Origin of the sequence: Peribacillus sp. ACCC06369 (genome assembly GCF_030348945.1) — a bacterium.
Lineage (GTDB): Bacteria > Bacillota > Bacilli > Bacillales > DSM-1321 > Peribacillus.
In genome coordinates this window covers 3460292-3575634 of record NZ_JAUCEN010000002.1, presented here as the reverse complement: position 1 = coordinate 3575634, position 115343 = coordinate 3460292, and the positions used below count along the sequence as shown (strand labels likewise).

At 40.1% G+C, this 115343-nt stretch carries 126 protein-coding genes, 1 pseudogene and 2 riboswitches (2 of these 129 running past the window's edge); of the genes and pseudogenes, 98 read left to right on the top strand and 29 right to left on the bottom strand.

Annotation, left to right across the window (positions count from 1 at the left end; genetic code table 11):
- The 3 genes in view from QUF78_RS18245 to QUF78_RS18235 are tightly spaced (at most 21 nt apart) and all read left to right on the top strand, a layout consistent with a single transcriptional unit that may run on beyond the window.
- Window positions 1-745, top strand: the 3' portion of a protein-coding gene (locus tag QUF78_RS18245; RefSeq protein WP_289325776.1) for a metal ABC transporter ATP-binding protein. It extends 20 nt beyond the left edge of the window; only the last 745 of its 765 coding nucleotides appear in the window; its start codon lies off the left edge, out of view; it ends in the stop codon at window positions 743-745.
- A gap of 21 nt (window positions 746-766) precedes the next feature.
- The gene (locus QUF78_RS18240; protein ID WP_289325775.1) at window positions 767-1600 is read left to right on the top strand and encodes a metal ABC transporter permease; all 834 of its coding nucleotides are present in this window, start codon (window positions 767-769) and stop codon (window positions 1598-1600) included.
- 15 nt (window positions 1601-1615) lie between these two features.
- A complete protein-coding gene (locus QUF78_RS18235) occupies window positions 1616-2041 on the top strand; it encodes a Fur family transcriptional regulator (RefSeq protein WP_289325774.1) in 426 nt (141 codons plus the stop codon).
- A gap of 39 nt (window positions 2042-2080) precedes the next feature.
- Here the strand turns inward: QUF78_RS18235 and QUF78_RS18230 are convergent, their stop codons facing one another.
- On the bottom strand, window positions 2081-2665 hold the full coding sequence (locus QUF78_RS18230) for a 5' nucleotidase, NT5C type (protein WP_289315651.1): 585 nt from the start codon (window positions 2663-2665) through the stop codon (window positions 2081-2083).
- An 87-nt stretch (window positions 2666-2752) separates the two neighbouring features.
- Between QUF78_RS18230 and QUF78_RS18225 the strand changes: the two genes are divergently transcribed.
- Window positions 2753-3304, top strand: a complete 552-nt coding sequence (locus QUF78_RS18225) for a DUF308 domain-containing protein (protein ID WP_289325773.1) — start codon at window positions 2753-2755, stop codon at window positions 3302-3304.
- 98 nt (window positions 3305-3402) lie between these two features.
- On the opposite strand, the gene ispG is transcribed toward QUF78_RS18225, so the two are convergent.
- The 4 genes from ispG to QUF78_RS18210 all read right to left on the bottom strand — a co-directional run bounded on the left by ispG (window position 3403) and on the right by QUF78_RS18210 (window position 6256).
- Window positions 3403-4515, bottom strand: a complete 1113-nt coding sequence (gene ispG / locus QUF78_RS18220) for a flavodoxin-dependent (E)-4-hydroxy-3-methylbut-2-enyl-diphosphate synthase (RefSeq protein ID WP_289318333.1) — start codon at window positions 4513-4515, stop codon at window positions 3403-3405.
- A gap of 214 nt (window positions 4516-4729) precedes the next feature.
- The gene (locus QUF78_RS18215) at window positions 4730-5062 is read right to left on the bottom strand and encodes a type IV pilus assembly protein FimV (RefSeq protein ID WP_289325772.1); all 333 of its coding nucleotides are present in this window, start codon (window positions 5060-5062) and stop codon (window positions 4730-4732) included.
- A gap of 111 nt (window positions 5063-5173) precedes the next feature.
- Window positions 5174-5305 (bottom strand): DNA-binding anti-repressor SinI, encoded by a 132-nt coding sequence (gene sinI / locus QUF78_RS28045; protein ID WP_483313852.1) that lies wholly within the window; start codon window positions 5303-5305, stop codon window positions 5174-5176.
- Between the two features lie 183 nt (window positions 5306-5488).
- Window positions 5489-6256 (bottom strand): DUF1189 domain-containing protein, encoded by a 768-nt coding sequence (locus QUF78_RS18210; protein ID WP_289325771.1) that lies wholly within the window; start codon window positions 6254-6256, stop codon window positions 5489-5491.
- Between the two features lie 163 nt (window positions 6257-6419).
- Here QUF78_RS18210 and QUF78_RS18205 point away from each other — a divergent pair, with 163 nt between their 5' ends.
- From QUF78_RS18205 to phoU, 9 genes are all read left to right on the top strand, one after another.
- The gene (locus tag QUF78_RS18205; protein ID WP_289325770.1) at window positions 6420-6905 is read left to right on the top strand and encodes a DUF456 domain-containing protein; all 486 of its coding nucleotides are present in this window, start codon (window positions 6420-6422) and stop codon (window positions 6903-6905) included.
- 145 nt (window positions 6906-7050) lie between these two features.
- Window positions 7051-7659, top strand: a complete 609-nt coding sequence (gene sodA / locus QUF78_RS18200) for a superoxide dismutase SodA (RefSeq protein ID WP_034308436.1) — start codon at window positions 7051-7053, stop codon at window positions 7657-7659.
- A gap of 406 nt (window positions 7660-8065) precedes the next feature.
- Window positions 8066-9286, top strand: coding sequence for an MFS transporter (locus QUF78_RS18195; RefSeq protein ID WP_289325769.1), 1221 nt, complete (start codon window positions 8066-8068; stop codon window positions 9284-9286).
- A 188-nt stretch (window positions 9287-9474) separates the two neighbouring features.
- Complete coding sequence (locus tag QUF78_RS18190) at window positions 9475-11643, top strand: peptidoglycan D,D-transpeptidase FtsI family protein (protein WP_289325768.1); 2169 nt, start codon at window positions 9475-9477, stop codon at window positions 11641-11643.
- 330 nt (window positions 11644-11973) lie between these two features.
- Window positions 11974-12939 (top strand): PstS family phosphate ABC transporter substrate-binding protein, encoded by a 966-nt coding sequence (locus QUF78_RS18185; RefSeq protein WP_098369797.1) that lies wholly within the window; start codon window positions 11974-11976, stop codon window positions 12937-12939.
- Window positions 12940-13027: 88 nt separating this feature from the next.
- On the top strand, window positions 13028-13966 hold the full coding sequence (pstC, locus tag QUF78_RS18180; RefSeq protein ID WP_377408237.1) for a phosphate ABC transporter permease subunit PstC: 939 nt from the start codon (window positions 13028-13030) through the stop codon (window positions 13964-13966).
- A gap of 3 nt (window positions 13967-13969) precedes the next feature.
- Complete coding sequence (pstA, locus tag QUF78_RS18175) at window positions 13970-14848, top strand: phosphate ABC transporter permease PstA (protein WP_289325767.1); 879 nt, start codon at window positions 13970-13972, stop codon at window positions 14846-14848.
- 22 nt (window positions 14849-14870) lie between these two features.
- Window positions 14871-15692, top strand: a complete 822-nt coding sequence (pstB, locus tag QUF78_RS18170; protein WP_430103258.1) for a phosphate ABC transporter ATP-binding protein PstB — start codon at window positions 14871-14873, stop codon at window positions 15690-15692.
- Between the two features lie 18 nt (window positions 15693-15710).
- Window positions 15711-16364, top strand: coding sequence for a phosphate signaling complex protein PhoU (gene phoU, locus QUF78_RS18165; RefSeq protein ID WP_289325765.1), 654 nt, complete (start codon window positions 15711-15713; stop codon window positions 16362-16364).
- A gap of 76 nt (window positions 16365-16440) precedes the next feature.
- On the opposite strand, the gene QUF78_RS18160 is transcribed toward phoU, so the two are convergent.
- Window positions 16441-16893: a hypothetical protein gene (locus tag QUF78_RS18160; protein ID WP_289325764.1), complete on the bottom strand. Its 453-nt coding sequence runs from the start codon at window positions 16891-16893 to the stop codon at window positions 16441-16443.
- A gap of 2 nt (window positions 16894-16895) precedes the next feature.
- A complete protein-coding gene (locus QUF78_RS18155; protein ID WP_289325763.1) occupies window positions 16896-17276 on the bottom strand; it encodes a hypothetical protein in 381 nt (126 codons plus the stop codon).
- Window positions 17277-17701: 425 nt separating this feature from the next.
- Between QUF78_RS18155 and QUF78_RS18150 the strand changes: the two genes are divergently transcribed.
- The 5 genes from QUF78_RS18150 (at window position 17702) to QUF78_RS18130 (ending at window position 21299) form a co-directional block, all read left to right on the top strand.
- Window positions 17702-18307: a hypothetical protein gene (locus QUF78_RS18150; RefSeq protein ID WP_289325762.1), complete on the top strand. Its 606-nt coding sequence runs from the start codon at window positions 17702-17704 to the stop codon at window positions 18305-18307.
- Window positions 18308-18425: 118 nt separating this feature from the next.
- Complete coding sequence (gene rpmG, locus QUF78_RS18145; protein ID WP_028391797.1) at window positions 18426-18575, top strand: 50S ribosomal protein L33; 150 nt, start codon at window positions 18426-18428, stop codon at window positions 18573-18575.
- Between the two features lie 171 nt (window positions 18576-18746).
- Window positions 18747-19319, top strand: a complete 573-nt coding sequence (locus QUF78_RS18140) for a 5-formyltetrahydrofolate cyclo-ligase (RefSeq protein WP_289325761.1) — start codon at window positions 18747-18749, stop codon at window positions 19317-19319.
- A 76-nt stretch (window positions 19320-19395) separates the two neighbouring features.
- Complete coding sequence (locus QUF78_RS18135) at window positions 19396-19584, top strand: hypothetical protein (protein ID WP_289325760.1); 189 nt, start codon at window positions 19396-19398, stop codon at window positions 19582-19584.
- Window positions 19585-19748: 164 nt separating this feature from the next.
- Window positions 19749-21299 carry a rhomboid family intramembrane serine protease gene (locus QUF78_RS18130; protein WP_289325759.1) on the top strand — a complete coding sequence of 517 codons (1551 nt, stop codon included), beginning with the start codon at window positions 19749-19751 and terminating at the stop codon, window positions 21297-21299.
- Here QUF78_RS18130 and QUF78_RS18125 read toward each other — a convergent pair.
- Complete coding sequence (locus QUF78_RS18125; RefSeq protein ID WP_289325758.1) at window positions 21294-22151, bottom strand: hypothetical protein; 858 nt, start codon at window positions 22149-22151, stop codon at window positions 21294-21296. The two genes, QUF78_RS18130 and QUF78_RS18125, sit on opposite strands and share 6 nt — an antisense overlap.
- A 238-nt stretch (window positions 22152-22389) precedes the next feature.
- Here QUF78_RS18125 and QUF78_RS18120 point away from each other — a divergent pair, with 238 nt between their 5' ends.
- From QUF78_RS18120 to QUF78_RS18100, 5 genes are all read left to right on the top strand, one after another.
- The gene (locus QUF78_RS18120) at window positions 22390-22599 is read left to right on the top strand and encodes a YqgQ family protein (RefSeq protein WP_076365307.1); all 210 of its coding nucleotides are present in this window, start codon (window positions 22390-22392) and stop codon (window positions 22597-22599) included.
- A gap of 14 nt (window positions 22600-22613) precedes the next feature.
- Window positions 22614-23585: an ROK family glucokinase gene (locus tag QUF78_RS18115; protein ID WP_289327351.1), complete on the top strand. Its 972-nt coding sequence runs from the start codon at window positions 22614-22616 to the stop codon at window positions 23583-23585.
- Window positions 23586-23753: 168 nt separating this feature from the next.
- A complete protein-coding gene (locus tag QUF78_RS18110; RefSeq protein WP_289325757.1) occupies window positions 23754-25607 on the top strand; it encodes an LTA synthase family protein in 1854 nt (617 codons plus the stop codon).
- A 157-nt stretch (window positions 25608-25764) separates the two neighbouring features.
- A complete protein-coding gene (locus QUF78_RS18105; RefSeq protein ID WP_289325756.1) occupies window positions 25765-26931 on the top strand; it encodes a M14 family metallopeptidase in 1167 nt (388 codons plus the stop codon).
- Between the two features lie 173 nt (window positions 26932-27104).
- Window positions 27105-28277, top strand: coding sequence for a YqgU-like beta propeller domain-containing protein (locus QUF78_RS18100; protein WP_289325755.1), 1173 nt, complete (start codon window positions 27105-27107; stop codon window positions 28275-28277).
- A 41-nt stretch (window positions 28278-28318) separates the two neighbouring features.
- Here QUF78_RS18100 and QUF78_RS18095 read toward each other — a convergent pair whose 3' ends face one another.
- Entirely contained in the window at window positions 28319-28492 is a 174-nt protein-coding gene (locus QUF78_RS18095; RefSeq protein WP_289315672.1) for a DUF2759 domain-containing protein, read from the bottom strand.
- A gap of 233 nt (window positions 28493-28725) precedes the next feature.
- Between QUF78_RS18095 and QUF78_RS18090 the strand changes: the two genes are divergently transcribed.
- Window positions 28726-29352 (top strand): MBL fold metallo-hydrolase, encoded by a 627-nt coding sequence (locus QUF78_RS18090; protein WP_289325754.1) that lies wholly within the window; start codon window positions 28726-28728, stop codon window positions 29350-29352.
- A gap of 424 nt (window positions 29353-29776) precedes the next feature.
- On the top strand, window positions 29777-30874 hold the full coding sequence (locus QUF78_RS18085; RefSeq protein ID WP_289325753.1) for a class I SAM-dependent methyltransferase: 1098 nt from the start codon (window positions 29777-29779) through the stop codon (window positions 30872-30874).
- A gap of 55 nt (window positions 30875-30929) precedes the next feature.
- On the opposite strand, the gene QUF78_RS18080 is transcribed toward QUF78_RS18085, so the two are convergent.
- A complete protein-coding gene (locus tag QUF78_RS18080; RefSeq protein ID WP_289315675.1) occupies window positions 30930-31172 on the bottom strand; it encodes a DUF2626 domain-containing protein in 243 nt (80 codons plus the stop codon).
- An 85-nt stretch (window positions 31173-31257) separates the two neighbouring features.
- A complete protein-coding gene (locus QUF78_RS18075; RefSeq protein ID WP_289325752.1) occupies window positions 31258-31959 on the bottom strand; it encodes a helix-turn-helix transcriptional regulator in 702 nt (233 codons plus the stop codon).
- A gap of 214 nt (window positions 31960-32173) precedes the next feature.
- Between QUF78_RS18075 and QUF78_RS18070 the strand changes: the two genes are divergently transcribed.
- The 3 genes from QUF78_RS18070 to QUF78_RS18060 all read left to right on the top strand — a co-directional run bounded on the left by QUF78_RS18070 (window position 32174) and on the right by QUF78_RS18060 (window position 34643).
- Window positions 32174-32554, top strand: a complete 381-nt coding sequence (locus tag QUF78_RS18070) for a Spx/MgsR family RNA polymerase-binding regulatory protein (RefSeq protein ID WP_289325751.1) — start codon at window positions 32174-32176, stop codon at window positions 32552-32554.
- Between the two features lie 97 nt (window positions 32555-32651).
- Window positions 32652-33104, top strand: a complete 453-nt coding sequence (locus tag QUF78_RS18065) for an ATPase, T2SS/T4P/T4SS family (protein WP_289325750.1) — start codon at window positions 32652-32654, stop codon at window positions 33102-33104.
- Window positions 33105-33164: 60 nt separating this feature from the next.
- A complete protein-coding gene (locus tag QUF78_RS18060) occupies window positions 33165-34643 on the top strand; it encodes a recombinase family protein (protein WP_289325749.1) in 1479 nt (492 codons plus the stop codon).
- A gap of 108 nt (window positions 34644-34751) precedes the next feature.
- Here the strand turns inward: QUF78_RS18060 and QUF78_RS18055 are convergent, their stop codons facing one another.
- On the bottom strand, window positions 34752-35246 hold the full coding sequence (locus QUF78_RS18055) for a hypothetical protein (RefSeq protein ID WP_289325748.1): 495 nt from the start codon (window positions 35244-35246) through the stop codon (window positions 34752-34754).
- A 124-nt stretch (window positions 35247-35370) separates the two neighbouring features.
- Complete coding sequence (locus QUF78_RS18050) at window positions 35371-35976, bottom strand: hypothetical protein (protein ID WP_289325747.1); 606 nt, start codon at window positions 35974-35976, stop codon at window positions 35371-35373.
- 324 nt (window positions 35977-36300) lie between these two features.
- Here QUF78_RS18050 and QUF78_RS18045 point away from each other — a divergent pair, with 324 nt between their 5' ends.
- Both QUF78_RS18045 and QUF78_RS18040 read left to right on the top strand, forming a co-directional pair.
- Complete coding sequence (locus QUF78_RS18045; RefSeq protein ID WP_289325746.1) at window positions 36301-37149, top strand: HNH endonuclease; 849 nt, start codon at window positions 36301-36303, stop codon at window positions 37147-37149.
- A complete protein-coding gene (locus QUF78_RS18040; RefSeq protein ID WP_289325745.1) occupies window positions 37142-37942 on the top strand; it encodes a hypothetical protein in 801 nt (266 codons plus the stop codon). The genes QUF78_RS18045 and QUF78_RS18040 overlap by 8 nt, the downstream gene beginning before the upstream one ends.
- Window positions 37943-38180: 238 nt before the next feature.
- Here the strand turns inward: QUF78_RS18040 and QUF78_RS18035 are convergent, their stop codons facing one another.
- Complete coding sequence (locus tag QUF78_RS18035; protein WP_289325744.1) at window positions 38181-38660, bottom strand: hypothetical protein; 480 nt, start codon at window positions 38658-38660, stop codon at window positions 38181-38183.
- Window positions 38661-38943: 283 nt separating this feature from the next.
- On the opposite strand from QUF78_RS18035, the gene QUF78_RS18030 reads away from it, so the two are divergent.
- Window positions 38944-39738, top strand: coding sequence for a hypothetical protein (locus tag QUF78_RS18030; RefSeq protein WP_289325743.1), 795 nt, complete (start codon window positions 38944-38946; stop codon window positions 39736-39738).
- Between the two features lie 183 nt (window positions 39739-39921).
- Here the strand turns inward: QUF78_RS18030 and QUF78_RS18025 are convergent, their stop codons facing one another.
- The 7 genes from QUF78_RS18025 to QUF78_RS17995 form a co-directional block, all read right to left on the bottom strand.
- Window positions 39922-40380, bottom strand: a complete 459-nt coding sequence (locus tag QUF78_RS18025; protein WP_289325742.1) for a hypothetical protein — start codon at window positions 40378-40380, stop codon at window positions 39922-39924.
- Window positions 40381-40694: 314 nt separating this feature from the next.
- On the bottom strand, window positions 40695-40916 hold the full coding sequence (locus QUF78_RS18020; RefSeq protein ID WP_289325741.1) for a hypothetical protein: 222 nt from the start codon (window positions 40914-40916) through the stop codon (window positions 40695-40697).
- A gap of 60 nt (window positions 40917-40976) precedes the next feature.
- Complete coding sequence (locus QUF78_RS18015) at window positions 40977-41141, bottom strand: hypothetical protein (protein ID WP_289325740.1); 165 nt, start codon at window positions 41139-41141, stop codon at window positions 40977-40979.
- Window positions 41142-41187: 46 nt separating this feature from the next.
- Window positions 41188-41394, bottom strand: a complete 207-nt coding sequence (locus QUF78_RS18010) for a hypothetical protein (protein ID WP_289325739.1) — start codon at window positions 41392-41394, stop codon at window positions 41188-41190.
- Window positions 41395-41412: 18 nt separating this feature from the next.
- On the bottom strand, window positions 41413-41658 hold the full coding sequence (locus QUF78_RS18005; protein WP_289325738.1) for a MerR family transcriptional regulator: 246 nt from the start codon (window positions 41656-41658) through the stop codon (window positions 41413-41415).
- Window positions 41659-41825: 167 nt separating this feature from the next.
- The gene (locus QUF78_RS18000; RefSeq protein ID WP_289325737.1) at window positions 41826-42020 is read right to left on the bottom strand and encodes a hypothetical protein; all 195 of its coding nucleotides are present in this window, start codon (window positions 42018-42020) and stop codon (window positions 41826-41828) included.
- A 165-nt stretch (window positions 42021-42185) separates the two neighbouring features.
- Window positions 42186-42401 carry a hypothetical protein gene (locus tag QUF78_RS17995; protein WP_289325736.1) on the bottom strand — a complete coding sequence of 72 codons (216 nt, stop codon included), beginning with the start codon at window positions 42399-42401 and terminating at the stop codon, window positions 42186-42188.
- A 432-nt stretch (window positions 42402-42833) separates the two neighbouring features.
- Here QUF78_RS17995 and QUF78_RS17990 point away from each other — a divergent pair, with 432 nt between their 5' ends.
- The 8 genes from QUF78_RS17990 to QUF78_RS17955 all read left to right on the top strand — a co-directional run bounded on the left by QUF78_RS17990 (window position 42834) and on the right by QUF78_RS17955 (window position 47966).
- Window positions 42834-42968: a hypothetical protein gene (locus QUF78_RS17990; protein ID WP_289325735.1), complete on the top strand. Its 135-nt coding sequence runs from the start codon at window positions 42834-42836 to the stop codon at window positions 42966-42968.
- Window positions 42958-43161, top strand: coding sequence for a hypothetical protein (locus QUF78_RS17985; RefSeq protein WP_289325734.1), 204 nt, complete (start codon window positions 42958-42960; stop codon window positions 43159-43161). Before QUF78_RS17990 ends, QUF78_RS17985 begins: the two co-directional genes overlap by 11 nt.
- Before the next feature lie 405 nt (window positions 43162-43566).
- A complete protein-coding gene (locus tag QUF78_RS17980; protein ID WP_289325733.1) occupies window positions 43567-44901 on the top strand; it encodes a hypothetical protein in 1335 nt (444 codons plus the stop codon).
- 186 nt (window positions 44902-45087) lie between these two features.
- Entirely contained in the window at window positions 45088-45321 is a 234-nt protein-coding gene (locus QUF78_RS17975; protein WP_289325732.1) for a hypothetical protein, read from the top strand.
- Window positions 45322-45432: 111 nt separating this feature from the next.
- Window positions 45433-45828, top strand: coding sequence for an HNH endonuclease (locus tag QUF78_RS17970; RefSeq protein ID WP_289325731.1), 396 nt, complete (start codon window positions 45433-45435; stop codon window positions 45826-45828).
- 116 nt (window positions 45829-45944) lie between these two features.
- Entirely contained in the window at window positions 45945-46469 is a 525-nt protein-coding gene (locus tag QUF78_RS17965) for a hypothetical protein (RefSeq protein ID WP_289325730.1), read from the top strand.
- 107 nt (window positions 46470-46576) lie between these two features.
- Window positions 46577-46996 (top strand): hypothetical protein, encoded by a 420-nt coding sequence (locus QUF78_RS17960; RefSeq protein WP_289325729.1) that lies wholly within the window; start codon window positions 46577-46579, stop codon window positions 46994-46996.
- A gap of 265 nt (window positions 46997-47261) precedes the next feature.
- On the top strand, window positions 47262-47966 hold the full coding sequence (locus tag QUF78_RS17955; protein ID WP_289325728.1) for a hypothetical protein: 705 nt from the start codon (window positions 47262-47264) through the stop codon (window positions 47964-47966).
- Window positions 47967-48088: 122 nt separating this feature from the next.
- On the opposite strand, the gene QUF78_RS17950 is transcribed toward QUF78_RS17955, so the two are convergent.
- Window positions 48089-48220, bottom strand: coding sequence for a hypothetical protein (locus QUF78_RS17950; protein ID WP_289325727.1), 132 nt, complete (start codon window positions 48218-48220; stop codon window positions 48089-48091).
- A gap of 96 nt (window positions 48221-48316) precedes the next feature.
- Here QUF78_RS17950 and QUF78_RS17945 point away from each other — a divergent pair, with 96 nt between their 5' ends.
- From QUF78_RS17945 to QUF78_RS17900, 10 genes and pseudogenes are all read left to right on the top strand, one after another.
- Window positions 48317-48619: a hypothetical protein gene (locus QUF78_RS17945; RefSeq protein WP_289325726.1), complete on the top strand. Its 303-nt coding sequence runs from the start codon at window positions 48317-48319 to the stop codon at window positions 48617-48619.
- A 626-nt stretch (window positions 48620-49245) separates the two neighbouring features.
- Window positions 49246-50274 carry a tail fiber domain-containing protein gene (locus QUF78_RS17940; RefSeq protein ID WP_289325725.1) on the top strand — a complete coding sequence of 343 codons (1029 nt, stop codon included), beginning with the start codon at window positions 49246-49248 and terminating at the stop codon, window positions 50272-50274.
- A gap of 930 nt (window positions 50275-51204) precedes the next feature.
- Window positions 51205-51846, top strand: a pseudogene (locus tag QUF78_RS17935) (ATPase, T2SS/T4P/T4SS family); the annotation flags it as partial.
- A complete protein-coding gene (comGB, locus tag QUF78_RS17930; RefSeq protein ID WP_289325724.1) occupies window positions 51830-52864 on the top strand; it encodes a competence type IV pilus assembly protein ComGB in 1035 nt (344 codons plus the stop codon). The pseudogene QUF78_RS17935 and the gene comGB, both read left to right, overlap by 17 nt.
- Before the next feature lie 89 nt (window positions 52865-52953).
- Entirely contained in the window at window positions 52954-53262 is a 309-nt protein-coding gene (gene comGC, locus QUF78_RS17925; protein ID WP_289327350.1) for a competence type IV pilus major pilin ComGC, read from the top strand.
- A 7-nt stretch (window positions 53263-53269) separates the two neighbouring features.
- Window positions 53270-53713, top strand: a complete 444-nt coding sequence (comGD, locus tag QUF78_RS17920) for a competence type IV pilus minor pilin ComGD (RefSeq protein WP_289325723.1) — start codon at window positions 53270-53272, stop codon at window positions 53711-53713.
- Window positions 53700-54038 (top strand): hypothetical protein, encoded by a 339-nt coding sequence (locus QUF78_RS17915; RefSeq protein ID WP_289325722.1) that lies wholly within the window; start codon window positions 53700-53702, stop codon window positions 54036-54038. Before comGD ends, QUF78_RS17915 begins: the two co-directional genes overlap by 14 nt.
- On the top strand, window positions 53986-54465 hold the full coding sequence (comGF, locus tag QUF78_RS17910; RefSeq protein ID WP_289325721.1) for a competence type IV pilus minor pilin ComGF: 480 nt from the start codon (window positions 53986-53988) through the stop codon (window positions 54463-54465). Before QUF78_RS17915 ends, comGF begins: the two co-directional genes overlap by 53 nt.
- A complete protein-coding gene (gene comGG / locus QUF78_RS17905; RefSeq protein WP_289325720.1) occupies window positions 54458-54844 on the top strand; it encodes a competence type IV pilus minor pilin ComGG in 387 nt (128 codons plus the stop codon). The genes comGF and comGG overlap by 8 nt, the downstream gene beginning before the upstream one ends.
- Before the next feature lie 127 nt (window positions 54845-54971).
- Window positions 54972-55157: a YqzE family protein gene (locus QUF78_RS17900; RefSeq protein ID WP_289315683.1), complete on the top strand. Its 186-nt coding sequence runs from the start codon at window positions 54972-54974 to the stop codon at window positions 55155-55157.
- Window positions 55158-55202: 45 nt separating this feature from the next.
- On the opposite strand, the gene QUF78_RS17895 is transcribed toward QUF78_RS17900, so the two are convergent.
- Together QUF78_RS17895 and QUF78_RS17890 are read right to left on the bottom strand one after the other, a co-directional pair.
- Entirely contained in the window at window positions 55203-56000 is a 798-nt protein-coding gene (locus tag QUF78_RS17895; protein ID WP_289325719.1) for a YqhG family protein, read from the bottom strand.
- The gene (locus QUF78_RS17890) at window positions 55978-57666 is read right to left on the bottom strand and encodes a DEAD/DEAH box helicase (RefSeq protein WP_289325718.1); all 1689 of its coding nucleotides are present in this window, start codon (window positions 57664-57666) and stop codon (window positions 55978-55980) included. The genes QUF78_RS17895 and QUF78_RS17890 overlap by 23 nt, the downstream gene beginning before the upstream one ends.
- A gap of 374 nt (window positions 57667-58040) precedes the next feature.
- Window positions 58041-58128, top strand: a riboswitch (glycine riboswitch).
- Window positions 58129-58131: 3 nt separating this feature from the next.
- Window positions 58132-58215: riboswitch (glycine riboswitch) on the top strand.
- Between the two features lie 134 nt (window positions 58216-58349).
- Between QUF78_RS17890 and gcvT the strand changes: the two genes are divergently transcribed.
- From gcvT to gcvPB, 3 genes are read left to right on the top strand one after another with little or no spacing between them, the layout of a single operon-like run.
- A complete protein-coding gene (gene gcvT / locus QUF78_RS17885; protein ID WP_289325717.1) occupies window positions 58350-59456 on the top strand; it encodes a glycine cleavage system aminomethyltransferase GcvT in 1107 nt (368 codons plus the stop codon).
- Window positions 59457-59473: 17 nt separating this feature from the next.
- Complete coding sequence (gene gcvPA / locus QUF78_RS17880; RefSeq protein WP_289325716.1) at window positions 59474-60820, top strand: aminomethyl-transferring glycine dehydrogenase subunit GcvPA; 1347 nt, start codon at window positions 59474-59476, stop codon at window positions 60818-60820.
- Window positions 60813-62270, top strand: a complete 1458-nt coding sequence (gene gcvPB, locus QUF78_RS17875) for an aminomethyl-transferring glycine dehydrogenase subunit GcvPB (RefSeq protein WP_289325715.1) — start codon at window positions 60813-60815, stop codon at window positions 62268-62270. Before gcvPA ends, gcvPB begins: the two co-directional genes overlap by 8 nt.
- Before the next feature lie 173 nt (window positions 62271-62443).
- On the opposite strand, the gene QUF78_RS17870 is transcribed toward gcvPB, so the two are convergent.
- Window positions 62444-62827 (bottom strand): rhodanese-like domain-containing protein, encoded by a 384-nt coding sequence (locus tag QUF78_RS17870; protein ID WP_289315689.1) that lies wholly within the window; start codon window positions 62825-62827, stop codon window positions 62444-62446.
- A gap of 214 nt (window positions 62828-63041) precedes the next feature.
- Between QUF78_RS17870 and QUF78_RS17865 the strand changes: the two genes are divergently transcribed.
- Both QUF78_RS17865 and QUF78_RS17860 read left to right on the top strand, forming a co-directional pair.
- Entirely contained in the window at window positions 63042-63878 is an 837-nt protein-coding gene (locus QUF78_RS17865) for a lipoate--protein ligase family protein (protein ID WP_289325714.1), read from the top strand.
- Between the two features lie 390 nt (window positions 63879-64268).
- Window positions 64269-66839, top strand: coding sequence for a vitamin B12-dependent ribonucleotide reductase (locus tag QUF78_RS17860; RefSeq protein WP_289325713.1), 2571 nt, complete (start codon window positions 64269-64271; stop codon window positions 66837-66839).
- 173 nt (window positions 66840-67012) lie between these two features.
- Here the strand turns inward: QUF78_RS17860 and QUF78_RS17855 are convergent, their stop codons facing one another.
- Window positions 67013-67198 carry a hypothetical protein gene (locus tag QUF78_RS17855; RefSeq protein ID WP_289315692.1) on the bottom strand — a complete coding sequence of 62 codons (186 nt, stop codon included), beginning with the start codon at window positions 67196-67198 and terminating at the stop codon, window positions 67013-67015.
- A 143-nt stretch (window positions 67199-67341) separates the two neighbouring features.
- Between QUF78_RS17855 and splB the strand changes: the two genes are divergently transcribed.
- Window positions 67342-68367, top strand: coding sequence for a spore photoproduct lyase (splB, locus tag QUF78_RS17850; RefSeq protein WP_289315693.1), 1026 nt, complete (start codon window positions 67342-67344; stop codon window positions 68365-68367).
- An 84-nt stretch (window positions 68368-68451) separates the two neighbouring features.
- On the top strand, window positions 68452-69333 hold the full coding sequence (locus QUF78_RS17845) for a patatin-like phospholipase family protein (RefSeq protein ID WP_289325712.1): 882 nt from the start codon (window positions 68452-68454) through the stop codon (window positions 69331-69333).
- A gap of 22 nt (window positions 69334-69355) precedes the next feature.
- On the opposite strand, the gene QUF78_RS17840 is transcribed toward QUF78_RS17845, so the two are convergent.
- On the bottom strand, window positions 69356-69730 hold the full coding sequence (locus QUF78_RS17840) for an SA1362 family protein (protein WP_061464010.1): 375 nt from the start codon (window positions 69728-69730) through the stop codon (window positions 69356-69358).
- A gap of 137 nt (window positions 69731-69867) precedes the next feature.
- Complete coding sequence (locus QUF78_RS17835) at window positions 69868-70821, bottom strand: DUF1385 domain-containing protein (protein WP_289325711.1); 954 nt, start codon at window positions 70819-70821, stop codon at window positions 69868-69870.
- A 334-nt stretch (window positions 70822-71155) separates the two neighbouring features.
- Between QUF78_RS17835 and QUF78_RS17830 the strand changes: the two genes are divergently transcribed.
- From QUF78_RS17830 to QUF78_RS17700, 27 genes are all read left to right on the top strand, one after another.
- Complete coding sequence (locus QUF78_RS17830; protein ID WP_289325710.1) at window positions 71156-71665, top strand: YqhR family membrane protein; 510 nt, start codon at window positions 71156-71158, stop codon at window positions 71663-71665.
- Window positions 71666-71759: 94 nt separating this feature from the next.
- The gene (aroQ, locus tag QUF78_RS17825) at window positions 71760-72206 is read left to right on the top strand and encodes a type II 3-dehydroquinate dehydratase (RefSeq protein WP_289315697.1); all 447 of its coding nucleotides are present in this window, start codon (window positions 71760-71762) and stop codon (window positions 72204-72206) included.
- Window positions 72207-73268: a M24 family metallopeptidase gene (locus QUF78_RS17820; RefSeq protein ID WP_289315698.1), complete on the top strand. Its 1062-nt coding sequence runs from the start codon at window positions 72207-72209 to the stop codon at window positions 73266-73268.
- Window positions 73269-73294: 26 nt separating this feature from the next.
- The gene (efp, locus tag QUF78_RS17815; RefSeq protein WP_034308328.1) at window positions 73295-73852 is read left to right on the top strand and encodes an elongation factor P; all 558 of its coding nucleotides are present in this window, start codon (window positions 73295-73297) and stop codon (window positions 73850-73852) included.
- Between the two features lie 735 nt (window positions 73853-74587).
- Window positions 74588-75520, top strand: a complete 933-nt coding sequence (gene spoIIIAA, locus QUF78_RS17810) for a stage III sporulation protein AA (protein WP_289325709.1) — start codon at window positions 74588-74590, stop codon at window positions 75518-75520.
- Window positions 75513-76028, top strand: coding sequence for a stage III sporulation protein SpoIIIAB (spoIIIAB, locus tag QUF78_RS17805; protein ID WP_289315700.1), 516 nt, complete (start codon window positions 75513-75515; stop codon window positions 76026-76028). The genes spoIIIAA and spoIIIAB overlap by 8 nt, the downstream gene beginning before the upstream one ends.
- Before the next feature lie 21 nt (window positions 76029-76049).
- The gene (gene spoIIIAC, locus QUF78_RS17800) at window positions 76050-76253 is read left to right on the top strand and encodes a stage III sporulation protein AC (protein ID WP_034308319.1); all 204 of its coding nucleotides are present in this window, start codon (window positions 76050-76052) and stop codon (window positions 76251-76253) included.
- A gap of 14 nt (window positions 76254-76267) precedes the next feature.
- The gene (spoIIIAD, locus tag QUF78_RS17795) at window positions 76268-76657 is read left to right on the top strand and encodes a stage III sporulation protein AD (RefSeq protein ID WP_289318337.1); all 390 of its coding nucleotides are present in this window, start codon (window positions 76268-76270) and stop codon (window positions 76655-76657) included.
- Between the two features lie 33 nt (window positions 76658-76690).
- Window positions 76691-77899 carry a stage III sporulation protein AE gene (gene spoIIIAE, locus QUF78_RS17790; RefSeq protein WP_289325708.1) on the top strand — a complete coding sequence of 403 codons (1209 nt, stop codon included), beginning with the start codon at window positions 76691-76693 and terminating at the stop codon, window positions 77897-77899.
- Between the two features lie 16 nt (window positions 77900-77915).
- Window positions 77916-78524 (top strand): stage III sporulation protein AF, encoded by a 609-nt coding sequence (gene spoIIIAF, locus QUF78_RS17785; protein ID WP_289325707.1) that lies wholly within the window; start codon window positions 77916-77918, stop codon window positions 78522-78524.
- Window positions 78525-78531: 7 nt separating this feature from the next.
- Window positions 78532-79200 (top strand): stage III sporulation protein AG, encoded by a 669-nt coding sequence (spoIIIAG, locus tag QUF78_RS17780; protein ID WP_289325706.1) that lies wholly within the window; start codon window positions 78532-78534, stop codon window positions 79198-79200.
- A gap of 14 nt (window positions 79201-79214) precedes the next feature.
- The gene (locus QUF78_RS17775; RefSeq protein ID WP_289325705.1) at window positions 79215-79808 is read left to right on the top strand and encodes a SpoIIIAH-like family protein; all 594 of its coding nucleotides are present in this window, start codon (window positions 79215-79217) and stop codon (window positions 79806-79808) included.
- 624 nt (window positions 79809-80432) lie between these two features.
- On the top strand, window positions 80433-80924 hold the full coding sequence (accB, locus tag QUF78_RS17770) for an acetyl-CoA carboxylase biotin carboxyl carrier protein (protein ID WP_289325704.1): 492 nt from the start codon (window positions 80433-80435) through the stop codon (window positions 80922-80924).
- A gap of 14 nt (window positions 80925-80938) precedes the next feature.
- Window positions 80939-82291, top strand: coding sequence for an acetyl-CoA carboxylase biotin carboxylase subunit (gene accC, locus QUF78_RS17765; RefSeq protein WP_289325703.1), 1353 nt, complete (start codon window positions 80939-80941; stop codon window positions 82289-82291).
- A gap of 37 nt (window positions 82292-82328) precedes the next feature.
- Window positions 82329-82733: an Asp23/Gls24 family envelope stress response protein gene (locus QUF78_RS17760; protein ID WP_222620245.1), complete on the top strand. Its 405-nt coding sequence runs from the start codon at window positions 82329-82331 to the stop codon at window positions 82731-82733.
- Window positions 82734-83184: 451 nt separating this feature from the next.
- Entirely contained in the window at window positions 83185-83577 is a 393-nt protein-coding gene (gene nusB, locus QUF78_RS17755) for a transcription antitermination factor NusB (RefSeq protein WP_289325702.1), read from the top strand.
- A gap of 71 nt (window positions 83578-83648) precedes the next feature.
- Window positions 83649-84524 (top strand): bifunctional methylenetetrahydrofolate dehydrogenase/methenyltetrahydrofolate cyclohydrolase FolD, encoded by an 876-nt coding sequence (gene folD, locus QUF78_RS17750; protein ID WP_289325701.1) that lies wholly within the window; start codon window positions 83649-83651, stop codon window positions 84522-84524.
- 148 nt (window positions 84525-84672) lie between these two features.
- The gene (gene xseA, locus QUF78_RS17745) at window positions 84673-86025 is read left to right on the top strand and encodes an exodeoxyribonuclease VII large subunit (protein WP_289325700.1); all 1353 of its coding nucleotides are present in this window, start codon (window positions 84673-84675) and stop codon (window positions 86023-86025) included.
- Window positions 86022-86255: an exodeoxyribonuclease VII small subunit gene (locus QUF78_RS17740; protein ID WP_064463276.1), complete on the top strand. Its 234-nt coding sequence runs from the start codon at window positions 86022-86024 to the stop codon at window positions 86253-86255. Before xseA ends, QUF78_RS17740 begins: the two co-directional genes overlap by 4 nt.
- A 1-nt stretch (window position 86256) precedes the next feature.
- The gene (locus QUF78_RS17735) at window positions 86257-87150 is read left to right on the top strand and encodes a polyprenyl synthetase family protein (protein ID WP_289325699.1); all 894 of its coding nucleotides are present in this window, start codon (window positions 86257-86259) and stop codon (window positions 87148-87150) included.
- Window positions 87151-87400: 250 nt separating this feature from the next.
- Window positions 87401-89293, top strand: coding sequence for a 1-deoxy-D-xylulose-5-phosphate synthase (dxs, locus tag QUF78_RS17730; protein ID WP_289327349.1), 1893 nt, complete (start codon window positions 87401-87403; stop codon window positions 89291-89293).
- A gap of 4 nt (window positions 89294-89297) precedes the next feature.
- A complete protein-coding gene (locus QUF78_RS17725; RefSeq protein WP_289325698.1) occupies window positions 89298-90125 on the top strand; it encodes a TlyA family RNA methyltransferase in 828 nt (275 codons plus the stop codon).
- Window positions 90126-90441: 316 nt separating this feature from the next.
- Window positions 90442-90891 (top strand): transcriptional regulator AhrC/ArgR, encoded by a 450-nt coding sequence (gene ahrC / locus QUF78_RS17720; protein ID WP_061144401.1) that lies wholly within the window; start codon window positions 90442-90444, stop codon window positions 90889-90891.
- 22 nt (window positions 90892-90913) lie between these two features.
- On the top strand, window positions 90914-92629 hold the full coding sequence (gene recN, locus QUF78_RS17715) for a DNA repair protein RecN (protein ID WP_289315714.1): 1716 nt from the start codon (window positions 90914-90916) through the stop codon (window positions 92627-92629).
- Window positions 92630-92791: 162 nt separating this feature from the next.
- Window positions 92792-94084, top strand: a complete 1293-nt coding sequence (spoIVB, locus tag QUF78_RS17710; protein WP_289325697.1) for a SpoIVB peptidase — start codon at window positions 92792-92794, stop codon at window positions 94082-94084.
- A 322-nt stretch (window positions 94085-94406) separates the two neighbouring features.
- The gene (gene spo0A, locus QUF78_RS17705; RefSeq protein WP_289325696.1) at window positions 94407-95198 is read left to right on the top strand and encodes a sporulation transcription factor Spo0A; all 792 of its coding nucleotides are present in this window, start codon (window positions 94407-94409) and stop codon (window positions 95196-95198) included.
- 717 nt (window positions 95199-95915) lie between these two features.
- Window positions 95916-96650: a glycerophosphodiester phosphodiesterase gene (locus QUF78_RS17700; protein WP_289325695.1), complete on the top strand. Its 735-nt coding sequence runs from the start codon at window positions 95916-95918 to the stop codon at window positions 96648-96650.
- 42 nt (window positions 96651-96692) lie between these two features.
- Here the strand turns inward: QUF78_RS17700 and QUF78_RS17695 are convergent, their stop codons facing one another.
- Window positions 96693-96929 carry a DUF2627 domain-containing protein gene (locus tag QUF78_RS17695; protein WP_101222519.1) on the bottom strand — a complete coding sequence of 79 codons (237 nt, stop codon included), beginning with the start codon at window positions 96927-96929 and terminating at the stop codon, window positions 96693-96695.
- 206 nt (window positions 96930-97135) lie between these two features.
- Between QUF78_RS17695 and QUF78_RS17690 the strand changes: the two genes are divergently transcribed.
- The 15 genes from QUF78_RS17690 to QUF78_RS17620 all read left to right on the top strand — a co-directional run.
- Window positions 97136-99193 (top strand): sigma-54 interaction domain-containing protein, encoded by a 2058-nt coding sequence (locus QUF78_RS17690; protein WP_289325694.1) that lies wholly within the window; start codon window positions 97136-97138, stop codon window positions 99191-99193.
- 368 nt (window positions 99194-99561) lie between these two features.
- Window positions 99562-100659 (top strand): branched-chain amino acid dehydrogenase, encoded by a 1098-nt coding sequence (bcd, locus tag QUF78_RS17685; RefSeq protein ID WP_289315719.1) that lies wholly within the window; start codon window positions 99562-99564, stop codon window positions 100657-100659.
- Between the two features lie 132 nt (window positions 100660-100791).
- Entirely contained in the window at window positions 100792-102213 is a 1422-nt protein-coding gene (lpdA, locus tag QUF78_RS17680) for a dihydrolipoyl dehydrogenase (RefSeq protein ID WP_289325693.1), read from the top strand.
- 24 nt (window positions 102214-102237) lie between these two features.
- Window positions 102238-103233, top strand: a complete 996-nt coding sequence (locus QUF78_RS17675) for a thiamine pyrophosphate-dependent dehydrogenase E1 component subunit alpha (protein WP_289315721.1) — start codon at window positions 102238-102240, stop codon at window positions 103231-103233.
- 12 nt (window positions 103234-103245) lie between these two features.
- The gene (locus tag QUF78_RS17670) at window positions 103246-104229 is read left to right on the top strand and encodes an alpha-ketoacid dehydrogenase subunit beta (protein ID WP_289325692.1); all 984 of its coding nucleotides are present in this window, start codon (window positions 103246-103248) and stop codon (window positions 104227-104229) included.
- Between the two features lie 26 nt (window positions 104230-104255).
- Window positions 104256-105545: a dihydrolipoamide acetyltransferase family protein gene (locus tag QUF78_RS17665; protein WP_289325691.1), complete on the top strand. Its 1290-nt coding sequence runs from the start codon at window positions 104256-104258 to the stop codon at window positions 105543-105545.
- A 262-nt stretch (window positions 105546-105807) separates the two neighbouring features.
- On the top strand, window positions 105808-105936 hold the full coding sequence (locus QUF78_RS17660; RefSeq protein WP_289325690.1) for a hypothetical protein: 129 nt from the start codon (window positions 105808-105810) through the stop codon (window positions 105934-105936).
- Window positions 105914-107776 carry a methylmalonyl-CoA mutase family protein gene (locus QUF78_RS17655; protein WP_289325689.1) on the top strand — a complete coding sequence of 621 codons (1863 nt, stop codon included), beginning with the start codon at window positions 105914-105916 and terminating at the stop codon, window positions 107774-107776. The genes QUF78_RS17660 and QUF78_RS17655 overlap by 23 nt, the downstream gene beginning before the upstream one ends.
- A gap of 1 nt (window position 107777) precedes the next feature.
- Window positions 107778-109970 (top strand): methylmalonyl-CoA mutase, encoded by a 2193-nt coding sequence (gene scpA / locus QUF78_RS17650; RefSeq protein ID WP_289325688.1) that lies wholly within the window; start codon window positions 107778-107780, stop codon window positions 109968-109970.
- Window positions 109970-111097 (top strand): methylmalonyl Co-A mutase-associated GTPase MeaB, encoded by a 1128-nt coding sequence (gene meaB, locus QUF78_RS17645; protein WP_289325687.1) that lies wholly within the window; start codon window positions 109970-109972, stop codon window positions 111095-111097. Before scpA ends, meaB begins: the two co-directional genes overlap by 1 nt.
- Window positions 111098-111281: 184 nt before the next feature.
- On the top strand, window positions 111282-111719 hold the full coding sequence (locus tag QUF78_RS17640; RefSeq protein ID WP_289327348.1) for a BrxA/BrxB family bacilliredoxin: 438 nt from the start codon (window positions 111282-111284) through the stop codon (window positions 111717-111719).
- Between the two features lie 627 nt (window positions 111720-112346).
- A complete protein-coding gene (locus QUF78_RS17635; RefSeq protein WP_483313891.1) occupies window positions 112347-113150 on the top strand; it encodes a transporter substrate-binding domain-containing protein in 804 nt (267 codons plus the stop codon).
- A 130-nt stretch (window positions 113151-113280) separates the two neighbouring features.
- Window positions 113281-113940 carry an amino acid ABC transporter permease gene (locus tag QUF78_RS17630; protein ID WP_289325685.1) on the top strand — a complete coding sequence of 220 codons (660 nt, stop codon included), beginning with the start codon at window positions 113281-113283 and terminating at the stop codon, window positions 113938-113940.
- Window positions 113933-114655, top strand: coding sequence for an amino acid ABC transporter ATP-binding protein (locus tag QUF78_RS17625; protein ID WP_289325684.1), 723 nt, complete (start codon window positions 113933-113935; stop codon window positions 114653-114655). The genes QUF78_RS17630 and QUF78_RS17625 overlap by 8 nt, the downstream gene beginning before the upstream one ends.
- A 191-nt stretch (window positions 114656-114846) precedes the next feature.
- Window positions 114847-115343: the 5' portion of an aromatic acid exporter family protein gene (locus QUF78_RS17620; RefSeq protein WP_289325683.1), read on the top strand. The gene runs 493 nt beyond the window's last position; 497 of the gene's 990 nt are visible here — the first part of the coding sequence; the start codon lies at window positions 114847-114849; the stop codon falls past the right edge of the window.

Below are 115343 nucleotides of genomic sequence, written 5' to 3'. Positions count from 1 at the left end.
CATAGTTAAATTAGAAGATATATCTTACAAATATACAAAAGATCTAGTGCTGGAACATGTTTCGCTTGAAATTCCTAGAGGTGCCTTCTTAGCTATCGTCGGGCCGAATGGATCCGGTAAGTCAACACTTTTGAAATTGCTGCTTGGTCTGTTCAAGCTTCAAAAGGGAAAAATTGAATTATTCGGGGAAGATATACGACGATTTAAAGATTGGCAAAAGGTCGGGTTCGTTTCCCAAAAGGCGAACTCCTTCAACTCTGGATTCCCTGCCACTGTATTTGAAGTGGTTCAAAGCGGTTTGACCAAAAAAATAGGATTATTCAAGTTTGCTGGTAAAGAGGATAAGCAAAAGGTGAAGAAGGCCTTGGAATCAGTGGACATGCTTGAATATCAGAACCGCAATATCGGAGAATTGTCCGGAGGGCAGCAACAGAGGGTATTCATTGCCCGTTCACTGGTCAGCGAGCCGGAATTGATGATATTGGATGAGCCCACGGTTGGCGTTGATTCAAAGAACGTCCACCAATTTTATGAAATGCTTGAGATGTTGAATAAAAAATTAGGAATATCCCTGATTTTAGTAACCCATGATGTTGGTACTGTGACCGATAAAGTCACACATGTCGCCTGTTTAAATAAAAAGCTTCATTTTCACGGGGATGCCTGTGAATATAATGAGTTGAATGAAGGCGAGCTCTCGTCCATTTATGGACATGGGGTCCAATTTTTAAATCATGATCATTAATATGTTTTGGAGGATAGCCCAATGATATCGGGGATATTGCAATTTGAATTTTTGCAGAACGCATTCTTGACCGGAATCATCATCGGAGCGATTGCGCCATTAGTGGGCGTTTTTGTCGTGGTAAGGCGGATGTCGATGATTTCCGATGCGCTCAGTCATGTAGCGCTTGCTGGTATAGCGTTTAGTTTACTGCTTCAGAAGAGCTTTCTATCTCTAGCAGGATTGAATCCACTTTATATAGGGATGGCTTTTTCTGTAGGTGGTTCATTATTCATTGAAAAATTAAGAGGGGTTTACAAGCATTACCAAGAGCTTGCAATCCCGATCATTATGTCCGGCGGCATGGGTCTTAGTGTCATTTTCATTTCCATTGCAGATGGTTTCAATACGGATTTATATGGTTATTTATTCGGCAGTGTAAGTGCCGTCAGCCGGGCGGACCTGTATGTCATATTGGCAGTGGGGATAGTCGTTGCCTTGATGCTAACCCTCTTGTATAAAGAATTATTTCTGTTATCTTTTGATGAAGAGCACGCGAAAGCGTCCGGAATACCTTATAAAGCCATTCATTTTATTTTCATTGTCATGGTAGCATTGGTCATTGCCGCTTCCATGAAAATAATTGGCATATTACTGGTTTCTTCGCTCATGACGCTCCCGGTAGCAGCTAGTCTCCGCTTTGCGAAGGGCTTTAAGGAGATGATTGTTTTTTCGGTATTATTCGGTGAAATATCTGTCATAGGCGGATTGTTTTTATCATACAACCTTGATCTCGCTCCTGGTGGGACCATTGTAATAATAGCTGTGCTAATTCTCATCTTGTCAATTTTGTTTGATAAGTGGAAAAATCGATAGATGGGGTGATTTTTTTTGAACGTAACTACTGCCATGCAATTATTAAAAGATAAAGGTTTTAAACATACAGGAAAGAGGGAGGAAATGCTTCAGCTTTTCTCTTCCAGCGATAAATATTTAACGGCAAAAGATGTTTTGGAGAATATGAAAAAAGACTATCCAGGGTTAAGTTTCGATACGATTTACAGGAATCTTTCCTTATTTGTCGAACTAGGCATCTTTGAAGCGACCGAGTTGGAAGGGGAAAAGCATTTTCGCTTTACTTGCGGTCATTCCTCCCACCATCACCACTTCATCTGTTTGAATTGTGGAAAAACGAAAGAAATCGAATTATGCCCGATGCAGGAACTTCAGGAAAGCTTGAAGGACTATGATGTTTCGGGGCATAAATTTGAAATTTACGGACGCTGTCCCGCATGTAGCGTATCTTTGGAAGCATAAAAAAACCATCGACCCTCGGTCAATGGTTTTTTTCTTGTATCATTTTATGGCTGCAGGTTTACCTGACATCCAATTATTCACCCAGACTGATGCTTCTTGCCAATTGTTGACCCGAATCACCCTTTCAGGCACAGGATCTTGGTTGTAAGGAGTATTAAATAAAATCACGGGTATTTTACACTCCTCCGAAATGGCCACTGCATTATCGTGCTTGTCCTCTAAAAACAGGTCGATATCAAATTTCTTGGCTGCAGCCACTTTATCGTGTGAACCTACAAGCTCTATATGATCATAAAGGACTTGATTCGTCGTGAACCAGTTCTTCGTTACATCCAATAAACGGGAGCTCCTGGCACTGATAAAATATAAGTTGGCTTTTTCTGTCCATTTTTCCAATACATCTTTCGCTCCTTCAGCCAATAAAGATTCGGAATAGATGAGTGGCTCGGTTTCAATGAACCATTTAGTGAATTCTTCTTTTGGAACATTCACGAAAGGGAATAAGTCATACTCCGTAATGTCTTCATAAGCTAAATTCAGCTGAAAAGCTTTATTTAAAAAGGGGACCATGGAATCTGGTCTCGTAACAGTCCCATCTATATCAATGCCAAAACGTTTTTTCATGATGAATCTCTCCTCATTTTCAATACTTGTAATAGTGTAACATATACCATCATAGCTTTGGTAAAAACCCATATTTATTTCCAAGACATGAAACCATTTTCACGATGGATTCCAGCAATTTTTACATACACTATAAATGCTCCACAAACGAAAGTGAGGGATGCAAGAATGGAAAAAGATCAATACTCCAGTATTGACGATGAGATGCAATTGGCTAAAGAGGGCAGTGATACATCCGTTGTGGATGATCAACATCATGAGCGGTACTATAATGAAGATACACCTTCAGATGACAGACGATATGAAAGTCGCGGGACCGATGCCAATTTGGATAACCGCTATCAGGAAGAAACGTCTGCCGAAATTTCAACACCACCTCAGCGAATCAGGACATATAGGGATGACGAGTCTGCAGGTGCTGCTGATTCCGGGGATGTGGCATCAAGAGGGAAAGTTATTGGTGTCATAGCTTTGATCATCTCCGTTTTATCGTTATTCATGATGCCTTTCATCTTAGGGGTTGTGGGTATCATTGTAGGGATAGTGGCAAGAAGCCGAGGATCGAACATGGGTACTTGGGCCATAGTCATAGGTGCAATCTCCATCATCGTTGGCATATTCATCCTGCCATTCTTTTAAGCGTTATGAAACCCTTTGATGTCATTTCTCCAAAATGCATCAAAGGGTTTTTCAAATGAAAAAAAAATCCCGATAATGAAAATTCGGGATTTTTTGCTTTATTTATTTAGTAAAGCTGCAGCAGCAGCTTCGGCTCTTTGTTTTTCATAGTACTCTTCAGCAATTTTGTCAATTTCCTTTTTCAGTTCCTCGACCATCGTCTCTTCAGGTACTTTACGAACAATCTGACCTTTTCTAAACAGCAAACCTTCACCACGAGCCCCGGCTATGCCGATATCAGCCTCACGGGCTTCCCCAGGACCGTTTACCGCACAACCAAGCACTGATACCTTGATTGGTGCTTTAATCGTCTGGATGTACTCTTCAACCTCATTCGCGATGGAGATTAAATCAATTTCGATTCGACCGCAAGTAGGGCAGGAAATTAAAGTGGCCATGTTAGAAGCAAGGCCAAATACTTTTAGGAGCTCCCTTGCCACCTTCACCTCTTCGACAGGATCGGCACTTAAGGAAACACGCATCGTGCTTCCAATACCTTGACTTAGGATTGCACCTAGTCCGGCAGCACTTTTTACTGTTCCGGAGAACAGTGTACCTGATTCCGTGATCCCAAGATGTAAAGGGTAATCGAATGCTTTTGAAGCTTTTTCATATGCTTCGATGGCTAAATTCACATCGGAAGCTTTCATGGAAACGATAATGTCATGAAAATCGAGATCTTCCAGGATCTTGATATGGTGTAAAGCACTTTCTACCATTCCATCAGCAGTTGGGTACCCATATTTATCCAGGATTTTCTTTTCAAGAGAACCGGCATTGACCCCGATGCGGATTGGAATTCCTTTGGCCTTCGCAGCTTTCACGACTGCCTCAACCTTTTCACGGCGTCCGATGTTACCGGGATTTATCCTGATTTTATCCGCTCCGCCTTCAATGGCCTTCAGAGCAAGTTTATAATCGAAATGAATATCGACTACAAGAGGGATGTTAATCCGTTTTTTTATTTCAGGGATTGCATCGGCTGCCCTTTCATCCGGACATGCGACCCGTACGATTTGGCATCCCGCTTCTTCAAGACGAAGGATCTCTGCAACCGTTGCTTCAACATCATGTGTTTTTGTAGTTGTCATGCTTTGTACTATAACTTCATTATTGCCGCCAATCGTTAAGTTTCCGACTTTAATTGGCCGCGTCTTGGTGCGATGTATGATTTCACTCAAGTGGAATTCTCTCCTTTAGGAAAAAATCAGTTTTGATTTTTAATTTGCTACTCTCAAATATTGTATCAATGTACATACCGGTTGACAAGGAAATAGGACGCAATATCTTTTTTCAACATGAAGGATTCCCTATTCCTGGATATATTCGTTGCATGGAAACCCCTCTTAATGGTTCTTGGGAAGGGGGAGTTCTCCATTAAGACGGTTATTTATAAACGGGTATCTTATATGTTTTGCCAATTTGCATATTTTCGGGCGGCAATCCTTCATTCAAACTTTGAAAGTCAGAGATGATCGTTTCGATTGGCTGATTGGATCCGCCTTTTTCCGTTTCAACGATGGAGAGTAAGGTATCCCCGGGTTTCATGGTGATTTCTTTATAAGCAGCAGATGGTGCGGATGCAGGCTGGCTGGCCGGGACGGCCGGTTCGCTTGTAGTGGCCGGTGGATGGGAAGCCGGCAGGGTCCCCGTAGTCAGATCGAAATAAATAATAAATAAAGTGAAACAGAATGAGATAAAAAGCAGTAGCCGTTTCAATTTTCCATCCTCCCAAGCTTGTCTTTAATTCATATATACTTGGAAGGGTCCGAAAATATGCCTAAAAATGGGCGGTTTTTCAAATGGAATATGGGGTACCATTCAAATTCTCTATTTCAGTTGAGTAAAATTCTTATTTGAATGGGAGCTAAGAAAGGAGCTGATCTCCTTTGTAGTCAGACCAATCTCTCTTGCCTGCATTATAAGTAACAACCACTGTACATCAATATTACTCTCCTTCACGTCTATCACCTCTTAATTACTATTTCAAGTATAAGTATAGGAATAACTTGGTGAGTATTTTGTCGAATTAAGTAGATATGAAAAAATGATGACTGTAGTCATATGCGGGGAAAGGATTACCCGATTATTAGCAAAAGAAAAAGATCCGCACCAGGATGGGTCCGGATCTTTTTCTTTTTAAAATCAATCTTCGATCTTATTAGTTGATGTTTCTTTAATGGATAAATATAACATCATCAATGTCACAAACCAGCTAATGATTGAAGCGAATGGAACCGTTGCTTGAAAAGCATCCATGATGGTGAAGAATATGGTGGCAAGCGTAATGCTGTAAGCACTAATTCTCCATAAATGCCTATAGGAAAGCGAACGGCCAAGGGCATTTTTGAAAAGAAGACCGAAAGCGGCAAGGATTGTCACTTTAATGAAAATTCCGCTGGCAGTAAACAGGTATAATATAAGTAGTAGCAATGGAAGGATGATCGGTAGCACAGATTCGACTGAATCAAGCCAAGTGGATATGTCCTGATTATCTCCTTCCAAAAGTGAATATGGAGAGGATTGCACGTTGCCTCCAGATACGAAAACCAGATCAGACTTTAAAAGTGCGACAGCCTCATCAGCTTTTGCAGCCACTTCTTCCGGGGTTAAGGCTCCCGTACCATCTACAAAAATTTGATAACCGTTTTTATTCAAGCTAAATGGTTCACCTTCTTCAGTCGTCAACGTGCCATTTTTGATTTCAAATGCCGGCAAGTCTTCGGATACTGTTTCATGCATGGCATCTATCCCGTCAACTATCATTGTACCGAAATAATAAGCTGAAGGGAGAAAGGCGATTAGACTTATAAAGAATACGAATAAAATCGTTTTCCCGATACCTTGGTTTTGAAAGGAAGCGATATCTTTAGGAGAATATAAGCTTACCCATAGTTGTTTGAATATGTTCAATGTTTTCAGCACCTAACTATATAAGATTCCTAACCAATTTTAACTATATGGGAAAAATAAAACAACCTGTATTCAGCTTCATTGGTTTCAACCATCAATAAAGAGGCAATTATGGAGAGATAAAGCCAATTTATAAATGAAATGAGAAAGGGCGTTTTTGGTTATGGATACACTATTTTGGATAATAATCATCCTCATGTTCATAATGGGCTTCGTCGGTTTGATTTTTCCGATCATCCCAAGTGTTTTATTCATATTCGGCGGAATATTGTTATATGGACTATTTTATTCGTTTGAACCATTTGGCTGGTTTTTCTGGACGGTACAAATTCTATTCGTCATCCTTTTATTCGCAGCCGATTATATCGCAAACATGGTTGGGGTCAAAAAATATGGCGGCACGAAAGCGGGGGTTTGGGGCAGTACGATTGGGCTTCTGGTCGGACCATTCGTGATTCCGTTCGTCGGAATTTTAATAGGTCCATTCATCGGGGCATTCCTGGCAGAAATCCTAGTCCATAAAAAAGACCCGGTCACTGCTTCTAAAATCGGCCTTGGTTCCGTCATAGGTTTTATAAGTAGTGTAATCACAAAAGGCATCATTCAATTACTGATGATCGGATATTTTATATTCGTGGTATTCTCATAGGAAATAAAATCGAAAAATGAAAAATTGAGGCATAAGGTTTGAAACGGTTACAAAAATTTGATACTCTATTGCTAGCGAGCTTCAGGTATCTTTCGAGAACTGAAGCCCTCAAAAAAAAACAGCTTACATAGGGAGGAATTTTATTATGGCTTTTGAACTTCCACAATTACCGTATGCATACGATGCATTGGAACCACACATCGACAAAGAAACAATGAACATTCACCACACTAAACATCACAACACATATGTGACAAACCTGAACAATGCTCTAGAAGGCAACCAAGAACTTCTAAGCAAAAGCGTTGAAGAAATTGTCGCTAACCTTGACGCAGTGCCTGAAGCTGTTCGTACAGCTGTACGCAACAATGGTGGCGGACATGCTAACCACACTTTATTCTGGGAAATCCTTTCACCTAACGGCGGCGGACAACCAACTGGTGAATTAGCGGATGCTATCACTTCAAAATTCGGAAGCTTTGACAGCTTTAAAGAAGAGTTCGCTAAAGCAGCTACAACTCGTTTTGGATCTGGCTGGGCTTGGCTTGCTGTCAACAATGGCGAGTTGGAAGTAACAAGCACACCGAACCAGGACAATCCTTTATCAGAAGGTAAAACTCCTCTTCTTGGATTGGACGTTTGGGAACATGCTTACTACCTAAACTATCAAAACCGTCGTCCTGAATACATCAATTCTTTCTGGAATGTTGTAAACTGGGATGAAGTTGCAAAACGTTACAGCGCTGCAAAATAATTTGTAATTAATTAAAAAGACAGGAACCCCCTTTCCAGGGAATCCTGTCTTTTTTTTGTTTCTTATAATGAGGGGACTACAACAGTATAAGTGCAACTACTTCTCTGTCTTCGCCATCCTTGTCTCGCCAATCGAAGAGTTTTCTTTATACTGTTCTTGATCCCTGATTTCAAGAGAGAGGAAAACAGTATAAGTGCAACTACTTCTCTGTCTTCGCCATCCTGTCTCGCCAATCGAAGAGTTTTCTTTATACTGTTCTTAATTCCTAATTTCAAGAGAGAGGAAAACAGTATAAGTGCAACTACTTCTCTGTCTTCGCCAATCGAAGAGTTTTCTTTACCTTTTTTTACATAAATTCTTTTGTTTTTTCAAACACTAGAGTGGAATTTAAAGGAGAGTTAAAACAATGGGTATTTTAGAGAGATGGTTGGGTGAAGCGGGAGGGAAGAAGGATCTGCATCTCCTTTTGTTTATTGGCGGTCTGTACAGCCTAAGTATTGCTTTATCCAATACATTCGTTAATGTGTACTTGTGGAAACAATCCGGTCAAATTATTGATATTGCCGTATATAATCTAACCGTGGTGCTTTTTCAACCACTAACTTTTATCTTTGCTGGCAGGCTGGCGAAAAAAGTGGATCGAATCATTGTTTTGCGTCTAGGCGTTATCTTTTTGGCCCTATTTTATTTATCTGTCCTTTTGGTCGGCACACATGCAACGGATTTCCTATGGCTGCTTGGTGCACTGTTAGGTATTGGTTATGGGTTTTATTGGCTTGCCTATAATGTATTGACTTTTGAGATCACTGAACCGGAAACAAGAGATTTCTTCAATGGTTTTTTAGGGATTTTATCATCCCTCGGGGGAATGGTTGGTCCGATTCTTTCAGGGTTCATCATTTCGAGGCTTGAAAAATTCACGGGATATTCCATTGTATTCGGATTGTCTTTGCTATTGTTTTCCGTTGCGGTGTTTCTTAGCTTTTCGTTAAAAAGGCGTCCGGCTCATGGGAAATACTTTTTCCTTCGGATATTGCAAGAACGTAAAAATAATCGAAATTGGCTCTTGATTACCCGTGCTCACTTTTTTCAAGGGATACGAGAGGGCACATTCATGTTCATCATTTCGATTACAGTTTTCATTCAGACGGAGAGTGAACTGGCCTTAGGTAGCTATGGTCTGTTAAATTCAGCCATTTCATTCGTTGCGTATTTTTTTGCTTCGCGATATATAAAACAGCCGATGCGGAAAAAAGCGATTCTTATTGGGGGAATCCTGTTGTATGCAGGGGTCTTATTGATTGCATTTGATATCACATTCGGAAAGCTTCTCATTTATGGGGCGATTGTTGCTACCGCTTATCCTATTCTTTTGGTTCCTTATATTTCATTGACTTATGACATTATAGGCCGCGCTTGGAAAGCAGCGGAAATGAGGATTGAATATATCGTTGTCAGGGAACTGTTCGTTCATATTGGAAGGATTGTATCCATATCGGGATTCATTCTTTCCGTCATGTTTTTCGACCTAAAGCAAGTACTGCCGGTTTATCTTTTAATCGTCGGGGCAGGGCATACCGTGATATATTGGTTTGTACGGAAAATCGATATCATTGACCAAGATTAGAGGCCTTAGTGGCCTCTTTTCAATATCCATGACTTACGGTTTTAGGAAATATGAGCCGTAAGTCACTTTTTATGTAAAGTTCGTTAGATGTTTAATATTTCTAGAACACTAAGGTAGAAAAAAATATAAATGTTCTATAGAATAGTATAGGACTATTATGACTATGTAAAAAGGATGTGTGGCTTAGTGTGAATAAAAAGAAAAAGAAAAAGACGCATGTGCCTTTCAGATTGAATATTCTTTTCTTTTTAGTGTTTGTTTTGTTTTCCGCTTTAATTTTACGCTTGGGTGTTGTACAGATTGTTTATGGTGATGATTACCGGCGTGAGATTGAAAGAACAGAGGAAGTGACCGTGAATAATTCGGTGCCCCGTGGGAAAATGTATGACCGGAATTTAAAATTGATGGTCGATAACCAACCACTGGATGCAATTACATATACACGAAAGCAAGGTACGAAACAAACAGAAATGGTGGAAACGGCTGAAAAACTCGCGAAGCTGATCGAAAAAGACACAAAAAAAGTGACTGAGCGCGATAAAAAGGATTTTTGGATTTTAAATAATCCAAAGTTGGCCGAGAAGAATGTTACGGATAAAGAGAGGAAAAAGGTGGAAGAGGGAGAGCTGGAAGAAAGTGATTTGTATAAGCTTCAGCTTGATCGGATTACTTCAGATGAAATAGAGCTTTCGAAAGATGAGCTGGAAGTCCTTGCCATCTATAGGGAATTTGCTAGCGGATATGCCCTTACCCCGCAAATTGTGAAAAACAAGAAAGTAACGAAAGAAGAATTCGCTAAGGTGAGTGAAAACCTTGATTCGCTCCCAGGGGTCGATATATCAACAGATTGGGATCGTTTTTATACGTATAATAAAACGCTTAAATCTGTATTAGGTAAAGTTTCTTCATCTGAAGAGGGTTTGCCTAGTGAAAGCCTGAACTACTACCTTGCACGTGATTACAGCCGGAATGACCGTGTAGGTAAGAGTTATATTGAGGCGCAATATGAGGATATCCTCCAAGGGCAGAAAGCGAAAGTAAGGAATGTGACCGATAAATCAGGAAATGTTGTCGATTCCGAAGTGATTACTGAAGGTTCGCGAGGAAAAGATCTTATATTGACAGTTGATATGGATTTACAGCTTGCAACAGAGGAAATCATTGAAAAGGAATTGATTGCCAAGAAAAAAATGGGTAACACCAAATTCTTGGACAGGGCCTTTGTCGTCATGATGGATCCCGATACAGGGGAAATTTTAACGATGGCGGGTAAGAAATATGAGAAGGATTCAAAAACAGGGAAATCTTCCATAGAGGACTTTGCATTAGGGAATATTACGACTTCCTATACAATGGGCTCCTCAGTAAAAGGCGCAACTGTTTTGACCGGTTATCAGCAAGGAGCCATTCAGCCAGGTACATACTTTTATGATACGAAGCTGAAGATTAAGGGTACAAAGGAAAAAGGCTCATATAGTAACTTTGGGAACATTAATGATTTGACTGCGTTAAAAGTATCCTCGAACGTTTATATGTTCAGAACGGCAATTAATATTGCAGGTGCGCATTATGTGCCGAATGAACCTTTGAATATAAGTTCAAGTGCCTTTTCAACCATGCGTAATTCATTTGCCCAGTTTGGCTTGGGTGTCCGAACGGGGATCGACCTCCCGAATGAAATGAGTGGATTCAAAGGTTCGGAAACGTCACCAGGTAAACTGCTTGACCTCGCAATCGGACAGTACGATACGTACACACCGATTCAGCTTGTGCAGTATGTTTCAGCCATTGCGAATGGCGGTAACCGCATGAAGCCGCATATGGTTAAGGAAATCCGCGATCCGGTAGATAATAATGAGGAATTGGGTCCTATTGCGGAAGACGTTTCACCAACTGTCCTTAATCGTCTTGAGATGAAGGAAGAATGGATAGAACGTGTGCAGAGCGGTTTCGAGAAAGTTTCCATGGAACAAGGCGGAACAGCATATAAGTATTTTGGTAAGAAACCATATACGGTAGCGGCTAAAACCGGAACGGCGCAAGCGTTCTATGATGGTCCGAACCGAGCGGATTATAGCGAACCTCAAGATACGATGAATATCACGTTGGTCGGCTATGCCCCTGCTAAAAATCCGGAAGTTGCTTTTGCTGTTGTTGTACCGTGGGCGTACCAGGGCCATTCGGGTCATGATATGAGTAAAAAAATTGGCGAAGAGATTATGGATACTTATTTCGATCTGAAGAAAGAACGGGCAAAGAAGGAAAATACTGAAACCTCGACTGATTTGAAAGTGGAGAATGGTAAAGACGTCCAAAAGGACCAGGCTGAAGTTAGAAAAAGCCAGGAAAATGAATAAAAGGTTAAAACACGTTTTTGGGTAAACCGAAAACGTGTTTTTTTGTCATAAAATAAAATTGCTCAGTGATGCTATCAGAATGCCTCGAGCTTTGCACTTTCCCCTTATGAAAGAGATTTATAATCACTTCAGTTGGAGTAATTTCCCGCACATGTAAATACCCCTTGGGCACAAAATAAGAGAGTGATTAAAAGACTTTGACTACCTTTACAATATAAACACAATTATTTACTGAACATTTACAATTGCTTTAAACGGGATTTACAGTCTAAACGTATGATGTGAGAGTAGGACAAAATATTCATATAAAATTCTTAGGGGGATATACAAATGAGACGTTTCAAATTTATGGCAATGACTGCAGTAATGGGTGGAGTAATCGCAGTGGCAGCTGGATGTGGATCTAATGATACTACAAATAGCGGTAAAGGAAATGAAACGGCTTCAGATCAACTCAAGGGCGAAGTGATTATGGATGGTTCATCGACTGTATTTCCAATCATGGAAGCAGTTGCTGAAGAATATATGGCGGAACAACCTGATGTTAAAGTATCTGTAGGATCATCGGGAACAGGTGGCGGATTTAAAAAATTCATCGCTGGTGAAACGGATCTAAGTAATGCGTCCCGACCAGTCAAAGACGAAGAAAGTGCGTTACTTGATGAAAAGGGAGTTAAGTATACAGAAATGAAGCTTGCGTTTGATGGTATTTCTATCGTTGTCAATAAAGATAATGAGTTCATTGATAAAATGACAGTTGACGAACTAAAAAAGCTTTGGGTTGACAATGGATCAGTGAAGAAATGGTCTGATATACGTCCGGAATGGCCGAAGGAAGAAATTAAATTTTACTCTCCGGGAACTGATTCTGGCACATACGATTATTTCAACGAAGTTATTTTAGAGGAAAAACCAATGGTCGAAAATGCGACTCTTTCTGAAGATGATAACGTTCTTGTACAAGGGGTCGAAGGTGACAAAAATGCGATTGGTTTCTTCGGATTTGCTTACTATGCAGAAAATAAGGATAAATTAAAAGTTGTATCCATCGATAATGGTAAGGGTGCTGTTGAGCCTACCCATGAAACGATTAAAAGCGGGGAGTATGCACCACTGTCTCGTCCTCTGTACACATATGTATCCAATAAAAGTGTAGCTGAAAAGGAACAAGTGGCTGATTATACTCAATTCGTCATTGAAAATGCTGGAGAGCTTTCTGAAGAAGTAGGCTACGTTAGCTTACCGGAAGAAGAGTACAAGAAGGATCTTGAAAAATTGAACGAACTAAAAAAATAATCTGTTTAACAGGCTGCCCAATCTCTTAGTATAAATAGGGGGATTGGGTAGCCCCTTAATATTGCGTGTCTGAAATGGAGGATACATGTTGGAACCGAAACAAACAGATACCTATTCTGTACAGCGATTGATATTAGAAAAGAAAAGCAAAAAAAGATGGAATATAGAGAAAATCATTCCTAAGCTGTTATTCCTTACAGCTGTGATTTCTGTATTTATAACCATTGGAATAATCCTTACGTTGATTTTTGAAACTTTTATATTTTTTGACAAAGTGTCCATCGTGGAGTTTTTAACAGGACAAAAATGGTTACCCTTTGCATCCACGCCTTCCTATGGGGTTATGCCACTTGTTGTTGGAACGTTGAAGGTAACGGTAATAGCGGCGTTAGTTGCAGTTCCGGTAGGTCTTGCAACAGCCATTTTCTTGAGTGAATATGCATCGGAGAAAACACGGAGAATCATTAAGCCGATTTTAGAAGTTTTAGCTGGAATCCCTACTATCGTTTACGGCTTCTTTGCCTTAACCTTTGTAACGCCAGTATTGCGGGATATTTTTCCTTCCCTTGACATGTTCAATGCCTTAAGTCCTGGGATTGTGGTAGGAATCATGATCATGCCAATGATTGCCTCTTTATCGGAAGATGCACTTGTCTCAGTACCGAAATCGATTCGTGAAGGTGCGTATGCTCTAGGTGCTACGAAACTGGAAACGACGATTAAAGTGGTATTGCCAGCGGCCATGTCCGGAATCGTTGCTTCAATTGTCCTGGCTTTATCCAGAGCGATTGGAGAGACCATGATCGTAAGTGTCGCAGGTGGATCGACTCCAAGTATGAGTATGGACGTCACAAGTTCTATTCAAACGATGACTGCCTATATCGTACAGGTGAGTACTGGAGACGCAGGGTATGGGACAACGATTTACTACAGCATATATGCGGTTGGAATGACACTGTTCGTCTTTACGCTTATTATGAATTTATTGGCGCAGTTCATCTCCCGCAAGTTCAGGGAGGAATATTAAAACATGAAACTGATAAACAAAGATCATGTTGTAAAGAAAATGCCCACTCGGCTGGCGGTTAACTCGATATGTAAAGGATTATTCTTCTTAGCAACCTTATTTGGCCTTCTGGTATTGGCCATCTTATTTTATCGGATATTGACTCAAGGAATTGGTCATTTGAATTTGGATTTCTTCCAGAATTTCGCTTCAAGAAGACCGGAAGAGGCTGGTGTAAAGGCAGCTCTTATCGGTTCTATATGGTTAATGGCCGTCGTTACTCCAATTTCCCTTTTTCTCGGTGTGGGAACGGCGATCTATTTAGAGGAATATGCAAGAAAGAATTGGATCACCACTTTTATAAAGTTGAATATTTCCAATCTGGCAGGTGTTCCGTCAATTGTATTTGGATTACTCGGTTTGACGGTTTTCGTTAGGGCTCTAGCCTTGGATCGCTCCGTGTTGGCAGCAGGTTTGACGATGAGTCTACTCGTCTTGCCAGTCATCATTGTTGCAGCTCAGGAAGCCATACGTTCTGTACCGCGTGATATAAGGGAAGCTTCTTATGGAATGGGTGCAACAAAATGGCAGACGATTTTGAAAGTGGTTCTTCCAGCTGCGATACCTGGTATTTTGACAGGTGGAATACTCGCTTTATCCCGGGCGATTGGAGAAACGGCACCATTAGTGGTAGTTGGTATCCCGTTGTTCATCGCATTTTTACCGCAATCGGTCATGGATACATTTACGGTGCTACCGATGCAAATCTATAACTGGACATCCCGGCCACAGGAGGAATTTCAGCAGGTTGCGGCTGCGGGTATTATCGTTTTACTTGCTCTGTTAATTTTAATGAATTCGATAGCTGTCATAATCCGTAACAAATTCCAGAAAAGATACTGATTGGAGGAAGGAAAGAATGAATATGACATTAGAGGGACCCAAAAAGGCTCCAACAGTTGGAATAGAAAATGCAGATTCTGTTTTCTTAAAGGAAACGGTGTATGAAACGTCAGATCTCAATTTATGGTACGGCGAAAACCATGCTTTAAAAAATATTAACCTAGATATGTATCAAAATGAAGTGACAGCCATTATCGGGCCATCAGGATGTGGGAAATCTACCTACATCAAAACATTGAACCGAATGATCGAACTAGTCCCGAATGTTAAAACGACAGGCCAGATTAAATATAGGAACCGCAATATTCTAGATCAGTCTTACAAGGTAGAAGATTTAAGGACACAGGTTGGTATGGTTTTCCAAAAGCCTAATCCCTTCCCTAAATCAATTTATGAAAATGTCATATACGGACCAAAAATCCACGGTATCAAAAATAAAAAAATTCTGGACCAAATCGTGGAAAAGAGTTTAAAAGGGGCAGCCATTTGGGATGAAGTGAAAGACCGTCTGCATGAAAATGCGTATGGCCTTTCTGGTGGACAACAACAGCGCCTTTGTATCGCTCGCTGTCTGGCGATTGAACCAGATGTCATTTTAATGGATGAACCGACTTCTGCTCTTGATCCTATTTCCACTTTGAAAATAGAAGAATTGGTCCAAGAACTGAAAAAGGATTTCAGCATCATCATCGTTACCCATAACATGCAGCAGGCGGCTCGTATCTCTGATAAAACGGCCTTCTTCTTAAATGGGGAAGTCATCGAGTATTCCGACACCAACACCATCTTTTCGAACCCGAATGATAAGAGAACAGAAGATTATATTACCGGACGTTTTGGCTAATGAAAAGGAGATGCGATAATGGTTGTTCGTGAAAATTTTGAGCTTCAATTAAAAGAATTGCAAGAGAAAATAGTGAAGTTGGCTAATTTAGCTTCAGGTGCGATATCAAAATCATATGCCGCACTGGAAAACAAGAATGTTGAAGAGGCTCTTGAAGTTATTGATGATGATACAATAGCTGATTTACTGGAAGAGGAAATTAATGACTTTGCGATTTTACTGATTGCTAAGCAGCAGCCGGTTGCGATTGATTTAAGGCGTATCATTGCTGCCATAAAAATCGCCTCGGATATTGAAAGGATGGCGGACTTTGGTGTGAATATCGCTAAATCAGCCATCCGAATCGGTGACCAGCCATTTATTCTGCCTTTAACACCATTAAAGCAGATGCACGATATTACTTTAAAGATGATTCAACTTTCAATAGAAGCATTTGAGAATGAAGATGTTGTTCTTTCAAGAGAAATCATTGAAATGGATGATGAGGTTGATCGCTTTTATGGAGAGATGATTCGAAGTCTCCTTCGCCTTTCAGATGAGAAAAACCTACAGCAGGTCACACAGCTTTCCTTAATTGCCAGATATTTAGAAAGAACGGCAGATCATACAACGAATATCGCAGAGAATATTTACTTCCTGGTAAGAGGGAGATATATCAGCAGGAATGAATGAATGAATTCATTCTTATTTGAAAAAAAGAGAGGCTTTTTTTTCGGACAAAGTCCAATTAAAAAGTCTCTCTTATTCATTAATGGGTCAAAGTGTTGGCCAATTGTCTATATGTCATATTATTCGTAACGACAAACTCGCCGATTTGAACTTTTTTTGAGAAATCATGTTCATTTATATAAGCTTCAAATCCAGCAGCATCATCGATGATTTTTTCCTTGGAGAGCCTATCGGCAATTTCAGTTGTGGTCATATTCGTTTTCACTTTAATCGTATAGGAGACGATGGATTGATCTTTTTTTGATGCTTCATTCTCCAATAAATCTTTATCTGCATCCTTTGGTTGGACGGTCTTTTTTGTTTCCTCCATAGGAAGGGAAACGACGAATCCCTGCTTCACGAGCAATTCCTTAGCTTCCTCTGCAGTCGGAGTGGTACCTTCGATTAATCCGGTGCCATAATTAAAACCGGCAAAGATTGTTGTTGTAAAGATGATACCGGCGGAAAGACCTTGCAGTCTTGCTTTGTTCATCTTCATTCACCCTGCAATCTTTGTTGCTCGATCACTGAAATGGTTTGTTCCTTCGTTAACGAGGATTGGCTAGCGATCTGGTCCAAAGAAAGACCTTGACTATATAAGGATAGAACCTGACTTTTTAGAATTTCATGAATAGGTTCAACTTCATTGGAAGTGACAAGTGATTTAGTCTTAACGGGAGGAACAGGGTCATCCTGGATAACGAATTCCTCTTCAAGAATCTTCACCTTCTTCTTTAATTGGTAGATATCCTGCATATACGTAATGGTTATCTGTTCTAAATCTTCTTCTAATTTGGCAACCTTATCTTTACTGAAAAAGGAAATGATAAGAAGGACAATCGCTAATGAAAAAAGAAGGATGATAAGTGTTTCCATGATTTCACCTCAGAAGCTAAATTTCGACATATACTTATATTTTACACATATTTTATAATAAATTGGAGATTTTCATATTTTTATATCTTCGGAAGTGGCAGTTACCTTCAATTATTGTCTGTTTTATTTCAAATTATTGTCGAAATGCCTCATGACTATCGTTGAAGAAAAAAATTCAGGCACTAAAAAGGGGAAAAAAACCCTTTAGATATAACATACATAAAATTCGACAAAATGTGTTTATTGTCCATCAGCCAATTCAGTGCTAACATAAAGATAGAATAAATCGAAAAAACGAAATATTTTGAATAGTTAAAATTAATAAACCTATAAGGAAATGGTGTGCAGATTCTAAAGTGGATAGTTTCACTGTCAGCGCCTAACGATAAGTTATATAAGGATAAAGAAGGGGAAGGGATGATTATATGAATTCGATCGCGTATATGCCGCAGGATAACCAGGATATGTATCGTAAGGGGTTAAAGGCTGGGTTATGGATGGATGAGAGTTTTGATTGGTATCCTGAGGAAGATATGATGAGTCATCCTAATGGGGAGATCCGGACACTTTCTCAAACTTATACCCAAGGGCAGGTGACCTTTTCGAAGTTCACGATTAGGAATACCTCATTTGAAACTAAGCGCCCAAAAGTGTTTTTTCACTATGAAAACGCTTTCGAAAGACAGGCGGTGGCTTTTTATAGCCCGAATGAACGGGCGATTTTACATGTAGCCCCTCAATCGATAGCCTTATTGGGTGGATTGGTGAAAGGGAAAAGCATCTCTCAATATTGCATCCAAGGTAAGGGAAGCCTTTATCAAGAGGGATGCTTCAAATCATTGAAAGAAGGGCTCCTGGCTTATTCACCGCTCGCCAAAGGGGAGGTAACCAGCGTTTTCACACTAGAGACTGAAATCTTACCGAAGGAATGTGTGGAAGCTGTGGCTTGGGTCATTCATGCTGAAACGAAAGAAGAAGCGAAAATCATGAATAATCAGCTCCTCCTGACGATGCAAAACGTAACCAATTAAAAATTAAAAAAAGTTAATGTTGGATTTCCCAAAAAACATACTAGCAATTCACATTGAATAATGCTATTATAGAAAAGTCCTATGTGAAAAAGTCAATATGTTTGGAGGGAAATACACAATGCGCGTGAATATTACATTAGCTTGCACTGAATGTGGAGACCGTAACTATATTTCTAAAAAAAATAAACGTAACAATCCAGACCGTCTTGAGCTTAAAAAATACTGCTCAAGAGAAAAACGCAGCACGACTCACCGTGAAACAAAGTAAGCAACAGGATTTTTCCTGTTGTTTTTTTTTTGCATTTTTTTAATGTCTTCTCCCTATCTTTCCTTTAGTGAATATTTTCAGAATGCACTCGGCAATTTCCCATTTCGTATTTTCGTAAATGAACAAATATTATGAGATAATAATAGAATTAGACTAAAGGAGTCGGAAATGATGAGAGAAAACAAAAATAAGCTCCGCCAAGAAGTTAGGTCCCGTTTAATGGAGCTGACCAAAGAGGAACATAAAGAACTTTCGAACAGCATCGCTGAAAACTTATTTTCACTGGAGGAATGGAAAAAAGCTAAAACCATTGGGATCACCATCTCCATTCCGCCTGAAGTTCCAACAGTACGGATCATCGAACAAGCATGGAGTGAAGGAAAAGAAGTGGCAGTACCGAAATGTGATCCTGAAAAAAAGACAATGGAATTCAAAAAGATTTCGTCCTTCAATCAGCTGGAGTCTGTTTATTATGGATTGCTTGAACCAGTGGAAGAAACTGCCAAGGCCCGCAAAGAGGAATTGGATGTAATGATCGTCCCCGGTCTTGCTTTTACCAAAGAAGGGTATCGCCTGGGCTTTGGGGGCGGCTATTATGACCGTTTCCTCTCTCATTACCGAGGAGCTACATTGGCCCTTACATACGAGCTTCAATTAATGGATGATCTCCCGATAGAGGTTCATGATATAGCTGTCAGCAAACTCATCACCCCATCCAGGGTTTTACGCACGTACGCCCACTAGAAGAAGTTTATTAATTATCACTTTTTTGCTCATAAAAATCCTGTCCTGTATCACACTAATGATAGGAGGGATCGTTATGCTTCGATTAATTATTCAAATCTTCTTGGTTGGTTTAGTGGTTTATGCAGGTTATCAAAATCGGTACCGCTTGATAAATGTTGTGCTGTCTAGCGGTATACTAAGAAGATTTCTAGTGACCAAATCCTTGAATATGCCAATGTTCAGGGATAAAATGATGCAAAGCATGTTCAGTCAGACCAAATGATGATGCCGGCATCTTAAAAGGAACCTGATCAGGGGTTCCTTTTTTATTTATAACCCAGAGGGAGAGAGGGGTTAAAACAGTCTCCTTTTTTACTTTTTTCATGATTTCGTCTATAGTTTTAATTATAGAAACAGGAATTTTAGAAGCTTAAGATTCATTGGAAAGTGGGGAAGGCATTGGGATTTAAAGAGGATTATTTGTTTTGGGAAACCATTAGGGAGTTGTCGGCCCATTATGATTATCGAATGATCACTGTCACGGAAAACCATCAGGAGATTTGGCTTGAGAGCGATAAGAATAAGGAGTTTCCAGTCATCAGACTCATTCGACATGATTTGGATTGGGCTAATTGGCTCAAGCGCGATATCGACCGAACATTGCAGAATGGGGAAAGGATCAGAAGGAAATTATACAAAAAGCCCATAGACATATTAAGTATCTATGTTAGTAAATTTGCCCCGGTCGATGATCATGACTTTAGTTTACAGGTGGCTTCCTTTAAAAAAACGAATGTTAACACGTTTATTCTAACTTGTGAATCATTTAATGATTCGTTACAAAACCTTGAGCATGTATTGAAAAAACCACTTTCAATTCAAGTTCTTGAAGAAGATGAAATAGATGAGGAAAAGATTCTCGCAGTAAAGAAAGACGCAATCTCGGAGTCGGTCAAAAAGGCTAAGGCTGAGCAGAAGGTATTTCAAAATGCCAATAAGCCATTCTTTACATATATATTCATGGCGATACAAATAGCTGTGTTCATCTTGATGGAGTTCAATGGAGGCAGCACCAATTCCAAGACCTTGATTGAGTTTGGCGCTAAATTTTCTCCTTATATCATACAAGGGGAATGGTGGCGGTTCTTTACACCAATGATTGTCCATATTGGGTTTATTCATTTACTGATGAATACATTTTCATTGTATTTGATCGGTGCTGAAGTGGAAAGGATATACGGTAATGCCAGGTTCCTTTTCATCTATATATTCGCTGGTTTCGCTGGAACTCTAGGCAGCTTCATCATGACCCCGAATCTTTCGGCAGGGGCGAGCGGGGCCATTTTTGGCTGTTTTGGGGCACTTCTGTACTTTGGCATCGTCTATCCGAAATTATTCATGCGCTCGATGGGTTCATCGGTGATCGTGTTGATCATCATTAACTTAATATATGGTTTCACCGTTTCGGGAATTGACAATGCAGGGCATATCGGAGGTTTGATCGGAGGGTTCTTGGCTGCTGGAGTGGTCCATCTGCCAATATCCAAGAATATCTTTCGGCAGCTGGCTTTTCTGATAGGGACGGCAATACTGACCTATGGCTTGCTTCAATTTGGTTTCAACCATCAGGACAGTGCAGCTATGGATGATAATACCATGGCCATGCTTGCCCAAAAGTATATTGATGATGAAGAAAAAGATAAAGCGGAAGAGATGTTATTCAAATATGTGGATGCAAACCCTGATGCACCACTATCGCTTTTTATGCTAGGGAATTTATCTTTTGAGAAAAAGGATATATATAAAGCGAGGGATTATTATGAAAAGGCGGTTGAAAGCAATCCGGATTTGCATGAAGCCCATTACAATCTTGCCTTAGTCTACATGAATCTCGAATCATTCGATCAAGCTAAGGAGCAAGCTGAAAAGGCTATTGAGCTTGCCCCGGATAATAAGTCATATACTAAACTGCTGCCAGAAATTGAAAAGCGGCTATAACTTTTGACGTAGCACGATTGGGGTACCGTCTTTCAGTCTAAACAAGACAAGTATTTCACTTTGATTCTTAGCCATGAGCAATTGGGGGATGGTGCTGCCTTGTGGACTCACAGTGGATCCATCCTCCTTTTTTATTCCTAACACATAATTTTTATAAAGCCCTTCCCACAGCTTTCCCACAATTTCTTCCCGTTTGAATTGGGGGAAGGCAGAAAGCCATTGGTTTTTTTTTGAGGGCAGGTCTGTCAATGAGATGATTTTGTACTGATCCAGATTAACTTGAAATGCTTGACCGGCTTTCTCCAAACCATTTCGAACCGTTTGATCGGTAAAGCCGTCCAGCGTTTTTTTCCACTGAATCTGTTCCTCTGAAAGGGGACGGTGGAAGTATTGAAAAGTTGGTGTAGTTACTGTATAAAGTTTTTCTTTACTCAGCTGCTGGGCACTGGTGAAAATTGTGTCGCTCGGATGAACCTCGGCATAATGAAAAGTTACCGCTTCATAACGCCCACTCTCGGTTTCTTTAGATTTCGCTTTTTGAGAGAGTTCTTGTTTATTTTGCCGCCAATTTTTTAACGCTCCTGCCAATTTTCCATTTTTGTATAAGAGCGATACATCCTGACGTAAGTAAGCAGGCTGGTCCAACGCAGAACTCACCTTCCAAGTGATTGTATAGGTGGAATTCCCGGTACCCTTCGGTGTCAGGTGGGTGGAAGCATGTTCAAAATGGAGCGAGGAATCGATGGGAAAAAAAATGATGGTTTCCTCTGTCTGTTCATTATTTGAAAAATAAAGGATGACAAAAATGGTGGTTAAGACTAAAAAGACGGTATACTTCAATTGTAGTTTCATTTTTCCCCTCCGTTTTTACGCATGATGAATGGTTTAAAAAATATTAAGCAGTTTCAAATTTTCAAATCAAATCGAAAGAGTCCATATTAGTCGTTCACATTCTTGATATTTCATCATATGAATAGAGTTGGACATGTATGTGGAGGATGGGGAAAATTATCAAAAGTGGAAATCGACGCTTGTTACAATGAGGCTGATTCGATATACTTTCCTATAGAAAAGAGTAAAGAGGCTTATTATGAAAACATATTATGATCTTCAACAATACCTGAAAAGATTCGGCACATTTATTTACATTGGTGATCGATTAGCCGAGCTTGAACTGATGGAAGCTGAAATCAGGGAAATCCACCGTATGCAGATGATGGATACGAAAGATTATCAAATGGCGATCCTTTTAATTAGGCAGCAATTGTCTCTTGAAAGGGAAAAACAGAAAAAAAATTGATAAAAAAGGTGAGAATGATGGAAAAGTGGCTGATGGGTGTAGATTTAGGCGGTACAACTACCAAACTGGCTCTGATCAATTCATACGGAGAGATTATTCATAAATGGGAAATCAGCACGGATATCTCCGAAAAGGGCAAATTCATTACGATTAACATAGCCAAAGCGATTGATGCGAAGCTCGTGGAACTTAATGAACCGAAGAGTAAGATAGTAGGGATAGGAATGGGTGCCCCCGGCCCTGTGAAATTTGTTAACGGTTCCATATATGAAGCTGTCAATCTAGGTTGGAAAGACTATCCATTAAAAGATTTATTGGAGGTGGAGACATCTCTCCCTGCGGTGATCGATAATGATGCCAATATGGCAGCTTTGGGAGAAATGTGGAAAGGTGCCGGTAATGGTGCCAAAGACCTCGTTTGTATAACTCTGGGAACGGGTGTAGGCGGAGGGATCATCCATAATGGGCAAATCGTCCATGGTACTAGTGGAGCTGCTGGTGAAGTGGGGCATATAACGGTCGTAACGGACGGCGGGGCACCATGCAATTGCGGCAAGACAGGTTGTTTGGAAACGGTTGCTTCAGCTACGGGAATCGTTCGTATGGCTTTAGAGGCCTTGAATACTGCCGATGAAAAGTCAATGCTTCAGCAGAAAGTCGACGAGGGAAATGTGGTTACTTCCAAATTGTTATTCCAATGCGCTGCAGCAGGCGATCCTTTGTCCAAAGCAGTGGTGGATAAGGTAGGCAATTACTTGGGGCTAGCACTATCACATGTTGGGAATGTCATGAATCCGGATAAAATCGTCATTGGTGGGGGCGTTTCACAAGCGGGAGACATTTTGCTCGATCCTGTCCGATCTGCCTTTGGAAAGTATGCCTTTAAACGGGTTAGTAAATCAACGAAAATCAGCCTGGCAACACTAGGCAATGATGCAGGGGTAATTGGTGCAGCCTGGCTCATTAAAAGCCAATTGAATGGTTGATCCGTTCTTGTGCCCTTTGGCAAGCTGGGGTGTGTAAATTATCGAATTTTCAAAAAGTTCCCCATTTGAAGGGGTGGATGCATTTTGCATAGCGGGGAGAACTATGACCCAAGATTGAAGCGCTCTGGATCATAGCTCCATCGCTTCTTCGATGAGGAGGGACCAGGATTGAAAAGGGTCTTCAAAAAACAGGGACATTCATTGTTTTGGGTCGTATTAATATCACTTTGGCTTAAAACATACATTGCTTATAAAACAAGTTTTGAGATAGATATTGAAAATTGGATCCAGGAGTTCATACTTTTCATCAATCCGGTCAGTTTCCTTTTACTTACTCTTGGCGTGTATATATTTTTAAAAGAAAATAAACGGACGGCATACTTACTGATCATGAGTTTTTTCATCACCTTCGTCCTCTTTGCCAACCTTGTGTTTTTTCGCTTTTTTAATGACTTTTTAACCATTCCCGTACTTTTTCAAACGAGCAATATGAACGACCTTGGAAGCAGTGTACATGAATTGATCAATCCAAGTGACCTTTTGTATTTTGCCGATATTCTGTTCCTGATGCTTATGGTGAAATACAAACCGAAATCATTCCATGACCGTTCATACAATCCTCAGGACCGTAAATTCTTTGTGTTAATGGCTTTAGGAGTGACCTTCTTTAATTTAGCATTAGCGGAAGCTGAGCGTCCTGAACTCCTGACGCGAACGTTTGACCGTGAAATCCTCGTCAAGAATATTGGTACGTACCATTATCACCTCTATGATGCAATATTACAGACGAAATCATCGGCCCAACGTGCCCTTGCGGATGGCAGTGAATTGTCGGAAATTGAAAATTATGTCCGTGCCAATCAAAAAGCGGTTAATGATGATCTATATGGTCTGGCAAAAGGCAAAAATGTGATTCTTGTTTCATTGGAATCGACTCAAAGCTTTGTCATCAATAAAACTGTGAACGGTGAAGAAATCACTCCTTTTCTGAACGAATTCATCAAAGATAGCTATTATTTCAATAACTTTTATCACCAAACTGGCCAGGGGAAAACATCCGATTCAGAATTCATTATTGAGAATTCCCTCTATCCTTTAGGCAGAGGTGCAGTATTTTTCACTCATGCCCAAAATGAATACAGAGCAACCCCTGAAATCTTAACGGAAAAAGGTTACTATACGGCTTCCTTGCATGCCAATAATAAAAGTTTTTGGAATCGTGACATAATGTACGACTCTCTTGGGTATCAGCAGTTTTATGATAGTGATGAATATAAAGTCTCTGAAAAGAATTCCGTCAATTGGGGTTTGAATGATAAATCGTTCTTCCGGCAATCAATTGCCCACTTGAAGGGGATGCCGGAGCCTTTTTATGCCAAGTTCATAACGTTAACCAATCATTTCCCATTCACTTTGAATGAAGAAGACCGGACATTGGAACCTTACGATTCGAGTTCCAAAACATTGAATCAGTATTTTCCGACCGTACGCTATACTGACGAAGCATTGGAACGATTTATCGTTGATTTGAAACGTGAGGGATTATATGAGGATTCCATTATTGTATTATATGGCGATCATTATGGCATTTCGGAAAATCACAACTCTGCCATGAGCCAGTTCCTTGGGAAGGAAATCACGCCTTTCGAATCCATCCAGCTTCAGCGTGTCCCGCTCATCATACATGTTCCCGGGCAGAAGGGTAAAACGGTTTCCACCGTTTCCGGTCAGATTGATGTAAGGCCGACTCTCCTTCATTTATTGGGGATTGAAAATGATGATTATATCGAATTCGGCAAAGATCTATTTTCTGAAGAGAAAATAGAATTCACCGTACTTCGCGATAGCAGTTTCATCACGAAGGATTATCTCTATACGATGGATACCTGTTATGATAAAAAGACCGGAGCGGCGACGGAAAAGGATCCATGTGAGAAGTACTTGGAAAAGGCGAAGCAGGAGCTTGATTACTCCGACAAAATCATATACGGGGATTTGCTCCGATTTTATGAGCGACGTTGAAAAAAGAAACCTGGAGCAATCCAGGTTTTTTTGTTTGTAAGGAGATTCAGGTCCATAAAAGGAGAACCTAGAATCAATTATGAAACACGGAGACTTCCTGAACATCTTTCTGCCTTTCGTTTCATAAAGATTAAACAATGAAAGGGGCGGAGGCTGAATGAAAGTCGTGAGCAGAAACGGGGATAATTTGGCATATTACAGCCAAATGTTCCAAATTCCCCGAGTTTTGATTGAGGATGCAAATCCCGGTATTACTGACGGGGTTTTGCCAAATGGCATGGAAGTACAGATACCGGGGTACATTGTTCAGGAAGAGTCCCGGTTAGATATCGATTTTGCCGAAATCGCTTTACTATGTCACCTGCCCATCGATGGGATATTATTATTGAATCAAGTTGAACAAAAAACGATTTCCGTACCCGTCCGAATCATGAATCCCATGCTTGTCACCGAAAAACCCTATGATTATCAATCACTTCTTAACGATCTTGATATTCTATCTTTTCATTACCCCTTCATTAAAGTTGAATCGATTGGGAGGAGTGTATTGGGAAAAGACCTCCTTGAGGTAAGAATCGGTCAAGGTGAAAAAATCATACATTATAACGGTTCATTCCATGCAAATGAATGGATCACTTCGGCGGTCTTGATGAAGTGGCTGAATGATTTTCTGCTGGCAGTAACGAATGATCGTACATTATGCGGTATGGATTGTATGCCCTTCTATAGGGATACGACAATTTCGATGGTTCCAATGGTTAATCCGGATGGAGTAGAGCTAGTCCTAAAGGGGGAGGAGGCGGCAGAGGGGAAAGTCGATGTTTTGAAAATGAATAATGGAAATCCTGCCTTTTATGCTTGGAAAGCCAATATCCGCGGTGTCGACCTGAATAATCAATATCCGGCCAATTGGGAGATTGAAAAGCAAAGAAAGATTCCAAAAGCCCCTGCCCCGAGGGATTTTCCAGGAGAGACCGCATTATCGGAACCAGAAGCATTGGCCATGAAGGAGCTGGCAAAAAGACGGAATTTTGAAAGAGTGCTAGCACTTCACACACAAGGAAAAGAATTTTATTGGGGATATGAAGGACATGAACCTGAACAGGCTGCGAATGTTGCGAGGGAGTTTGAGAAACGGAGCGGGTATCGGGCGGTACAATATGTTGACAGCCATGCTGGGTATAAAGATTGGTTCATTCAGGAATTCAAACGTTGCGGATTCACAATTGAGCTGGGAAAGGGCATCAATCCACTTCCCCTATCCCATTTGCCTGGTATATATGAAGATTCCGTTAAGATTTTGATGGCTGGCTTGTATATGTGATGCCATTAATCCGGGGAATATACTTCCAAAAAAATATAAGGTAATTATTCGCCACATTTTCTCTTTTTTACTTTATAATGAAAGTCGTAAGGGTTCGATTGGTTAATCCTTACTCTCTTTCTAATGTCTCGCTCACATATGCCAGGCGTTTTTAGTTATGAAGTGGGAGGTGTGTGGAGATTAAAGTATCCAAAGCAGCACTTTGTATGCGGCTTTCCATTTGTAAGATGTTGTGTTTCATCCCATTATTTATCTCCACTATCCTTCTTATCTCGGCTTGTGAGCCTTCCAAGGACCTTAGTAAACCCGTAAATGATACGGAAAAAGAACACTCTCAATCTACCAAGGAAACTTCAGTAAGCAAATTAAAGGTCCCGACTGCAGAAACGGAAAAAATCGAAGCCATTTTTGGATGGCTGGATTCTAAAACCATTTTATATTCTGTGAAGCGGGATGGTCATGAATTATCCCAGTTGATGTCATGGAATTTGGAAACGAATGACACTTCCGTTTTCTATCAGCCGGCTTTTGCGTTTTCTGAAGTTTCCATCAGTCCGTCTGGTACGCATATTTTGTTATCGTCCTTCACCTCTTCGGGTAAAGCATCAATCACAATACTCGATAAAACGGGAAATCCACTGTATTCCGTGGCGATCCCAGCCTATGAATTAGCTTATGAGTGGAATTCATATCAAGATGGCATGTTGTTTTTATCGAGTTTTTATGAAGATTGGACATACAGTAGTTATGTGTTGAATCCAGGTGATCAAACACTGGAAACACTGGACTTTCCACAGCCCTTTGCTCAATGGGCAAGTGAAAAAGAATTGATGTTTCTCGATTGGGATAAGCAAGAACCTGCTTTGACGGCTCCCTTAGAAAGAAAAGCGCTGAATGATGCTGGAGCGGAAAGCCTTATGCTCGATGTCATTCACTTTAAAAAAATGAAACAAGCGCTGATGACGATTCAAGTGGAGACAGAAAAACAAGATCGGGGTACATATGCATTTTATGATCGAACAAACAAACCGATCCACTCTTTTTCCGTGCCACTATTGAAAAGCTTTTCAGATTGGGTGATTCCATCCTATGATTTCATTGAAAAAAACAAGGAATTCATAACGTTTATTCCTAATGAATCAAAAGATGCGGACCAATATGAGGGAAGGTTTACCTTAACTAAATTAAATTGGGAAAAAGGCACACAAGAAGAATTGATGAAGGACATGGAAAATGAACCATTAAGCTGTTCGCTTGATGGCAACCTCTGCTTATATGGATATCAATTTGAGAAAATCATTGATATGAAAACCCATCAAATACAAAGATTGTTCAAACAAACATAATGACCTAAAACAAAAGCTCGCCGGATGGCGAGCTTTTTTCTTTAATGGGCAACAGGAAAACCACTGTTGATGACAGTCATGACAGTGAACCAGCCAAACACGACTGCACTGCCGGCTGCAAAAAGGAATCCTAAGAAGTTTCTCTTTTTTAATGAGGTAAACACAGCTGCAACTCCTAAGATGGCCACAAGTCCGAAAACAACCATTAATATCATATCAAAACCCCCTTTTTTGTAATGAATACCTAATCTCTAATAATATACCCAGAGAATAAAGCAACTACCAAAAATATGTAGAAAAGATTGCATTTGTTAATATCTTAATATTTTTTCAATTATTTGTCGAGGTTTAAAAGGTGACACTTGTATGACTTGAGTAAACTGAATTAACATTAGCAGCTTTAATTGGTGTAAGATGAAGATAGAAAATCATATAGGAGTTGATGAAAATGAAATGGACACAAATACCTCTAGGCCCGCTGCAAACGAATTGTTATGTAGTTTCCGATGGACAGGATTGCGTCATTTTCGATCCGGGTGAAGAGCCTCAAAAAATCATACAGTACATACAGACAAAAAAATTGAAGCCATTGGCTATTTTATTGACACATGCACATTTTGACCATATCGGTGCTCTTGATGCTATTCGCGATTATTATGAGATACCTGCATATATTCACGATAAAGAGGCCAAGTGGCTACTTGATCCCGCATTGAATGGTTCCCAAAAGTGGTTCCCTGAAAATCCAATGCGCATGAAGCCAGCCGATCACATCCTCGCAAATGAGCAAGAACTTACTATAGGAGGATTCACTTTCGAAGTATTCGAAACCCCCGGACACTCACCAGGGAGCGTGTCGTATTATGTGAAGGAGGAACGTCTTCTATTTTCAGGGGATGTCTTGTTCCAGGGAAGCGTTGGCAGAACCGATTTAATAGGCGGAAGCGAAGCAGTGCTGTTAAAAAGCATTGAAACGAAGCTGCTGACACTTTCTGATGATGCTATCGTTTTTCCAGGTCATGGGCCAGTCACGACCATTTTAGATGAAAAGAATACCAATCCCTTTTTAAGATAATGACTATTGCAGGTGCCATATGGCACCTGTTTTATTTTACGTTCTTTGTAATGTAAAAATATTGAAATCGGTCATCTCCGGAACTATACTGAATATAAAAATGTTTTGTCTCTCACCGTGGAATGGAGGGGATGAAAAGGGAGGCCCAAGAAATTTACGGGTCTTCCTGGGAGTGGATGACTTTCCTGATTCCTGCTCTGAAATAAAATGCTTATTTTAATGTTGGTTTTAGGGAGAACATTCCTTTTTTTCGATTAAAGTTATCAAGGTGCATCTTTTATGAACTGTGTCCTTTTTGTGAACTTTAAAATATAGTTTTTTGCATGTTGTCGATAAAAAAACTTATTCATGACATAGAACTTATTTTTATTAAAGATAAGGGAAGGTTTAATTTTCCGATGACCATGGAGACGGAGGCATTGTGTTGAAAAATCACTTGAAGGAATTGATTGCAAGCAGCCCCCAAAGGAGAATTTCCTATCATGACTATATGGATGCTGTTTTATATACACCAAATATAGGCTACTATGTGCGCGAAAAAGAAAAGATTGGCTCAAGAGGGGATTTTTATACTTCTGGTAATGTAGGGGATGCATTTGGGAGGTCACTTGCCAGATGGTTCGTCCATTTAATAAAAATGTGCGGAGTTTCACCAAGAATCATCGAAGTCGGTGCTGGGGATGGTAAGCTGGCTTATGACATCCTCGTTTTCATAAAAGAAATGGAACCGCTTTTATGGGACTCCCTGACTTATATCATGGTCGATGGCAGTCCGTATCACAGAAAGATCCAGCAAGAACGTGTAGGGATGTTCAAACAGGCAGTTTCTGTTGCCAGTTTAGAAAAATGGACGAAAGTAAATGGAGTCGTCTTTTCAAATGAACTATTCGACGCGTTGCCTGTACATGTCATTGAAAAGTATAAGGGAGCGCTTGTAGAGGTATTCGTTGCTGAAAAGGAAGGCGATTTGGTAGAAGTGAGGGAACCTTTGGTCAACCCTGGCATTCTATCTTACCTTACAGAACGAAACATCACATTAAATGAAAAACAACGATACGAAGTTCCGCTTAAAATGGTCCAGGAATATGAGAATATCATTTCCCATATCGATTCGGGCATGCTCCTTACAATTGATTATGGTTATACCGAACGGGAATGGAAGGAGCCAACCCACCTTCAAGGGAGCTTGAGGGGCTATTATCAGCATGAAATGATCAAAGATCCACTTATGTATCCTGGTGATATGGATTTGACGACACATATCCATTTTGACACTTTAATCGAAATCGGAAAAAGAAAGGGTTTTTCCAATCAGGGGCTTTTTCTTCAAAATGAATTCCTGATTAAAACCGGGATACTTGAGGAATTGAAGGACCACCAAGGAACTGATCCATTCTCCAAAACGGCAAAGCGTAATCGTGCAATTCGGGGGCTAATCGTTCCAGGGGGATTTAGTGAACATTTCAGAGTGTTGCTTCAATCGAAGAATTTAGCTGAAGATGCAAAGATCCTCCCTGAATGAGGACAAGTAAAAACCCATGAATCAAAATTCATGGGTTATGTAATATTGCTTGTTCCTAATGCGCAGTACCTGGAGTCATCATAAATACGCTCCAGTAGGAAAATCCTACAAAGAAAACGGTGAGATAGGCGCCGAAAACATAAATATACATGCGCTCAGATAATTTCAAATAACTTAAAAGTACGAAAAAGCCGGTTTGTGCAAAGAAAAGTAATGACGTTTGATGCATATGGCCAAGATAAAAGAATATTGCCATAATTCCTGTCCAAAATCCACATACTCTGAACATGCGTTCCATCCGAATCCCTCCTTATGTCTAGTCGTGTACATTCTAAATAATTATAAATGAGATTGTAAGGTAATGTAAAGGATGCCTTTTGTTTCTATGTGAGAACCGAAGCCTGATAAGAGCATGTTGCGCAATTAGACATCATATTTTCTAATTCCACAATATGGACATTTTCAAACAAGGCTTCGAACATACCTTTTAAAAATGAATTGTGCATGGAACAGATCGTACCTGGCTCTAATTCAGTAACTTCCTTAAACGGGCAATTGTAGATACTGAAGTAGATTTTATTTTCTTCTTCGCTAGCTTGTATTTCAGGCGACAAGCCTGCAATGTTAGCCGCATTTTTAAGAATGTTGACTTTTACCGCAAAAGCGATTTGATCGATCGGTGTTGAGTTCATGGATAGTTGCTGATTGATCAATTCCTCTCCGAATACTTTTCCCGTTTCATAAAGAGCCTGTTTACCTGGTTCCCCTAATGTCATAATCGTCTGGATTGCAATCCTTGAAAGGAGCTGATAGTTCCTATATGGGAAATTAAGCTGAATGACTTTATCAGACAATCGATAAAGTCTGCTAGGGCGACCGCCTTTCCCAGTTTTACGGGCATCAGAGGTCAACATATCGATATCTTCCAGTTTTGATAAATGTAGACGGGCCACATTGGGATGGATTTTAAAAGAATCGGCGATTTGCTGAACCGATACATCTCCATGGCTTTTCACTATATGTTGATAAATATAATATCTGGTGGGATCTGCTAACACGTTTGTTATTCTTAACGTTTGTTCCATTTTACCCTCCTCATGTTCCATAGTTTAACTATGTTCATTATAATGCAGGAAGAAAAAAATGGAATAATAGAAATGGCAAACTCCCCTTAGTTTAAAAAAAGTTCACAATTCAAACGGTTTTATAAGGTAAAATAATATACAATAATTGTACAAATGTTATACAATCATTATATGGGTGATTATATATACAAAATGTGAACGGGGAGTGATAAGTATGCAACAGTTAACATTCTTTTCGTACCCAAGTTGTACATCTTGCCGAAAAACAAAAAAATGGTTAAAGGCCAATCATGTTTCCTTCGATGAGCGCCATTTATTCAGGGAAACTCCAACAGTAGCAGAGTTAAAAAGAATTCTTGAATTGACAACGGAAGGACTTGATGAAGTCTTGGCAACCAGAAGTGAAGCTTACAAAGGCTTACATGTTAATATTGACGAAATGATGCTTTCTGATGTAATCCAATTATTAACAAATGAACCGAAGTTATTAAGAAGGCCCATCCTTATCAACGGGGAAAAACTGGTGATTGGTCATAATGAGGACGCATTAAGAAATTTGGTATCACAAAGGATTAATTTGAAAATGAGCATGTAAGTCGATTCTCGAAGTTTCCTTTCGGGGATTTTTTTTATTCATAAGCAGGAATTTGTCGTGGATTGTCGAATTCATACAACAAGAAACATAGGAGGTGATGAATGAATTGATATCGATTGAAAAGACCGCAGAAAAAATACTTACCCGTGCCATAAAGTTATCAGCATCGGATATCCACATTTTTTTTCGCAGGGAGGGGCCTCTCATCCAATTCAGGATAGATAATAAACTCGTTCCCCAGGAAACATTATCATTCTTTGAAGCTGAAAGGCTGATAGCCCATTTGAAGTTCCTTGCCGCAATGGACATAGGGGAGAAAAGGAGACCCCAGAGTGGTGCCATCACCATCAATTTGGCTAACCAAGTGGTTGGACTCCGCCTTTCCACCTTACCCACTTCCTATCTCGAAAGTTTGGTCATCCGCTTAATACCCCAACAGAATATCCTTCCTCTAGAACAGTTATCCTTATTTCCAAACACCGTTCAAAAATTGATTGCACTTTTGAAGCATTCCCATGGCATGCTCATATTTACCGGTCCGACGTGTTGAGAACTTAGGGACTACGAGGTATAATTGACACATGAAACTTTAGGGAGTGTCGTTATACCAATGATTACTAACGAAAACATCAAGCACGTGGCGGTTTATTTGCGGTTATCTCGTGATGAAGAAAATCGTGGCATTGAAGAAATGCTCGCCAGTCACAAACATACATTAACGGAGCTTTGTAAACTGAATAAATGGTCATTCGAAACTTTTGAAGAAATAGCTTCAAGTAAGACGATTGAAAAAAGAGATAAAATGGTGGAATTGTTGGAACGGATTCCACAAAATCATTTTGATGCAGTTGTGGTAATGGACATTGACCGCTTATCAAGAAATGAATTTGATTCCTCAGATATTAAAAGAATATTATTCACCTCAGGAACTTCAATCGTCACACCCTCAAAATTTTACAATTTATCCAAGGACGAAGATAACTTGCTTTTGGGAATACAGTCGTTGGTAGCTGCTCAAGAATACAAGCAAATTTTAAAACGTATGCAACAGGGGAAGTTGTATGCTAGTAAACAAGGTCAGTGGATGAATGGAATTCCTCCTTTGGGCTATGACAAAAACCCGAAAACGAAAAAGCTTGAGCCGAACGATAAAGCGCAAGATATAAAGTTTATTTTTAATTCAATTGTTGAAGGTAAAACAGTATCTGATGTTTATCATCAATTAAATAAGATGGGTGTAAAAACACGGACAAATGGCAAATTCTTTTTCAACTCCATAGTACGAATTGTAAATAATGAAGCTTATAAAGGAACAATCATTAGTAATCGAACAATAGGCAGGCACGAAGCAATCCGTCCAAAAGAAGAATGGATAGTTGTTGAAAACGCTCATCCTGCTGTTATTGATGAAGAAGTTTGGGAGAAAGCCAATAAGATTGTTAATACATATTCTTTTTCCGCTCCGAAAAGTAAAAATAAGATTTACCCAACCACTAAGCTGATTTTTTGTGGTAATTGCGGAAAACTTCAAGGATGTAATGTGGCACCAACTGGGAAAACGTATATAAAAATTTGTGTTGTTTGTAAAAACAGGACATTTCAATATAATCCCGTGTTGAAAATCATAAAAGGTGAAATAGCGAAATATCGTCAGGACGTGCTAGCTTCGATTGTAGGCGTGAAAGAAAGTAATATAAACAATGATACGGATTACAAAAGAAAACAACTAGAAGCGCAAGTACGGAAAGCTACACAGGCATTGGACAACATCGAGATACTTTTTGAAGAAAGTGAAATTAACCTTCAGCAGTATCGAGAAAGAAAGGCTAAAAGAAATGAACAAATTAAGCAATTAAATCTGGAGCTGGAGAAATTAAATGAAGAAACTCCTAAAGACCGAATAACTGATTTATCAGAAGTGTTGAAACAAGTTGATTATTTGCTTGGGAATTGGCAGTGTCTTGACGGAGAAGGTTTAACAGATGAAGAAGTTAATCGGAGCTTACACTTTATTATTGAACGAATCGAATGGACCTATAGCAAAACTGATGAAGTACCATCGTTAGAAGTAATATACAAAATGGGATAACAGTTAAACAACCGTAGTGTCGTGAGCTACGGTTTTATTTGTGTTCATATATAGGGTTTAACGCAAATAAAAAAACCACGGAGCCCATAAAGCTAGTGGTCGTATGTATCAATCCAGAAATTCAAACCTATAACCAGATGAGTGTATGGTACAGTTTCTTAAAGAATGATACACACTTTGTCCTGTAAAATTCAATTGTCTAGCTGCTTCTTCAACTGATTCAAATTCAAATCTTTCATTATTTCTAATGGCTACAACTGGTCGTTTATTGCTTATATTTATTCCTCTGACAATTGAAGCACAGGATTTACAATAAGGTATTTCTTGATTTGTAATAAAATTATTGTAAGTTTTTTCAGCTGTGCCATCACAATCAGGCTTACAACATTTTGTAGTAATTTTAGATTTAGTCCCTTTATGTTCACCATAAGTAACTACATCAAAACCGCATAATTCCATATTACGTTTTATCATTTCGTGTGTAATACCACGTTTTTTTAACAACAAATGATTTTTTTTAGCATATCCAACATTTGGAATATGAAGTGTTATCTCTTTTCCTTTTCCTACATATGTCTTTACAATTGGCGGTATTTTCTCCATCTGACAGCCCCCGTATAATTCAGATTACAATATTGCTAGTATACTTTAAATATACGGAGTTGGCTTGTATTACTAGCGTGTTCTTTGTAGTTCTAATACCGATGTATGGGAATATAAAATAACATCAGCTTGTCAAAGCTTGTAATTCTGTTTCACTTGCTGTTTTTAATTCTGGAACAATCAAACGAATTGCTTCAATATCATCTAGGGTGGTGTACAACAATTTATTACCGTGTCCTAAATGTCTTTCGATAATTTCATCAGCAATGTATTCTTTTTGCACTTTGTGAAGTCGTACATAATAAACTTTTGAATTTTTAATCAAAAGCTCATGTTCACTTTGAAGCTTTTCTATGTCTGTTAAATCTACTTTTTCGTTGGTGTCGCTAGCTGGTTTTGCTACTACATCCTTTTTCTTTTCGGTTTTTTTCTTGCTCCTCTTAGCTTGTGTTTTTTTTGCAGGAGCTTTCTCAGCCTTTTTAACTGCTTTCTTTTCAAGTGGTGTATCTACAATTGTTGTTTTAACGATTGTTATTTCACCATTGACTTCAATTACAGAAACATTTTCTTCAAGGACAAATATCGAGCGACCAAAACCTTTAAGTTTGGTAGTTTCGATTTTTTGCTCTTTTAATATTTTCTTTAATTTGTATTGTGATAAGTCAAATAAAAATCCTAGGTCAATGATTTTGTAATAGACTTTTCCAGAATAAATAACTCGATTTAACATGATAATTCCTCCAATAATTTAATTTTTTATTTTATATAAGGTCCTGCATTGGGACTTTTACTTGTTGACGGTATTATATTGTCTTTTTATCGATTGTTAGGTAGATTTTTAAAGTGAAATAATTGTGAATATTCTGTAAATCTATCATACCTTGGTATCACTGAGTTTGTGGTTAAAAAAATATTATAAGTTTTTTTCATTAGCTCGTATCACTGGACGTTTTTATGGTCATTCTTGTAGGATTTAACATGAAATGGATTAAATGTTGAATGCTGACGTATTCAATAAATAAACTGTTATAATTGTGGAAAAGGAGGATGAAATTTGAATATTAAAATGGATTTATCTGAAATACTTTTGTATTTAGAATTAATTAAAAAAGAAAATAGCAGGCCTGATTTAGACGAACTTAAGATGATGTTATATTATCTAGAAAATTATGAGCAAGTTAAGGAATTTTACAATAAATTACAAGTAAATAAATTCAATCCACCATATAAATTTCTCACCTTTTCTTTGGTTCATTTTATTGAAGATTATCAAGACTGCGAGGAGCTAAAAAATAAAATTTTTCAAAATACTAGGAGAAAGTATAGTGAGCTTTTTCAACAGCAAATAAGATTAAGTACTTCAAAAGAACAAGCAAAAAAAATAATCGAAGAAGCAAAAGAATACGATATAAGCCTTAAAGAAACCTGGGCAAATAATTATGATTCAATGTGGAAGATTAAAAAAAATCAAGAAGAGTGGAAGGATGGACGGGAAAAGCAATTCGGAAATAATGGTGGTTTTATTAGAATGCATGAAAAGTTTTCCGAATTAAAACTTAATTATTTTAATAATATCCCGTTAAAACAATTAAAAGAAACATTGAGTAATCGGAAAATGGTACACACTTCAGTTTATATTAGAAGTGTGTATATTAAGGAGTTTGCCCGAAGAGTATCAAATGGAATTTGCCAACTATGCGAGAAAGAAGCTCCTTTCCTAGACAAGCAAGGTAATCCATTTTTAGAAGTTCATCATATTCATTATTTATCTAAAGGTGGTAGAGACAGCATAGATAATGTGGTCGCTATATGTCCGAATTGTCATAGAAAAATACATCACCTGGAATTAAAAGAAGACATTAAAAAAATTGAAGAAAAAGCTTTGGCAAATATGAATGTTTAAACCTGCAAATATTTTGGAGGAGAAAGAACAAATCTTAAGTTTGATGAGGGAGCAGGGTGAGATGAGCGGATTATGGAAAGAATTGATGGGATTCATTCCTCTACTTGTTGCAATTATAACTACATTGTTAGCTTTTTTGTTTGGTAAGGCTACTGAAAAAAAGAAAAGATTTTATTTAATGGTTGATGAAAATCTCAATACTAACTTAAGTAAATTGTATAAAGAAGTAATAAATATTACAGAGATTCAAAAGTATGATAGTCGGAAAATGAAAAGATTCATACTAAAATACTCCAACGATGAAAATATATATAAGTTATATGACGATGAATTAATATATAAATTTTTAACATTATCAATAAAGGTAAGAAATGGGGATATTGACGAGGCCGATTTAGTTATGGAGTTTAAATGGCTAAGTATCGATATTGAAAATCTATTTTGGGATACATTAAGAATAAGCTCAAATGATTTTAAGTGGTGGAGGAACAGAAAAACAATTAATCCTTTGGTAGGGATTCCAATGAATATTTTCTTTATAGTTAAAGATGTTTTCGAGTATCTTTTAGCATTATACCTGTTATTCTTCTTCTTTGTTTTACCTGATATAATAAAGGGTAATACAAGTATCTTTATAAAAGATTATGTACCTTCAATAATAAATTTAGCATTTAGTTTTGTTGTAATATATATTTGTATAATATGTTTAAATGCCCTTTTTGGTGTTAAGAGGGATTTTAAACGAAAAAAAATAATAAAATTCAAAAGATTAAAACAGCAAATAAGACACTGAACGAATTTGTTTGGTGTCTTTTTAATTTTTTAATGGTGGACGAAATAAGAACTTGAACCATTTACTTGTATCACTGAACGTTCATATGGTCTGTTCAATAGAATTTATCGTGTAAATGTCATGAATTTTTGATGTTTTTTGGTAAAAGAAATAATGAATTACATTTTGTGAATTATAAAAAATGGTGGGAAATATGGAAATAATACAAAAAAACCGCTCAGGCATCGACCAGGCGGTTTTAATATCGATATAACTGTCCATGTTTTTTACTTTTTAATTTTTTTACTACTTCCGTAATGCAATAAATAGCAGGGAGAAGAAGCAAAAACCATGAACCCCAAATAATATATGATTTATAAGTAATATATATTATTAACATCCATAATCCTAAGTAAATCCCAGATGGTGCGTGTAAAGCTACTTTTAAACTTCCTATATAAGGCAGAGTTTGAATAAATGATATTAGTACTCCAGAATACATGAGTAATAAACCTAAAGGTAGAAAAGATGGAGCCCAATTATCTATAAATTTCATAATAATATCGTTATAAATTAATAAACTTTCAGGTATAGTTTTAATAACTGAAGGTTCCAGTGCATTTTTAAACAAACTTGCCAAACTATTAATAACATAAATGTATAATAAAATTAACCAGGCGAATTGAGGTATCGCATAAATATTATTTTTAAGACTGGTAAAAATACCGATTAAATCCATTTAATCACTCCTATATAATTCAAAAACTAACTTATAAAGAAAAAAATGTCAATTATAATTTATTCTACAAAAAAGGTATGAATTCCTTTTAGTGAAAAAAGGATAGCGCTATTATTCCGCCACCTTCAATATTTTTCAAATTCCAGCCAAGCTTCTTTTTCTTGTTTTTGTTCTTCAGTTATTTCTAGGGGCATGAGTGGAGATAACATTTTTAGTTTGCAATGCTCACCATTTAAAGCATTTTAGTGATAAAATGGATGAATGTAACAGAGGGGGAAACAACATGAAATTTACATATTTAATCGGCACATTAGCCGTTACTTCTGCTTTGCTTTTGGCGGGTTGTAACGCAAAAGAAACAACTGTGGAAAAGGAAGCAACGACAGCTCAAGCGAGTATTGTTGAAAAAGAAAAAAACGTTGAGCTTACGAAAGAAGAAAAGATTGCGGAACTTCCTTCACCTTATGATGAAATTGGGAAGCACTTTGCAGAATGGGAACTTCCGAAAGAAGGACAAATTCCGAAAACCGCCGAAGGATATGCGGAATATAAAGAAATAGTGGACGAATCAACCCCAACGGACGACGAAATCTATTATACAAACGGATATGGCTTCGACGAAAAATCGGGTTACAATTTCGTTGCGGTTTATGAAACGGATGAAGAAGGTCAAGGAGAACCCGCCGAACCGTCACCCGACCAACGTGAAGGAATAATCATGGCAATGGTTGAAGAATGGACGAATGACGGCGATTATGTCTTTGACGGTGTTCCAATGTACAATGAAGATGGAAATGGAAAGCCAATCGAAAAAAATGGAAAGAAAGTAGCGAATCAAGAATTTGTTGATAATATTAAAGTAGATATTAATAGCGAAAAAATGACCGACCTTCTCAAAATAAGAAGTTATGCCGAAAAAGATGAACTTAAACAGCTTGAAGATTGGGCGAATCAAACGGTCGGATATTATAGTGAAGCAAACCATTCGGAAGACATTGAAGATATTTGGGCGAATTATAAAAAAGGTCAAGCTAATATCAAACAGCTAAACGACACATTCAAACTTGCACGTGAATGAATCGGGCGTCCCACAGCGGGGCGTCTTTTTTGTTTTCATTATTGAACTATTAGTTGTACCGTTAGTGCGTGTTTATGTCCGTTTTCATAGGATTACATGAAGTTCTCATTATCTACCCGTAGCACGTCAACCAGTGCGGTTTAGTGAACAAATAAAAAACGCCTAAGTAGGCGCTCAACTGTTTTATTTTGATTTTTCTTTGTATTCCGTTTCCAGCGAATCAATTATTATATGTATTTGATTTGAATAATCCTCTGTTTTTTCAAACCATTCATTATTTTTATTTTTCGTTTTGTATGAATCATAATCAGATACGTGAGTAAAGAAAGAATTGACCAAATTATACATTTCAGGACTTATAGTTGCTGAAAGCTCAGTAACCCATTCTTCATTTTTTTTATAAAACTCGTCAACTTCTTTAACATCGTCTAATTCAGGTTTTTTTTCTAAAGCTAAGCTTAATCCTGCTATATAAGCAAACTGCTTATGGATTTTCCAACTGTCAATAATATTTTTAGGCAACTTTTTGTATCTCTCATTTTTATTTTGATGGTTTAAAGTGAGGTAAACACCAATCAAAGTAAATAAACCGCCAATTATAGAACCAGTAGCACCAATTAATGCAGCTATGTAAATATCCATCATCTCATCACCTTTCTTTTAATTAGCAAACAAAAGAAAAGCCCTCATTACTGAGGGTTCTTCCTGTTTCTAAATGTCCATGCAATGGTAATTCCGGCAAGTAACTCCCACTGAATGTTCACCGAAACATCTACAATCTGTAATACTATCATGCCATCAACCCCCGATTTAAAATTACACCTTTGCGGTGTTAGGCATTCACAACAAAAGCTTTAAATCGGTTAGCTAAATATTACCATATCAAACTGTTAAATTGATACAAAAATAATCATGCAAATGCGAAAAAAGTACTCCGCATAATCGGCGGGGCACTTTTAATATTTATGCTCTTCCAAGTACTTGATTTTTTCGTATTCAGCTTTAGGCATGCCATTCCAAATATTTGGCCCATGGTCTTCATGACCTGGTTGAGGATGCACAGTTGGCGTAACATCCAAGATAAAACTACCCAAGAAAATGGCTCCGTAGAATAAGGGCATTGCCATAAGCAACACGATTAAGCCCAACACCGGTACTATATTTATGTATTTTTTCATGGTGACATACCTCCCAGTTTTTAAATCTTTATATTCAATTGATGTGCAACCAGCATATTTTTAGTCCTTCCAAAGCCAGTCACGAAACCATTGAGCAGGAAGAGCAGCCAATACACAAATTACAAAAAGTATGAATGCAATATACAGCTCTCCTAAGTCAATCAGTATGCCCATTACTACAGCTACACAGGAGATTATAATACCGATAGATAAACGTTCAGTCATTGTTTCACCTCCTTTTTACACAGCTCCATCGTGGCACAACGCACTTTCAAGAGCTGTGTAAAAGCTTGCTTTCAACATTAAGCAGCACTCCAGATGCTACACTGTCCGCCACAATTATTTGCAAGGTTCTCGTGGCGGTCATTCGTTTGTCTGGATACTTCAACTGCAGGTGAGCTTGAATGGCTCGGAACAACTCATTATTTTCCGGTCTGTTAGCATTATAGATTTCTTGTAAATTCTTTAGTTTGTCCATGGCTTTTCCTACTTTCCATCAATATTCATACGGTCTGTACTTCAATCGGAGCGCTTCAAGTTCCGCCTTTTTCTTCAGCATATCTTGCTTCAAGTACAGCTGAACGCCACCTTTTTTGATTGGGACGATTTTTTTCTTTCTAATCAACGAACTCAACCTAGCACGAGTAATGTCGAGCAGCTCGATACATTCCGCAGAAGTCAAAACTTCATTCATCACGAACTGCTCCGGGTCGAATTTCTCCATAATATAATAATCAGTCACGCTCTTTCCTCCTTTTTCGCCCTACGATAAACATAGAAACCCACGAGTAAATTGCTATGAAGAGGATGAAATAAACATTAGGTTCTACATCAAATGCGAATAGCCATATTAGAAACAGCAATGGTGGAATTGTCAGCAGAATCTGCAATGTTCTTAAGCTCACCGTATCACCTTCTTTCGTATTTATTCCCCGTTAGCTCCGCCAAATCTTTGTTCAGTTCCTCGGTATCTTCGAACATGAAACATTGGTATTTTCGATTTTCCCTGTTAGGCGTGGTGTACAAAAAATTATGGTGTCGCCTTACCAGTTCAACGAAAAGCGATTTTTTGTAAATAATTTTCACCTTCATTTTTTCTTCCATGGAATCACTCCTTCAGGGGTATAACGTTTCGTTAGATACCTGCAATTTAGATGTCCCGAATTTTCGGGAGATGTTGGAGGCATAATTTTGTGCCGTGAGATTTTGGCGGCGGAAAATTGAGTTACCAAATGTGAAAAAAAATCACATTTGAACTGTGAAGAAAATTCACAGTTGCTTTCGTTTCCATTCCTCAAAAACCTTTTCACTTGCAATGATTTCAGCTTCCGTATAACCGCCCCAATGGAGCACAGCCTCGATTTCATCAGCGCTCTTGTTATCGAATAGACGTAGTTTTGGCACCAGAGCCCATGCACGCTGACGTTCTATTTCAACAGCAACAGCATTGGTATCACCCAACAAATCAAGGTCGCTAATGTACAACTCTGTGGTTCTGAGTGCGAGGTAATCCGTTCCGTTATTCTTGTGGAAAAATAAATCTGATAATGTTTCGATGGCTGTTCATAAGATTTCTGGTTTCATGGCATTCGCCCCCCTAATATACTAAATATTCTGATACTTATGTTACTACAATAGTATGAATTACAGGGAAAATGCTGTCAATCTAAATACAATGATAGGCCAATACTGCCAAGATTGGCGTGGGTAGGATGGTGGATATTGGTTTTGTATATCTATTTTTATCCGTTTTAAATGAAAAAGACCCATTTAAACGTACCGCCACGATGTTTTAATAATATTCGAAAGGGTTTATGTATAGAATGTGTTAAAACGCTGTACAACGTGACTATGTGCGTTTTATGGGCATTCAGTTAGATGTCCCCAATTATGGGGAGATGATAAAGGAGGAATTATATGGGACAGTCAGGAGTGACAACGGATTTACAATTATTAGCAGAAGTTTTGAATTGTCAAAGTTTAATTAATGCGATTGCCGAGAAGGATTTCAATCTCGCTCAAGTATTGGATGTGCTGATTCATGAAGAGTAAATGGGGAACATACCTATGGAAACTCCGATTCTTATTGTTCATGCCATATTTGATATTCGGCATATGGGCATGGTCATCGAGTGGAAACGATGATTTTCCAATTTACTATTGGATATCATTGACGGGCTACATGCTGATTTGTACAGTCATCCTGCACATAATGGAGAAAAAACAAAAGAAAGAAAAGCAATGAATCATTAACGTTTGTCCTATTATATGGGCAAGCGTTTTTTCGTGAAAACACCCCGAAGGGAAACCGTTGAGCAGTCTGAACACGCAGTGTTCTAAGCGCAGGGAGCAACTTGTTGCGAACCTAAAATAATTGAGGGAATCACTAGCGTGCTTCCTTGCTTACGTTCACTGCGTTCACTACAGCGCAATGCCTTCCCCTGATGGGGTCGGTTTTCTTCTGGCACAAATACACTATTTCTTTTTAAAGAGGACCTCGAACTAACGTTGGTATGAATGGGTTTCTAAGCGTTGCTGGCACACTTTTTGTGCGGATATATTCATTTTCATAAAAATATTTATTGGCTTGCCTACGGATTGCAGATGTATTCAATACAATGACGGTACAAAAACAATTTGGAGGCAAATCATGAGAAAAATAACTGGATTTAATATGACTCAAACTATAAATGTAGTGGATGCCATGTGTGGAGCAGGAAAGACATCATGGGCTATCCAACAAATAAATGAAAATGTGGGACAAAAAAGGAAATTGGCATTCGGTGATTCAGGGGAACCGTTGAAATACATATATGTGACTCCATTTTTGAAGGAAGTAGAGCGTATACGGGAAGCAACTGATATTGATTTTTTTGAACCAGAAGTCAAAGGAACCAAAATTAAGAGTTTCGAAGCGTTAATAACACTTGGAAAATCAGTGGCAACTACTCATGAACTGTTCAAAAAACTTGATTTGGATATTTTGGATGTTATCGAGGGAAAAGGTTACACATTGATTATGGATGAAGTCGCCAGTGTTCTGGAAAAATACGATATCACCAAGAGTGATATTCAAATGTTAATAGGTCAAGGCACCATCGAAATTGGTGAGAATGACAAAGTTATATGGCTGGATGATGATTACACTGGTAAATTTTCCGATATGAAGATTTTGGCCGAGAGTGATAATTTAATCCTTCAAAATGGAATCGCCATGTTTTGGACAATGAATACCCGAGCATTTGAAGCATTCGATGAAGTTTATGTTTTAACATATATGTTCGATGGTCAAACTCAGTGTAGATACTACATGGCGAACGATATTAAGTTCAAGAAGCACAGCGTAAAAAACACTGACGGTCATTATGAATTGATTGATTATGACCCAACCAAAGAACCTCGTAAAGAAACCTATGAAAAATTAAATATATATTTGGATGATGAAAGCAATAGGAAAAAGAGTCCTTTGAACTCCAATTATGATTCTCGTGAAAAACTTACGAATCAGCAGCGTTACTATCAATTATCATCAACATGGTTTCGATACACTGCATCCCCAAAAGATTTAAAGCAATTGAACAATAATCTGCGGAATTATTTCAGGCAAGTGATACCAACCGAAAACGAATACATCTTTTGGACGACAATATCGGATTTTGCTCCGACTCTGAAAAATGCAAAATGTAAATGGAACAAGAATAATGACCGTTCCAGTGATAATTTTGTTGCACTTAATGCCAGGGCAACAAATTCATATGGAAACTGTACGAGTATGGCATACGTTTATAATCGGTTTGTTAATCCATTAGAAAAGAATTTCTTTCGTGAATATGGGATTGAAGTGGACGAAGATAGATTGGCGGTATCGGATTTAATCCAGTTCTTGTTCCGAGGTTGTATCCGTAACGATGAAGAAATGAATTGTTATATACCTGCAGAACGAATGAGGACTTTGTTAAAACGGTGGGCGGACTTTGAAATATGAAAACGGGACGGGCTGATGCTCGTCCTTTCTTTTTAGAAAAATAGGTTCTTTTGTACCTCAAAAAAGATGCCGAAATCGTTTAGAAACGCCTTACAAAGTAGGTAAGAACTGTATATATACTATGAGGCGCAATCAGACGCTATCAGGCGTGATTACACTTTATTAGACACAAGGAGGTACATTAATATGGCTGATGAAAAGAAATACGTGGAAATCCGTTTCCGATTACCAATAGAAGATTTTAAAGAATATGAGATTGAGGCGGAGAAAGCAAAAGAACTTGGTTACGATGTTAGTCCCACAGCACAAATCAGGGCTGATGCTAGGAAACAAGCACAAATCAAAAGGCAGAACCGTAAGGGGTCTGTAGAGCAGACCGAACGACAATTAACCGCATTAGAACAAATTGGTGATTATTGATGAAATTGAATATAAATATTCAAATAATTAGTGGTCTAACAATCAAACCAAAGAAAAGCATTTATGAAGACAAGCGTTTGGAAATTATCGAAATTAAAGGAGAAGATGATAATGGGCGGTAGAAGAGTAACAATATGCGATTATTGCAACACAATGGTAGAAGGTTCAGTGATGAACTGTAAATGTGCGTGGAGGACACAGCGCAGACCAAAGAAAGATATTGAGCAAAATAAAGAATTAACAACAACTAAATGGAAAAAGTTTAGGAAGCAAATAATTGAACGTGATGGTGCTCATTGTCAGCGTTGTTTGGCAAAATACAATCTTATTAGAGGATTCACATTACAAGTACATCATATCAAACCACGTATCAGATACCCTGAGTTGACCTATGAAGCAACCAACTGTGTGACATTATGTCAGCAATGCAATACAGAATATGGAACTAAAGAGCAGTTGGACTTTGATTTCACACCTAAAGAAATAGGTGACATATACGTTTTGTAAGAAAATCCATCTAAATGTAGGTGGGTTTTTTTTATGTAGGTAACATTCAAGACAAGAGGGTAGGAGAAGTTCGAAAATCCATTTCCCCATCTTTACTTTTAGAAAGGAGAATCAATATGGCTAGAGGTGTAAGAACGAGCACGAATCAACTACAACGTAAAGTTTCTAAGGCTGAAATATCTGCTCGGCAACAGGCTGAAGCCGAAGTGGTGACGAATCAAACCAGTCCCAAAGCATCGTCAATATTGAATAGCGAAGAACGGAAAATATTCTTCAAACTAAGGAAACGAAATGACAATTACACAGAAAACGACTCGGAATCATTGAATTTGCTCTCACAGTATTTGCATATGTGGACGAAATTGAAACAAGCACACAACGAGTTTGACATAACTGATGAGCGTGCTTCGGACTTCGAAAAACGCATGATTGCGATTGATAAACAAATCAGCCAACACATGAGTCAATTGTGTATTCCGTTATCTCAACGATTCAGACTTGCCAATGATATGGCGAAAGTGATGATTGAAGAGAAAAAATTAGAGCAAATGGAAAAGGACAATCAACCGAAAGAAGTCAATCCAATTCTTCAACTATTGGCAGACATGAAAAAAGAAGATGAAACTGGTGATTGGGGATGAAAGGTGCCAAATCTAAATTACGGGGAAAAATTTTTTCCTTGTTCGTCACCCTCTAGTCTTGTTAATCCCCTTCAAAAAAAAACCGATTTTTAGAAACCGCACTACCAATGGGTTTCTGTTGCATTCCTATCCTGTTTGATTCGCACTTTCAGTTTGGGATTAAGCAAATCGTATGGATTATACGAGCATTTAACGTAAATGTACGTCAGAAACCTATCGAAAAGGCATCAAAAGTACATCAAAAACTATCAAAAAGCATCAAAAATATCGTCATTTTGATGAAGCAACTGTACATCAACTCAGGAAGGAGATATATAACCATGGCAAATATGAAAGTAGTATTCATTACATCGGTTAGCATTATGACATACAACCAAGGACCAGCCGGACTTAGTTACGCTTATTCTTACGTCCACGATTTGGCAGATACAGTAGCAAATGACTACATCGCTAAAGGTTGGGCGATTCCGTTTGTCGGTTGGGAAACCAATCCTAAACGACCAGTGAATGTTAAATTTCCGCAGTAAACAGCATTCCACCTTGTTTAATCGCAAGGTGGTTATTTTATTAATAGTATATGGCCACGGAAATGGTCTTTCTCAGGAAGGAGGCGAACAAACGCCTACTCATTTGCTTTGACGGAACAAAGCACACTTTCAACAACTTCAAGTTGCATCCTTTACCAAGGGTGCAATTCTTTTTTGGTTTACGGACAAATTCATCGGTGCTTCCTACCGAATGAAATCTGTTCAATATAATGTAATTAACAACAAAACATGGAGGCATTACATTATGACAACTACATTAGCACCGCAAATCGAGGAAGAAATTGAACTACAAGAAAAACTATATTCCGTTCGTGATAACTGGCATTTATTAAAACCATATTTAAATGATAAAGATGTACAGGCAGTTCTCAACAGCGCAATGACGGAATTTTCCGAACAGTATTCATATAGATGTGAAACGTGGATGCCAGGTAATGCACCTTGGGAATACACTCATACTGACTATTGGGACATGAAAATCATAGAAGCATATGAAGAAGATGAAGATTTTCAAAAAGAGCAAAAGGAATTGTACCAAAAACTTTATGGTGATGAAGATGAAGATGAAGATGAAGATGATGAAGATGAAGTTGATTTCTGGTATGAACTGAACGGAACAGAAGAGTATCAACTATTGGAAAGAAAATATTGGGACAAACACGCTCCCAAAGAAAGCACGATAGAATGGTATCAATTCATTCATGGTTGTCATTGGATTAATCAGTTCACTGCTGCTTTAATATCAAAAGCATTAAACGTGGAAGTCAACGTTTGGACTACTGAAAAACATACCTGTGCTACTTTTGTAAAAGATGATGTTGTTTATTTTGCTGATATTTTACAGGAATGGGACAGTTTACAAGAATTACTTGATTTTATGGCAGAAGGCGAAGAAGTTGATTATTATTCTATTAATACATTTATAGATGATTCCAATTTATGGGATTGAATATTAATATTCAAAAAATACGAACAAACTTATTTACAAAAGTCAATATAGTTCGTTATTCAATGAAAAATATTCAAAAAAAGCAAAAAAATGATAGACATTGTTCGCCTATCGTGATAATATTACTTTATTGAGTTGCTTGTCATGGCGACTCGCTCCAGTGTTCGTCTCTTTGGACGACTGTTTATTTTATCTACATTGTATAATACTTGCGGAAACAAGCGATTATGATAGCGTTTAAGTTTCGTCTCCATCAGTTCTCCCCTGAACTGATGGATATTTTTTGAAAATTACATAAAATCCTCCAATTGCATAAGACAAGACAAACTATTTTACGGAGGTAATGCAAGATGGTATGTATTATTGAAGACAAAGAATCGGTTATTATTCAAGGTAAAGATTTGTTGCGTTTGGTTGAGTGGAAACTTTCTGAACTCGATGACGCATTTGAAGAAGATGAATCTGTGGATTACATTGAGTTTGAAGAAAAAACCGATGAAAATGGTGAGCCTTATTTCCTATTTCAGATTTATGATATGTCAATATCAATGACAACCGTTAGATGTGATAAAAAAGGTTTTAATATTCATTTTGGTTCAAGTACACCAAGACATGTTAAAACAGTAATTCAAAATGTTATGTATGTACAATAACCATCAAAACGCACCAGTGCATGAGCATTGGTTTTTTTTGTATTTATGATATAGATAATATAGGTTCTACTAAAATTGTAATTTTACTAGGGAGTCCATATCTGATTCCCTAACTTTTTTTATGGCATCTTTTATTTAATTTTCAGGGAGCGTCTTGGTTCATGCAAAGATTGAAGTGTATAAATCTCGATAACTAAAATTTTAATGTTTCACAAAATTGCCGGAAATCAAGCGTTTATTTAGAATATTGTAAACATTTTGTTTACTTTAGCTCGAGATTATGAAATAAGACCATCGATTTATTTTGGATATTAATAATCAAAATAAAGTTATCCACAAATTTGCGGTTTTACCTTACATTTTAATTCTTCTCAATACAATCTCGTTAAATGTTTTGAGGGAGAATCGAAATGAAGGAAATTAAAGTGATTATTAGAAATGCACCATCACCAGAGGCGATTAAAAATTTAGCGGAATATTTATCGAAAGTAGCACTAAAGTAGGTGTTACTTTTTACACATTAATTGGTATACGCTGGATTTTTAGTTCTTTTAAAATTTTTTTTCAATATATTGGAATGTGATTGTGAAACAAATTTAAGTTAGATACGTTACCTGACCAAGAACTTGTATGTTAATAAAAACTGTAAAAATAAAGGAGGGCTTCAAATTAGAGAAAAAGTGGAAGGTATTACAGACCAACCGAGGACCCCAGGTGTTCTTGGACAAAACACAAATCAAACAGACGCCGCAGGGGTTGGTGTTCACGGCAAAAGCAGAGGCACTGGTGTCTGGGGTGAGAGCGAAACTTGGCATGGTGTCGTAGGTGCCAGCAAAAGTCCAACTGGCGGATTTGGTGTTTATGGAGAGGCTATTGGCTCAGGTGTGGTAGGTGTCAGCAAGACCTGGAATGGTGTCTACGGAGAGACTCCAAGCACAAATGGAGGAGCTGGCGTTTGGGGTGAACATAAAGGTCAGGGTACAGGTGTAGTAGGGATTAGCCGAGCAGGAGTTGGTGTTTTGGGCCAACAAATAACTAATGATGGAATTGGTTATGGAGTATTAGGTAAGAGCCGACAAGGCATTGGGGTCTCTGGTGATAGCCAAGTTAACAGTGGAGTAGAAGGAAAGAGCGATAGAGGGACTGGTGTCTATGCCGAGAGCAATTGGAACGGCGCGCTTGGCGCTAGAAGTCATCATGGGGAGTCACCAGCTTTGTTCGTCAATCACCGGGGTACAGGAGACCTCATCAGCGGCATTGATAACAGAAATGTCGAGGTCTTCCGGGTCCTTAATAATGGTGAAGTCAAGGTACGCGGGGTTACGCTCACTAGTGATAAGAACTCTAAGGAAAATTTCTCGAGCGTCAACCCACTCCAGGTCCTTGACAAATTAGCAACCATTTCAATCCAGTCTTGGAAGTTTAAAGAGGACCCGTCCAGTATGCGGCACATTGGTCCGACTGCTCAGGATTTCCATGCCGCTTTCGGTTTAAATGGAGATGATAATAAACATATTTCAAGCGTAGATATACAGGGGGTAGCATTGGCTGCTATACAAGGTTTAAACGAGAAACTCATGGCTGAAAATGCTCAGTTACATGCGAATTTAGCTAACCTCGAGGCACGTCTTTCCGCGCTTGAGTCTAAGGGCTAAACACTTAATAAAAGAATTACAAAAGGACCAAAATGGGTCCTTTTTTTTGTTAAAACATAACTGATAATTAAGTTGTCACCAATTACTCAACCAAACTGTGTGTGTGAAAATGAAACTATAGAGTTGTAACGGAAAAAACTCTAATGGTTATAATAGCTTGTATTTTTAAGTCCTTCATAATCGCATGATATCTAAATCAAAGAAAGAATGTTTTATGTAAATGTGTTTATTCGTTAAAATAAAAAACCACCTTAGAAAAGGGGATTTTTTATTGTGGTGCAATACGTCCCCAATGTTACCGGTTCTTTTTGGTTCTAAGCATGTCTATTAGCACCATCCACAGTAATAGCAACAATCTAAATAACTGCTTCCACCTTTTAAGCATTGTTTCATACAAGGGTCATTTATAGGGAAACTATACGGATTTCCGTGCACCGTTCCAGGATAGGAATATGGATAACTCCCATAATAATAATATGGCTGTGGACTGTAAGGTACAGCTTGGTTCATGCCACCATATGTCATCGGTACGCTATATGCTATTGGCATTGAGGCATACCCGCTGCAATATCCATGGCATTCCTGCTCTGACGTTCCAGGAGTGGCCAAACAATCCCACATACATTGGCTATATTTAGGATTAGGTTCAGAGGTATAATTCCAAGGTGAAAATGGTTGACGATACAAAGATAATCACTCCTTATCTTAATCTTATTTTTCTCGACAGTATATTCAGCTGTATACTTTTTAGGTAATTGTCCATGCGTAATTGGGTAATTGTCTATCATACATAGCAAAGCTTATGATGGGGCGGGATTTGAAGATGGTAACAAATGAAAGGACTAAAAAATGGTCCTTTTTCTTTTGATGTAATATCAACATTGTTAATTAACAGTGATAATTGAAAAATAGTCCCTAAATTCTCTACAAACCGGCAGTGGGAAAACCACGACACTATATTCCCTGCTTCATCATGCCCATGAGATGATCAATCGAAATATCATAACGCTTGAAGATCCCATTGAAAATGTATCTGAAAAGGTACTGCAAGTCCAAATCAATGAAAAGGCGGGCATTACTTATTCTGTCGGTCTTAAAGCTGTGCTAAGGCATGATCCCGACGTGATCATGGTAGGGGAAGTCAGGGATGCCGAAACGGCCAAAATCGCAGTGCGTGCAGCTCTAACCGGCCATTTGATACTTACAACCATGCATACAAGGGATGCACAGGGTGCTATCTCCAGGTTACTTGAATTTGGTGTCAGCTTGCTTGAGATTGAACAGAGTTTGATTGGCGTGACAGCACAGCGGCTGGTTGAATTGAGGTGTCTTCCATGTAATGGGGACTGTGCTTTTGCTTGCCAAATGACTGCCAGGAATAAAAGGGCAAGTGTATATGAATTGCTTTACGGAAAAAGCCTGGCCGAGGTTCTCCGGATGATGGGGGATGAAAAAGGAAAGGCAACGGCCAGCTACCGCCTATTGAAGGATGAAATAGGAAAAGCTGTTGCGATGGGCTATGTGGATTCGCAGGAATATGAACGGCTTGTATACCATGAAGCTAAAAACTAAATGGAAGTTAAAAGAACAGGCGGTCTTTATTTCGAAGCTAGGTGAATTATTACATCATGGTTATCCCTTGGCGGAAGCTTTACATTTTCTCGAATTTCAGGAATCAAAGAATAAAGCGGAAGACTTCACTCTGGCCATAAAGGAATTAAGGAACGGTTACCCGTTGCATCAAGTGCTAACCCATCTTAATTTTCATCCGCAGCTTGTAAGTTATATATTTTATGGCGAGCAATACGGCGACCTGGATCGGGCATTGAAAGAGGGAGGGCGATATTGGAAGAAAAGAACGGAGGATATGGATAAAGTAAAAAAGTTAATGGTGTATCCCGTATTCTTAATCTTTTTTGTAAGCATCGTTTTTTACATTCTTCAGAGTGTTCTCCTTCCTAAATTCCAGACCATCTATTTCACGATGGATGTTGAACAGAATACAATCTTGAAATTACTGTCAGCTTCCACATTCATTCTTCCGGCTCTCCCCTTGATTTTTCTCGTATCGCTCCTATTCTTGTTTGTACTCAAACGATTTTGGTTTAACGGATTATGCCCATTACGGCAGCGGAGGATTTTGATGGGAATTCCGATATTAGGAACCTTCATCAAGTTATACGAAACTTATTTTTTTGCAAGCCAATTCAGTGGCTTACTTTCCGGAGGGTTATCGATTAACGACAGCATCAAATTATTCTCTATAAATCAGCAGCAGCCTTTTTACCAAAAACTATGCTCGATCATTAAGGATGACCTTATCGAGGGCAGATCGCTTGAAATGATCTTTCGTGAACTCCCCTATTTTGATGGGAATTTACCGGTGGTCGTTGCAAATGGTCAAAGATATGGCAGACTTGATGCGGAGCTACTTCATTACAGTCGTTTTTTACTGGAGAAAATTGAAGAGAGAATGAATGCAGTCTTGAAAATCATTCAGCCCCTTATGTTTTTACTGATAGGTATTGTGATCGTGTCCATTTATTTAGCGGTTTTGCTGCCGATGTTCTCTCTGCTCGAAGGTATATAGAATTTGATTTTTGCATTCTGGAGGTGAAATTGCTCTGAAACCATCTAATCCATCTGGTATTCAGATGGTTTCAGGAGCAGGATGATATGATGAAGAAAGTGATGAATGAACGAGGTTTTACACTAATTGAGATGCTCATTGTTTTACTTGTAATATCCATTCTTTTGATTATTACAATACCCAATATCACGAAGAACCAATCGACAATCCAGTCTAAAGGGTGTGAAGCATTCGTGAAGATGGCTCAAGCACAGGTTCAGGCATATGAGATCGACAATGCTAAACTGCCCGTAAGTATCAATGAATTGGAAAGCCAAGGCTATCTCAAACAGACATCCTGTCCTAATGGGGATGATATTAGTTTGGATAGCAAAGGAAAGATAACGGTCGTTGAGTAGGAGAAAAGTGAATGCACGGCGCTCCAATGGCGGGTATACCCTGTCTGAAACCCTTATAGTCCTCGTTATTTTTGTACTCCTGATTTCCATCAGTCCAAATTTATATCCAAGCTTCACTAAAGGAATGGAAAATAGGCTATTCATTTCCCGGTTCCATGAAGATCTTTTCCATGCACAGCAGTATGCCATCAGTCATGAGAGCCTGATTTACCTCCAGATTGATAATAACAAAAAGGTTTATACCATTTTGTCTTATAAGGAGGGAATCGTTCTAGAGAGAAGCATACCAAAGGATATACAGTTTTTAAATGGCACATTAGGGTTCAGCTTTCATTTTAATCAGTTTGGAAATGCTTCAAAAGCAGGAACGATGATCATTGACACTTCAAAAGGACAGTATAAATTGGTCCTCAATATAGGTAAAGGGAGGTTCAGGATTGAGAAATTGTAAAGGTTACGTCTACCTTGAGCTGATGGCCGCATTTTCAGTTTGTATTTTCTTGATCCTTTCCATTTTACCGATTATTGACGAGTTAATCACGCATCGGAAAGATATCGTAATCAGGACAGAAGCCCACCATTTATTATATGAAAGATTGACGGCTTTCATGGATGGGGAGATACAAGCAATTGGACAGGAAATCATCAACAAAAAAAAATCCTATGAATTGATTTGGAAGGATCATGGGGATTTCCCGGGGATGATTGAAGGGTGTGTACGTTATGAAAATGAATCGGGTAAATTTGAAACCATTTGTGATGCTGCGAAAAGATGATGGTTTTACGATGATAGAATTGCTTTTTTCTTTAATGATCTTAATGACGACGTCCCTTTTTGTCCTACAGCTTTTTTCAATCATTCACACCCAGATGAGATCCATTGATAAATTGCATCCTAAAGAGTGGGAGGTCTTTACCATGCAAATGAAGCAGGAGGTCCGGAGTTCCAAAGTTCAGGATGTAATGGGAAATAAATTATATTTGCTTTCAGGTGAACAATTATCATCCATTGAACAATATGAAGATAAGGTTCGAAGGAGAGTGAATGGTAAGGGGCATGAGGTCATCTTGCAGAACATTTCGGAATTCCAGGTTGAGAAGGATGGAAGTGTCATTGTTCTAAATATAACGGATAAAGCAGGGACCACTTTCAGTCGTAGATTTCATCCTTTCTTTAGACATGTGACGAAAGTCGATGAATAATCAAAAAGGAGTCGTTTTCCCGATGATCATGATTGTAGCGAGTGTTTTCATCATGTTCACGATATTAATGATCGATCAATTTATCATCGATAAAATGTTTTATAAAGAAGTGGAAGAATCGCTTGTGGCCGATCATCTTGTCCACCTTGCCGTTAAGGATGTGACGTCAGAGTGGGGGGAAGAGGTCCCGGAAATCATCCAGGGGGAAATTTTCTACCCCAATGGTACGGTGCGATATTCCTTAACGGAGGAAGACGGTCCTTACGTCTATATCGAATTTTCATCGACGACTAAAAATGACCGAAGGGGTAGGGTCATCATTCAATACGATACAGAAGCGGGGCGAGTGATACAATGGATAGAAAAGCAGGCTGTGTAATACGTAAAATACACAGTCTTTTATAAAGGCTCAATCATGTTCAAGCGATAGATTCGCGTGTTTAGGGAACAAGTGAAGGAATAAAACAAGCGTAAACCGGGCATACTTTGTTTAGGGTGATTTTTATATGTCTACAAACGCTTATATTAAATATCTGACGCAACAGCTTGTCGAATATTTTAATCTGACCAAAAAAGAACGAAAAGAAAAGCGACGTCATAGAAAAGAGGATAAAAACCATGGTATGTCCCATTGGTTTGGCATTGTCCCTTTTGCTTTGTCGATGTTCTTAAGGAAAAATATCAAGAAATAGAACAGATGTCCTTAAATTAGGACATCTGTTTTTTTATTAAGGATCCTATCCCAACGCCCTATCTGAAAGGTAAAATAAACCTCCATTGATGATGGATATTCGGATGTTCGGTTCATATTGTGCTTTTAAGGCTTCTTTTTCGGTAAAATAGCTCTCACTTTTTTCGTCCATATCCTTGTAAAAATGCTCCAATAAATTCAAGTCATTCTGCCAGCGAAGCATTGCTTCTTCCGCCCAAGAATGGTCATCATCCTCGAAACTGGTTCTGATGTATGTATCCAGTCTGGCCAATCCACTCTTGGGCATGATGAGCGGTGAAAGCGTAAAGGAATAATCCGGTATTTTTGGGGTGACCTTAACCGGTAAAACCCGATGGTGAAAGCTTTCCATGATCTCGCCTGAGATTAAATTCAATCCGATGGACATAAAGGTATCTTTTTTACGATCGCATTGATAGGATATTTTCACATTAAGGGTTAGCCAAGGAAACAATGGATTATTCCCGCCTTTTGATGGAGGAGTATCCTCAAAAAGTCTAGTATACCCTGCCAGATTTTTTGTTGATTGAATAATTTGATGAAGGCGAGGGGAGCCAAAATGAATCATTTCTCCCTTTAAATCGGGTGGAGCGTGTTCTGGGTCGGTAATGAAAGTCATCTGGGCTGGGTTCGGAATGCCACCCGTTTTTTCTAGATAGTGCCAATAAAAGGGTCTGTTCATTAATTCTTTATCCATTTCAATCGTCAGTTGAACCGTAAGGTGGGTTGGTGTATTATCCAGTATTTCACAATCATTGGCTTTAAAGTAAGTTAATAAAAAATCATGAATTTCCCGTTGCTGCATGAACCTCACCTTCCTTCATGGATTGAGCGAATTGAATTAACGATGAAAAATTATCCATCTTGATTTTCATTTCGCCCTCTGTTTTGGACTCGCCGACTACATCGATTAAGTATTCTTCAATGTTGTTAATATCCAGTTTGGTTAGAATATCATCCAGTTCACCAATTACTTTTTCAAATAAATTGATTTTTTCGTATAGTAACTTCAGAATATGTTCTTCAACTGTATTTTTCGTGGAAAAGTTATAAATCATGACATCTTCTTCCTGACCAAGCCGGTGAATCCGCCCAATTCTTTGCTCGAGTCTCATGGGGTTCCATGGCAGGTCAAAATTAATCAAGTGATGGCAAAACTGAAGGTTTATCCCTTCCCCGCCCGCTTCGGTTGCGATTAATACCTGTATTTTCTTTTGGAATAATTCGCGCATCCAGTCTTTCTTTCCACGCTTAAATCCGCCTCGGAAAGGGACTGAAGAAATCCCATTCTGTTGCAGGTACCATTGCAGATAAAGCTGGGTCGCTCGGTATTCGGTAAAGATAATCACTTTGTCATCAATTTTCTTGATCAGTTCCAAAGCTTTTTCAGCTTTGGAGTTCTGAACCGTTTCGTTTACTTTAGAAAATAAATCATCAAGCTTTGCCAAAAAGTCAGGGGAAGGCTGGTCGTATTTTGCTTTCATATTTTTTAAAGTATAAAAGACTGCCTCCCTGCTGCTGCAGGCTTCCCTTTGGAGAGTGAGAGCTGAAAAGGCGCTTCCTTTTGTTCCATCCGAAATAGGCTTGAATTTGGAAACGGCATCGTACAATGCCTGCTCGGTTGGAGAAAATTCAATGGTGATTGTTTCCACATGCCTTTTTGTCCATTCAATACCAGTATCGGCCCGCCGGTTTCGTATCATAACAGTGTTGACCAGTTCCTTAAGGTGTTCATCTTCAATTATGTTCCGGCCTTTCCCTTTATATTTTTCCGAAAAGAGTGTGGCATTTCCCAAGTGGCCTGGTTTCAATAACGAAACGAGGTGGAAAATTTCCTCGACTTTATTTTGAATGGGAGTAGCTGTCAGGAGTAAACAAAATTTCTTTTTCAGATTTTGGACGAATTCATAGTTCTTCGTCTTATTATTTTTAAGTTTATGAGCTTCGTCAATAATGATGAAGTCATATTCCTGATTGAAAATGATATCACGATGTGGAGCGCGTTTCGCTGTATCAATGGATGAAATGACCACATCACAGGAGTCCCAAACATAACTTTTTCTCTGAACGACTGCCGGAATATGAAACTTGGTATTCAATTCAAAAGCCCATTGTGTTACAAGTGAAGCCGGTACAAGGATCAATACTTTTTTTACAAGGCCTCTAATCATATATTCTTTTAGGATCAAGCCGGCTTCAATTGTTTTTCCGAGCCCTACCTCATCAGCTAAAATGGCCTTTCCATTCATCTTTTCCACCACTTGCTTTGCTGCTTCCAATTGGTGGGGAAGCGGGGTTAACTGCGGAAGGTGCTTGGGCGCCTGTAAACCCTCAAAATCAGGGATGATGAGATTTTCCTCCATTTGAACCGCCAACTTATAAAGCTCCCAATTTCCCCATGGACCGTCATTTTCCATCTTTTGCAGAAACTCGTCATTCCATTCAGAATTGAAGGATATATTGATTTTCATAGAAATAACTCCCTCTTAAATCATAATTTCCTTAATAAAAGGTCAAAACCCGAACATTTCATATGTGAAGTAAGAAAAATATTTCTCTTCAAAAGATATTGCAGAGATAAGTTTCTTAGGGTAGGATATAAGTATATTTAGAAAATTCCAATTTCCAAACGCTATAAAGAATCTTTGTATTTCGGTTTTGCAGTTCGCGTTTTCTTAGTATGCGCTACAGGCTCCTATTTTATCCAAGATACTGAAGGAGATCATTCAAACGGTTCCTGAAGTTTTAGGAGAGTTGGCAGAGAATGCATTCCATGATGCTCAAAGGTTTTACTAATGCTTGGGGCTTATTCGCTTACTTTCATTGGTAGGCCATTTATATGCGGGTGAAGATAAGGGGAGAGACTACGGATGTAGCGCCGAAGGAGCAAACTTAGCAGTGAATCTCTCAGGCAAAAGAACTCTTATTGGACGCAACTCTGGAGAGCGCCGCCCATTTTGGGACGGCCACCAAAGGGGAAAACCTATTATATAGGTAAACTTTCAGGTTTCAGGACAGAGAAAAAGCTCAAACGGGCTTTCTCTGTCCTTTTTTGTGCTTTTTTCACTTCATGAATCAGGATATCTGATGCGTAATGACAAGAAGCTTTGATAATGAAGCCATTTAAATTAAAAAATCTGAGGGGGGTCATTTTTTGACCAATTTAAAAAGAACACCACTATTTGAAGTTTATCGTGAATGCGGCGGTAAAACGATCGATTTTGGCGGCTGGGAACTTCCTGTCCAATTTTCGGGTATAAAGGACGAACATGAAGCCGTACGTACAAAAGCGGGGTTATTCGATGTTTCCCATATGGGGGAAGTTGATGTTAAGGGTCCTGCGAGCCTTTCCTTTTTACAGAAGATGCTGACTAATGATATATCAAAGCTGCAACAGGGCGGTGCCCAATATACGGCTATGTGCTATGAAAACGGCGGGACGGTTGATGATCTCATCGTTTATAAGAGGGCTGAAGACGACTATCTGCTCGTGGTCAATGCAGCGAATACAGAAAAAGATTTCGATTGGCTGCAAGCTAATCTACCGGAAGATGTCCAAATCACGAATGTATCGAGTCACTATACACAGCTAGCACTTCAAGGGCCATCTGCAGAGAAGATATTACAAAAACTATCAGAAAATACTGCCTTAAGTGAAATTGGATTTTTCAAGTTCAAGGAAAATGTCATGATAAATGGTATCTCCACGATGGTATCCCGTACCGGATATACTGGTGAAGATGGTTTTGAGATATATAGCGACAGTGAAAACGGTCCTGCCCTTTGGAAGGCGATTCTGGATGCCGGCAAGGAAGAAGGGATTCAGCCGATTGGTTTAGGAGCTCGTGATACCCTGCGTTTTGAAGCGAAACTGCCGCTGTATGGGCAGGAACTTTCAGCGGACATCACCCCAATAGAAGCCGGGATCGGTTTTGCGGTAAAAGTGGATAAGGAAGCAGATTTTTTCGGGAAAGCCGTTCTTGCTGAACAAAAGGAGAAAGGGGCTCCCCGCAAGCTTATGGGAATTGAAATGATTGACCGTGGTATTCCACGTCATGGGTATAAGGTCTACAGCGGGGACAAAGTCATTGGCGAGGTCACGACTGGTACCCAATCACCAACATTGAAGAAAAACGTAGGATTGGCACTTATCGATAAGGAATTTTCGGTGCTGGATGCGGAAGTCGAAGTGGAAATCCGATCCAAACGTTTGAAAGCCGTTATCATACAAACACCTTTTTATAAAAAACCACGTAAATAGAGGGGAATGGTCATTAGATGAAACATCGTTATTTACCCATGACAGAGCAAGATAAACAAGAAATGCTTGAAGTGATAGGTGTACCTACTGTTGAAGAACTTTTCAATGATATCCCTGAAAGTGTTCGTTTTCAAGGCGAATACGATATCAAGCCCGCTAAATCGGAACCTGCCTTAATGAAAGAATTATCAAGGCTTGCTTCCAAGAATGCGGATCTTAAAAACTATGCTTCCTTCCTTGGTGCGGGTGTCTATGACCATTATGCACCGGTCATCGTCGATCATGTTCTTTCCCGTTCTGAGTTTTATACGGCTTATACACCCTATCAGCCTGAAATTTCACAGGGCGAGCTTCAGGCCATCTTTGAATATCAAACGATGATTTGTGAATTGACGGGTATGGATGTGGCTAACTCCTCCATGTATGACGGCGGGACAGCGCTAGCTGAAGCAGCCATGCTTGCTTCAGGTCACACACGACGCAAGAAGATTCTCATTTCAGGGACGGTCCATCCTGAATCAAGAGAAGTCGTAAAGACCTATGCGAAAGGACAACGCGTGGAAGTGATCGAAATTCCTTATAAAGACGGTGTGACGGATATGGCGGCCTTAAGGGAGTTGGTGAATGATGATATTGCAGGAGTGATTGTGCAATATCCGAACTTTTTTGGCCGCATCGAGCCATTGAAAGAAATGGAAGAAATCATTCATGGCGTCAAGTCCATGTTTATCGTTTCCAGTAATCCGCTTGCACTGGGAGCCTTGACATCCCCTGGTGCCCTCGGTGCAGATATCGTAACGGGGGATGCTCAGCCATTCGGCATTCCAGCAGCATTCGGTGGACCTCATTGTGGATATTTTGCCGTTACGAATAAACTTGTACGGAAAGTTCCGGGCAGACTCGTCGGTCAAACAGTGGATGAAAATGGAAAAAGGGGTTTTGTGCTGACGCTTCAAGCTCGTGAGCAGCACATTCGCCGTGATAAGGCCACATCCAACATTTGTTCCAATCAAGCGTTGAACGCCTTGGCAGCTTCTGTTGCAATGACCGCTCTTGGGAAAAAGGGGGTCAAAGAAATGGCCGTGCAAAATATTCAAAAAGCGCATTATGCGAAAAAAGCTATTGAGGCAAAAGGGATAAAAGTAATGTTCGACGGTCCTTCGTTTAATGAATTTGTCATTAAACTGCCTGCTTCGTTTTCAGAAATCAATAAAAACCTATTTGAAAAAGGGATGATCGGCGGCTTTGATTTAGGAAAGGTATATCCTGAGCTGGAAGACCATATGCTGGTCGCGGTAACGGAACTTAGAACAAAAGAAGAAATTGATGCACTTGCGCAGGAATTGGGGGATCAACATGAATAATCAAGATCAATCACTCATTTTTGAAATCAGTACATCCGGTCGAATCGGGTATAGTCTGCCAGAAATGGATGTTGCAACTACTCCGCTCGAAGAAATTCTTCCTGCCGACTACATCCGTGAAGAAGAGGCTAAGCTTCCTGAGGTGTCCGAATTGGATATCATGCGTCACTATACAGCACTTTCCAAACGGAATCATGGAGTGGATTCGGGTTTTTATCCGCTGGGTTCATGCACGATGAAATATAATCCGAAAATAAATGAAAATGTGGCACGCTTTAACGGTTTCGCCCATATCCATCCATATCAAGATCCGAGTACTGTTCAGGGAGCCTTGGGACTATTATTTGATTTGCAGGAACATCTAACGGAAATCACTGGGATGGATCAAGTGACATTACAGCCTGCAGCAGGTGCACACGGTGAATGGACAGGGTTGATGATGATTCGCGCTTTTCACGAAGCTAATGGCGATACAGAACGGACGAAAGTGATCGTACCCGATTCTGCACACGGTACGAATCCAGCTTCTGCCACTGTGGCCGGACTTGAAACGATAACAGTGAAATCCGATGAAAACGGGTTAGTCGACCTTGAGGATTTAAAGCGTGTTGTGGGACCGGATACGGCGGCTTTGATGCTGACGAACCCCAATACGTTGGGATTGTTTGAAGAGAACATTTTGGAAATGGCACAACTTGTCCATGATGCCGGTGGGAAGCTTTATTATGATGGTGCCAATCTGAATGCAGTACTTTCAAAAGCACGCCCGGGTGACATGGGCTTTGATGTGGTTCACTTAAATCTCCATAAAACATTCACTGGCCCGCATGGCGGCGGCGGTCCGGGTTCTGGCCCTGTAGGGGTAAAGTCGGATTTGATTCCTTACTTGCCTAAACCGCTTGTGGTCAAACAAGATGAGCAATTCGTTCTTGATTATGATCGCCCGCAATCCATTGGCAGGGTAAAACCCTACTATGGGAATTTCGGGATAAACGTGAGGGCTTATACGTACATTCGTTCAATGGGTCCTGATGGCCTTAAAGCCGTCACCGAGAATGCGGTCCTCAATGCAAATTATATGATGCGTAGGTTGGAACCTTATTTTGACCTACCATATAATCGTCATTGTAAGCACGAATTCGTATTAAGCGGACGTCGGCAAAAGAAATTGGGAGTCAGGACTCTCGACATAGCCAAAAGATTGCTGGATTTCGGGTATCATCCTCCAACCATTTACTTCCCGTTGAACGTGGAAGAAGGAATGATGATAGAACCGACCGAAACGGAGTCCAAGGAAACTCTGGATGCATTCATCGATGCAATGATCCAGATTGCCAAGGAAGCGGAGGAAACTCCGGAAATCGTTCAGGAAGCTCCGCATACGACCGTTATAAAGCGGCTTGATGAAACTCTTGCTGCAAGAAAACCGGTTCTGCGTTTTCAAGCCTAGACTGAAAGCTTACATGAAAAAACCCCTGCCTGCCGGCGGGGGTTTTTTCATGTTTATGTATCTTGTAAAGAACTAATCAAAGTCAATAAGTTAACTTTCATTTTCATTTTCATTGAGCCCGCATTGAACATGTAGACGTTTTAATTAAAAAGAGCCCATGCGGAGATGGGGTCTTATTTCTTTGCTTTGATTTTCCCGGTCCACATTTTGAAACCGCCTTTTAGGTGAAAAAGTTCCTTGTAGCCCTTTTTGTATAGCATGGCTGCAGCTCTTCCGCTGATGATTTCGCTTTGAGCGTACAAGTATACAGGCTTGTCCGGCCTAATTTCGACCAAGCGAGTTTTCATTTGCGTCATAGGGATGTTTCTTGCGCCTAAGATATGACCATTATCAAAATCATTCGGTTCCCGAACATCGATCAGCTGCACTTTTCTGTAGTTAGCGATAAATTCGTCCTGTGTTAATGTTTTAACGATTTTACGCTGGCGGTACCAATTAAAAAGTGAATACGCAATAACCACTCCCAAGATGATGAGCAGTGTATATAATAATTCCAAACATTAAAACTCCCTTCTACCTTAACGAATACAGACAATACTTATTATATAATTGCTTTACTTAATAATCAAAAAGAATTTTCATCAAATTCTTTATCGACTTGATAGCACTTTCTTTTTTAGAGTGTTAAAGTCTGTTAAACTACTACATGTGAGTTTTTTGTGGGGTATAACGGAATTACTGAAAAACAGTCTATTGAAACGAGGGTTTAGGATGACTAAAGAAAAATGGGGTTTTATAGATTCTGGAAATTGTTCACCGGCTTTTAATATGGCGATGGACGAAGCGCTTTTAAATTGGCAAAGCAAAGGGGAAATTCCGCCAATCATACGCTTTTATGGTTGGGATCCAGCGACATTGTCGATTGGTTATTTTCAAAAGGCAGAAGCGGAAATCGATATGGAAGAGGTCAAAAGGCAAGGCCTCGGTTTTGTTCGCAGACCAACAGGAGGGCGAGCGGTGCTGCACGAGCATGAATTGACTTATAGCGTAATCGTTCCAGAATCCTATCCGGGAATGCCAACTACCGTTACTGAAGCATATCGTGTCATATCTGAAGGAATATTAATGGGGTTCAGGAATCTTGGATTGGATGCTTATTTTGCTGTGCCTCGAACCGAGCAGGAAAAAGCGGCTTTAAAAGCGCCCAAGTCTTCCGTCTGCTTTGATGCTCCAAGCTGGTATGAACTGGTCGTTGAGGGCAGGAAGGTCGCTGGCAGCGCACAAACCAGGCAAAAGGGCGTCATCCTTCAACACGGGGCCATTTTGCTTGAACTTGATGATGAAAAGCTCTTTAGCGTATTTAAATTTTCAAATGACAGGGTTAAAGAGAGAATGCAAAAAAACTTAAAAAACAAAGCTGTAGCCATGAATGACATTGCCGGAAGAAAGATTACCATCCCCGAAGCGAAAGTTGCTTTTGAAAAAGGTTTTGCCGAAGGACTATCGATCGATCTAGAACCATACGTCCTCACTGAACAACAATTGCTGGAAGTGAAGGCCATTGCAGAAAGCAAATATGAAAGCGATGAATGGAATTTCATGAGATAGAAGAAGCAGAATAATTAAAGTGGAAAATAAAAAAGTTTTTTCAGATTTGTTTACCAAATAAGCTATTCCTTGCAGGAATAAGTCCTAAAAGGGATGGGGAAAAAGCAAGGTCCAAATTAATTGAAATCTGATGAAAAATTATTGTAAATCGACATTTTCCTCCCTTTTGCTAACTATATTAATTGATTTATCGTTTGACAAAATTAAAAGTCATTCAAAACAAACACAATATATAGTAGTTGAAATATTTAATGCGACACTATATGTTGATTTTTGAGTTTCGCTATGATAAATTTAGGGTACTTGTTAAGCGAAACGGACATGTAAGGCTACATATAGATTTTTGCGGCGGCAAGAACGGATCTTGAAACATATAAAGGAGAGGGAATTATGTCGGTTGTAATAAAAGAAGCTTTAAAGGTTGATCTAGAAAGGTTGAATAAGGATATTTCTTTATTTCCCCAGGTTCACCCTGTAACGGCTGATATGAAAATGGCGCATAAGGGAGTGTCCCGTCTAGTCATGCTTGACCGCTATTCTTTTAAGGATACTGAAAAAATCACACTCTCGGCAGGCGATTTCGTAGTGTTGACGATCAAGGAAGATCCGAAATTCCCAGCACGGGGTCTCGGTCACATCGTTGAAATAGATTGGGAAACCAAAAAAGCCAAGGTATTGGTGGATGAAGAATTCCGCGGCGTATTGGATAATCCGGAAGAAGTGGAGACGGGGATTGTAAACCGTCCGCTGGATATTATCGAAAAACCGCTTGAAATATACTATGAACAAATTGCGAAACGTAATGCAACAGGCTTGGCTTCAGTGGAAACCACTGAAGAAAAAAGAACGGAATGGTTCAATAAATTCTATGAAGAATTAAAGAACCTTAATTTTGTCCCGGCAGGTCGAGTATTATATGGTGCGGGTTCCAATACGGATGTTACTTATTTCAACTGCTATGTGATGCCATTCGTACCTGATTCACGTGAGGGAATTTCAGAACATAGGAAACAAGTGATGGAAATCATGAGCCGCGGCGGCGGAGTGGGTACGAACGGATCGACATTGCGTCCAAGGAACACTCTGGCAAAAGGGGTAAATGGAAAATCCTCGGGTTCAGTGTCATGGCTTGATGATATTGCGAAATTGACGCATCTTGTTGAACAGGGCGGTAGCAGACGCGGTGCGCAAATGATCATGCTCGCTGATTGGCATCCTGATATTGCAGAGTTTATCATCTCTAAAATGCAAAATCCAAGGATCCTTCGTTATCTAGTGGAAAACACTAAAGATGAGGCCATCAAGAAATATGCGACGGATAAATTGAAATTCACGCCGCACACCGAACAGGAAACGGCTATGTATCAAGGAATCATCAATTATAAAGAGATTCCTGGTCTAGGTGGATTTAGCGAGAAAATCATTAGGGATGCAGAGGAAAAGATCCGTACAGGCGGAACGTACAGTGTCCATAATTCCGATTTTCTAACTGGCGCCAACATTTCGATTTGCTTAACTAAGGAATTTATGGAAGCGGCAGAAAAAGATGAGGAATACGAATTGCGTTTTCCTGATGTTGAAAGCTATAATGCCGAAGAAATGGCTATTTATAATGCCGAATGGCATAATGTCGGTGATGTTCGCGAATGGGAGAGAATGGGTCACAAAGTTCGTGTTTACCGTAAAATCCGGGCTAAAGAGCTTTGGAACTTAATAAACATTTGTGCAACATATTCTGCTGAACCAGGTATTTTCTTTATCGATAATGCTAATGAAATGACGAACGCCAAAGCATACGGTCAACAGGTCGTAGCTACGAACCCATGTGGCGAACAGCCATTGGCCCCATATTCAGTATGTAACCTTGCTGCTGTCAATTTGGCTGAAATGGCCGATAAAGATAACAAAACCGTTAATTTCGAGAAACTTAGGCAGACCGTCGAAGTCGGTGTGCGTATGCAGGACAATGTCATTGACGCAACTCCTTATTTCTTGGATGAAAACAAAAAACAGGCACTGGGCGAGCGACGGGTTGGACTTGGTGTAATGGGTCTGCATGACCTGTTGATCTACTGTGAAACGGAATACGGATCTGAAGAAGGAAACATCCTGGTCGACAAGGTGTTTGAAACGATTGCGACTACGGCTTACAGGGCATCCGTGGAACTTGCTAAAGAAAAAGGCAGTTTCCCATTCCTGATCGGATCAAATGATAAAGAAACCGATGAGCTTAGAACGCGTTTCACACAAACCGGATTTATGGAAAAAATGCCGGAAGACATCAGGGAAAGTGTTGCTGCACATGGAATCCGTAACTCTCATTTATTGACAGTGGCTCCTACAGGAAGCACAGGAACGATGGTTGGGGTATCTACAGGTCTTGAACCATACTTCTCCTTCACGTATTTCCGCAGTGGCCGACTTGGCAAATTCATTGAAGTTAAGGCTGATATTGTTCAGGAATACTTGGACCGTCATCCAGAAGCTGATCCAGAGGAGCTTCCAAAATGGTTCATCTCCGCTATGGAATTGGCACCTGAAGCCCATGCGGATGTTCAATGCATCATTCAACGCTGGATTGACAGTTCGATCAGTAAAACGGTCAATGCTCCAAAAGGATATACTGTCGAACAGGTTGAAAAAGTATATGAACGTCTATACAAAGGCGGAGCAAAAGGCGGTACCGTTTATGTGGACGGCAGCCGTGACAGTCAGGTTCTCACGCTCAAAGCGGAAGAAAACCAAATGGACGAACAGCTAGAGATGGACGAATTGACAGATGTGGAAGTAAAGAAAAAAGTCGTATTGGTCGATACGATAAATGAACTCCGTTCGACTAATGTTACGATTGGGTCGGAAGTGGGCAACACTTGTCCGGTCTGCCGTAAAGGCGAAGTCCAGGAAATGGGCGGATGTAATACTTGCACGAATTGTGGAGCACAATTAAAATGTGGGCTATAAGCTAAGCTGATAGAAGAAGTCGTTAAGTGTGCTGAAAAGCTGATCTTAACGGCTTTTTTATATAAACATATTGGATTGAGCTTGTAGGTTTTTAACTTCTGTTCAATTTACATTCCATTGAACTTAAATAAAGAGAAGCCGAATCGTTGGATTCGGCTTCTCTTTGCGTTCATTCATCCATTTTCATTTTGCTGGCCTATTTCCTTTTCGGCTAGATATTGGTTTCCATCCTTTAATACCGAAAATTCATCGACCGAGTCTCCAGGTATATTCCTGGGATTTGGATATTTATTATCTGTTTGGACAGTTATCGATTGTTTCCCCATTCCATTTGTCAAGAAGTCTCGTTTATTAGCCATACCATATCGCATCTCCTTTATTTTGGATTTTCCAATTAAAAACAATCATGAGGATAACAGAATAAAGAAAAACTATCCTTATTAATTAGATTGTGTAGTTCGATTGAAAGTATGAACAAATACAGAAAAGAACGGAGAACGAAATGAAACCATTTATGCCACAGTTAGTATATATCGAGCCCAGGGCACTGGAATACCCGCTTGGGCGGGAATTGAAAAAAAAATTTGAGGATTTGAACATTGAAATCCGTGAGACTACCTCACATAACCAAATTAGGGATCTACCTGGAGAAAATGATTTACAAAAATATCGTGTCGCCAAGTCCACGCTTGTGGTAGGGATCAGAAAGACATTGAAATTCGATTCTTCAAAGCCATCTGCTGAATATGCCATCCCTCTTGCAACCGGGTGTATGGGGCATTGTCATTATTGTTATTTACAGACGACACTCGGAACAAAGCCATATATTAGGACATACGTGAATCTCGAGGAGATTTTCGAGGCTGCCGAAAATTATATCAATGAGCGAAAGCCTGAAATTACACGTTTTGAGGCGGCCTGTACATCAGATATCGTCGGAATTGATCATTTGACACATTCGTTAAAAAGGGCTATAGAATATTTTGGGAAAAGTGAATATGGGGTCCTAAGGTTCGTAACTAAATTTCATCATGTCGACCACCTGTTGGATGCTGAGCATAATGGAAAAACTAGATTTAGGTTCAGTATAAATTCACGTTACGTGATAAAGAATTTCGAGCCCGGCACTTCGAGCTTTGAAGAAAGAATGGAAGCGGCTCGAAAAGTGGCAGGTGCCGGATATCCCTTGGGTTTTATCGTAGCTCCAATATATCGTCATGAAGCATGGAAAGAGGGCTACCGTGAATTATTCGAACGGTTAAGTGAGGCGTTAAAAGGCGTGGATATCCCAGACTTGACTTTCGAATTAATCCAGCATCGGTTTACTGGCCCTGCCAAAAAAGTGATTCAAAAAAACTACCCGAAAACGAAATTGGAACTGGACGAAACGAAGCGTAAATATAAATGGGGCCGATACGGTATTGGTAAATATGTTTACCAAACCGAAGAAGCCGCAGAACTGGAAACGGCAATTCGTGGGTATATAGCGGAATTTTTCCCTAAAGCGGAAATTCAGTATTTTACCTGAAGAAGGCCATCTTTCATATAAAACTGTCATAAATCGCTCTAATCCTGCTTAAAAATGTAAAGACCGGATTAGGGGAGGGCAGCTATGATTATTGACGGCGTTTTTTCCGGAGGCGGGATTAAAGGATATGGTTTAGTTGGAGCCCTGCAGGAATTAGAGGAACGAGGATTTGTATTCCATAGGACAGCGGGTACAAGTGCTGGTTCCATAATTGCAGCTTTCGTAGCCGCTGGATACACAGGTAAAGAAATGGAAGAGCTTTTTCTTGATATAGATTTAAGCGGCATGCTGGATAAAAGGCGTGGTCTATTGCCTATCCCGCTTGCTAAGTGGCTCCTTATTTACTGGAAACTAGGCCTTTATAAAGGCGACGCTTTGGAATCCTGGGTTGCCGGTAAACTTGCCAAAAGGAATGTAGTTACCTTTAAGGATGTTCGACCGGAGTCTCTCCGTATCATAACCTCTGACATTACAAATGGGAAATTGGTGGTACTGCCTGATGAGTTACCGAATTATGGAATTGATCCGCTCACATTTCCAGTGGCTAAGGCAGTGAGAATGAGTTGTAGCATTCCCTATTTTTTTGAGCCAGTAAAACTTGATGTCGGAAAAAGCACGTTCCTTTTTGTTGATGGAGGTGTGTTAAGCAATTTTCCAATGTGGTTATTCAATTCAGATCATGTAAGGAAGGAACGACCGGTCATAGGCTTGCGACTAAGTGTCGATGAGATATGGAAACCGCATAAGGTGGATAATGCGTTAGAATTGTTCTCCGCACTATTCAAAACGATGAAAGATGCCCATGATGCACGTTATATTTCCAAGAAACACGTCCAGAATATTGTATTTATCCCGATGAAGGGAATTTCTGCAATGGATTTCAATCTGAATGATGAAAAAAAGGGTGAATTGATGGATCAGGGCAGACAGTGTACTAAAGAATTCCTAAAGAATTGGACATATTAATAATCATAAAAAAATCGGGCTCTTAAAAAGAAGCCCGATTTTTCTTTTTATTCTTTTTCCCCTCGATGACGGTTAAGTGACTATCCGTTTTCTTTCTCACTTTTATTTTTTTTGATGATTTTGCTGCAGAGAAGCTAGCCACATTATCCTTTTTCGAAGTTCGGTTTTTTAGTCTTTTTTTCGATTGGCGGGCAGCCTTTCGGAATGCTTGCTGCTCTTTTTTAACTGGTTTTCCCTTTGTTAATCCGGTATAAATCATATAAATAATCCCTGCGACAATGGCTATTATGAGAATGTTTCTAAAAAAGCCAATCGGGTCATTAAATAGTCGGCTCATTAGTCCGAGGACTCCGAGGGCGATGATTCCGTATATCATGAAAGATATGAAACGTTTCAACAAAGACACCTCCTTAAGAGCATCATAAGCATTTTTTGCTTATTTTAAACATTCTTCATGTAAAATATTTGAAATAAATGAAGATCATTCCTTAAGTTAGTATATGATTTTCCATAATCAAAATGTGTATAGATGTTTTACACAATAACATCCGATTCTAAATCTTTTTCAGTTCTCTTTTCCATTTTTAACAGTTCGTGGAAGGACGCCAATGCGACTTCGACTTGATCGTCGGTAGGGGCTTTGGTTGTCAATAACTGAAGCCAAAGGCCAGGGTAGCCAAGGTAACGCAGGATGGGAATATCTCTTACTTTGTTGGTCAACTGCAATACCTCGAAGGCTATGCCTAGCACTACGGGGATAAGTAAAACGCGATCCACGACACGGAGCCATAATGGATCGGTCGGAACGAGCATATAGACAAACATACCTACAATGACTGTAAATAAAATAAAGCTACTGCCACAGCGATAATGAAGGCGTGAACTTGCCTGCACATTTTCAACGGTCAATTCTTTTCCGCTTTCAAAGCAATTAATCACCTTATGCTCTGCTCCGTGATACTGAAAGACCCGTTTGATCAATGGGGTCATGGATACTACATAAATGTATACCAGCAATAATATCAACTTGAACAAGCTTTCCATTAAAACCTGGGCAATATGGCCATTAAAGATGGGTCTTGTCAATTCGGCAAGAAAGACTGGAATCAAAGTGAAAAGCAGCTTTCCAAATAGGAAGGAAAGAACACCGATTACGGCAACTCCAAGCCATACACTTAATTTAGAAGATTCTTTCGTTTCTTTTTTCTTTTCGTCCTGCTTTTCCCCGTCCTCTTCTTCATACTGTTCAGTGGAAAAGTTCAGATGTTTCGAGCCGGTGGCACTTGACTGAATCAGTGATACGATACCCCTTAGAAACGGCACTCTTTTTAATTGGTTGACAACAGGTTTTGATTCTCGCGGCAGGTGATAATATACAATCGTTGAATCTTTGCGGCGTACCGCAGTTACTGTGTGATGTTTGCCCCCGAACATGACGCCTTCCACAACAGCCTGCCCTCCATAAACGGGTTTTTGGACCTCAGACATTTCTACACCAACCTAATAGTTATTCACGTAGCTCTCTCATGGGTGCTAACATGTTTATTATCAAGCATCACAAGGGTTTAAAGGCGGTCCTCCAAAATTGAATGGCGGCTTTATCCCTGCGATTACTTTATGAATGTTGACTCACAGGAAGTTAGTATCCTGTGTACATTATAAACTTCAACAGAGGATAGGTATTTTCCTCTGAAAAAAGTACAATATTTATGATTTAATCATACAGAATAAATCCCAAAACCTCTAGTGATTCTCCTCCTTAAGAATAAAAAAAAATAGTTCTATTTAACAAAGGGCATACTACGTAGCGGAGGTGTTTGATATGTCTTCTAATGAAAATGGACAAATTCAACAGGAAAATCAAAGCTTGATCTACAATGTACTAGCTATCGGTTTTGTTGGCGGGGCTGCAGCCAGTTTTGCCGGAATCATCGCCCATTATGTTAATTTTATGGGGTTTAGCCCCAAATTCATACTTACTTCGTGGTCGAATATGACTTGGATCGATCACTGGCTTGGTACGGTAATGACCATACTTTTGTTCGGAATTCTATCCGTGGGGATCGCTTTTATATACTATGGTCTTTTTAAAAGGATGAAGAGTATTTTTTCGGGTATTTTTTTGGGAGTGGTTTGCTGGGCGTTGCTCGTATTTGTCCTGAAACCGATGTTCGCCGATTTGCCAACCATTTCGAAAATGTCGGCAAATACGATTATAACCAGTGTCTGCATTTTTATTTTATACGGTCTTTTTGTAGGGTATTCTATATCATACGATCATCAGGAATATATACGTCAACAAAAAAACGCTGAGAAACGAAAGGAAAGTTGATTGCTTCTTGGTTGTAAAAAAGTAGTAAGACAATTTGTAATTATGATAGAATGTTCATGGAAAGCATTCTTTTAATTATGAGCAGGTGTTGATGATGACAAAAATCTTACTAATCAATGGTCCGAATTTAAATCGCTTGGGGAAGCGGGAACCTGCACATTATGGATCCTCGACGCTTGCGGATGTGGAAGCTCTATTGCTGCAGCAAGCTCAAGGCTTGAATGTGGAATTTACCTCTTTTCAATCTAACCATGAAGGGGCGATTATCGACAAGCTCCATTGGTCAGAAGATCATGGGATCGACGGGATTATCATTAATCCTGGAGCTTTTACTCATTATAGCTATGCGATTCGTGATGCAATTGCCGGAATTGATGTTCCAGTTGTGGAAGTGCATATTTCGAACATACATGCCCGTGAAAGCTTTCGGCATGAATCAGTGACCGCGCCGGTATCGGCGGGACAGATTGTCGGCTTGGGGATACACGGTTATGAATTGGCGTTGCAGGCGATCACAAAGATTGCAAAGGGGAGAAATTAAATGAATAAACTAATGCGCTTAAGAGCCTCAATGGAAAAGGTGGGCATTGATGGTTTTTTGATCACCAGTACATATAACCGCCGGTACATGACCAATTTTACGGGAAGTGCAGGCGTCGTCCTGATTTCCCAAAAAGAAGCTAAATTCATCACTGATTTCAGATACGTGGAACAAGCGGGCAAGCAGGCTGCAGACTATGAAATCGTCCAACATAAGGGAACCATCATCGAAGAAGTCGGTAAGCAGGCAAAAGAGATGAATATCGGCACACTGGGCTTTGAGCAAGAGCATATGACTTTTGCGACATATAAGGCATACGAAGCGGGCATTGAAGCACAACTTTTGCCGGTGTCTGGAGTTATTGAGAATTTACGCTTGATAAAGACTTCATCAGAGATTAAGATATTAAAGGAAGCGGCTGCTATTGCTGATGCTGCCTTTACACATATTCTGGATTACATGCGTCCAGGGATTTCAGAACTGGATGTATCCAATGAACTTGAATTCTTCATGAGGAAACAGGGGGCAACTTCCTCATCCTTTGATATTATCGTAGCATCTGGTGTAAGATCCGCTCTTCCACATGGAGTGGCTACGGATAAAATCATTGAAAAAGGCGATTTTGTCACATTGGATTACGGAGCATACTATAACGGATATGTGTCTGACATAACTCGGACATTGGCAGTTGGCAAGCCAAGTGAAGAACTTATTAACATTTATGACATTGTTTTAGAAGCGCAACTGCGCGGAATGGCTGGGATTAAACCTGGGATGACGGGCAGGGAAGCGGATGCACTAACTCGTAATTTAATTGAAGAAAAGGGATTCGGGCAGTATTTTGGACATTCGACTGGACATGGAATCGGTCTGGAAGTTCATGAAGGTCCGGCATTATCCTTAAGGTCTGATATCATTTTAGAACCAGGTATGGCCGTAACCGTCGAGCCGGGGATTTACTTACCGGGGGTAGGTGGAGTGCGGATTGAAGATGATACAATCGTTACAAATGAAGGTAACGAAGCACTTACTCATTCAACGAAAGAGTTAATCATTCTGTAAACATGTACATGTAGGAGGACAATTTTATGATTTCTGTAAACGATTTTCGCACGGGTGTTACGATTGAAGTAGATAATGGAATTTGGCAGGTTATCGAGTTCCAACATGTTAAACCTGGTAAAGGTGCAGCTTTTGTACGTTCTAAACTTCGTAATCTTCGTACAGGTTCGATCCAGGAGAAAACATTCCGTGCTGGTGAAAAAGTTGCTAAAGCACATATCGAAAACCGCAAAATGCAGTACCTTTATGCAAGCGGAGATAGCCATGTATTCATGGATAACGAAACGTATGACCAAATCGAGCTACCAGCTTCAAGCATTGAACGTGAACTGAAATTCCTTAAGGAAAATATGGAAGTACATATCATGACTTTCCAAGCCGAAACACTTGGGGTCGAGCTTCCAAACACAGTAGAACTTGAAGTTGCGGAGACTGAGCCAGGAATAAAAGGCGATACATCTTCAGGCGGAACGAAATCAGCGGTACTTGAGACGGGCCTTTCGGTTCAAGTTCCATTCTTCATCAACCAAGGTGACAAATTATTGATCAATACAAATGAAGGTTCTTACGTATCACGCGCATAAATGAAAGAAGGCCGAGATGAATTTCTCGGTTTCGTTTGTAGACAAAAAGGTTTCGGAATGGTTTCATTCCGAAACCTTTTTGATTTTTTATTGGATATGGATGATTTGTACTCACGATAGCCCTCTTTATTTGTTGTTGTGTACTTTAAATCCCCATTTTACGAACCAAATGTTTCGCTGGCACCAATTGGTCTAAAGTAGTAATCATTTCAAGTGATCTCGCTGAATAGAATCATGATCATGTTTAAAAAGCATCCTCATCACCTCAAGTTTTCATCCTTCTATTTTAAAAAGTCTGTAGGCAACTGGCTTTCTTCAAATTTGTCTACAGTCTGGAGGGTCTGTTTGGTCTAATCCCAAACCATGATTTTATAAGAAGACTTGGTTATCCTTCATGTTTTACCTTTTTTATGGAGTGGACCCCTCACTGGATAGAAGAAATCTGCGACATTCCTGCCGAATAACTGGCTAGCCGAGACCCCACAGGCGCTTGCGCCGAGGAGGCTTGGCAGACAGTCGGCGGAAAGGGAGCGGATTTCTGAAATCAACTGCAACTTTTTTTAATAAAAAGACTGTAGACCGAGATTAATTTCTCGGTCTTTTTTTTGGTCTTTTTTAGATCCAGGAAGTAATAAAAAAATCAATAAATGGCCGGTTTCTTTAATAGCCTGTCATCATTGTGGGGTGGTCGGCATATATTTTATTGAAAGTGGTGTATACAGGAGGATTGTCAAAATGGAAACGATTCTTTCTTTTTTACCGAAAAAATTATACGAGCAACTCCGGGGTATGACACCGATGATGATCGAAAAGATGGAAGAGCTGCGGATTCGGGTTGGAAGGCCGCTTGAAGTCATTGTAGGTGGGGAACCTTTCTTCTTTTCCTATGAAGTGACCCATTCGGATGCAGATCAATTATTGAATCAGATAGGTCAATTTTCGTTATATACACTTGAGGAAGAATTAAAACGAGGATATATAACTATAGCGGGTGGACATCGGGTGGGTCTTGCTGGCAAGGTTATCCTGGAAAATGGGGCGGTCAAAGCGATCAGGGACATTTCCTCATTCAATATTCGGATTGCACGTGAAAAAATAGGTGCTGCTGAACCGCTCACTTCTTATTTATATAATGGGGAATGGCAACATACGATGTTGATTGGTGCTCCGCAAACAGGAAAAACGACGGTATTACGTGATATCGCAAGAATGATATCCAGTGGAGATGAAAAACGGGGCATTCCCCCTCAAAAGGTGGGAATAGTGGACGAGCGCTCAGAAATTGCCGGGTGTGTTCATGGAGTGCCGCAGCTCGAATTTGGAACAAGGGTGGATGTGCTCGATGGATGTCCCAAAGCGGAAGGGATGATGATGATGATCCGTTCGATGTCCCCTGATGTATTGATCGTGGATGAAATAGGCCGCGCGGAGGATACACAGGCTGTGCTGGAAGCTGTGAATGCAGGTATTAAACTCATGATAACTACGCATGGCCATACACTGGCTGAAGTTAAGAAGCGGCCTTTCATCACAGAAATATTACAGCAAAACATCTTTGAACGTTTTATAGAATTACAGAGAAGTAAATCCGGAAAGAGGGGCTACAAAGTCCTTGATGCAGCGGGGGTTCCCATTTTCTTGGGAGAAAGTGTGAACCCGCATGTTTAAGTTAATTGGAGCAGCGATCATTATCATTGCAACGACATGGGCAGGTTTCGAAGCTGCGAAAAAATTAAGTATGAGGCCCCGCCAACTGAGGCAGCTAAAAGTCGCCATGCAATCACTTGAAGCAGAAATCATGTATGGTCACACACCTTTGAAAGAAGCCGCAAGGAAACTTTCTAAGCAGATGCCCAAACCTTTATCCATCTTTTTCGATACCTTTGCAAATCGACTCGAATCAGGTGAGACCACCGTCAAAGAAGCATGGGATGATAGTTTGAAGAAAATATGGCAATCCCTTGCTTTAAAACAGGGAGAATTCGAGATTCTTTCACAGTTTGGGGAGACGCTTGGAAAAAGCGATAAATATCATCAGCAAAAGCAAATCATGCTGACGATGGCACACTTGGAACGGGAAGAGAGCGATGCACTCGACCGACAGGGAAAATATGAAAAAATGATGAAAAGTCTTGGTTTTTTATCAGGTCTATTATTGATCATCTTGCTGATGTAGGAATATGTGGGGGGAATGAAAATGGGCATTGATGTGGACATCATATTTAAAATAGCTGGTGTAGGGCTTGTTGTGGCATTTCTTCACACGATACTCGATCAGGTTGGGAAGAAGGAATATGCCCAGTGGGTCACACTTTTCGGATTTATCTATATTTTATTCATGGTCGCTTCTGTAGTAGAGGATTTATTTCAAAAAATTAAATCTGTATTCCTATTTCAGTAAGGGAGGGATTCACGATTGAAATCATAAAAATCGTGGGCATTGCCCTAGTTGCCACCTTTTTGGCCCTAGTCGTCAAAGAGCAAAAACCAAATTTCGCATTCCTGCTTGTCGTTTTTGTAGGCTGCTCCATATTTCTTTTTCTAGCGGATAAGATATACGAAATTATTTTGATGTTAGAAAAAATTGCTGTGAATGCGAATGTAAATACCGTGTATCTGGAGACCATCCTAAAAATAATCGGAATTGCCTATATTGCCGAATTCGCTTCTCAAATTACAAAAGATGCAGGGCAAGGATCGCTCGCTTCCAAAATAGAATTGAGCGGAAAAATCTTGATTCTTGCCATGGCGATTCCGATTTTGACGGTCATCATCGAAACGATTTTACAGATGCTCCCAAGTTAACGGATTACTTCTACTAGTCAATGAGGTGAATGTATGAAGCAGCGGATGCCTTACTTATCCATTCTATTCGTTTTACTCTTTTTTTTGCATACATCTATTGGACAAGCTGCCGAAGATCCTGAAAGTGGTGAAATCGATCAAGAGCCGATCATGCAGTCGGAACTGGTACAAGCCCAAATAGAAAGGCTCGGTGTCGATGAACTCAAACAATATTGGGATGACATTGTAACGGAATATGGAGGATTCTTACCGGAAAGCCAGAAAGGGAGCTTCATGGATTTTGTAAGCGGTGATAAGAAATTCTCCTTTGAGCAATGGATAAAGGGGATTACAAAATTCATTTTTCATGAACTGCTCGTGAATGGAAAGCTGCTGGGATCACTCATTTTATTAACAGTTTTCAGCATGTTCCTGCAGTCTTTGCAAAATGCGTTTGAACAAAGCTCCGTAAGTAAAGTCGCTTATGCAATCGTTTATATGGTGCTGATCATTTTGGCACTTAACAGTTTTCATGTGGCGATTGAATATACAAAAGATACGATAGATTTGATGATTTCCTTTTTAATGGCGCTCATCCCTTTACTCTTGGCCTTAATAGCCGCTTCAGGCGGACTTGTATCAGCAGCTTTCTTTCACCCGGTATTAATGTTTTTGATGAATACAAGCGGTATCTTGATCCAGTTTGTCGTCCTTCCGTTATTATTCTTTGCAGCGATTTTAAGCATCGTCAGCACGCTGACCGAACATTATAAAGTGACACAGCTGGCACAGCTTCTCCGTAATTTTGCCATCGGAATCCTTGGAGCATTCATGACCATATTCCTTGGCGTCATATCCGTTCAGGGAGCATCCTCCGCTGTAGCTGACGGAGTGACGATCAGAACGGCCAAATTCGTGACAGGTAACTTTATACCGGTAATAGGGCGCATGTTTACAGATGCAACGGATACGGTCATCAGTGCCTCCGTTCTTCTGAAAAATACAGTTGGCTTGTCAGGCGTCATTATTCTCTTGCTCATAACCACATTTCCCGCCATAAAAATCTTGATGATTTCTTTTGTCTATAAATTGGCAGCGAGTCTTTTGCAGCCGCTGGGCGGGGGGCCTGTAATAAAGTGCCTTGACATTATAAGTAAAAGCATGATTTATATTTTCGCAGCATTGGCCATTGTCTCACTCATGTTTTTTTTAAGTATCACAGTAATTATCGCCTCTGGAAACATTACATTGATGGTTCGTTAGAAAGGAGGAGGGCTTGGTGAGTTTTTTAGCTGGCTGGGTATCCAACATCATCATATTTGTATTGCTGGCTACTGTGATCGATATGCTTCTACCGAATTCGGCTTTACAGAAGTATGCCAAAATGGTAATCGGACTTTTACTGATTGCGATCATCATCACTCCTATATTGGGATTATTCAATAAGGATTTCGACGAAATCCTCTCTGCGGCTACAAGTGAATTTGAAGATCAGAAAAAAAAAGATTTAGGAAATTTGACAGAAATGAAGAAAAAAGAAATACAAGCAGCACAGGGTGCATATATTTTAGAACAAATGGCTGTCCAATTACAGACAGAAGTGGAAGAGGAGTTGATGGCGGATTATAACATGAAGATTAGTTCAATTGATGTAGGAGTCAAGAATGAGGAAAAGCCGGGCGTTGATGATTTGCAAAACATAACCATATCATTGGAAAAGGCAGAGGGGAAAGAAGACTCGGAGATAGAGGCAGTAGCGAAGGTTGATATCAATGCAGATAGACCTTCCACTCCGAATGATGCCAATCTGGATGCTGTCAAAAGGTTTCTGGCAACAAGTTGGTCCGTTGATGAAGAGATCATTGAAATCGCCGGGGAAAGGAAGTGACTGAGTATTGAACAAAGACAAAGGTCCATTATCCTGGCTGCAAAAACTATTAAATAAAGACCCTGACCAAAAAGAGCCTAAGGAAAAAAAACCTTCCCTGTATGTCTATGCTCTAATAGTTGTCCTTTTGGGAGCGGGAATTATGATGGCCGGGAATTTGTTAACCACCAACCAGACGGGACAAACACCTGAAGTGAAGACGGTATTCAATAATGATAAACAAGATGACGAAGGGGATGTTGAAACATTCGGCCAGAAGAAATCCGAATTCAAGACGACAAAAGACTATGAAATATATCTTCAGAATGAAATGAAGGAAGCGCTTGAATCCATCGCAGGCGTCCAGGATGTAAAAGTCGTAATCTACGTGGATGCATCCGAGAAAAAAGTATATGAAAGAAACAAAGTCACCCAAAAACAAGTCACAGAAGAAACCGACCAGGAAGGCGGCAAAAGGACGGTCGAAGACACATCGGTTGATGAACAGCTCGTTTTGGTCAAAAGCGGTGAAAAAGAAGGGCCGATCATTTCGGAAACGAAAAAACCTAGTGTACGAGGCGTCCTGGTAGTCGCTAAAGGGGCTGAAAACATCCAAATAAAGAAGTGGATCATCGAGGCTGTCACACGTTCACTTGATGTACCGAGTCACAGGGTTTCTGTCATGCCTAAAAAATAAGGGGGAAAATCTACATGTTATTAAAAAAACAAACCGTTTGGTTATTGACTATGCTAAGTCTGGTCGTTGTACTTTCAGTCTATTATTTAACAGCTCCTGAGGAAAATGCTGCCGATATGACGGCAACTGAAGAAATGGAACAGGCAGAAAATAAAACAGAAAGTAAAACAGATAGCAAAGCGGATACCAAAGGGGAAAATAAAAGTGAAAAAGAAACGTCCAAAAATACAGAAGGTTCTTCTGTAACCATTGCATCAGGGGACGAGTTCGAATCGTTAAGGATGCAGATTGAAGATGAACGGGCTAAGCTGAATGAAGAATTGACTGCAAAGATGGGCAATACAGATCTATCCGCTGAAGAACGAGATGAGGCTTATGCGAAAATCGAGCAATTAAGTGAAACGAAAGTAAAAGAAAATATCATCGAAAACTTAATTGTAGCCATGGATTACAATGCCGCACTGGTCCGGGTGGACGGAACGGATGTAAAGGTGAGTGTCAAGGCCGATAAACAAACGAAAACAGAGGCCAATAACATTATCCGCCTCGTAAGGAAAGAAGTCAGCGATGCACAAAATGTAGTGGTAGATTTCCAACCGGAAAAGTAATCTCAGATACAGAAATAAGGGCTGATACACAACAGTTCATAATCGTAAAAATTTGAAAGTCCCCCTTAAATAAAAAAAGGGAGGCTTTTTTATTATTATTTTTTCACTAACATACAACCGGGAAACTTTAGAGAAAAAGTTTTTTTATGTAAATTGATACCAGGAACTCAAACAGAAATGGGTATTATGATCATCCGTAATATTCTAGAAAAGTAATTTAGATGGAGATTAATGCAGGTTTCAAAGTGGGAATTAGTAGAATTCAAGTGGAAACGCTAAGGGTGCCCGGTTGAAAAACATTCACAATATTATAATAAAGGTGTAATATAAAAGCATGGATAACAAGTTGCAACTAATCTATCATTGAATTTGTATAAGCTAATATTGTATGATGTTAGAAGCTGGTCATAAACTTTTCAATTCTCTAATGGGAACAATATTTTGAGAAAATGAAATATCTGTTATAATACAGATGGAGGGTGTATTCAGTTTATACGCTTTCGGATGGAGAAGGCGGCTACATTGTGCAGAATTGGACAAAGTAGGATAAGCTAAGGGTAAAAGGTTACATAAAATATTATTGCCTCACAAACTCATATTAAATTAGACAAGGGGTGCCACAAAATGAAAGTGCAAGAAATTCGTGAAATTATTAAGCTAGTCGATCAATCAAATATCAGTGAATTTGTTTTTGAAAATGAAGGAACGAAAATTAAATTGAAAAAAACTGAAACGGGTACAGTATTACAGCCATCAGCTGCTCAAGAAGTTGTTCAAGCCAATGCAGAGGTCAAGCCCGTAGCTGCTCCTGTCCCTGTAGCGCCAAAAGCTGTTGAACCTGCAAAACCGGCTGCTGCCGTCACTGAACAGGAAAATTTACATAAAATCACTTCTCCGATGGTGGGTACATTCTACCAATCTCCTGCACCGGATTCACCTGCATACGTAAAAGCAGGCGATAAAGTAACAGGGGATTCCATTGTTTGCATCGTGGAGGCCATGAAACTTTTCAATGAAATTGAGGCCGAAGTAAGCGGTGAAATCGTTGAAGTCCTTGTAAAAGAAGGTCAACTTGTAGAATATGGACAACCATTATTTTTAGTAAAGCCGGAATGAGGAGCTGTTTCTAAATGATTAAAAAGGTATTAATTGCCAATCGTGGGGAAATTGCTGTCCGAATCATCCGGGCATGCAAGGAATTAGGAATCGAGACTGTAGCGGTCTATTCAGAAGCGGATAAAGAAGCATTACATGTTCAAATTGCTGATGAAGCATATTGCATCGGTCCTAAATTATCAAAAGACAGTTATTTAAATACAACGAACATAATCAGTACAGCCAAGAAAACGGGATCCGATGCGATTCACCCTGGATATGGATTCCTTGCTGAAAATGCGGACTTTGCTGAGCTATGCCGTGAATGTAATATCATTTTCATCGGTCCTAGCCCAGAAGCCATCAATAAAATGGGAACGAAGGACGTAGCAAGGGAAACCATGCGTAAAGCTGGTGTGCCGATCGTTCCAGGTTCCAAAGGCATAATTAAAGATACGGATGATGGTGTAGCCCTCGCTAATGAAATGGGCTATCCAGTCATCATCAAAGCTACTGCCGGTGGGGGCGGTAAAGGTATCCGGGTCGCAAGGACCGAAGAAGAACTCATTAAAGGCATAAACATCACGCAACAGGAAGCCGCGACGGCATTTGGGAATCCAGGCGTGTATATTGAAAAGTTCATCGAGGACTTCCGTCACGTTGAAATTCAAGTCATGGCAGATAATCATGGCAACGCCATTCATTTAGGTGAGCGTGATTGTACGGTTCAGCGACGTTTGCAAAAACTTGTTGAGGAAACTCCATCTCCGGCCCTGGATGGTGAAACACGGGCGGATATGGGGCAGGCTGCAGTTACGGCTGCTCTTGCCGTAAACTATTCAGGTGCCGGTACAGTTGAATTTATTTATGACTATGTGAATAGAAAATACTACTTTATGGAAATGAATACACGTATCCAGGTCGAACACCCAGTTACAGAAATGGTAACGGGCGTCGATTTGATTAAAGAACAGATCAAAGTTGCTTCAGGTGACAAACTATCACTTTCACAAGAAGATGTCACGTTTAACGGATGGTCCATCGAATGCCGGATCAATGCGGAAAATCCAGAAAAGAATTTTATGCCTTCAGCAGGTAAGATTCACATGTATTTACCGCCAGGTGGCTACGGAGTACGTGTGGATTCTGCGGCATACCCTGGGTACTCGATACCTCCGTATTACGATTCCATGATCGCTAAATTGATTGTCCACGCACCAACGAGAGACGAGGCGATTGAGAAGATGAAACGCGCTTTAGGTGAGTTTGTCATTGAAGGGATCAGCACGACAATTCCTTTCCATATTAAGTTACTTCAGCATGAACAATTTGTTTCCGGAGAATTTAATACCAAATTCCTTGAAATATATGATGTAATGAACTCATAATGTAAAGGAAGACAGGAGGTGCTTTTGAATGAGTGAAATGGAAGGCCAATTACTCGAAATGAATGATTATAATAGTGGTTTGGGCAAAGTTGAAATTGCGCCTGAGGTGATTGAGGTGATTGCGGGTATCGCTGCATCGGAAGTTGAAGGTGTTGCACATATGCGCGGGAATTTCGCTACAGGTGTAGTTGAAAAGCTTGGTAAAAAGAACCACGGTAAAGGTGTTAAAGTTGACTTAACGGGAGAATCCATCAAAGTTGAACTTTATTGTGTCATGAAGTTTGGTGTCTCAATTCCGAAAGTTGCTCAGGAAGTGCAAGATAACATTCGTGAAGCCTTGTTGAACATGACCGCTATCGACGCGGGCGAAGTGAACATACATGTAGTGGGCATTGCGTTTGAAAACGCTAAACAAGAAGCGGATTACGAACAAGAAGTGTAAGTTGGCTTCATTCGATTCACACCTGCAAAAACCCGGCAAAAAGCCGGGTTTTTGTTTTTTTGAATTCTTGACTCAATGATACCCTGCTTTTGGAGCCCGCTAATAATATTACGTTAAATGAACATAATAAGGCGGTATCTGGAAGTTTCCCTTTAATTCAAGGGTGATTTCTGTTAGAGTGTAAAAGGTGAAATATGAGCATGAAAGCTAGGCAAGAGCTTTTTGACACTTTCAAAAAGTATATGACTGTGTTGGCCGTTTAACTGGAAATGAATCTTGAGATGTTGTCTTGAATCAAGATGTTTGAGTCTTTTGGCCTTAATTCAAGTGGGATTCAGCTTAATTTATAAAAAATGAAGCGAAAATCTTAATATTTTTGAAAAAATGTTATTAAATGTTCGTTTGTTCTAGCGTTTTCATATATAATAGTAGATGTTAAAGGAGTAAGATTATGAAAAGAAGAGTAGCCCGTGAAAAATCCCTTCAAGCACTATATCAGATAGATATTGCCAAGTCGAATGCAGAAGAAGCAATGGAAAGCGTACTGGATGGTGCTCCTACTGATGAATATTTCAAGAAATTAGTAATGGGGATAACGGAAAATCGTCAACAACTTGATGGAATGATCAGGGACAATTTAGAGAATTGGACGTTGGAAAGACTGGCGAACATTGATCGGAATTTACTGCGAATCGCGGTTTATGAAATGGTTCACAGTGAAGATGTTCCTGTAAGTGTTGCAATGAATGAAGCTATTGAAATTGCTAAGAAATTCGGTGATGATCAATCGAGCAGCTTTGTAAATGCCGTTTTATCCAAAGTTAAGGTGAAAAGCGGCAGCTAAGGCTGCAGCCTTTAACCAGGGGATTCTCTCAGCAATTTCTTTAGCAAAATTATCTTGGGAGGAATATACACATGTCAGCTCAAATCATTAATGGTAAAGAAATTGCAGAGGCAGTTAGGCAAGAAATCAGTAAGGAAGTTCAACAATTACGGAAAAAAAATATCGTTCCGGGTTTGGCTGTAATCCTTGTGGGGGACAACCAAGCATCGCAAACCTATGTACGCAATAAGCAAAAGGCGTGTGAAGATCTGGGCATGCATTCTGTATTGATTAAAAAGCCTGCGGGACTCTCTCAGGAGGAATTAATTCAGAGCATTGATGAATTAAACCAGGATGACAGCATTCATGGTATATTGGTGCAGCTGCCGTTACCTGGACATATTCAGGAAAAAGCGATCATTGAAGCGATTTCCCCCGAGAAGGATGTAGATGGATTCCATCCCATTAATATTGGGCGGATGATGACTGGGCAGGATGCTTATTTACCTTGTACGCCATACGGGGTGATGGTAATGCTTGAGTATATCGACTATGACCTTGAAGGTAAGCATGTTGTTATCGTAGGTAGAAGTAATATCGTGGGAAAACCGGCCGGACAAATGTTTCTAAATGCGAATGCAACCGTCACATACTGTCATTCAAAGACAAAGGACCTTGCGTATTATACAAAGCAAGCTGATGTCGTTGTGGCAGCTGTCGGCAAGAGGGACACGATCACGAGTGACCATATTAAAGAAGGTGCTGTCGTCATTGACGTCGGAATGAACAGGAATGATGAAGGGAAGCTTTGCGGTGATGTGGCGTTTGATGAAGTGAAAACCAAGGCTTCATACATTACACCTGTTCCTAAAGGCGTTGGTCCCATGACGATTACGATGCTTATGAAGAATACGGTTAAATCTGCTCAAAAAACACTTGAACAGAATAAGCAAGCCTTAAAAAGCTAAAAAAACGTTAAATTATTTTAAAGAAGCGGACCTCTTGTTTTATAATAACGGGAGACCGCTTTTTTTCATTCATAGATTAAGCGAGTTTTAAGTAAAACCTATAAGTGAGTTTTCTTTAAATCCGATTTTCATCGGAAGGAGACATTATATGAGCAACCAACAATATTTAAGTGTATCGGCTTTAACGAAATACATCAAAAGGAAGTTCGATGCCGATCCCCATTTGCAAAATGTATACATAAAAGGCGAAATTTCAAATTTTAAACAACATACAAGCGGACATATGTATTTTACTCTAAAGGACGAGAAGGCCCGACTCCTCTCCGTTATGTTTGCCGCCAATAACAAAGGGATGAAATTCCTGCCTGAAAATGGAATGAAGGTACTTGTTAAGGGCGATATTTCATTATATGAGGCAGGCGGACAGTATCAGCTTTATGTGAAAAGCATGGCCCCTGATGGTGTCGGGGATTTGTATCTTGCTTATGAACAGCTGAAGAAAAAGCTGGAGGCGGCAGGTTTGTTTTTGGCCGAGCATAAGAAACAGATTCCACAATACCCTAAGTCTGTAGGAGTTATAACATCACCGACCGGAGCTGCACTAAGAGATATCCTGATCACCATCAAGCGGAGATATCCAATTGCCAGAGTCATCGTTTACCCAGCACTAGTCCAAGGGAATAATGCCGCTAAATCGATTGCCAAGGCAATTTCCATGGCTAACGCTAGGGCGGAAAGCGATGTACTCATTGTCGGAAGGGGCGGCGGGTCGATCGAGGAGCTATGGGCCTTTAATGAGGAGATAGTGGCTGAGTCAATCTATGATTCTGATATACCGATAATTTCTGCTGTCGGTCACGAAACCGATTTTACAATTGCTGATTTTGTCGCGGATATGCGGGCTCCTACACCGACTGGTGCAGCAGAGTTAGCGGTTCCCCACCTTAATGAAATACTTGAACGCCTGATGAACCGTAAGAATCGCTTGACCCGCTCCATTCGTGAATTGGTGAATTTCGAACGAACCCGTTTGACCAGGATGGAGAGATCTTATGCTTTCCGTTATCCACATAAAATGTATGAACAGAAGCTTGAACAGCTAGACAAGACGGTGGACAGGCTAGGGAGGACCGGCACGCGGTATTTCATGAAAAAGAGGGATGAGCTGAATCAGTTGAACGATATTCTGAAAAAGCAGCATCCTGAACAAGCGGTGCAAAATTCCAAAGATGAATTGCTGCAGCATGCAAAAGTATTGCGAAGGGCAATGGAAGCCATTTATCGGCAAAAATCACAGCAGTTCGTTCATATTACAGCCACTTTGTCTGCCCTCAGTCCATTAAAAATCATGGAACGGGGCTATGGATTGGTTTTTGCTGAGGATGAGACGTTAGTGAAAAGTACACAACAAGTATCCAGAGGGGATAAGATAGCCGTTTCCATTAAAGATGGAACACTTGAATGTGAAATTAAAGAAATAAAGGAGCGAATAGAACCATGACAAAAAAACAGGAAGCCACTTTTGAAGAAGCAATGGAGAATCTTGAGAAAATTGTAGAACAGTTGGAAGAAGGCGATGTGCCCTTAGAGGAAGCCATCTCCATATATAAACAAGGAATGGATTTATCCAGGCTTTGTCACTCAAAGCTTAAGGCGGTTGAAGATCAGTTGACTCAAATTTTGCGCGAAGATGGGGAACTCGAAAACTTCACTGTACAGGAGGAAGAATAACATGGGTACGGTGTCCTTTGATATGTTTTCTAAAGAATATAAGGCGATTATAGAACGGGAAATCGTTGAATATGTCAATAAGCTTAATGCTCCTGCTGTGGTCAAAGATGCCATGATCTATTCATTGGAGGCAGGCGGTAAACGGATTCGCCCTTTATTGGTCTTTGCGGTTCTGGAGGCCTTTGGAAAAAACTTGAGGATGGGGATACCTGCAGCTGCTGCCATTGAAATGATTCATACATATTCTTTGATTCATGATGATCTTCCAGCGATGGATGATGATGATCTCCGCCGCGGAAAACCGACGAACCATAAAGTGTTCGGTGAGGCGGTAGCAGTACTGGCAGGTGATGCCCTCCTTACATATAGCTTTCAATTGGTGACGGATATGAACGATCCAGATGTGACGGCTGAAATGAAGCTGAACCTTGTAAGTGAAATTGCTAAGTCTGCCGGTGCCGAAGGGATGGTTGGAGGTCAAGTTGCCGATATGGAAGGTGAAAATAAACAGTTGACCCTTCAGGAATTGGAGTATATCCATGAACATAAAACAGGGAAGTTATTGACTGCAAGCATCCTTTCCGGTGCTATATTAGCCGGTGCGAATGAAGAACAGCGACTCCATTTACGTGACTTTGCATACCACCTGGGGCTTGCTTTTCAGATTCGGGATGATATTCTGGATATTGAAGGGTCAGTCGAGTTGATCGGCAAGCCGGTTGGCAGTGATGAGGGAAATCATAAAAGCACATATCCTTCTTTACTTTCGCTTCAAGGGGCAAAGGAAAAGTTGAACCATCATATTGAACTTGCTCATGCCGCTTTGGGAAAAACAACCTTACAAACGGTTTTGTTGAATGAACTAACCGATTTAATAGCGAACCGTAATCATTGATTGTGGCTAAATTTGTTATCAATTGAGGTTTTATGGTATACTCATTGTGCAAAAATATGCGAAAATCAAAATGGATTTTTTAATTGAGTTACGTGATAAAATAGGTATATTAAGCCGCCGAAATCACCTGGGTGTTGGCGGCTATTTTTTAACTTAAAACCAATTTTTCGGTCAAGTCTTCCATATAGCCCTCTTTATGAGGCTTTGTTTATGCTAACAACCGAAAATGACAGAAAGTGAGTGGTCCTGTTTGGATCTTCTATCTATAAAAGACCCTTCTTTTTTGAAGAAGATGAATAATGAAGAACTAGTCGAGTTAAGTGTGGAAATACGTAAATTCCTTGTGGAAAAATTATCGGTGACCGGTGGGCATATCGGTCCCAATTTAGGTGTAGTCGAGTTGACTATAGCCTTGCATAAAGAATTCGACAGTCCGAATGATAAAATATTATGGGATGTTGGTCACCAATCCTATGTGCATAAAATCCTGACTGGCAGAGCAGGGGAGTTCAATACCTTAAAGAAATATAAAGGTCTATGCGGCTTTCCTAAAATGATTGAAAGCCCCCATGATGTTTGGGAAACCGGTCACAGTTCGACTTCCCTTTCAGCTGCAATGGGAATGGCCGCTGCCCGTGATATAAAAGGTGAAAAAAGTTTCATTTTGCCTGTAATCGGTGACGGGGCTCTAACAGGCGGAATGGCACTTGAAGCATTGAATCATATCGGTGATGAAAAAAAGGACATGATCGTTATCCTGAATGATAATGAAATGTCGATAGCGCCTAATGTGGGGGCTTTGCACACGATATTGGGAAGATTGCGGACCGCAGGTAAATATAACTGGGCAAAAGATGAATTGGAGTTACTTTTGAAAAAAATTCCTGCAGTCGGTGGTAAGCTTGCAGCTACCGCTGAACGCTTGAAGGATAGCATGAAGTACTTATTGGTCTCAGGAATCTTTTTCGAAGAACTCGGTTTCACATACCTTGGACCAGTCGATGGTCATAATTATGAAGAGTTGCTGGAGAATTTAAGATATGCCAAGAAAACGAAGGGACCCGTACTGCTACATGTCATCACGAAAAAAGGCAAAGGCTATTCACCTGCCGAGTTGGATACAACAGGAAATTGGCATGGGACAGGCCCCTACAAGATAGAGACAGGCGATTTCGTGAAATCCACTAGTAAAGCTCCTGCATGGAGTGCCCTTGTAAGCGATACTGTCAGCAGGCTCGCCCGTGAAGATGAACGGATTGTCGCGATTACACCTGCAATGCCCGTAGGTTCGAAATTGGTGGGGTTTTCCCGAGAGTTCCCAGAGCGTTTCTATGATGTAGGGATTGCCGAGCAGCATGCTGCAACTTTTGCAGCTGGATTGGCAACGCAAAAAATGAAACCGTTCCTGGCCATTTATTCAACCTTCCTGCAAAGGGCTTATGACCAGGTGGTCCATGATATCTGCCGACAGAATTTGAACGTATTCATAGGAATCGATCGTGCCGGATTGGTTGGTTCCGATGGTGAAACGCATCAAGGCGTTTTCGATATTGCATTCTTACGGCACATTCCTAATATGGTGTTGATGATGCCGAAAGATGAAAACGAAGGCCAGCATATGGTCAATACGGCCTTAAGCTATAATGATGGTCCAATCGCTATGCGATTCCCTCGTGGGAATGGTTGGGGTGTTGTGATGGATGCTGAATTACAGCAGATTCCAATCGGTTCGTGGGAAGTTCTTAAAGAAGGAACGGATGCTGCCATCTTAACGTTCGGTACCACCATTCCAATGGCCCTTGAAGCGGCAGAACTGCTAGAGAAAGAGGATTATTCAGTTAAGGTGATCAATGCCCGGTTCATTAAGCCTTTGGATGAGAACATGCTAAGCAGCCTACTTGGTGAAAAAATGCCTATCTTGACAATAGAAGAAGCGGTTCTTCAAGGTGGTTTTGGCAGTTCTGTACTAGAATATGCTCATGACCAAGGGTTTTATGGGGCAATTATAGATCGAATGGGAATACCTGATTATTTCATTGAACATGGCAGTGTCGATGAACTTCTTGAAGAGATCGGTTTAACGACTGAAACAGCCATCAAAAAGATTAAAATGATAACACCCAAAAAAGAAAAAAGGGCCTGACAATATGAAAGTGATGAAAGAAAGAGTAGATGTATTACTTGTAGAACAAGGCTTGGCAGATACACGAGAAAAAGCAAAGCGTATGGTTATGGCTGGTCTTGTCTACGCGAATGAAGAGAGGTACGAAAAACCTGGGGAAAAAGTACCGGTCGATCTCGAATTTACTATTAAAGGAAAAGTCATGCCTTACGTTTCAAGAGGCGGACTTAAACTTGAGAAGGCTTTAAAGGAATTCGATTTACAAGTGAACGGAAAAATCCTGCTTGATATCGGATCATCAACAGGAGGGTTCACGGATTGTGCCTTGCAAAATGGTGCCACAATGTCTTATGCCCTTGATGTAGGATATAATCAACTTGCCTGGAAGCTTAGGCAGGATGAACGGGTGAAAGTAATGGAACGGACGAATTTCCGTTACGTTACACCCGCCGATCTCGATGGGGAGATGCCTAACTTTGCAAGCATTGATGTTTCTTTCATCTCCCTAACGTTAATTTTACCGGTGCTGAAGACCTTGCTCGTTCCGAATAGCGACGTCGTTGCCTTAGTTAAACCGCAATTCGAAGCTGGGAAGGATCAGGTGGGTAAAAAAGGGATTGTTCGTGATCCCAAAATCCATAAACTAGTGTTGGATAAGATCATTTCTTTTGCTAAAAAGGAAGGCTACGATATTAAGGATGCCTCATTCTCACCGATTACCGGCGGTGATGGAAATATTGAATTTTTACTTCATTTATACTGGCAAGGGTCAAAGGAAGATGGAGCGATATTGCTTTCGAAAACCGTTGATGACATCGTTGGGGAAGCCCATGCGCAATTTAAAAAAGAATAGCAAGAACTTGTACGGCTCCTTTGGCTGAATGGTTGGCTAAAGGAGCTTTTTAACTTGAAATGGTGTTGAAATGCACTTGAATCATTTAATGTGGATACATAAAATAGGTAAGAATAAAAAATAGACTTGTTATGCATTTTAGAGAAAAAGTTGTACAATTGCATAAAAATCCGATAACATTAATTTTAGCCACTTTCTAGAGCGGCCTATTTGCACGTACGGATGTTACCGAAGCAATCCCATATTGGGAGCTTCCTTAAGTATGATATCGATTGCCAATAAAATGAGCAACAGATGAGAAGAGGTGCTACTACTTATGAATAAAGGACAACGACATATAAAAATAAGGGACATTATAACTAATAACGATATTGAAACCCAGGATGAGCTGGTTGAAGAACTGAAATTAGCTGGATACAATGTAACTCAAGCAACTGTTTCAAGGGATATTAAAGAGCTTCACCTAGTTAAGGTCCCTTTAACGGATGGAAGGTATAAATACAGCCTGCCAGCCGACCAACGTTTCAATCCACTTCAAAAATTAAAGAGAATCCTGGTTGATGCATTTGTACGTATTGACGCAGCCAATAATTTACTGGTTATGAAGATGCTCCCGGGTAATGCCCAGGCAATTTGTGCATTGATTGATAATTTGAATTGGCAAGAGATACTCGGGACGATTGGCGGCGATGATACTTGTTTAATTATCTGCCGTTCTGAGGAAGATGCAAAGATCATTTCCGGCAAATTCTTGGACATGCTCTAATAATTTTGTGAGGTGACCTAGTTTGTTAACAGAACTATCGATTAGGAATTTTGCGATCATAGAAAGCCTGTCCGTTTCATTTGAGAAAGGCTTGACTGTCTTGACCGGAGAAACAGGGGCAGGGAAATCAATCATTATAGATGCCGTTCATCTTTTGGTTGGGGGACGTGGTTCGGCAGAATTCATTCGGCATGGTGAGTCCAAGGCCGAAATAGAGGGATTATTTCAAATTGAAGATGAAAAACACCCGGTATTTGCCAAAGCAGAAGAATTTGGACTGGATATGAATGATGGGATGGCCATTCTTCGAAGGGATATTTCACAGAGCGGCAAAAGCGTTTGCAGAGTAAATGGAAAACTTGTAACGATTGCCATTTTACGCGAGATAGGAAGGACATTGATAGATATTCATGGTCAGCATGAACATCAGGAATTAATGGATGAACGACTCCATCTTCCTCTGCTGGATCAATTCGGCGGTGAAAAAATCGCCTCTGCACTCACGGAATACCAAAAGCTCTATAAACGTTATGAAACCGCTTCAAAACAATTGAATGGTTTGAGCCAAAATGAACAGCAAATGGTCCACCGTCTTGATTTGATCCAATTTCAATTCGATGAAATTCAAAAAGCTGATTTGAAACTACGTGAAGATGAAGAATTAATGGAAGAGCGAAAGAAAATTAATAATTTTGAAAAAATTCATGAAGCGCTGCAAACCAGTTATAATGCTTTAAATGGAGAGCAGCATGCAATTGATTGGCTTTCCGTAGCCATGAATAACCTGGAAGAAGCCGCAGGCCTTGATGAAGGTTTAAAAAACAGCTCCGAAACCGTTTCAAATAGTTACTTCCTGCTTGAAGAGGCAGTGTCAAACATCCGGGATCAATTAGACTCTTTGGACTATGATACAGAGCGTGTCGAATTCATTGAAAGCCGCCTTAATGAAATAAATCAATTAAAACGTAAATACGGGCGGACCATCGAGGAAATCCTGGAATATGGTGCAGGCATAGAAGAGGAAGTCGAAAAGCTGCAAAATAGGGAAACGCATATAGCGAAGCTTGAAAAGGAAATGAAATCCATCAAGGCCGATTTAATTGTTGAAGCAAAGAATCTGTCTGAACTTCGTCAGACATTCGCTCAGCAGTTAACCAAAAAGATCCATCAGGAATTAAAAGATTTATACATGGAAAAGACCATTTTTGAACCACATTTCCTTCAAACGGCTTATACTTTCGATGAGTTGTCAGATAGGGGCATTAATCAGTCGGGGCTGGATTCGATGGAATTTTATATTTCCACAAATCCAGGTGAACCGTTAAAACCTCTATCTAAAATCGCATCGGGTGGAGAACTCTCGAGGATCATGCTGGCTTTGAAAAGCATTTTCTCCAAGCACCAAGGCATAACGTCCATTATATTTGATGAAGTGGACACCGGTGTGAGCGGACGGGTTGCACAATCCATCGCTGAAAAGATCTATAAAGTGGCAACGGGATCTCAAGTACTGTGTATATCCCATTTACCACAAGTGGCAGCTATGGCGGATACTCACTTATTCATAGCGAAAAATGTAAGGGCCGGACGCACGAATACCTCGGTAAAGCCTTTAATTGAAACGGAAAAGATAAAAGAAATTGGCAGGATGATTTCTGGAGTCGAGATTACGGATTTGACGAAGCAGCATGCCAATGAATTAATCCAGCTGGCAAAAAGGTTGAAAATCACATCTTGATGGACAGGTAAAGTAGATAATTTAAACTTATCATAAGCATCCATTGTAAAGCTATCCAAAAACGGATAGCTTTTATTTTGTGCATCTGTTATAAATGACTGTCTTGAGGGCTAAATTAAAGGTGTAGCCATAAAGTTTCAGAGAGCGAGGAGAGTGAATGGGTTGAAATTTGTATGGATAAACAGGATCATCGGTGGAATTCTCCTTGTTTCGCTATTAACATTAGGGTTATACCAGCCATCTCGTGAATATTTTTTAATTCCAAATCATCTTGTACTATTTGAAGGAAGTCAATATAGTATTTCCAAATCATTGCCTGTTTCTGCAAAAGCTTCGGGATTCAGTGATGGGATTTCGCTTCATGATGAGCAAGCTTCAATTACGCTTGGTGCTGAGAAACCAGGTACGAATGAAGTGTTGCTGGATGTAGCAGGCTTGCCCGCCAAAAAGGTCGACATTAGGGTGTTGAAAGACTTTAAAGTCATGCCTGGAGGCCAATCCATTGGAGTGAAGCTAAATACTCTCGGAGTGCTCGTAGTAGGTCATCATCTTATTGATACTGCGCAGGGGAAAAAATCACCAGGAGAAAAAGCGAAAATTGAAATCGGTGATATTATTACAGAAATCAATGGTCAGACGATAAAGAAGATGGGGGATGTAACCCCTTTTGTTCAGCAGGCAGGTGAAAAGGGTGAGGCGTTGAATCTAGTCATAAACCGTGATAATGAAGTGCTTCATAGCACCCTTTTACCTCTAAAAGATAAGAATGAAGGAACTTACAAATTGGGTTTGTATATCCGTGATTCAGCAGCTGGCATCGGAACGATGACATTTTATCACCCTGATTCGAAAAAATATGGAGCATTGGGACATGTCATTTCCGATATGGATACCAAAAAGCCGATTGTTGTAAAAGATGGACAGATTGTTCAATCGACGGTCACGTCCATTGAAAAGGGAAGCAATGGTGATCCTGGAGAAAAATTGGCACGCTTTTCTTCCAACAAAGAAAAAATAGGAAATATCAATCGCAATAGTCCCTTTGGGATTTTTGGGAAATTAAATCAAGATTTTAAAAATGGGATTAATGACAAGGCTCTCCCGATCACCCTTTCCCATGAGGTAAAGGAAGGACCAGCAAAAATCCTGACTGTGGTGGATGGTTCTAAAGTGGAGGAATTCGATGTGGAAATCGTCAGTTCCATACCACAGAAGTTTCCTGCGATTAAAGGAATGGTCTTAAAAGTGACGGATAAAGAACTGCTTCAAAAAACGGGCGGGATCGTTCAGGGTATGAGCGGCAGTCCTATCATACAAAATGGGAAATTAATCGGTGCAGTCACCCATGTATTTGTTAATGATCCTACAAGTGGGTATGGAGTCCATATCGAATGGATGTTAAACGAAGCCGGTATAAATATATACGACAAAGATAATTATGAAAAGGCAAGCTAAAGAAACCGGGTATCCTTTTGGATGCCCCTTTTTAATTGATTAGCCCAGGTCATGGATGGTAATTAAATATGATTTCTTCAAAAAATAGAGGTTTTTTTGAAACGTTGTGATAAAATGATAACGAAATGAAGATTTTTCGACAATCGGTTTATTCGAATAGCAAACGAAGTCGAAAACAAGAGATATCCGGAGAATAATATTGAATTCCTTATATTTTTTCAAAAATAAAAGGAATTTAGTTTCCATTGTCGAAAAGTTCAATTACAATAGAATTTAGTCATATAGAAAAAAAGACCAATTGTAGTTGAGGAGGAAATCAAGCGTGAAAAAAATTAAGGTGTGCGTTGTAGACGATAATAGAGAACTTGTTGGCCTTCTGGAAGAATACATTTCAGCACAGGAAGACATGGAAGTAATTGGGGTGGCACATAACGGTCAAGATTGCCTGGGTATGCTTGAAAGTGTTGATCCGGATATATTGATTCTCGATATTATCATGCCTCATTTAGATGGATTAGGTGTACTTGAAAAACTTCGTGAAGTAAAACGGGGTGCTATGCCTAATGTCATTATGCTTACTGCCTTTGGTCAAGAAGATGTAACGAAAAAAGCTGTTGATTTGGGCGCGTCTTACTTTATCCTGAAACCTTTTGATATGGAAAATCTGGCCAATCACATTCGTCAGGTAAGCGGTAAAGGGCAGTCGGTTTTAAAAAATCATAGTCAGTTTAGCTATCGTCCCCAAAATGAAGCCAAGCCGAAAAACCTGGATGCCAGCATCACAAGCATCATTCACGAAATTGGAGTGCCTGCACATATCAAGGGCTATTTGTATTTAAGGGAAGCCATATCCATGGTATATAATGATATTGAACTATTGGGTTCGATCACGAAAGTTTTATATCCGGATATCGCAAAAAAATACAATACTACGGCCAGCCGTGTTGAAAGAGCCATCCGACATGCGATTGAAGTGGCTTGGAGCCGTGGCAATATAGAATCCATTTCATCTCTTTTCGGTTATACTGTCAGCATGACTAAGGCAAAACCTACAAATTCCGAATTCATTGCCATGGTTGCCGATAAGCTTCGTCTCGAACATAAAGCTTCTTGACAGTAGGGGAACACCGGTGTTCGGATTCAGGATAACAATTGACCAAATAAAGGCTAGAGCCACTAAATATAAATAGGAACTCTCCGTCTGGTGGTATGGACAGGAAGAAGTTGCTTTGTGATTTTTTCTAATCGGCAACTTCAATTTTTTTACGCTGCCGGTTAAAAAAATTAAACGCCTTTTATTTATTGGATTTGCAGGAAATCCAATAAATAAAAGGCGTTTTTGTTTGCGTGAAAAAGCGACACTAATTATCTGAATCACTAATTTTTTAAACGGATTTTGGCATTATGGGTCCTTTTCTTAATTTTTAGATTATAATTATAGGTATATATATAGTGAATAAGGGGTAAACAAATGATTTATGAAAAAAATAAGTATTTTGCATTAGAAGTGGATATTGAAATGGTATTTTACCGTTTTTAAAAAGGCTTTTTCCATTCTTCAATTTAATCCCATCCCCATCCTATTGAATTTTCCGCAAATCATGCTGGAGAATGTCAAACAATAGCTGCTGATAAATGTCCGCAAGTGTAAAACTCAATTGTTCGGATAACTACCTTAAGGGAACTTTTCAGTTATTATGGGGGATATTTTAGAAAACCTTCTACGAAGAAAATAATCACCTCTATTTCGATTAAAGAAGATGAAAATAATTTATCGTTTCTGTTCATAAAATTGGGTTATAACAATTTTTGGGAGAGGCGGCGTTTCATCATGACCTTAATCTTTGCACATCGAGGCTCTGCAGGAACACATCCGGAAAATACGATGTCGGCGTTCAAAGAAGCTGCCCGTGTTGGGGCGGACGGTATTGAAACGGATGTCCAACTCTCGAAAGATGGAGAAGTGGTCATCATTCACGATGAAAAGCTCGATCGGACCACGAATGCCTCAGGGTATGTAAAAGGCCGGACCTTGATGGAGTTGAAAACTCTTAATGCGTCCTCAAACTTTAAGGGTAAATTGGGTAAAGAAAAAATTCCGACGCTAGAAGAACTATTTATATGGCTTAAAGATAACCAGCTTGTTTGTAATATTGAATTGAAAAACACGCTTTTTCTGTATCCAGGCTTAGAAGAGAAAGTCATAAGGCTCATTCGTGCCTACGAAATGAAGGAAAGGATAATCCTTTCTTCTTTCAATCATTATAGTTTGGTTAATTGTCATCAATTGGCACCTGAACTGGAAACGGCACTACTTTATAGGGATGGTCTATACATGCCATGGATATATGCCAAGGCAATAGGCGCGACCGCAATCCATCCAAATATCAGGTCTGCCTCTGATGCACTAATTCAAGCATCGTTGAGCCTGGGTGTTCCTGTACGGCCCTATACCATTAATAAGGAAGCCGATATGAAGCGATTATTCAAATTGAGGTGCAGTGGCATCATTACCGATTTTCCTGAGGCAGCCGTACGGGTCAGAGAAGGACTTAAATCAACATAAAGAAAAAGGTGCCCAATTATACATGGCACCTTCTTTTTACGTTTAAAATTTATTGAACCTGCTTTGGACCTTATTTTGTTTTCGATCTCGATGAAGGACGAAGCCTGCGATAAAGGCTATTCCGCCAATCGTAATAAGCAGTCCGATTAAAAATTGCAGCCAAAGGACTGGATAGGGAGGCTGTAAAATACCGAACACCATGTCCCTCATTATTTTAATGCCATAGGCAGCAAAGGCCCCGGGTATAAAAAGAATCAAAAAAGCGATTAAACGTTTCATGCGGCCAAATCCCTTCCGAAAATTCCGTCTTTTAAAAATGATAAAGGATATAAAATATTTGTCAAGTTTCGGGAAACTAGAAAATGACTGGAAGTTAGAGGCTGTTTTTAAAGGATGCCAATATGGTAAAATGAGGTGTGAAGTATGAAAAAAATTGCAGAGATATATCTAATAATAGGGTAATTATATCTTAAGGGGGATGGCTCATGCAAAAAGTCATGATAGTAGGGGGAGGAGTGGGGGGGACAACGGTGTTGAAACTCCTCTCGGAAAGTGAAGTATTCTCAATTGTTTGTATGGCTGATACGAATGAATCCGCTGAAGGGATGCTTGCTGCAAAAGAAAGAAGGATTCCTACAGTGACTGATTGGAGCGAGGGATTGGATGGGGATTTGGATATCATTTTTGATACCACTGGAGACCCGACTGTCTATAGTAAGATAAAACGGGATATGAGCGATCAAACGATACTCATTCCTGGAAGTGTCGCCCTCATTATGACAAAGTTGTTTGAAGAGAAAAATCGTTTAATAAATAAATTGGAAAATACCTCGGCAAAAATGGACTTGATCCTTAATACGACCAGTGAAGGAATGGTGGTGATTGATCATGATGGATTCATCATCATGTTCAATGATAGTGCGGAACGAGCATCTGACACAAAGCGCGAGGACGTGATAGGCAAACATATCAAAGATTTCGTTCCTTCAACTGGATTACTACGAGTGATGGAAACGAACCAAAAAGAAGTGAATCAGGAGATTACCCTTACTAATGGGATGGAGCTCATAACGACAAGGATTCCTCTGGTGAATGCCGATAAGGAAATCATAGGGGCTTTTTCCGTGTTTCGGAATAAAACGGAAGCTGTACAATTGGCGGAGCAGATCACTGATTTAAAAGAGATACAGACGATGCTCCAGGCAATCATCCAATCCAGTGATGAAGCCATCTCGGTCGTGGACGATCAAGGGAGGGGACTTTTGATCAATCCGGCATATACAAGAATCACTGGCTTAACCAAGGACCAAGTGATTGGTAAGCCGGCTTCCATCGATATTTACGAAGGTGATAGCATGCATATGAAAGTGCTTCAGACAAAAAAGCCTGTTCGGGGTGTCAATATGCGTGTCGGCCCAAAACATAAGGAAGTGATTGTTAATGTTGCTCCAATCATTGTGGATGGGTGCCTGAAAGGTAGCGTTGGCGTCATTCATGATGTATCGGAAATTCAAACCTTGACTCACGAATTGAATCGGGCAAGACAGATTATCCGGACATTGCAGGCTAAATATTCCTTTGATGATATAATAGGGGCTTCCGAAGAGATGAAGCTTCCCATCGAACAGGCGAAATTATCGGCAAGGACACCGGCTACCGTCTTATTAAGAGGGGAATCAGGGACCGGCAAAGAGTTATTTGCCCACGCCATCCATAATGCGAGTGATAGGAAATTCAATAAATTCGTTCGTGTAAACTGTGCGGCCATCTCGGAATCATTACTCGAAAGTGAACTGTTCGGTTATGATGAGGGAGCGTTTACAGGGGCAAGCAGGGGCGGAAAGGTCGGTTTTTTTGAAGAGGCAAATCAAGGAAGCATCTTTTTAGATGAAATTGGTGAATTACCAGCTAACATCCAAGCTAAATTACTTCGGGTTTTACAAGAACGGGAAATCATCAGAGTGGGGGGGACAAAGCCGATTTCCATCAATGTCCGTGTCATAGCCGCCACGAATATCAATCTTGAACACGCCATTGCAAACGGATCATTCAGGGAAGACTTATATTTCAGGCTGAACCGCATGCCTATTTTCATTGCTCCTTTACGAAAACGAAAAGAAGATTTGAGGGAATTGGCGGAGCATTTGATTCATAAAATCAATCAGGAGTATGGACGGAGCATAGAGGGGATTACTGAAGCAGCTATACATAAGATGCAAATCTATAACTGGCCAGGGAATGTAAGGGAACTGGAAAATATCTTGGGACGGGCTATCATTTTCATGAAATTGAACGAGACAATCATTGATATACAGCATATTCCTGATTTTATCGAAGAGATTCCATTAAAACAGGAGAAACTCTTAATGGAGCCTTCTGGCTACGTATCGGGTAAACCGCTCTCGGAGATAATAGACCAGTATGAAGCCGAAATCATTCAGCAAGCGTTCGATACCCACAAGGGAAATAAAACAATTACGGCAAAAGCGTTGGGTATTTCAGTTAGAAATCTATATTATAAAATGGAAAAATTAAAATTGTGAAAATATTTGCATGCAAGCAATTGCATAGTATGAAAAAAACTGCACAGAATTTTCTGATTTATTTTAATTTAAGCGAGAGTTCACTTCCAACATGAAATTTTTTTGAATTTGTTATAGGCTATAGTTGCTCAATATATTAACCAGCATCTCCTTTTTTTGGGTGAAAAGGCTCTCATTATTTAATTTATTGGCATGTTATTTGCATATTTAAAGGTGCATGGATTTTTCAAGGGAACCATTCCCAATGGGGAAAATATCATGTGATTAGCGGATTTTATTTAAAATGAACGTAGTGACCAGTAAGAATGAGGAGTGATTCAGTGTCCTCATATCTGACATTTATTAAAACATCTAGGGAGGATTCCTGTATGGAAATTTTTAAATATCTTGAGAAGTATGATTACGAACAACTGCTATTCTGTCAGGATAAACAATCGGGTTTGAAAGCGATTATTGCCATTCATGATACGACATTAGGACCAGCACTTGGTGGCACAAGGATGTGGACGTACGCTTCCGAAGAAGATGCCATAGAAGATGCTTTAAGGCTTTCGAAAGGAATGACATATAAAAACGCAGCGGCCGGCTTGAATTTAGGCGGGGGAAAAACCGTCATCATCGGCGATCCTCGCAAGGATAAAAATGAAGAAATGTTCCGTGCATTCGGAAGGTATATCCAAGGGCTGAATGGGCGTTATATAACTGCTGAAGATGTAGGGACCACGGTTGAAGATATGGATCTCATCCACGAGGAAACGGATTTTGTCACTGGGATTTCCCCTGCATTCGGTTCTTCAGGTAACCCTTCGCCTGTAACTGCATATGGGGTGTACCGCGGTATGAAAGCTGCTGCAAAAGAAGCATTCGGCACTGATTCATTAGAAGGCAAGGTTGTTGCAGTCCAAGGCGTCGGGAATGTAGCTTATAACTTATGCCGTCACCTTCATGAGGAGGGCGCTAAGCTGATCGTTACCGATATCAATAAAGAAAGCGTGGCACGTGCGGTTGAATCCTTTGGGGCGACTGCAGTGAATACTGATGAAATTTATGGGGTTGAATGTGATATCTATGCTCCTTGTGCATTAGGTGCCGTCATTAATGATCAAACAATTAATCAAATTAAGGCGAAAGTCATTGCAGGTGCAGCCAATAATCAATTGAAGGATCCTGTTCATGGTGATCAAATTCATGAAAAAGGCATTATATATGCTCCTGATTATGTAATTAATGCAGGTGGTGTCATAAACGTGGCTGATGAACTTTTAGGGTATAATCGAGAAAGAGCCCTTAAGAAAGTGGAAATGGTTTATGATACGATTGAACGAGTCATGGAGATTGCCAAACGCGATCAAATTCCAACTTATAAAGCAGCGGACAGGATGGCAGAGGAGCGCATTGCTCGTATGCGGAATTCAAGAAGTCAATTCTTGCAAAATGAAAAACATATCTTGAATGGAAGAAAATGAATATAATTGACAAGATATGGATTCCTGTGTTTTTTTAAATATAAACACAGGAATTTCAACATGGATAATGTAATGAAACATAGGACAAGTAATAACGGTGACAATAGTGTGTATTTGTGAGGAGGAGTGGTTTTGGCTGAAGAATTTGACCTCGTTATCCTCGGAGGAGGAACAGGCGGGTATGTGGCAGCAATAAGGGCTGCTCAATTAGGATTGAAAACGGCTGTCGTGGAGAAAGGCAAGCTCGGCGGAACGTGTCTACATAAAGGTTGTATCCCTTCAAAAGCACTTTTAAGGAGTGCAGAAGTTTATCAGACTGCAGTGAAAAGTGAGGAATTCGGTATTGTAACCGGGGATGTAAAGGTGGATTTCCTTAAGGTACAAGAAAGAAAGAATAAAGTCGTCGATCAACTCTATAAAGGTGTTCAGCACTTGATGAAACAAGGGAAGATAACGGTTTATGAAGGTTTAGGACGTATACTTGGTCCATCTATATTTTCACCGATGCCTGGGACAATTTCAGTGGAAATGAATAATGGCAGTGAAAATGAAATGCTCATTCCTCAGAATATTATCATTGCTACCGGTTCGCGTCCGAAAACACTGCCCGGTTTAACAATTGACGGGGAATTGGTGCTTACATCGGATGAAGCTCTAAAGCTTGAGATCCTGCCGAAATCAATGATTATTGTAGGCGGTGGGGTTATCGGCATTGAGTGGGCTTCGATGCTGAATGATTTTGGTGTGGAAGTAACCGTACTGGAATATGCCGATAGGATCATTCCGACTGAAGACCAGGATATTTCCAGTGAAATGCTTCGTCTCCTAACTAAAAAAGGCGTCAAATTCATTACAGGTGCCAAGGTATTGCCTGAAACCCTGAAAACGGATGTTTCAGTATCCATTTCTGCTGAAGTAAAAGGATCGGTAGAGGAATTCACAGCTGAAAAAATGCTGGTATCCGTAGGCAGAACAGCAAATGTTGAAGGGATCGGCCTTGAAAATACAGAAATTGTGAAAGAAAAAGGTTTTATTGAAACCAATGACTTCTTTCAAACGAAGGAAACGCATATCTATGCGATCGGTGATTGTATCGGCGGTCTGCAATTGGCTCACGTTGCCTCCCATGAAGGTATTACTGCCGTTGAACATATGGCAGGCCAAAAACCGGAACGCTTGGATTATTCGCTCATTTCAAAATGTGTGTATTCAAGCCCTGAAGCGGCAAGTGTCGGTTTGACGGAAGAACAGGCAAAAAAGGAAGGCTATGAGCTTAAAATTGGAAAATTCCCATTCCGTGCAGTTGGTAAGGCCCTGGTTTTCGGGGAAGCGGATGGTTTTGTCAAAATCATTGCAGATAAGAAAACGGATGATATACTGGGCGTTCATATGATCGGTCCACATGTTACGGATATGATTTCAGAAGCGGGACTTGCAAAAGTGCTTGATGCGACACCTTGGGAGGTAGCCAAGACAATTCATCCACACCCAAGTCTTTCTGAAGCAATCGGAGAGGCGGCGCTTGCTGTCGATGGACTTGCCATTCATTCATAAAGAATAAGGTCAGGAGGTTTTATGATGGTAGAAAAACGTCATGAACAATTAGGCTTAAATGAGGAAACTGTTTTAGATATGTACCGGACAATGCTTTTGTCCCGCAGGATTGATGAGCGTATGTGGCTTTTAAACCGTTCCGGGAAAATTCCCTTCGTGATTTCCTGCCAGGGGCAAGAAGCTGCGCAGGTTGGGGCAGCGTTTGCGCTGGATCGGCAAAAGGATTATGTACTTCCTTATTATCGGGATGTAGGTGTGGTACTTACCTTCGGAATGACAGCAAAAGACTTGATGCTTTCAGGTTTTGCGAAAGAGGAAGATCCCAATTCAGGCGGACGCCAAATGCCTGGCCATTTCGGTCAAAAGAAAAATAGGATCGTCACTGGTTCATCACCTGTAACGACACAGGTCCCGCATGCAGTTGGAATTGCCCTTGCTGGGAAGATGGAAAGCAAGGATTTAGTAACATTCGTTACGTTTGGTGAAGGTTCATCCAATCAGGGCGATTTTCATGAAGGGGCCAACTTTGCAGGTGTACATAAGCTGCCGGTCATTTTCATGTGTGAAAATAATAAATATGCGATTTCCGTTCCTATTTCGAAACAACTATCATGTGAGAATGTTTCCGACAGGGCGATTGGCTATGGGATGCCTGGAATAACGGTGGATGGCAATGATCCATTGGAAGTGTATGCAGCAGTGAAAGAAGCGGCTGACCGTGCACGAAGGGGAGAGGGGCCTACCCTTGTAGAAACCGTCTCATATAGGCTCACTCCTCATTCAAGTGATGATGATGACCGAAGCTACCGGACAGCGGACGAAGTGGCCGAAGCCAAAACGAAGGATTCCATAATAACATTTGGAGCGTATTTAAAAGAAGCGGGAATCATGGATGATGATCTTGAGAAACAAATGAATGATGAAGTCATGAAGATAGTCAACGAAGCAACTGATTATGCTGAAAATGCTCCATATCCGAAGGCTGAAAGTGCTATGAATCATGTGTATGCACAAAAGTAAGGGGGTAATAGAATGCCAGTGATTTCTTATATAGATGCCGTGACAATGGCAATGAGGGAAGAGATGGAACGTGATTCCCGTGTATTCGTATTGGGAGAGGATGTTGGAAAAAAAGGTGGGGTCTTTAAAGCCACTAACGGTTTATACGACCAATTTGGTGAAGCCAGGGTCATCGATACACCGCTCGCTGAATCTGCAATTGCTGGAGTGGGAATTGGAGCCGCCATGTACGGGCTTCGGCCAATAGCTGAAATGCAATTTGCTGATTTCATCATGCCTGCCATTAACCAAATTGTTTCAGAGGCAGCTAAAATTAGATACCGTTCTAATAATGACTGGAGCTGTCCTATGGTAATCCGTGCTCCTTATGGAGGAGGGATTCATGGAGCTCTTTATCATTCGCAATCGGTTGAAGCGGTTTTTGCTAATCAGCCGGGCTTGAAAATTGTGATGCCTTCCACTCCATATGATGTCAAGGGGTTGCTTAAAGCTGCCATTCGTGATGAAGATCCAGTTCTTTTCTTTGAACATAAACGCGCATACCGCTTGATTAAGGGTGAGGTACCCACTGAAGATTATGTACTTCCAATCGGTAAGGCGGATGTGAAAAGGAAAGGGGAAGACATTACTGTCATATCCTATGGCCTTTGCGTGCATTTTGCTCTCCAGGCAGCAGAAAAATTAGCTGCAGATGGAATCTCTGCACATGTTCTTGACCTTCGCACCGTCTACCCTTTAGATAAGGATGCTATCATAGAAGCAGCTTCTAAAACAGGGAAAGTTTTACTGGTTACGGAGGATAATAAAGAAGGAAGCATTATGAGTGAGGTCGCAGCCATCATTGCCGAGAATTGCCTTTTTGATTTGGATGCCCCTATAAAACGATTGGCCGGACCTGATGTACCTGCCATGCCATATGCGCCTACGATGGAAAAACATTTTATGGTGAACCCTGATAAAGTGGAAAAAGCGATGAGGGAATTGGCCGAGTATTAATGACTGTTAAGAAGGAGGAACGATTTATGGCAATGGAATTAATGAAGATGCCTCAACTAGGCGAAAGTGTCACAGAGGGAACCATCAGTAAATGGCTTGTAAAGCCTGGGGATCATGTCACGAAATACGATCCGCTAGCTGAAGTGATGACGGATAAAGTAAATGCTGAGGTTCCTTCTTCCTTCACCGGCATCATCAAGGAATTGAAAGCGGAAGAGAATCAAACGTTGGCAGTCGGGGAAGTCATTTGCTCGATTGAAGTTGAAGCGGCAAAGACGGATAACGACAACGCAGGCCAAGCTGTTTCTCGTAGCGAGGAAAATGTTGATGCACCTGTTACAAAAAATGTGCAGCAAGCAGGTGAACCATCAAGGAAAGCTCGCTTTTCACCTGCCGTGTTAAAACTTTCCCAGGAGCATGGGATCGACCTTTCAAAAGTGAAAGGAACGGGGAATGAGGGACGGATCACCCGTAAAGACCTATTGAAACTTGTTGAATCCGGTACTCTTCCTAAGGCGGATGAACCTTCGGCAATATCCGATTCGGCTCATGAAGAGAACACGCCTCCAATTAATCGTCAAACTAGTGCAGTGACTACTAACGTGCCGACTGCTATTGGTGACAAGGAAATACCTGTTACGGGTATCCGTAAGGCAATTGCATCCAATATGTTAAAAAGTAAGCACGAAATTCCGCATGCATGGACGATGGTGGAAGTCGACGCAAGCAATATGGTGAAGTTGCGTGATAATCTCAAGTCCGGCTTTAAACAAAAAGAAGGCTATAATTTAACTTACTTTGCCTTTTTTGTAAAAGCGATTGCTCAAGCCCTTACGGAATTTCCAGAGCTCAATTCAATGTGGGCTGGCGATAAAATCATACAAAAGAAAGAAATCAATATTTCTATAGCCGTTGCAACTGAAGATGCCTTATTTGTACCTGTCATAAAAAATGCAGATGAAAAATCAATCAAAGGTATAGCAAGGGAGATACAGGAACTCGCATCCAAAGTGAAGGCGGGTAAGTTAAAAGCAGAGGATATGCAAGGTGGCACGTTCACTGTCAATAACACTGGCTCATTCGGTTCAGTCCAGTCCATGGGAATCATCAATTATCCACAGGCCGCCATTTTACAAGTTGAAACGATCGTAAAACGTCCAGTGGTCATAAATGACATGATTGCAGTTCGGGATATGGTGAATCTCTGTTTATCACTTGATCATCGTGTTTTGGATGGACTGGTATGCGGACGTTTCCTCGCAAGGGTTAAAGAAATCATCGAAAAGATTTCCAAAGACAACACTTCCATATACTAAAGTGAAGAAAAAGGAAGGCCATTAGGTTCCTTCCTTTTTTTTGCACTTTTATTTTTCAGTAGAAAAACATCGACAAAAATTTTATTTTTGCTATTATTTTAATTAGAGCTGTTCTAATACAGATAAGGGGCTGTACTTCATTTTAAATAGGAGAAATAGGCTTTTGGTTTCCCTTACAGCAGCTTTGCTAATTTCTATTAACATAAATTTCAAGAAAATTATGATAGAATGTTAGTATAATCCAGATCAAATTGATGGGAGGGTGGTTTTCTTATCTAAACCGACTGAGCGTTCGTTCTCCAGTGGAATGGACCAGGCATTTGAGGCGGCAGACGATAAGAAAGCGATTACAGATGGAACTGAAAGATGTGAAAAACATAACCTTTCCTAGGCCTTCTTTTGAAGAGTGGAAAGAAGCTGCGGAAGCCAGTTTAAAAGGAAAAAGTATTGAAAAGTTAAAAACGAATACATATGAGGGCATCACGTTATATCCGCTCTATACAGAAAAGGCGGATTCGACAGTAAATGTATCTGAATTGCCAGGATTCTTCCCTTTCACCCGAGGAACGTCCCCAATGGGTTATTATGAAAAACCTTGGCTTGTCGTTCAACCTGTAAGCGGTATCACGGCAGAAGAGGCAAATGAAAAGATGAAGGCCTCATTCAAGCGCGGTCAAAATGTTGTGGCATACCCTGCACGATTGCTTGCTGAGGGGGCAAGGGCTGAAAAGTTGTTTAAGGATATCCCATTAAAGGAAATCCCGATTTTCATTGACCTTAAGGGGAAACAAAAAGGATTATTCCCGCAGTTCAAAGCTATTGCCGAATCGCAAAATGCCCAATTGACAGGTGTAGTTGCAGAAGATCCCATTGCAGAATGGCTCATTGGCGGACAGCTGCCAGAAGATACGGAAAACTATTTTGCAGACTGGATGAAGACGATCCAAGATTATCAGAAGATAGGCCGGGATTTAAAGACAGTTTTGATTAATACGGCAGTTTATCATAATGGAGGGGCTAATGCCGTTCAAGAAATAGCGTACGGATTATCCGCAGCCGTCCAATATCTATTGGAAGGGCAAAAACAAGGGCTTTCTATTTCTTCAGTATCCGAAAGAATAGTATTTTCGTTTGCAGTGGATTCCAATTACTTCATGTCCATCGCTAAACTGAGGGCTGCCAGGAGGCTTTGGGCAGGTCTTGCTGAAGCCTTCGATACAGCTCAGGACCATTTTAAAATGGCCATACATGCTGTTACTTCCGAATTGACAGAAACGCTATATGATCAGTACGTCAATATTCTTCGGACCACAAACCAAGCTTTCGCTGCAGCTATTGGAGGCATTCAATACCTTCAAATTCATCCATTTACTCACGCAACTGGTGAAGCTGATGATTTTTCAGAAAGAATCGCCCGCAACACTCACCTGATATTAAAAGAAGAAACAAATATCACGACAGTGGTCGATCCTGCTGGCGGTTCATGGTATGTTGAGCAATTAACGGATGAATTGGCTGAAAAGGCTTGGGCGAACTTCCTTGAAATCGATGAAGCTGGGGGGATTTTAGAGCTAATTAAGCAAGGCACCCTGCAGAAAGAAATAGCCGAAGTTTACCAAGGCAGAGTTCAAAATGCGGCTTTCAGAAAAGAAAGAATCATCGGAACGAATGTATATCCGAATCCAGCGGATAAGATTAAAACTCCGACACAGGATAACCAAGTGTCATATATGAAAGTCGAGAAACCGGTTGGCATTACGCCAATTTCCAGGAATCGGGTATCCATTCAGTTCGAACAGATAAGACAACGCAGTGAAACGTATAAAGAAATAAGTGGAACGGCTCCAACGATTGGTTTAATTAACTTGAAAAATCTTAAATCCTATAAACCCCGTGCAGATTTCGTTAAAAGTCTGGCTGCAGCAGGAGGTATTGAAACACTCGGTAGTAATGGGTGTCAAACCATTAAGGACGCAGTTGATTACGTAGCTGCCACCAAGCTCCCTGTTTATTGTGTTTGCGGCAGTGATGGTGACTACTCGGAATTAGCGCCAATCACCATTAAAGAAATCAAAAAGCAATTCCCGGAAATCAATATTTATATAGCTGGCAAGCAGCAAGAAGAATTGGAAATTACACTAAGTGAAGCCGGAGTCAAAGATTTTATCCATGTTAAAACGAATGCAATAGCCATTTTATTGGAATTTTTGCAGAAGCTAGGGGTGAACTGAAATGAAAAAACCGAATTTTTCTGCTATAAATCCTGCCAAGGCTGAGATTAAAGGGACGGTAGAAGCATGGAAAAAAGAAGCCGAAAAAGCCGTTGGGGAAAATATCGATGATCTTCTGTTTGAAACCAATGAACAAATAAAAGTCAAACCGCTTTATGTTAAAGAAGATAATCGCAATTTGGAGCATATGGAGAGTGTACCAGGCATCGCTCCGTTTACAAGGGGGCCCTATCCTTCGATGTATGTCAACCGTCCTTGGACAGTTCGTCAGTATGCAGGTTTTTCTACTGCTGAGGAATCGAATGCGTTTTACAGACGTAATCTCGCAATGGGGCAAAAAGGGCTCTCAGTTGCCTTTGATTTAGCCACACACCGTGGTTATGACTCTGATCATCCGCGAGTTGTCGGTGATGTGGGGAAAGCGGGAGTTGCCATTGATTCCATTCTAGATATGAAAATCCTGTTCAACGGTATTCCGCTAGATCAGATGTCCGTGTCAATGACCATGAACGGGGCGGTATTACCCATTCTGGCATTTTATATCGTGACAGCTGAAGAACAAGGCGTTACACAGGATAAACTTTCAGGCACGATTCAAAATGACATTTTAAAGGAGTATATGGTTCGGAATACGTATATCTACCCACCTGAAATGTCCATGAAAATCATAGCCGATATATTCGAGTATACATCGAGATATATGCCCAAATTCAATTCCATTTCCATTTCCGGTTATCATCTGCAAGAAGCGGGTGCGCCGGCGGATATCGAACTTGCCTATACGTTGGCTGATGGGCTTGAGTATGCACGTACCGGAATGAAAGCAGGTATTGATATCGATAAATTTGCACCACGACTGTCATTCTTCTGGGCTGTAGGTATGAACTATTTCATGGAAGTGGCGAAAATGAGGGCGGCTCGTTTCATCTGGTCAAAACTGATGAAGCAATTCGAACCGAAAAATAATAAAGCGATGGCATTGAGGACTCATTCCCAAACCTCGGGTTGGAGCCTCTCCGAGCAGGATCCGTTTAATAATGTCGCAAGGACCCTGATTGAAGCGCATGCGGCCGCACTTGGACATACACAGTCCTTGCATACGAACGCATTGGATGAGGCCATTGCACTCCCAACTGATTTTTCGGCCCGCATTGCACGCAACACACAGCTTTATCTGCAGGAGGAAACCGGGATCACAAAGGTAATCGATCCATGGGCGGGTTCCTACTATGTAGAATCGCTCACAAATGAATTAATCGAACGCGCTTGGGCTCACATAGAAGAAATCGAAGGACTTGGAGGAATGGCAAAGGCAATTGAAACCGGCGTTCCAAAAATGAGAATCGAGGAAGCGGCTGCAAAGCGTCAAGCTAAAATCGATTCTCAAGATGAAACGATCGTCGGCGTCAATAAATATCGTTTGAAAAAAGAAGATCCGATTGAAATACTGGAGATTGATAATACTGCAGTTCGCGAGAGTCAGCTTAAGCGTTTGGGCGAATTAAAAGCGAAACGTGATCAGGCAAAGGTGGATGAAGCCCTTCAGGCGCTATTCTTGGCTGCTAGAACGGGTGAAGGCAACCTACTGGAATTGGCTGTTCAAGCTACAAGAGTACGTGCTTCACTAGGTGAAATCTCCGATGCAATCGAAGAGGTGGCTGGACGTCACAAAGCAACCATCCGTTCAATAAGCGGCGTATACAGCTCAGCATACTCAAAAGAAGCGGAAATTGAGGAAGTCGTCCGCATGACGGAAGAGTTCCTTGAAAATGAAGGAAGAAGGCCGCGTTTGTTAATGGCTAAAATGGGTCAGGATGGTCATGATCGCGGAGCTAAAGTAGTCGGAACGGGTTTTGCGGATTTAGGCTATGATGTCGATATCGGTCCATTATTCCAAACACCGGAAGAAACTGCCTTACAGGCCGTGGAAAATGATGTGCATGTAGTCGGAATGAGTTCGCTTGCTGCCGGCCATAAAACATTATTGCCGCAGCTTATGTCGGAACTGAAGAAATTGGGCCGTGAAGACATTATCGTGATCGTCGGTGGCGTCATACCTGCACAGGATTATGAGTACTTAATGGAAAATGGCGCTTCAGCCATTTTCGGACCTGGTACTGTCATTCCCCAGGCAGCGAAAAAAGTACTTCAGGAAATATACAATCGCCTTGGATATGAGGAAGTGGCCCAATAATGAGTGAAGACAAGAAGCCGGAATGGGTCGATGATAACAATCAGGAAGGTTTTGCTTCATCATTAAAGCCAGGTGTAGAATTAGCAGCCAGCCATAACAAAGCTTCAAAAAGCAAATTCGTCAAAAGACAAAATGTAAACGTACCGATCCATGAACTTAAGGAGGGAATCATAAAAGGGGACAGGGCCAGGCTTGCTAAAGGGATTACACTGATTGAAAGCAATGCATCCCACCACTTCGATCCTGCACAGGAATTATTGCATGCCATCCTTCCTCATACCGGGAACTCGATTCGAATCGGGATTTCCGGAGTGCCTGGTGCTGGAAAAAGTACGTTTATCGAGACCTTCGGAACCTACTTATGTGAAAGGGGTCATAAGGTTGCTGTCCTAGCCGTTGATCCAAGCTCTTCGATAAATGGGGGAAGTATACTAGGCGATAAGACGAGGATGGAGGAGCTGGCAAGAAACCCCCATGCCTTCATACGGCCCTCACCATCCGAAGGCACCTTAGGAGGAGTTCACCGTAAAACGAGGGAAACGATGTTGCTTTGTGAAGCGGCAGGATTTGATGTCATACTGATAGAAACAGTTGGTGTGGGTCAGAGTGAAGCTATAGTACGAAGCATGGTCGACTTCTTCATGCTCCTTGTACTAACAGGTGCCGGGGATGAATTACAGGGGATGAAAAAAGGGATCATGGAACTTGTGGACGGAATTGTGGTCAATAAAGCGGATGGAGAGAACATTCCGCTGGCGATTAGGACAAAGTCCGAATATAGCAGAATCTTGCACTTCCTTCAGCCAGCAACAAAGGGATGGGCAGGAAAGGCATATACTTGTTCTGCCATAACCGGTAAAGGAATTCCTGAGCTTTGGGATGTATTGAATGAATTTTCCGATAGGACCAAGGAATCGGGTGTTTTCCAGGAACGGAGAAGAATGCAATCTAAGGAATGGCTTTATTCATTAATGGATCACCAGCTTAAAACGATGTTCTATAAAAATGAAACCGTCAAAGGTCTTCTCCCTATACTCGAGAATCAAGTGATGTCAGGGAATAAAACGGTCACTGCTGCTGTTAAGCAGGCGTTTCAATCTTTTACTGATACGTTTAAGCCGAATTAAAGGATGGGGCATGCCCCATCCTTTTCTAAGAAGTCTTCTTGTTGTTACACATATGATTCCCGCTTCACTTTCGTTTTAAACATATTCGGAACGCTTTATGCTGTTTAGCAGGTAAATTAATTGAATCACGAAGAGGCAATTGTTATGATAGGATTGAAGAGAAAACTTGGAAGGAGCACATACCATGAATATGGATTTTAATTTTTTAATGAACGACGTAGTCAAACAGGCTCGCGATGAGATTAAGACTGCTGGATATACAGAATTGACCACTCCCGAGGAAGTAGAAGAAGTATTTGCACAAAAAGGAACGACGCTTGTTATGGTCAACTCCGTTTGTGGCTGCGCCGGGGGTATAGCTAGACCTGCAGCGGCTCATGCGATTCATAATGATAAACGCCCAAATCAGCTTGTTACTGTTTTTGCTGGACAAGATAAAGAGGCAACGGAGAGAGCACGTGATTATTTCGAAGGGTATCCGCCGTCATCCCCATCATTTGCATTGTTGAAAGATGGGAAAATCGTCACTATGGTAGAACGCCATGAAATTGAAGGTCACCACCCGATGTCCGTAGTTGAAAAATTGCAAGACTACTTCGACCAATATTGCGAAGAAGTGTAAGCCATAGTCATAACTGAAAAACCCGCCCAATCGGCGGGTTTTAGTTTGTTGAAAAATGGGGTTCGAAATACTCTCATCCCGAACCGTGATTATAAAAACCTTCATGAATTTTTACTTTTTTATATGAAATGAAATCCTCACTAAATAGAAGAAATTTGCGACACTCCTGCCGAATAACTGGCTAGCCAAGGGCCTACAGATGCTTGCTTTGATGCGGCTTGGCAGACAGTCGGCAGACGGGAAGCGGATTTCTGAAAACAACTGGAATGTTTTTTTTAGAAAAATTCCGTAGACAAACTAGCTTTTCTTCTAGTTTGTCTATAGTCTGAAACCCGCCCAATCGGCGGGTTTTTTTATTATTCATGAATTTGCATAATTAAGGAACATTTAGGAAAGAAGATAGATAAGGATGCCCGATATATTCCCCATGGAGGAAAGTGCGAAACTCAGAAAGAAACTTGTGTAAATATTCTGAAAAATAAATCTATTATTTACGTTATTGAATAATTATTAGAGTGTGTTAAAATACACAATAGTGTATGAATATTAGTTAATTGATATATTAACTAAAACCAAACTTAATAACTAGAGAATTGAAAATATCATTTTGGAGGAATAATAATGAAGTTGAAAAAGCAGTTAGCATTGTTGCTTACTTCTGTTTTATTAGTAGGTATTTTAGCGGCATGCGGAACATCAGAGAAAGAAGATAAGAACACAGCTGGCAACGAAGACAAAAAGGTCCTGGTAATGGGAACATCTGCGGATTATCCGCCATTTGAATTTGTTGAAACATCTAAAAGTGATGAAATAAAAGGATTCGACATTGATATCGCTAAAGCAATCGGTAAAAAATTAGGTTATGAGGTCGAAGTTAAAGACATTGACTTTAATAGTCTTGTGCCGGCTCTGGAAAATAAATCGGTCGATTTCGTTATCTCTGGAATGACTCCGACAGAAAAACGTGAGCAATCCGTTGATTTCAGTGATATATACTATACAGCTAAGAACATGATCATCACGACAGAGGACAGTAAGATCAAAACTGTTGAAGATTTAAAAGGGAAAACGGTAGGCGTACAGCTTGCATCCATTCAGGAGACATTGGCAAACGACTTGAATAAATCCAAAGATATCGGGATGAAAGTTGAAAAACGGAATCGTATTCCCGAAGTTGTTCAGGAAATGTCTACTGGACGTTTTGACGCCGTGATCATGGAAGATACTGTGGCAAAAGGCTATTTGAAAGATAACAAGGATTTGGTGGGCCATGTGATCGAGTCTGGTGAACAAGATGCCGGTTCGGCAATAGCTTTCCAAAAAGGAAGCAAGTTAACTGACGAATTCAATACCGAATTGAAAAAAATGTTAGAGAATGGCGAAATGGAAAAATTAATACTAAAATGGTTCGGTGGCAGTGAAACTGAATAATGCAGAGAGATGAAAAACGTTCAGAAGAGATGCAATATGCCTTCTGAACGTTTTTCCGCGCTTTATTGTTATTAAAATGAAGCAGGAGGAAGGCCTGGGATAACGGCCTTCATAAGAGAGGATGAATGGAGTGAATCTTGAATTTGATAGGATTATGCCCTCCCTTCCATATATCTTGGAGGGAATACCGACTACATTAAAAGTTGTAGCGGTTGCGGCTGTAATCGGTTTTGTTTTGGGAATATTATTATCTATACTAAAAATCAGTAGAATCAAGCCCTTGAATTGGATTGCTGACTTCTATACATCCATTTTCCGCGGTACCCCTTTAGTGCTTCAATTAATGCTTATTTATTTTGGTTCACCACAAATATTAGGGATTCAAATCGAAGCATTCCAAGCAGCATTTTTAGCATTCGGGTTAAATTCTGCGGCATACATTTCCGAGATTATCAGGGGGGGGATTTTAGCGGTCGATAAAGGGCAACGCGAGGCAGCACTTGCACTTGGGGTTCCCTATTCAGGGATGATGCTCAATATTATCCTTCCGCAGGCCATCAAGAATATCCTGCCCTCCCTTGTGAACGAATTGATTTCCTTAACGAAGGAATCAGCGGTTGTCACAATCATTGGATTAGGGGATATCATGCGTCGTTCTTATATTGTCGGCGGTGAGACATATAAATTCTTCGAGCCGATTTTATTTGCCGGACTCATTTATTATGTGATGGTCATGGTTCTTACCATCTTAGGCAAAGTGATTGAAAGGAGAATGAGGCGCAGTGATTAAAATTGATGAACTTAAAAAAAATTATGGTAAGCTTGAGGTATTAAAAGGAATCAGCACCGAGATAGGGCAGGGTGAAGTGTTGGCGATCATCGGCCCATCCGGTTCGGGAAAATCAACTTTCTTGCGCTGTATCAATATGCTCGAGACTCCAACTGATGGTCAAATTAGATTTAAAGATCAAATCATCACTGAAAAAAAGACCAATATCATGAAAGTGCGTGAAAATGTCGGGATGGTATTTCAACATTTTCATTTATTTCCTCATAAAACCGTACTGGAGAATTTGACATATGCACCTATGAAGGTGAAAAAATTATCAAAGGCTGAGGCAGTGAAACAAGCTCGTGAGCTATTGACTAAAGTCGGTTTGGCCGACAAAGAATCAGCTTATCCGAATCGTCTGTCAGGCGGGCAAAAACAAAGGGTCGCCATTGCACGGGCATTGGCAATGAACCCGGAAGTAATGCTTTTTGATGAGCCGACTTCTGCTCTTGATCCCGAGATGGTAAAAGAAGTGCTCGAGGTTATGAAGTCACTGGCACATACAGGGATGACCATGCTGATCGTAACGCATGAAATGGGATTTGCCAAAGAAGTGGCCGATCGTGTCTTATTCCTGGACGGAGGTCTGCTCGTTGAGGAAAGTGCTCCGGAAGAATTCTTTTCCAATCCGAAAAGCCAGCGTGCAAAAGACTTCTTGGAAAAAGTTTTATAAGCTAAAGCAAATAGTATATAATTATGAAAAAAAGGTAACGTTTAGGTTACCTTTTTTTATTTTATTCCTATAATGTATTTTTGAGTGTGTCTTTTGAATAATTGGAAATTTCATTCGCAAAGGACTGTGAAAATATCTGAATTCCTGATAGTATTATAATAGAGAGCGAAAGAGCCAGGTGATACATAACAATGTTTAAAATCGGATACAGAACGATTAAAACTGCTTTGGGGGTTACCCTGGCAATCATTATTGCACAAATGCTTAACCTGGAGTATTTTTCTGCTGCGGGAATCATTACGATCTTATGCATTCAAGTCACGAAAAAGAAGTCGGTGTATGCCTCCTGGCACCGGTTTTTAGCTTGTTTGATCGCAATGGCCTATTCATCCCTAATGTTTCAGTTCATCGCGTTCCATCCACTGATAATAGGATTGATTCTCTTGATTTTCATTCCAACAACAGTTGCCTTGAAGATTAATGAGGGGATTGTGACGAGTAGCGTCATCATCATGCACCTATATGGGTCGGGCGACATCACTTTTTCACTGCTGATCAATGAAACGATATTAATTGCCGTTGGTGTTGGAGTGGCGCTTGTCATGAATCTGTACATGCCCAGTGTCGATAAGAAACTGCTTGCCTATCAGGAACGTATCGAAACTAACTTTAGTGCGATCTTGATGGG

Bases quoted from the DNA above. Each gene is read 5' to 3' on its own strand.
- QUF78_RS18240 (WP_289325775.1), top strand. From the start codon at position 767: ATGATATCGGGGATATTGCAATTTGAATTTTTGCAGAACGCATTCTTG.
- QUF78_RS18230 (WP_289315651.1), bottom strand. From the start codon at position 2,665: ATGAAAAAACGTTTTGGCATTGATATAGATGGGACTGTTACGAGACCA.
- QUF78_RS18225 (WP_289325773.1), top strand. From the start codon at position 2,753: ATGAAACCATTTTCACGATGGATTCCAGCAATTTTTACATACACTATA.
- QUF78_RS18205 (WP_289325770.1), top strand. From the start codon at position 6,420: ATGGATACACTATTTTGGATAATAATCATCCTCATGTTCATAATGGGC.
- sodA (WP_034308436.1), top strand. From the start codon at position 7,051: ATGGCTTTTGAACTTCCACAATTACCGTATGCATACGATGCATTGGAA.
- QUF78_RS18195 (WP_289325769.1), top strand. From the start codon at position 8,066: ATGGGTATTTTAGAGAGATGGTTGGGTGAAGCGGGAGGGAAGAAGGAT.
- QUF78_RS18185 (WP_098369797.1), top strand. From the start codon at position 11,974: ATGAGACGTTTCAAATTTATGGCAATGACTGCAGTAATGGGTGGAGTA.
- pstA (WP_289325767.1), top strand. From the start codon at position 13,970: ATGAAACTGATAAACAAAGATCATGTTGTAAAGAAAATGCCCACTCGG.
- pstB (WP_430103258.1), top strand. From the start codon at position 14,871: ATGACATTAGAGGGACCCAAAAAGGCTCCAACAGTTGGAATAGAAAAT.
- phoU (WP_289325765.1), top strand. From the start codon at position 15,711: ATGGTTGTTCGTGAAAATTTTGAGCTTCAATTAAAAGAATTGCAAGAG.
- QUF78_RS18160 (WP_289325764.1), bottom strand. From the start codon at position 16,893: ATGAACAAAGCAAGACTGCAAGGTCTTTCCGCCGGTATCATCTTTACA.
- QUF78_RS18155 (WP_289325763.1), bottom strand. From the start codon at position 17,276: ATGGAAACACTTATCATCCTTCTTTTTTCATTAGCGATTGTCCTTCTT.
- QUF78_RS18150 (WP_289325762.1), top strand. From the start codon at position 17,702: ATGAATTCGATCGCGTATATGCCGCAGGATAACCAGGATATGTATCGT.
- rpmG (WP_028391797.1), top strand. From the start codon at position 18,426: ATGCGCGTGAATATTACATTAGCTTGCACTGAATGTGGAGACCGTAAC.
- QUF78_RS18140 (WP_289325761.1), top strand. From the start codon at position 18,747: ATGAGAGAAAACAAAAATAAGCTCCGCCAAGAAGTTAGGTCCCGTTTA.
- QUF78_RS18135 (WP_289325760.1), top strand. From the start codon at position 19,396: ATGCTTCGATTAATTATTCAAATCTTCTTGGTTGGTTTAGTGGTTTAT.
- QUF78_RS18125 (WP_289325758.1), bottom strand. From the start codon at position 22,151: ATGAAACTACAATTGAAGTATACCGTCTTTTTAGTCTTAACCACCATT.
- QUF78_RS18120 (WP_076365307.1), top strand. From the start codon at position 22,390: ATGAAAACATATTATGATCTTCAACAATACCTGAAAAGATTCGGCACA.
- QUF78_RS18115 (WP_289327351.1), top strand. From the start codon at position 22,614: ATGATGGAAAAGTGGCTGATGGGTGTAGATTTAGGCGGTACAACTACC.
- QUF78_RS18105 (WP_289325756.1), top strand. From the start codon at position 25,765: ATGAAAGTCGTGAGCAGAAACGGGGATAATTTGGCATATTACAGCCAA.
- QUF78_RS18095 (WP_289315672.1), bottom strand. From the start codon at position 28,492: ATGATATTAATGGTTGTTTTCGGACTTGTGGCCATCTTAGGAGTTGCA.
- QUF78_RS18090 (WP_289325754.1), top strand. From the start codon at position 28,726: ATGAAATGGACACAAATACCTCTAGGCCCGCTGCAAACGAATTGTTAT.
- QUF78_RS18080 (WP_289315675.1), bottom strand. From the start codon at position 31,172: ATGGAACGCATGTTCAGAGTATGTGGATTTTGGACAGGAATTATGGCA.
- QUF78_RS18075 (WP_289325752.1), bottom strand. From the start codon at position 31,959: ATGGAACAAACGTTAAGAATAACAAACGTGTTAGCAGATCCCACCAGA.
- QUF78_RS18070 (WP_289325751.1), top strand. From the start codon at position 32,174: ATGCAACAGTTAACATTCTTTTCGTACCCAAGTTGTACATCTTGCCGA.
- QUF78_RS18065 (WP_289325750.1), top strand. From the start codon at position 32,652: ATGAATGAATTGATATCGATTGAAAAGACCGCAGAAAAAATACTTACC.
- QUF78_RS18060 (WP_289325749.1), top strand. From the start codon at position 33,165: ATGATTACTAACGAAAACATCAAGCACGTGGCGGTTTATTTGCGGTTA.
- QUF78_RS18055 (WP_289325748.1), bottom strand. From the start codon at position 35,246: ATGGAGAAAATACCGCCAATTGTAAAGACATATGTAGGAAAAGGAAAA.
- QUF78_RS18050 (WP_289325747.1), bottom strand. From the start codon at position 35,976: ATGTTAAATCGAGTTATTTATTCTGGAAAAGTCTATTACAAAATCATT.
- QUF78_RS18040 (WP_289325745.1), top strand. From the start codon at position 37,142: ATGTTTAAACCTGCAAATATTTTGGAGGAGAAAGAACAAATCTTAAGT.
- QUF78_RS18035 (WP_289325744.1), bottom strand. From the start codon at position 38,660: ATGGATTTAATCGGTATTTTTACCAGTCTTAAAAATAATATTTATGCG.
- QUF78_RS18030 (WP_289325743.1), top strand. From the start codon at position 38,944: ATGAAATTTACATATTTAATCGGCACATTAGCCGTTACTTCTGCTTTG.
- QUF78_RS18025 (WP_289325742.1), bottom strand. From the start codon at position 40,380: ATGGATATTTACATAGCTGCATTAATTGGTGCTACTGGTTCTATAATT.
- QUF78_RS18020 (WP_289325741.1), bottom strand. From the start codon at position 40,916: ATGAAAAAATACATAAATATAGTACCGGTGTTGGGCTTAATCGTGTTG.
- QUF78_RS18015 (WP_289325740.1), bottom strand. From the start codon at position 41,141: ATGACTGAACGTTTATCTATCGGTATTATAATCTCCTGTGTAGCTGTA.
- QUF78_RS18010 (WP_289325739.1), bottom strand. From the start codon at position 41,394: ATGGACAAACTAAAGAATTTACAAGAAATCTATAATGCTAACAGACCG.
- QUF78_RS18000 (WP_289325737.1), bottom strand. From the start codon at position 42,020: ATGGAAGAAAAAATGAAGGTGAAAATTATTTACAAAAAATCGCTTTTC.
- QUF78_RS17990 (WP_289325735.1), top strand. From the start codon at position 42,834: ATGGGACAGTCAGGAGTGACAACGGATTTACAATTATTAGCAGAAGTT.
- QUF78_RS17985 (WP_289325734.1), top strand. From the start codon at position 42,958: ATGAAGAGTAAATGGGGAACATACCTATGGAAACTCCGATTCTTATTG.
- QUF78_RS17980 (WP_289325733.1), top strand. From the start codon at position 43,567: ATGAGAAAAATAACTGGATTTAATATGACTCAAACTATAAATGTAGTG.
- QUF78_RS17975 (WP_289325732.1), top strand. From the start codon at position 45,088: ATGGCTGATGAAAAGAAATACGTGGAAATCCGTTTCCGATTACCAATA.
- QUF78_RS17970 (WP_289325731.1), top strand. From the start codon at position 45,433: ATGGGCGGTAGAAGAGTAACAATATGCGATTATTGCAACACAATGGTA.
- QUF78_RS17965 (WP_289325730.1), top strand. From the start codon at position 45,945: ATGGCTAGAGGTGTAAGAACGAGCACGAATCAACTACAACGTAAAGTT.
- QUF78_RS17960 (WP_289325729.1), top strand. From the start codon at position 46,577: ATGGGTTTCTGTTGCATTCCTATCCTGTTTGATTCGCACTTTCAGTTT.
- QUF78_RS17955 (WP_289325728.1), top strand. From the start codon at position 47,262: ATGACAACTACATTAGCACCGCAAATCGAGGAAGAAATTGAACTACAA.
- QUF78_RS17950 (WP_289325727.1), bottom strand. From the start codon at position 48,220: ATGGAGACGAAACTTAAACGCTATCATAATCGCTTGTTTCCGCAAGTA.
- QUF78_RS17945 (WP_289325726.1), top strand. From the start codon at position 48,317: ATGGTATGTATTATTGAAGACAAAGAATCGGTTATTATTCAAGGTAAA.
- comGB (WP_289325724.1), top strand. From the start codon at position 51,830: ATGAAGCTAAAAACTAAATGGAAGTTAAAAGAACAGGCGGTCTTTATT.
- comGC (WP_289327350.1), top strand. From the start codon at position 52,954: ATGAAGAAAGTGATGAATGAACGAGGTTTTACACTAATTGAGATGCTC.
- comGF (WP_289325721.1), top strand. From the start codon at position 53,986: ATGAAAATGAATCGGGTAAATTTGAAACCATTTGTGATGCTGCGAAAA.
- comGG (WP_289325720.1), top strand. From the start codon at position 54,458: ATGAATAATCAAAAAGGAGTCGTTTTCCCGATGATCATGATTGTAGCG.
- QUF78_RS17900 (WP_289315683.1), top strand. From the start codon at position 54,972: ATGTCTACAAACGCTTATATTAAATATCTGACGCAACAGCTTGTCGAA.
- QUF78_RS17895 (WP_289325719.1), bottom strand. From the start codon at position 56,000: ATGCAGCAACGGGAAATTCATGATTTTTTATTAACTTACTTTAAAGCC.
- QUF78_RS17890 (WP_289325718.1), bottom strand. From the start codon at position 57,666: ATGAAAATCAATATATCCTTCAATTCTGAATGGAATGACGAGTTTCTG.
- gcvPA (WP_289325716.1), top strand. From the start codon at position 59,474: ATGAAACATCGTTATTTACCCATGACAGAGCAAGATAAACAAGAAATG.
- gcvPB (WP_289325715.1), top strand. From the start codon at position 60,813: ATGAATAATCAAGATCAATCACTCATTTTTGAAATCAGTACATCCGGT.
- QUF78_RS17865 (WP_289325714.1), top strand. From the start codon at position 63,042: ATGACTAAAGAAAAATGGGGTTTTATAGATTCTGGAAATTGTTCACCG.
- QUF78_RS17860 (WP_289325713.1), top strand. From the start codon at position 64,269: ATGTCGGTTGTAATAAAAGAAGCTTTAAAGGTTGATCTAGAAAGGTTG.
- QUF78_RS17855 (WP_289315692.1), bottom strand. From the start codon at position 67,198: ATGGCTAATAAACGAGACTTCTTGACAAATGGAATGGGGAAACAATCG.
- splB (WP_289315693.1), top strand. From the start codon at position 67,342: ATGAAACCATTTATGCCACAGTTAGTATATATCGAGCCCAGGGCACTG.
- QUF78_RS17845 (WP_289325712.1), top strand. From the start codon at position 68,452: ATGATTATTGACGGCGTTTTTTCCGGAGGCGGGATTAAAGGATATGGT.
- QUF78_RS17835 (WP_289325711.1), bottom strand. From the start codon at position 70,821: ATGTCTGAGGTCCAAAAACCCGTTTATGGAGGGCAGGCTGTTGTGGAA.
- QUF78_RS17830 (WP_289325710.1), top strand. From the start codon at position 71,156: ATGTCTTCTAATGAAAATGGACAAATTCAACAGGAAAATCAAAGCTTG.
- aroQ (WP_289315697.1), top strand. From the start codon at position 71,760: ATGACAAAAATCTTACTAATCAATGGTCCGAATTTAAATCGCTTGGGG.
- QUF78_RS17820 (WP_289315698.1), top strand. From the start codon at position 72,207: ATGAATAAACTAATGCGCTTAAGAGCCTCAATGGAAAAGGTGGGCATT.
- efp (WP_034308328.1), top strand. From the start codon at position 73,295: ATGATTTCTGTAAACGATTTTCGCACGGGTGTTACGATTGAAGTAGAT.
- spoIIIAA (WP_289325709.1), top strand. From the start codon at position 74,588: ATGGAAACGATTCTTTCTTTTTTACCGAAAAAATTATACGAGCAACTC.
- spoIIIAB (WP_289315700.1), top strand. From the start codon at position 75,513: ATGTTTAAGTTAATTGGAGCAGCGATCATTATCATTGCAACGACATGG.
- spoIIIAC (WP_034308319.1), top strand. From the start codon at position 76,050: ATGGGCATTGATGTGGACATCATATTTAAAATAGCTGGTGTAGGGCTT.
- spoIIIAE (WP_289325708.1), top strand. From the start codon at position 76,691: ATGAAGCAGCGGATGCCTTACTTATCCATTCTATTCGTTTTACTCTTT.
- QUF78_RS17775 (WP_289325705.1), top strand. From the start codon at position 79,215: ATGTTATTAAAAAAACAAACCGTTTGGTTATTGACTATGCTAAGTCTG.
- accB (WP_289325704.1), top strand. From the start codon at position 80,433: ATGAAAGTGCAAGAAATTCGTGAAATTATTAAGCTAGTCGATCAATCA.
- accC (WP_289325703.1), top strand. From the start codon at position 80,939: ATGATTAAAAAGGTATTAATTGCCAATCGTGGGGAAATTGCTGTCCGA.
- QUF78_RS17760 (WP_222620245.1), top strand. From the start codon at position 82,329: ATGGAAGGCCAATTACTCGAAATGAATGATTATAATAGTGGTTTGGGC.
- nusB (WP_289325702.1), top strand. From the start codon at position 83,185: ATGAAAAGAAGAGTAGCCCGTGAAAAATCCCTTCAAGCACTATATCAG.
- folD (WP_289325701.1), top strand. From the start codon at position 83,649: ATGTCAGCTCAAATCATTAATGGTAAAGAAATTGCAGAGGCAGTTAGG.
- xseA (WP_289325700.1), top strand. From the start codon at position 84,673: ATGAGCAACCAACAATATTTAAGTGTATCGGCTTTAACGAAATACATC.
- QUF78_RS17740 (WP_064463276.1), top strand. From the start codon at position 86,022: ATGACAAAAAAACAGGAAGCCACTTTTGAAGAAGCAATGGAGAATCTT.
- QUF78_RS17735 (WP_289325699.1), top strand. From the start codon at position 86,257: ATGGGTACGGTGTCCTTTGATATGTTTTCTAAAGAATATAAGGCGATT.
- QUF78_RS17725 (WP_289325698.1), top strand. From the start codon at position 89,298: ATGAAAGTGATGAAAGAAAGAGTAGATGTATTACTTGTAGAACAAGGC.
- ahrC (WP_061144401.1), top strand. From the start codon at position 90,442: ATGAATAAAGGACAACGACATATAAAAATAAGGGACATTATAACTAAT.
- QUF78_RS17700 (WP_289325695.1), top strand. From the start codon at position 95,916: ATGACCTTAATCTTTGCACATCGAGGCTCTGCAGGAACACATCCGGAA.
- QUF78_RS17695 (WP_101222519.1), bottom strand. From the start codon at position 96,929: ATGAAACGTTTAATCGCTTTTTTGATTCTTTTTATACCCGGGGCCTTT.
- QUF78_RS17690 (WP_289325694.1), top strand. From the start codon at position 97,136: ATGCAAAAAGTCATGATAGTAGGGGGAGGAGTGGGGGGGACAACGGTG.
- bcd (WP_289315719.1), top strand. From the start codon at position 99,562: ATGGAAATTTTTAAATATCTTGAGAAGTATGATTACGAACAACTGCTA.
- QUF78_RS17675 (WP_289315721.1), top strand. From the start codon at position 102,238: ATGGTAGAAAAACGTCATGAACAATTAGGCTTAAATGAGGAAACTGTT.
- QUF78_RS17670 (WP_289325692.1), top strand. From the start codon at position 103,246: ATGCCAGTGATTTCTTATATAGATGCCGTGACAATGGCAATGAGGGAA.
- QUF78_RS17665 (WP_289325691.1), top strand. From the start codon at position 104,256: ATGGCAATGGAATTAATGAAGATGCCTCAACTAGGCGAAAGTGTCACA.
- scpA (WP_289325688.1), top strand. From the start codon at position 107,778: ATGAAAAAACCGAATTTTTCTGCTATAAATCCTGCCAAGGCTGAGATT.
- meaB (WP_289325687.1), top strand. From the start codon at position 109,970: ATGAGTGAAGACAAGAAGCCGGAATGGGTCGATGATAACAATCAGGAA.
- QUF78_RS17640 (WP_289327348.1), top strand. From the start codon at position 111,282: ATGAATATGGATTTTAATTTTTTAATGAACGACGTAGTCAAACAGGCT.